The sequence below is a fragment of the Chlorobiota bacterium genome (genome assembly GCA_016710285.1).
In the GTDB taxonomy this organism is placed as follows: Bacteria; Bacteroidota; Ignavibacteria; order OLB7; family OLB7; genus OLB7.
In genome coordinates this window covers 865,073-980,415 of record JADJXR010000001.1, presented here as the reverse complement: position 1 = coordinate 980,415, position 115,343 = coordinate 865,073, and the positions used below count along the sequence as shown (strand labels likewise).

The 115,343-nt window shown below is 57.9% G+C and carries 85 protein-coding genes, 1 pseudogene and 1 riboswitch (2 of these 87 running past the window's edge); of the genes and pseudogenes, 50 read left to right on the top strand and 36 right to left on the bottom strand.

The features are described from left to right. Window positions 1-910, bottom strand: the 5' portion of a protein-coding gene (locus IPM61_03490) for a M48 family metallopeptidase (GenBank protein ID MBK8910369.1). 137 nt of this gene lie to the left of the window's left edge; 910 of the gene's 1,047 nt are visible here — the first part of the coding sequence; it begins with the start codon at window positions 908-910; its stop codon lies off the left edge, out of view. Window positions 911-1,374: 464 nt separating this feature from the next. On the opposite strand from IPM61_03490, the gene nadA reads away from it, so the two are divergent. Then, window positions 1,375-2,397: a quinolinate synthase NadA gene (nadA, locus tag IPM61_03485; GenBank protein ID MBK8910368.1), complete on the top strand. Its 1,023-nt coding sequence runs from the start codon at window positions 1,375-1,377 to the stop codon at window positions 2,395-2,397. A gap of 230 nt (window positions 2,398-2,627) precedes the next feature. Next, window positions 2,628-4,016 carry a T9SS type A sorting domain-containing protein gene (locus tag IPM61_03480; protein ID MBK8910367.1) on the top strand — a complete coding sequence of 463 codons (1,389 nt, stop codon included), beginning with the start codon at window positions 2,628-2,630 and terminating at the stop codon, window positions 4,014-4,016. A gap of 280 nt (window positions 4,017-4,296) precedes the next feature. On the opposite strand, the gene IPM61_03475 is transcribed toward IPM61_03480, so the two are convergent. Further along, window positions 4,297-6,135 carry a peptidase M3 gene (locus IPM61_03475; GenBank protein ID MBK8910366.1) on the bottom strand — a complete coding sequence of 613 codons (1,839 nt, stop codon included), beginning with the start codon at window positions 6,133-6,135 and terminating at the stop codon, window positions 4,297-4,299. A gap of 145 nt (window positions 6,136-6,280) precedes the next feature. Beyond that, a riboswitch (TPP riboswitch) is annotated at window positions 6,281-6,381 on the top strand. A 128-nt stretch (window positions 6,382-6,509) separates the two neighbouring features. Between IPM61_03475 and thiC the strand changes: the two genes are divergently transcribed. The 4 genes from thiC to IPM61_03455 all read left to right on the top strand — a co-directional run bounded on the left by thiC (window position 6,510) and on the right by IPM61_03455 (window position 11,666). Then, on the top strand, window positions 6,510-8,369 hold the full coding sequence (gene thiC / locus IPM61_03470; protein MBK8910365.1) for a phosphomethylpyrimidine synthase ThiC: 1,860 nt from the start codon (window positions 6,510-6,512) through the stop codon (window positions 8,367-8,369). 30 nt (window positions 8,370-8,399) lie between these two features. Next, window positions 8,400-8,633, top strand: a complete 234-nt coding sequence (locus tag IPM61_03465) for a DUF433 domain-containing protein (GenBank protein ID MBK8910364.1) — start codon at window positions 8,400-8,402, stop codon at window positions 8,631-8,633. Further along, window positions 8,630-8,992, top strand: coding sequence for a DUF5615 family PIN-like protein (locus IPM61_03460; protein ID MBK8910363.1), 363 nt, complete (start codon window positions 8,630-8,632; stop codon window positions 8,990-8,992). The genes IPM61_03465 and IPM61_03460 overlap by 4 nt, the downstream gene beginning before the upstream one ends. A gap of 70 nt (window positions 8,993-9,062) precedes the next feature. Next, window positions 9,063-11,666, top strand: coding sequence for an ATP-binding protein (locus tag IPM61_03455; GenBank protein ID MBK8910362.1), 2,604 nt, complete (start codon window positions 9,063-9,065; stop codon window positions 11,664-11,666). A 7-nt stretch (window positions 11,667-11,673) separates the two neighbouring features. Here IPM61_03455 and IPM61_03450 read toward each other — a convergent pair whose 3' ends face one another. Then, window positions 11,674-12,240 carry a GNAT family N-acetyltransferase gene (locus IPM61_03450; protein MBK8910361.1) on the bottom strand — a complete coding sequence of 189 codons (567 nt, stop codon included), beginning with the start codon at window positions 12,238-12,240 and terminating at the stop codon, window positions 11,674-11,676. 272 nt (window positions 12,241-12,512) lie between these two features. Here IPM61_03450 and IPM61_03445 point away from each other — a divergent pair, with 272 nt between their 5' ends. Further along, entirely contained in the window at window positions 12,513-13,541 is a 1,029-nt protein-coding gene (locus IPM61_03445; GenBank protein ID MBK8910360.1) for a polysaccharide deacetylase family protein, read from the top strand. A gap of 318 nt (window positions 13,542-13,859) precedes the next feature. On the opposite strand, the gene IPM61_03440 is transcribed toward IPM61_03445, so the two are convergent. Together IPM61_03440 and IPM61_03435 are read right to left on the bottom strand one after the other, a co-directional pair. After that, the gene (locus IPM61_03440) at window positions 13,860-15,149 is read right to left on the bottom strand and encodes an RNA polymerase sigma factor (protein ID MBK8910359.1); all 1,290 of its coding nucleotides are present in this window, start codon (window positions 15,147-15,149) and stop codon (window positions 13,860-13,862) included. A gap of 29 nt (window positions 15,150-15,178) precedes the next feature. Beyond that, entirely contained in the window at window positions 15,179-15,619 is a 441-nt protein-coding gene (locus IPM61_03435; protein MBK8910358.1) for a YciI family protein, read from the bottom strand. 631 nt (window positions 15,620-16,250) lie between these two features. On the opposite strand from IPM61_03435, the gene IPM61_03430 reads away from it, so the two are divergent. Both IPM61_03430 and IPM61_03425 read left to right on the top strand, forming a co-directional pair. Beyond that, complete coding sequence (locus IPM61_03430) at window positions 16,251-17,579, top strand: alkaline phosphatase D family protein (GenBank protein MBK8910357.1); 1,329 nt, start codon at window positions 16,251-16,253, stop codon at window positions 17,577-17,579. A 28-nt stretch (window positions 17,580-17,607) separates the two neighbouring features. Further along, window positions 17,608-18,882 (top strand): metallophosphoesterase, encoded by a 1,275-nt coding sequence (locus IPM61_03425; protein MBK8910356.1) that lies wholly within the window; start codon window positions 17,608-17,610, stop codon window positions 18,880-18,882. A 56-nt stretch (window positions 18,883-18,938) separates the two neighbouring features. On the opposite strand, the gene IPM61_03420 is transcribed toward IPM61_03425, so the two are convergent. Continuing rightward, the gene (locus tag IPM61_03420) at window positions 18,939-19,517 is read right to left on the bottom strand and encodes a DNA-3-methyladenine glycosylase (GenBank protein MBK8910355.1); all 579 of its coding nucleotides are present in this window, start codon (window positions 19,515-19,517) and stop codon (window positions 18,939-18,941) included. A gap of 407 nt (window positions 19,518-19,924) precedes the next feature. Here IPM61_03420 and IPM61_03415 point away from each other — a divergent pair, with 407 nt between their 5' ends. The 4 genes from IPM61_03415 (at window position 19,925) to IPM61_03400 (ending at window position 24,048) form a co-directional block, all read left to right on the top strand. Further along, window positions 19,925-20,170 carry a hypothetical protein gene (locus tag IPM61_03415; protein ID MBK8910354.1) on the top strand — a complete coding sequence of 82 codons (246 nt, stop codon included), beginning with the start codon at window positions 19,925-19,927 and terminating at the stop codon, window positions 20,168-20,170. Between the two features lie 49 nt (window positions 20,171-20,219). Beyond that, a complete protein-coding gene (locus tag IPM61_03410; protein ID MBK8910353.1) occupies window positions 20,220-20,699 on the top strand; it encodes a hypothetical protein in 480 nt (159 codons plus the stop codon). A 284-nt stretch (window positions 20,700-20,983) separates the two neighbouring features. After that, window positions 20,984-21,208, top strand: a complete 225-nt coding sequence (locus IPM61_03405) for a hypothetical protein (protein MBK8910352.1) — start codon at window positions 20,984-20,986, stop codon at window positions 21,206-21,208. A gap of 134 nt (window positions 21,209-21,342) precedes the next feature. Continuing rightward, window positions 21,343-24,048: a hypothetical protein gene (locus tag IPM61_03400; GenBank protein MBK8910351.1), complete on the top strand. Its 2,706-nt coding sequence runs from the start codon at window positions 21,343-21,345 to the stop codon at window positions 24,046-24,048. A 40-nt stretch (window positions 24,049-24,088) separates the two neighbouring features. Here the strand turns inward: IPM61_03400 and IPM61_03395 are convergent, their stop codons facing one another. Next, complete coding sequence (locus tag IPM61_03395; GenBank protein MBK8910350.1) at window positions 24,089-25,066, bottom strand: glycosyltransferase; 978 nt, start codon at window positions 25,064-25,066, stop codon at window positions 24,089-24,091. A gap of 168 nt (window positions 25,067-25,234) precedes the next feature. On the opposite strand from IPM61_03395, the gene IPM61_03390 reads away from it, so the two are divergent. The 4 genes from IPM61_03390 to IPM61_03375 all read left to right on the top strand — a co-directional run bounded on the left by IPM61_03390 (window position 25,235) and on the right by IPM61_03375 (window position 29,210). Then, window positions 25,235-25,495 carry a ferrous iron transport protein A gene (locus IPM61_03390; GenBank protein MBK8910349.1) on the top strand — a complete coding sequence of 87 codons (261 nt, stop codon included), beginning with the start codon at window positions 25,235-25,237 and terminating at the stop codon, window positions 25,493-25,495. Between the two features lie 117 nt (window positions 25,496-25,612). Continuing rightward, the gene (locus tag IPM61_03385) at window positions 25,613-27,670 is read left to right on the top strand and encodes a ferrous iron transporter B (GenBank protein ID MBK8910348.1); all 2,058 of its coding nucleotides are present in this window, start codon (window positions 25,613-25,615) and stop codon (window positions 27,668-27,670) included. 24 nt (window positions 27,671-27,694) lie between these two features. Further along, window positions 27,695-27,955 carry a hypothetical protein gene (locus IPM61_03380; GenBank protein MBK8910347.1) on the top strand — a complete coding sequence of 87 codons (261 nt, stop codon included), beginning with the start codon at window positions 27,695-27,697 and terminating at the stop codon, window positions 27,953-27,955. 7 nt (window positions 27,956-27,962) lie between these two features. Next, a complete protein-coding gene (locus IPM61_03375; GenBank protein MBK8910346.1) occupies window positions 27,963-29,210 on the top strand; it encodes an MFS transporter in 1,248 nt (415 codons plus the stop codon). Window positions 29,211-29,348: 138 nt separating this feature from the next. Here IPM61_03375 and IPM61_03370 read toward each other — a convergent pair whose 3' ends face one another. The 4 genes from IPM61_03370 to IPM61_03355 all read right to left on the bottom strand — a co-directional run bounded on the left by IPM61_03370 (window position 29,349) and on the right by IPM61_03355 (window position 32,910). Next, window positions 29,349-29,795, bottom strand: a complete 447-nt coding sequence (locus IPM61_03370) for an ATP-binding protein (protein MBK8910345.1) — start codon at window positions 29,793-29,795, stop codon at window positions 29,349-29,351. Window positions 29,796-29,802: 7 nt separating this feature from the next. Continuing rightward, complete coding sequence (locus tag IPM61_03365) at window positions 29,803-30,168, bottom strand: STAS domain-containing protein (GenBank protein MBK8910344.1); 366 nt, start codon at window positions 30,166-30,168, stop codon at window positions 29,803-29,805. Between the two features lie 50 nt (window positions 30,169-30,218). After that, window positions 30,219-32,336 carry a SpoIIE family protein phosphatase gene (locus IPM61_03360; protein ID MBK8910343.1) on the bottom strand — a complete coding sequence of 706 codons (2,118 nt, stop codon included), beginning with the start codon at window positions 32,334-32,336 and terminating at the stop codon, window positions 30,219-30,221. Window positions 32,337-32,403: 67 nt separating this feature from the next. Next, window positions 32,404-32,910, bottom strand: a complete 507-nt coding sequence (locus IPM61_03355; protein MBK8910342.1) for a DUF4920 domain-containing protein — start codon at window positions 32,908-32,910, stop codon at window positions 32,404-32,406. 258 nt (window positions 32,911-33,168) lie between these two features. On the opposite strand from IPM61_03355, the gene IPM61_03350 reads away from it, so the two are divergent. The 3 genes from IPM61_03350 to IPM61_03340 all read left to right on the top strand — a co-directional run bounded on the left by IPM61_03350 (window position 33,169) and on the right by IPM61_03340 (window position 34,408). After that, window positions 33,169-33,567, top strand: coding sequence for a hypothetical protein (locus IPM61_03350; GenBank protein MBK8910341.1), 399 nt, complete (start codon window positions 33,169-33,171; stop codon window positions 33,565-33,567). 177 nt (window positions 33,568-33,744) lie between these two features. Next, entirely contained in the window at window positions 33,745-33,939 is a 195-nt protein-coding gene (gene rpsU / locus IPM61_03345; GenBank protein MBK8910340.1) for a 30S ribosomal protein S21, read from the top strand. A 166-nt stretch (window positions 33,940-34,105) separates the two neighbouring features. Further along, a complete protein-coding gene (locus IPM61_03340) occupies window positions 34,106-34,408 on the top strand; it encodes a hypothetical protein (GenBank protein ID MBK8910339.1) in 303 nt (100 codons plus the stop codon). 127 nt (window positions 34,409-34,535) lie between these two features. On the opposite strand, the gene IPM61_03335 is transcribed toward IPM61_03340, so the two are convergent. Further along, window positions 34,536-37,076, bottom strand: a complete 2,541-nt coding sequence (locus IPM61_03335) for a polysaccharide biosynthesis tyrosine autokinase (protein MBK8910338.1) — start codon at window positions 37,074-37,076, stop codon at window positions 34,536-34,538. Window positions 37,077-37,403: 327 nt separating this feature from the next. Here IPM61_03335 and IPM61_03330 point away from each other — a divergent pair, with 327 nt between their 5' ends. Together IPM61_03330 and IPM61_03325 are read left to right on the top strand one after the other, a co-directional pair. Beyond that, the gene (locus IPM61_03330; GenBank protein ID MBK8910337.1) at window positions 37,404-39,077 is read left to right on the top strand and encodes a DUF1800 domain-containing protein; all 1,674 of its coding nucleotides are present in this window, start codon (window positions 37,404-37,406) and stop codon (window positions 39,075-39,077) included. A 42-nt stretch (window positions 39,078-39,119) separates the two neighbouring features. Next, the gene (locus IPM61_03325) at window positions 39,120-40,703 is read left to right on the top strand and encodes a DUF1501 domain-containing protein (protein ID MBK8910336.1); all 1,584 of its coding nucleotides are present in this window, start codon (window positions 39,120-39,122) and stop codon (window positions 40,701-40,703) included. 120 nt (window positions 40,704-40,823) lie between these two features. Here the strand turns inward: IPM61_03325 and IPM61_03320 are convergent, their stop codons facing one another. From IPM61_03320 to IPM61_03295, 6 genes are all read right to left on the bottom strand, one after another. Then, window positions 40,824-43,115, bottom strand: coding sequence for a cbb3-type cytochrome c oxidase subunit I (locus tag IPM61_03320; protein ID MBK8910335.1), 2,292 nt, complete (start codon window positions 43,113-43,115; stop codon window positions 40,824-40,826). Between the two features lie 202 nt (window positions 43,116-43,317). Next, complete coding sequence (locus tag IPM61_03315) at window positions 43,318-44,376, bottom strand: class I fructose-bisphosphate aldolase (protein ID MBK8910334.1); 1,059 nt, start codon at window positions 44,374-44,376, stop codon at window positions 43,318-43,320. 294 nt (window positions 44,377-44,670) lie between these two features. After that, window positions 44,671-45,939, bottom strand: coding sequence for a hypothetical protein (locus IPM61_03310; protein MBK8910333.1), 1,269 nt, complete (start codon window positions 45,937-45,939; stop codon window positions 44,671-44,673). A 154-nt stretch (window positions 45,940-46,093) separates the two neighbouring features. Beyond that, complete coding sequence (locus tag IPM61_03305; GenBank protein ID MBK8910332.1) at window positions 46,094-46,720, bottom strand: RNA polymerase sigma factor; 627 nt, start codon at window positions 46,718-46,720, stop codon at window positions 46,094-46,096. 137 nt (window positions 46,721-46,857) lie between these two features. Next, window positions 46,858-47,742 (bottom strand): DMT family transporter, encoded by an 885-nt coding sequence (locus IPM61_03300; GenBank protein ID MBK8910331.1) that lies wholly within the window; start codon window positions 47,740-47,742, stop codon window positions 46,858-46,860. A gap of 297 nt (window positions 47,743-48,039) precedes the next feature. After that, a complete protein-coding gene (locus IPM61_03295; protein ID MBK8910330.1) occupies window positions 48,040-48,795 on the bottom strand; it encodes a cytoplasmic protein in 756 nt (251 codons plus the stop codon). A 233-nt stretch (window positions 48,796-49,028) separates the two neighbouring features. Between IPM61_03295 and IPM61_03290 the strand changes: the two genes are divergently transcribed. Continuing rightward, window positions 49,029-49,571, top strand: coding sequence for an isoprenylcysteine carboxyl methyltransferase (locus tag IPM61_03290; GenBank protein MBK8910329.1), 543 nt, complete (start codon window positions 49,029-49,031; stop codon window positions 49,569-49,571). A gap of 112 nt (window positions 49,572-49,683) precedes the next feature. Here IPM61_03290 and IPM61_03285 read toward each other — a convergent pair whose 3' ends face one another. Together IPM61_03285 and IPM61_03280 are read right to left on the bottom strand one after the other, a co-directional pair. Beyond that, entirely contained in the window at window positions 49,684-50,331 is a 648-nt protein-coding gene (locus IPM61_03285) for a hypothetical protein (GenBank protein MBK8910328.1), read from the bottom strand. After that, on the bottom strand, window positions 50,328-51,659 hold the full coding sequence (locus IPM61_03280; GenBank protein ID MBK8910327.1) for a hypothetical protein: 1,332 nt from the start codon (window positions 51,657-51,659) through the stop codon (window positions 50,328-50,330). The genes IPM61_03285 and IPM61_03280 overlap by 4 nt, the downstream gene beginning before the upstream one ends. A gap of 341 nt (window positions 51,660-52,000) precedes the next feature. Here IPM61_03280 and IPM61_03275 point away from each other — a divergent pair, with 341 nt between their 5' ends. Further along, complete coding sequence (locus IPM61_03275) at window positions 52,001-55,822, top strand: T9SS type A sorting domain-containing protein (GenBank protein ID MBK8910326.1); 3,822 nt, start codon at window positions 52,001-52,003, stop codon at window positions 55,820-55,822. A gap of 87 nt (window positions 55,823-55,909) precedes the next feature. Here the strand turns inward: IPM61_03275 and IPM61_03270 are convergent, their stop codons facing one another. Together IPM61_03270 and IPM61_03265 are read right to left on the bottom strand one after the other, a co-directional pair. Continuing rightward, window positions 55,910-57,682, bottom strand: a complete 1,773-nt coding sequence (locus IPM61_03270; GenBank protein ID MBK8910325.1) for a carboxypeptidase regulatory-like domain-containing protein — start codon at window positions 57,680-57,682, stop codon at window positions 55,910-55,912. Window positions 57,683-57,855: 173 nt separating this feature from the next. After that, the gene (locus IPM61_03265; GenBank protein MBK8910324.1) at window positions 57,856-60,831 is read right to left on the bottom strand and encodes a hypothetical protein; all 2,976 of its coding nucleotides are present in this window, start codon (window positions 60,829-60,831) and stop codon (window positions 57,856-57,858) included. Between the two features lie 286 nt (window positions 60,832-61,117). On the opposite strand from IPM61_03265, the gene IPM61_03260 reads away from it, so the two are divergent. From IPM61_03260 to IPM61_03210, 11 genes are all read left to right on the top strand, one after another. After that, window positions 61,118-62,041 (top strand): universal stress protein, encoded by a 924-nt coding sequence (locus IPM61_03260; protein ID MBK8910323.1) that lies wholly within the window; start codon window positions 61,118-61,120, stop codon window positions 62,039-62,041. A gap of 48 nt (window positions 62,042-62,089) precedes the next feature. Beyond that, window positions 62,090-63,199, top strand: a complete 1,110-nt coding sequence (locus tag IPM61_03255; GenBank protein MBK8910322.1) for an alanine--glyoxylate aminotransferase family protein — start codon at window positions 62,090-62,092, stop codon at window positions 63,197-63,199. Window positions 63,200-63,334: 135 nt separating this feature from the next. Next, a complete protein-coding gene (gene typA / locus IPM61_03250; protein MBK8910321.1) occupies window positions 63,335-65,185 on the top strand; it encodes a translational GTPase TypA in 1,851 nt (616 codons plus the stop codon). A gap of 78 nt (window positions 65,186-65,263) precedes the next feature. Continuing rightward, window positions 65,264-66,667, top strand: coding sequence for a hypothetical protein (locus tag IPM61_03245; GenBank protein ID MBK8910320.1), 1,404 nt, complete (start codon window positions 65,264-65,266; stop codon window positions 66,665-66,667). A 1,362-nt stretch (window positions 66,668-68,029) separates the two neighbouring features. Beyond that, window positions 68,030-69,232: a trypsin-like peptidase domain-containing protein gene (locus tag IPM61_03240; GenBank protein MBK8910319.1), complete on the top strand. Its 1,203-nt coding sequence runs from the start codon at window positions 68,030-68,032 to the stop codon at window positions 69,230-69,232. Beyond that, entirely contained in the window at window positions 69,229-70,068 is an 840-nt protein-coding gene (gene lptB, locus IPM61_03235) for an LPS export ABC transporter ATP-binding protein (GenBank protein MBK8910318.1), read from the top strand. The genes IPM61_03240 and lptB overlap by 4 nt, the downstream gene beginning before the upstream one ends. A 10-nt stretch (window positions 70,069-70,078) precedes the next feature. Beyond that, a complete protein-coding gene (locus IPM61_03230) occupies window positions 70,079-70,903 on the top strand; it encodes a hypothetical protein (GenBank protein ID MBK8910317.1) in 825 nt (274 codons plus the stop codon). 44 nt (window positions 70,904-70,947) lie between these two features. Next, window positions 70,948-71,460 (top strand): MogA/MoaB family molybdenum cofactor biosynthesis protein, encoded by a 513-nt coding sequence (locus IPM61_03225; GenBank protein ID MBK8910316.1) that lies wholly within the window; start codon window positions 70,948-70,950, stop codon window positions 71,458-71,460. 83 nt (window positions 71,461-71,543) lie between these two features. Beyond that, the gene (locus IPM61_03220; protein ID MBK8910315.1) at window positions 71,544-72,221 is read left to right on the top strand and encodes an alpha/beta fold hydrolase; all 678 of its coding nucleotides are present in this window, start codon (window positions 71,544-71,546) and stop codon (window positions 72,219-72,221) included. 80 nt (window positions 72,222-72,301) lie between these two features. Next, window positions 72,302-73,780, top strand: coding sequence for a cysteine--tRNA ligase (locus IPM61_03215; protein MBK8910314.1), 1,479 nt, complete (start codon window positions 72,302-72,304; stop codon window positions 73,778-73,780). 74 nt (window positions 73,781-73,854) lie between these two features. Next, window positions 73,855-74,811, top strand: a complete 957-nt coding sequence (locus IPM61_03210; GenBank protein ID MBK8910313.1) for a hypothetical protein — start codon at window positions 73,855-73,857, stop codon at window positions 74,809-74,811. A gap of 27 nt (window positions 74,812-74,838) precedes the next feature. Here IPM61_03210 and IPM61_03205 read toward each other — a convergent pair whose 3' ends face one another. The 7 genes from IPM61_03205 to uvrA all read right to left on the bottom strand — a co-directional run bounded on the left by IPM61_03205 (window position 74,839) and on the right by uvrA (window position 82,092). Beyond that, window positions 74,839-75,330: a hypothetical protein gene (locus IPM61_03205; GenBank protein MBK8910312.1), complete on the bottom strand. Its 492-nt coding sequence runs from the start codon at window positions 75,328-75,330 to the stop codon at window positions 74,839-74,841. Between the two features lie 8 nt (window positions 75,331-75,338). Further along, window positions 75,339-75,980, bottom strand: a complete 642-nt coding sequence (locus IPM61_03200) for a PorT family protein (GenBank protein ID MBK8910311.1) — start codon at window positions 75,978-75,980, stop codon at window positions 75,339-75,341. Window positions 75,981-76,014: 34 nt separating this feature from the next. Further along, window positions 76,015-76,644, bottom strand: a complete 630-nt coding sequence (locus IPM61_03195) for a PorT family protein (GenBank protein MBK8910310.1) — start codon at window positions 76,642-76,644, stop codon at window positions 76,015-76,017. A gap of 185 nt (window positions 76,645-76,829) precedes the next feature. Beyond that, a complete protein-coding gene (locus tag IPM61_03190) occupies window positions 76,830-77,015 on the bottom strand; it encodes a histone H1 (protein ID MBK8910309.1) in 186 nt (61 codons plus the stop codon). A 191-nt stretch (window positions 77,016-77,206) separates the two neighbouring features. Then, window positions 77,207-77,683, bottom strand: a complete 477-nt coding sequence (locus IPM61_03185) for a hypothetical protein (GenBank protein ID MBK8910308.1) — start codon at window positions 77,681-77,683, stop codon at window positions 77,207-77,209. Continuing rightward, window positions 77,676-79,031: a DUF3696 domain-containing protein gene (locus tag IPM61_03180; GenBank protein MBK8910307.1), complete on the bottom strand. Its 1,356-nt coding sequence runs from the start codon at window positions 79,029-79,031 to the stop codon at window positions 77,676-77,678. Before IPM61_03180 ends, IPM61_03185 begins: the two co-directional genes overlap by 8 nt. 91 nt (window positions 79,032-79,122) lie before the next feature. Then, window positions 79,123-82,092, bottom strand: a complete 2,970-nt coding sequence (gene uvrA / locus IPM61_03175) for an excinuclease ABC subunit UvrA (protein ID MBK8910306.1) — start codon at window positions 82,090-82,092, stop codon at window positions 79,123-79,125. Between the two features lie 297 nt (window positions 82,093-82,389). On the opposite strand from uvrA, the gene IPM61_03170 reads away from it, so the two are divergent. Beyond that, a complete protein-coding gene (locus tag IPM61_03170; GenBank protein MBK8910305.1) occupies window positions 82,390-83,103 on the top strand; it encodes a DUF4397 domain-containing protein in 714 nt (237 codons plus the stop codon). An 83-nt stretch (window positions 83,104-83,186) separates the two neighbouring features. On the opposite strand, the gene pgeF is transcribed toward IPM61_03170, so the two are convergent. From pgeF to IPM61_03145, 5 genes are all read right to left on the bottom strand, one after another. Beyond that, window positions 83,187-83,915 carry a peptidoglycan editing factor PgeF gene (gene pgeF / locus IPM61_03165; GenBank protein ID MBK8910304.1) on the bottom strand — a complete coding sequence of 243 codons (729 nt, stop codon included), beginning with the start codon at window positions 83,913-83,915 and terminating at the stop codon, window positions 83,187-83,189. 512 nt (window positions 83,916-84,427) lie between these two features. After that, window positions 84,428-86,446: a ComEC family competence protein gene (locus IPM61_03160; GenBank protein ID MBK8910303.1), complete on the bottom strand. Its 2,019-nt coding sequence runs from the start codon at window positions 86,444-86,446 to the stop codon at window positions 84,428-84,430. Between the two features lie 471 nt (window positions 86,447-86,917). Next, entirely contained in the window at window positions 86,918-88,090 is a 1,173-nt protein-coding gene (locus IPM61_03155) for an acetyl-CoA C-acetyltransferase (protein MBK8910302.1), read from the bottom strand. A 49-nt stretch (window positions 88,091-88,139) separates the two neighbouring features. Further along, on the bottom strand, window positions 88,140-89,315 hold the full coding sequence (carA, locus tag IPM61_03150) for a glutamine-hydrolyzing carbamoyl-phosphate synthase small subunit (GenBank protein MBK8910301.1): 1,176 nt from the start codon (window positions 89,313-89,315) through the stop codon (window positions 88,140-88,142). Window positions 89,316-89,499: 184 nt separating this feature from the next. Further along, window positions 89,500-90,654: a hypothetical protein gene (locus IPM61_03145; protein ID MBK8910300.1), complete on the bottom strand. Its 1,155-nt coding sequence runs from the start codon at window positions 90,652-90,654 to the stop codon at window positions 89,500-89,502. Window positions 90,655-90,850: 196 nt separating this feature from the next. On the opposite strand from IPM61_03145, the pseudogene fumC reads away from it, so the two are divergent. The 5 genes and pseudogenes from fumC (at window position 90,851) to IPM61_03120 (ending at window position 100,425) form a co-directional block, all read left to right on the top strand. Continuing rightward, window positions 90,851-92,246: pseudogene (gene fumC, locus IPM61_03140) on the top strand (class II fumarate hydratase). A gap of 369 nt (window positions 92,247-92,615) precedes the next feature. Then, complete coding sequence (locus IPM61_03135; GenBank protein MBK8910299.1) at window positions 92,616-94,217, top strand: type I restriction-modification system subunit M; 1,602 nt, start codon at window positions 92,616-92,618, stop codon at window positions 94,215-94,217. 100 nt (window positions 94,218-94,317) lie between these two features. Then, window positions 94,318-95,334 (top strand): virulence RhuM family protein, encoded by a 1,017-nt coding sequence (locus tag IPM61_03130; protein ID MBK8910298.1) that lies wholly within the window; start codon window positions 94,318-94,320, stop codon window positions 95,332-95,334. Window positions 95,335-95,409: 75 nt separating this feature from the next. Continuing rightward, the gene (locus tag IPM61_03125) at window positions 95,410-96,630 is read left to right on the top strand and encodes a restriction endonuclease subunit S (GenBank protein ID MBK8910297.1); all 1,221 of its coding nucleotides are present in this window, start codon (window positions 95,410-95,412) and stop codon (window positions 96,628-96,630) included. 720 nt (window positions 96,631-97,350) lie between these two features. Beyond that, entirely contained in the window at window positions 97,351-100,425 is a 3,075-nt protein-coding gene (locus IPM61_03120; GenBank protein ID MBK8910296.1) for a type I restriction endonuclease subunit R, read from the top strand. A 562-nt stretch (window positions 100,426-100,987) separates the two neighbouring features. On the opposite strand, the gene IPM61_03115 is transcribed toward IPM61_03120, so the two are convergent. After that, complete coding sequence (locus IPM61_03115; protein ID MBK8910295.1) at window positions 100,988-105,691, bottom strand: hypothetical protein; 4,704 nt, start codon at window positions 105,689-105,691, stop codon at window positions 100,988-100,990. 300 nt (window positions 105,692-105,991) lie between these two features. Here IPM61_03115 and IPM61_03110 point away from each other — a divergent pair, with 300 nt between their 5' ends. From IPM61_03110 to IPM61_03070, 9 genes are all read left to right on the top strand, one after another. Continuing rightward, window positions 105,992-106,447 carry a peroxiredoxin gene (locus IPM61_03110; protein MBK8910294.1) on the top strand — a complete coding sequence of 152 codons (456 nt, stop codon included), beginning with the start codon at window positions 105,992-105,994 and terminating at the stop codon, window positions 106,445-106,447. 138 nt (window positions 106,448-106,585) lie between these two features. Further along, window positions 106,586-108,373 (top strand): M28 family peptidase, encoded by a 1,788-nt coding sequence (locus IPM61_03105; protein MBK8910293.1) that lies wholly within the window; start codon window positions 106,586-106,588, stop codon window positions 108,371-108,373. 61 nt (window positions 108,374-108,434) lie between these two features. Then, the gene (locus tag IPM61_03100; GenBank protein MBK8910292.1) at window positions 108,435-109,259 is read left to right on the top strand and encodes a sulfite exporter TauE/SafE family protein; all 825 of its coding nucleotides are present in this window, start codon (window positions 108,435-108,437) and stop codon (window positions 109,257-109,259) included. A gap of 200 nt (window positions 109,260-109,459) precedes the next feature. Beyond that, window positions 109,460-110,842 (top strand): MBL fold metallo-hydrolase, encoded by a 1,383-nt coding sequence (locus IPM61_03095; protein ID MBK8910291.1) that lies wholly within the window; start codon window positions 109,460-109,462, stop codon window positions 110,840-110,842. A gap of 94 nt (window positions 110,843-110,936) precedes the next feature. Beyond that, window positions 110,937-111,167 (top strand): type II toxin-antitoxin system HicB family antitoxin, encoded by a 231-nt coding sequence (locus IPM61_03090; GenBank protein MBK8910290.1) that lies wholly within the window; start codon window positions 110,937-110,939, stop codon window positions 111,165-111,167. Window positions 111,168-111,275: 108 nt separating this feature from the next. After that, window positions 111,276-111,551, top strand: coding sequence for a type II toxin-antitoxin system HicB family antitoxin (locus tag IPM61_03085; GenBank protein MBK8910289.1), 276 nt, complete (start codon window positions 111,276-111,278; stop codon window positions 111,549-111,551). 143 nt (window positions 111,552-111,694) lie between these two features. Beyond that, window positions 111,695-111,898, top strand: coding sequence for a hypothetical protein (locus IPM61_03080; GenBank protein ID MBK8910288.1), 204 nt, complete (start codon window positions 111,695-111,697; stop codon window positions 111,896-111,898). Window positions 111,899-112,293: 395 nt separating this feature from the next. Beyond that, on the top strand, window positions 112,294-113,952 hold the full coding sequence (locus IPM61_03075; protein ID MBK8910287.1) for an acyl-CoA carboxylase subunit beta: 1,659 nt from the start codon (window positions 112,294-112,296) through the stop codon (window positions 113,950-113,952). Window positions 113,953-114,002: 50 nt separating this feature from the next. Then, window positions 114,003-114,437 carry a hypothetical protein gene (locus IPM61_03070; GenBank protein MBK8910286.1) on the top strand — a complete coding sequence of 145 codons (435 nt, stop codon included), beginning with the start codon at window positions 114,003-114,005 and terminating at the stop codon, window positions 114,435-114,437. Window positions 114,438-114,482: 45 nt separating this feature from the next. Here the strand turns inward: IPM61_03070 and IPM61_03065 are convergent, their stop codons facing one another. Beyond that, on the bottom strand, window positions 114,483-115,343 hold the final stretch of the coding sequence (locus tag IPM61_03065) for a DUF262 domain-containing protein (GenBank protein ID MBK8910285.1). It continues 1,176 nt past the right edge of the window; the window shows 861 of its 2,037 coding nt (coding positions 1,177-2,037); its start codon lies beyond the right edge, outside the window; its stop codon occupies window positions 114,483-114,485.

The following is a 115,343-nucleotide window of genomic DNA, read 5'->3' as shown; positions in this document are numbered from 1 at the left end:
CATCTTTGTACTGGTTGGCTGCGTCGCGGATGTCGTCGCGGACGCTGGCATCTTTTTCTTGGTCGCGGTGGATGTATTCCCCTGCCAGAATCTTCCCGTACGCGCCGCTGTCCACCCATGATTTCAACTCCGTCAGCCGAATCACCGGGAACGGATGGGTTTGGCCCAGCAGGTTCAGCAGCTTGAAGACGCTGTCCAGAACGGTCCCCCCTTTTTCGTACTCGGCAGCTTGCAGGAAAAACTCGTTGTAATCCATCTGCTCGATATGCCGCCCGCCCGCCATTTTCATCAGGAGTGCGTAGCTGACGTTCGGGTCCTGAGTCACCAAGATTTCGGCGCGGTCGGCACTTAGCTCGCTTTTCCGGTCCCACTCCCGCAGCGCCGCAATAATAGCAAAGATGGAAGCGTTCCCCAACGGAATGCTGCTGGCAAACACCGAGAACCGAAGCAGCAACGCCAACAACGTTTTGTACAGAACGTGCCCGCTTAGGCAGTGGCCCAGCTCGTGGGCCATCACCGCAAGCAATTCTTCTTCGTTCAGGGAATCAAGCAGCGAGGAATTCAGGACGATGAAGGGGCGTTCAACGCCGATAGCGCCGGCGTTCAGGAATGGGCTTTGCGAGACGAACAGCTCCGGCTTTTGCCGAACGTCAAGAATTCCGCAGGCTTCATCAAACAGCAAGCTGACTTTGCCGAACTGCTGCTGGGTGACGCGGACCGCCGAGGCAAGGGAGATAAGGCGGATGGAACGCTCGGTGGTGGCTCCAATAAATTTCTGAAGCAACAAATCCAGCCCGGGAACCTTCCGTAACGCCGAAAGTGCGGCACGGTCGGCGGGATGTTCCCACGAACGTGAGCTGATGTCGGGGAATTTGATTTTGTGCTTGCGGATGCTTTGTGCGTTGTCCATGTCCATGTCCATGTTCGTATTCCGGTTGTATTGGTAATCGTGCGTTGTGCAAAAGCCTGTGGTGCGGTTGCGCCTGTGGTGCGTTGGGGGCACCACAATGGCGGCTGGCTACGGGGCAATATTGCGCGAAGTTGCGGGGGCGGAAACTGCCCCACCACACAAACGCTTAAGGCCCTCCCCAGCGTTCCCAGTTGATGCACGGTGCTGCCTTCCTCTTGCGTGACCGATGCCTGCTGTGGCAATCATGTTTTGGCAATCATACCAACATTTGCTCATTGCTGCGCACTGGTTGGGCGGTTGGCCCGCATTATTCTTCTTCCGTCACCGATTGCAGAACATTCACTGCTGGCGGGAACAACGGAAAGGAATAGTTTTGGGGCACCCTGAGCAGAAAGGGGGGGGGAGGAGTGCAGGGAAGGGAACATCACAGGGGAACCCACTGATTTTTTTGAGAAGGTGACACCATGACCCAGACCGAGCCGCTAACCGCCCCCATTGCCCGCGCCACCGAAGAACGTGGGGCCATCACCATTGACCAGATTGATTTGCGGCTTGACCTTGAAGCCGAAATCCGGCGGCTGAAGCAGCAGATGAACGCGGTGATCCTGGCCCACTACTACCAGGAATCGGAAATCCAAGACATTGCCGATTACATTGGCGACTCGCTGGAGCTTTCGCGCAAATCGCAAACCACCAACGCTGATGTTATCGTCTTCGCTGGCGTTCATTTTATGGCCGAGACGGCAAAAATTGTCAACCCGGCCAAGCAAGTCCTGATCCCCGACATGGCCGCCGGATGCTCCCTTGCTGCCGGATGCCCCCCGGCGGAGTTCCGCAAATTCCGCGAAGCCCACCCGGACCACATCGCCGTCACGTACATCAATTGCTCGGCCGAGGTGAAAGCCCTTAGCGACATCATCTGTACCAGCAGCAGTGCCGAGACGATCATCAATAAAATTCCACGCGGGCAAAAAATCATCTTTGCTCCCGACCGCAACCTAGGGCGGTATCTGATTCGAAAAACCGGACGCGATATGCTGCTGTGGCAAGGGGCGTGCATCGTCCACGAAACCTTCAGCGAACGGAAGATTCTGGAGCTGAAGGCGCGCCACAGCAAAGCATTGCTGATTGCCCACCCGGAGTGCGAAGAAACCTTGCTGGCTCATGCCGATTTTATCGGCTCCACCAGCGCGTTGCTGAAGTTCACCCACGATGCCATTGCCGATGAGTTCATCGTCGCCACCGAGTCGGGGATCATCCACCAGATGGAGAAGCTCTCGCCGGGGAAGCGATTTATCCCCGCACCCCCGGAAAACGAAAACTGCAACTGCAACAACTGCCCGTACATGAAGCTGAACACCATGGAGAAAATCTACCTGTGCATGGTGAACCGCTCGCCGGAAATCGTCATCCCCGAAGATGTCCGCAGCAAGGCGCAGTTGGCGTTGGATAGGATGCTAGAGATGAGCAAAGTCGCCCAAGACTAACGCTGGCAACCGCGCCCGCCAACGCCGGGCCGTGATTGCCGGGAAGGGGCGCGATCGTTGATGTTCCGAACAAAGGAGTGTGCGGCTGAAGCGGCTGCAAACTCCTTTTTTTTCTTCCCGAATTGTTGGTTGTATCGTTTCCGTGGCTCTGCTGTTGTTCCCCCAACAAGCGTATCGAAAACCATCAAGACAGCTACCGCAACGCTTATTTATCTATGAGGAAAACAGCGATGAGACGACACGCGCTCTTTGCACAACTACTGGCGTTCCTGGTAGGAATTCTGTTCTTGGTTGGGACCGCAACTGCACAACCCTACGGTGGAAACGACCCCACCGGAAACGATCCCTCCATCGAACGCCTGACGGCGATTCTTGACTCCCTTGCTGGCGGCACTTTCAGCGGAAACCCGTGCGACCTAACGCCGGAACAACGCAAAGCCTTCGACCGCATAGCCCGTGAAGAATTTGGATATGAGTTCGGCTGGAGCGACCTACGATGCGACAGCACTGGCGGGGGCGATCCCTGGATGGATTCCTGCTCCAAGCGTGTCGGCGAGCTTCTGGACTCACTTTCCGGCGGGACCTTCAACGGCGACCCCTGCGCCCTACCCCTGGAGCAACGCATCGCCTTCGACAGCATCCTGCAGGCCGAGTATGGCTTCAGCTTCGGCTGGGGTGATATTGATTGCGACGGCACCGGCGGCGGGGACCCGACGAAGGATCGAATCATGGAGATTATTGACTCGGTTTCTGGCGGCAGCTTCACGGGGAACCCGTGCGACCTGACGATGGAGCAACGGCAGGAGATAGATCGTCGGATTCAAGAGGAGTTCGGGTTCAACCTCGGCTGGAGTGATATTGATTGCGCTGGCGGCTGGGATCCGACGAAGGATCGAATTATGGAGATTGTTGACTCGGTTTCTGGCGGCAGCTTCACGGGGAACCCGTGCGACCTGACGATGGAGCAACGGCAGGAGATAGATCGTCGGATTCAAGAGGAGTTCGGGTTCAACCTCGGCTGGGCAAGCATCAATTGCGACGGTATCGGTGGGGGCGACACGGTGATTGTGGATGACCCGTGTGGCGATCTAACACCAGAACAGCTTCTGGCGATCTGCCGCATTTTGGAGGAGGTGGCCGGCGCAAACTTCACTGGCGACATCTGCGACCTGACGCTGGCACAACGCCAAGAAATTGACCGCCGGATGATGGAAGAAGTGGGAATCAGTTTTGGGCTTGCCGACTTCCCCTGCGATGGCATTATCAGCGGCGACCCAACCGGCGGCAGCAATAGCGGGAAGGCCTACCAAACGCAGCAAGCGATTGCACGAATGGCAACCATCAACCGCCAGGAGAAGGTTGAGGGGGTGACGCTCCATCCGAACCCGGCACGCACCTCCGCCACCGTCACCTTCACCATGAACCGGACTGCCCAAGCAACGATTGCGGTGGTGAACGGCCTGGGCGAAACGGTGATGACCCGCCCATTGGGGACGCTTGCCAACGGCCAACACACTGCCGATCTGGACCTGAGCAGCATGGGGGCGGGGGCGTACTTCGTGAAGGTGCAGCTGAATGGGCGCACCATCCAAACTACGCCGTTGCGGGTGGCCCGCTAACGCGCCCACCAGCGGAATCCAACACAGGAACAACCGGTGCCGAAACTCCCACTCCCCGCCGCGAACTACCCTGGTAGTTGTCTTGATGGAACACGCGGTGGGGAGGGGAGAATAGGCAAGTGAGAACAGGGAGGGGACGAGATAGAGTCTCCCCCCAAAAAACAGCAACTGGCTTGAACCCACAAGAGGGTATCAAGCCAGTTGTTTTTTCGGCGAATCAGTTCCGGAGTTGGCGTTGGGGGCTATCAGCTTCCCCAAATGCCAGCGTTGTTTGCTTGGCTTAGTTGGTTGCGGTTTCGGCGTGGTGGATCCACTCCGCAAATTTCTGGCTCATCGCCTCGAACGATCCTTCGCGCTGGGTGCTGGCCACCAGCGTGTCGCCATGGACGATGGAGATGGTGGCATCCAAATCAATCGCCCCGGTATGTTTTGGGATTGACGGCTCGGCAGCAATCATCCGTTCGGCCTCGGCAGTGGCTTCTTCCATCGAGCGGTTCACCTGCGCCACAATCGCCCGCGCCGAAAACGGCTCCCCGGTCATCTGGTGCACCAAGTCAAGAAACGAGCGTGAGTTCCCCGGATTCCAATATCCCTTTGCAAGATCTGGGCCGATGTTGGGATTGTCCAGCAAGTGCCCGTCGCGGCGCAGGAAGAAATCGCGGGTTTGCGCCACCGCCATTTCGGCCAACACGTAGCCGTGGTAGTAGGCCGATGCCTCGCCAGCCAACAAATGGGGCACCGAAAGAATTGGCCGTGGGGAATCGTTCAGCAGCAAAATCTGCCGCTCGGCCTGGCGCAGTGCCGATACGATATTGGCCGGAGTAAGCTCCGCTTCCGGCATTTCGTAAATGGCGCGCTCGCCGTAGCTCACCACCATAATCCGGCGAATCTGGAAGGCGCGGAACCGGTGGTTTTTTGCCAGCAACTCCATCATCAGCGTGCGCGGCATTGGGTTGCCATCGGCATCGTGGGCGTAGCGGCTCATCCAGTCGGGGTCCTCCATCAGGCTGTCCATAAACATGGATTGCGTCTCGGCATACGCCACCGATGTTGGCGTGAACTCCTGCGAGAAACATGGGGCCGGCATGGTGATGTTCGCAAAGTGGGCGGCGTGCCCCCCTTCGTGCAGCAGGGTGTTCATTGCCCGCTCGCCGCTTCCGGTTTGGCCCGGGACCGCGTTGGCCGTGAAGTTGATCCGCGCCGGAAGAAACGTGCCGCGGTCAACGTAGCAGGGGAAGGGGCCGTGCATGAACCCGTTGTCGTGCTTGGTGGGGCGGCTTACCAGGTCCAGCTGCATTGTTGCGCCGCCGTAGCGCACCCCCATTGCCGCAAATGAACGCCCCCACCGGTTCAACGCGTCGCCGAAACGGTGGTACGGGTCAACCGCGCTGGTTAAATCGCCGCTGGTGAGATAGTCGAAATTCCACCCCTGGAACGCCGCCGCCCCGGCCTGTTCGGCCAGCCCGTCAATCGAACGCTGGCAGGCATCGCGGGTGTCGCGCTCAAGCTCATCCAACAACTCGAATAATTTCCGTTTGGAGAAGCCCTCGTTCAGGGTGACTTTGTAGTCGTAGTAATCTTCGTAGCCAAGCATCCGCGCCAGCCGGTTCCGCTCCTTCACCACCTCGATGAACCCATGCGACAGCACGAACGGCTCAATCGAGCGAAGCCCTTCCCACGCGGCGCGGCGTTTTGCTTCGTTGGGTGAGGTCTGCACCAGCAGGTTCAGCTGCAGCGAGTTGGCCGCAATAAACTGGCCGGTGTCGGGGTCGGTGTAGCCAAGCTCCATCCCGCCGCGTACGCGGTTCAGCTCCCCTTCCATCTCCACAATTTTTGCGGCCAGCGCCTTTGCCTCTGCGCTTTCGATTGCGTTTGCTTGGAAGAACCGGACCCATCCTTCCAGGCCTGTGCGTTCTTCCGGGGTAAGGTCGCTCCGCTCCAGTTCGGCGCGGAGTTTCGGGAGCATGGCGGCATCGGTGATGAACGCTTGCAGCTGAATCTCCTTTGCCTCGAAGTCACCCGGGACCGATTCTTTCAGTCCCATTTTTTCGGCCCAGAAGGCTTCCTCTTTTGCGGAGTGCAGCCGGATGTATTGCTCGTTGAGTTCGTGGAGTAGCATGGTGGAATTGGATAAATTTTTGAATGATGTTCGGGGCAAAAATAGTGGTTTGGGGTCGTTCTGCTGCGGGGGGGAAAGTTGCAGAAGGTTCGATTTCCCCCGCGCCCATTGCATCCCACGGCTGAATGCCGGATATTGCGCCCGAACAAGCTGCCAGGGGTGTCCGGCAATCGTTGCTGGACTGAGATGATACCCTTTGAACCTGATCCGGTTTGCACCGGCGAAGGGAGGCCGGCGGTGCTTTCTTTCTGGTTGGCACGCCATGATTCCGTCACCTTCCTTCCCCGCCGCCGAATCTTTTATTTGGGTAGAAATCACACGCAGGCGGCAATCGCGAAACAACGCACGCAGCAACCGATTAATCAATCATAGCCATGAATACACCAGCCAACGGCAACGCCGCCGAATCCGCAACCTCCGTCCCGCAGTTCCCACGTTCGCGGAAGATTTATGTTGAGGGAAGCCGGCCCGATATCCGCGTGCCGATGCGGGAGATTAGCCAGCACGACACCCCAGCAATGTTCGGCACCGAGCCGAACCCGCCAATCACCGTGTACGACACCAGCGGCCCATACACGGACCCCAACGTCGCGATTGACCTGAAGCAAGGGTTACCCGATGTGCGTGGCGGTTGGATTGCCGAACGTGGCGACACCGAACTGCTTCCCGAATTTAGCAGCCACTACTCACGCGCGCGGATGAGCGACGGCAAAACCGAGCATCTGCGGTTTGAGCATATCCGCCAGCCGCGCCGCGCCAAGCCGGGGATGAACGTCACCCAGATGCATTACGCCAAGCGCGGGATCATCACGCCGGAGATGGAGTATGTGGCGATTCGGGAGAATCTGCGGCTGCAAGAATTGCGCGACGAACGGTTGCTGGCGCAGCATCCAGGGCAATCCTTTGGCGCAAGCATTCCCAACGCCATCACGCCGGAGTTTGTGCGGAGCGAGGTTGCACGCGGGCGGGCAATCATCCCCGCAAACATCAACCACCCCGAGCTTGAACCGATGATTATCGGGCGGAATTTCTTGGTGAAAATCAACTGCAATTTGGGGAACAGCGCAGTAACCAGCTCCATCCAGGAAGAGGTGGAGAAGATGACGTGGGGAATCCGTTGGGGGGGCGACACGGTGATGGACCTTTCCACCGGAAAAAATATCCACGAAACGCGGGAGTGGATTTTGCGCAACTCGCCCGTCCCAATCGGGACCGTGCCGATTTACCAAGCGTTGGAGAAAGTTCACGGCAAGGCCGAGGAGCTTACGTGGGAGATTTTCCGCGACACGTTGATTGAGCAGGCCGAGCAAGGGGTTGATTATTTCACCATCCATGCCGGCGTGCGTTTGGCCTACGTTCCGCTTACCGCGCGGCGCGTTACGGGGATCGTTTCGCGGGGGGGATCAATCATGGCGAAGTGGTGCTTGGCCCACCACAAGGAGAGTTTCCTGTACACCCACTTCGACGAAATCTGCCAGATCATGCGCGCCTACGATGTCAGCTTCTCGCTGGGCGACGGGCTGCGCCCGGGAAGCATTGCCGACGCAAACGACGCAGCCCAATTTGCCGAACTTGAAACGCTTGGCGAGCTAACAAAAATTGCTTGGGAGCATGATTGCCAGGTGATGATTGAAGGCCCGGGCCACGTGCCGATGCAGATGATTAAGGAGAATATGGAGAAGCAGTTGGAGGTGTGCCACGAAGCTCCATTTTACACGCTTGGCCCGCTAACCACCGACATTGCCCCGGGATACGACCACATCACCAGCGCGATTGGGGCGGCGATGATTGGGTGGTTCGGCACGGCGATGCTGTGCTACGTCACCCCGAAGGAGCACCTGGGCTTGCCGAACAAGCAGGACGTGCGCGAAGGGATTATCGCCTACAAGATTGCCGCCCACGCCGCCGATTTGGCAAAGGGCCACCCGGGCGCGCAACGGCGCGACAACGCGCTAAGCAAGGCGCGGTTCGAGTTCCGCTGGGAGGACCAGTTCAACCTTGGCCTGGACCCCGAACGCGCCGTTGAGTACCACGACGAAACGCTGCCAAAGGATTCCGCAAAGGTGGCGCATTTCTGCTCGATGTGCGGGCCACACTTCTGCTCCATGAAGATCACGCAAGACGTTCGCGAGTACGCCCAAACGCACGGCGTAACCGAAGGGAAAGCAATCGAGATTGGCATGGAAGAAAAAGCGAAGGAGTTTGTGGAATTGGGGGGGGAGATTTATCGGTAAGAACATCAACCATACGTTTCCAATACTCCGATGAACGAACTTGATCGAATCACGTTTTCCCCTGACATCATGGGGGGGCGCGCCTGCATCCGTGGAATGCGGATAACCGTCTCGCTGATCCTTACCCTGATTGCCAATGGCATGACGGTGGCCGAGGTTGTTGAAGCCTACCCATACGTGGAGCCGGAAGATATCCAGCAGTCATTGCAGTACGCGGCGTTGCTTGCCGAAGATAGCATCGTCCAACTTCGCCCGGCAGCATGAAATTTCTTGTGGATATGGGGGTGTCGCCGCACGTCTGTGCCGACCTGCGCGCACAAGGGTACGATTGCCGCCACATAGCGGAGGAAGGATTAGAACGATTACCTGATCGTGATATCCTGAGCAAGGCGCGAGAAGAGCATTGCGTTTTATTGACGCATGATTTAGACTTTGCCGAGTTGGTTGCTATAGGGGGGACGCAGTGGCCCAGTGTGATCATTTTCCGGTTGCGAAATATGCGACCGGATAATATTCGCCGTTATTTGAACGAGATATTGCGATTGCACGGCGAAGCAATCGAACGAGGCGCACTAATCAGTGTCACCGAAGGGCAGGCAAGAATTAGACAGCTACCGCTATAATTCTGCAATGCTGCGGGAAAGGGTAGTAAGCCGCACAAGGCATAGGCAGAAACTACCGTAAGAACACGCTATGCATCGAACTCCTTTATCCAACCTTATCCACCATGCGAAGCTGCCGTTTGTTGGGCGCGATGCCCAGCTTGCGGAGCTACGCCGGTTTTGGCAGAACACGCAGCGGCAGTTGCGCGTTGGGCTTGTGGTTGGCGAGGCTGGCGTTGGCAAAAGCACTTTGCTTGAGCGGTTCTTTGCGGAGCTTGGCGACGATTGCACGCGGGCGCATATCCGTTTCACCCCGCACGCATCAACATCGCTGGTGCGTGCGGTTGCCCGTGCGCTTGAGCATAGCGTTGGGGACCAACCGGGATATTCGCACCCACCCCTTGCTTGGCGCACCCCCCATGATCTGGCCGATGCGATTGCCGCCATTGCATCGAACACCCGGCTCCTTCTGGTGCTGGAGGATATCCATTTGCTAAAAGAGGATGGAATCCAGCAGCTGGCGTTGCTGTTGGGGTTGCTTGGCGCGGTGCGGTTGCCAGTGCTGTGCTTGGCACGCCCGTTGCCGTTGGGAGCAATGGAATCGTTGCAGGGGCATCTGGACACCACCATCATGCTGGAGGGATTGCGGGAAAAGGAGATCGTCTCGCTTTGGCATCAGCTGTTCGCCCAGCAGCCACAAGCCGCCATCATTGACTCGATTACCGCCACCACGCTTGGCAATCCGCTGGTGATTCGTTCGGGGTTGCTGCGTGCGCTAAACAGCCAGGCCATCCAGGCCACCGTTTTGCCACAGCGGATGGAGGTCAGCGTGCAGCTCCCTTCGATGCAGGAATCGTTTGCCGACAGCACGCGTTCCATTTCCGGCACAATCACCCAGCACCTTCCGGCAGTGGAGTTGCGACGGCTGCAAACGCTGGCAACATTGGGTGAAGTGTTCTCCACCGAGGCCGCACGCATTGCCATTCCGGAGGCCGAGCAGCTACTCCAAGAATGCCAAGATCGTGGCCTTCTTTCGGTTGCTTCTTCGGCTCATATCTCGCTGGTTCCGACAACTGTTCCTCCATGTTCTTTGCTGTCGTTTTCGCATACGGTGATGCACCGTGAGCTTCTTAGCGAGGCCGCGGCCAATACCGCAGCGTTGTTGCGTGTGGTTGCTTCCGAGCTTCCGCTCTACTCCACCATCCCGTTCTCCTTGCTTGTCCATGCTTCCGATGTTGAACAGTTTGGCAAAGCGGAGTTGCTGGAAGCGTTGCAAGGGATCTATTCCTACTTGGGAGCAGCATATGCTTCCGACGACTGGATGCTTTCGGAAACTCCGTTGCGCGCCGCCGGGCGGCTGATTCAGGCCCTGAACACCATCTGCGAAGGCGACGATGACGAGGCACTGATCGAGGCCCGAATCTCCTTTGTGATGTTGAAGATGGAACGCAGCGCGCGGATTCCCGATGTGCAAGCCTACGGGGAAGAGCTTGCCGAACTCCAGCAACTCACCGCATCGGAGAACCTTCCCCCTGCGCTGCGCCATTACCAGCTTGCGGGGAAATCGGCAACGGCACGGAACCTTGCGTTTTACCAACCCGAACTGCTGCTGGATGCCGTGAAGGACTTGCTGACCGAGGCCCAGCAGTTGCAGCAGCACGCGGGTGGAGCGTATCCAACCGGATTAAGAATCACGCTTGTTGCACTGTTGTCGTTGGGTCGGCGATGCCGCCATTATTCGGCCATATACTGGGCGGCGCAGCATCTGGAGGCCGTGCTGGAGTCGCTGGATTTGCACAACCCGGTGGAGCTTGAGGAGTACGCCGAGACGCTCCCCTTTGTGATGTTTGTGCGCCGTTCCCAAGCCGAGTTCGCAAAGCGATTGCAGTCACTTGCGCGGCTGGAGTCCTTCGGTCCGTTGCCATCGGCTCTACTCTCCACAAAAGGGCATCTGCTGGTGATGCAAGGGGATGCAAAAGCGGGGATTGCAATTTTGGATGAGGTGATACCCAGGATGCAAAAACACCAGTTGTACACTCATCTTATCAGCACCACCGGAACGCTGGTGGCAGCATTGGGGATGCTGGGGGAATCGCTGGAAACGATGATTGAACAAGCCAACAACCTGCTGCGGAATGTCCCCCCAAGCCTTCCCAACATGGCCCTTGAGACCGCCCTTGCCCAAACAGCGATTTTGGCGTACAACATCGAGGATGTGGTGGCGGTTGAGCGGCTCCTTCCCGATGTGCAAAACAAAGCCAACAAGAAGGTGCTGCAATACTTCGCCACCGCCCAGCGCGACGTTGGCCGTATCCAGCAAATGGAGCCACCCTCGCCCGACCCCCGCGACCCCTATCGGGTGATTGCCGATGTTTTTGATTCGGCAGAACTCACCCCTGTGATAGAAGAGCAGATGGTGGAAAAACTGGAAATGGAGATTGTGGAAGTCCTTGATCTTCTGCAGTTCCGCGCACTGCTGCTTGCGGTGGAATGGATGGGGGAGCGTGCCTATCCAATCCAGCAGCGGTTGCTTCCGGTGGCCCAGGAAGGAATCCGTCAGTGGCTGCGCTGGCTGGTGCAGCGGGAAGTGACCCCCTACGCCAGCAGCTTGGTGGAACGATTCGGCGCACTGCTTCCGGCATCGGAAGCGGAGGGGTGGGAAGTGGAGATAGGGGTGTTGGGGAAACAAGCGTAGCCTCCGACTATCCCTTCTCGGTGCCGCCGATAATCAGCCCCATGATATGGGAGTGATGGTAGGCTCCATCAATCTGCACGTCATTCCGCAAGGTTCCTTCGTGGATAAATCCTTTGCGATTGTACAGCCGGATTGCACGCTCGTTATCGGCCCTGACGCGCAAGTTGATCTTGGTCACCACCCCGGACTCATCTGCCCACGCAACCAGCGAATCCAGCATCGCGCCACCAATCCCCAACCCCCAGTATGCTTTCCGAACCGACATCCCAAACTCGCCACAATGCCGCACCCGCTTCCGTTTCCCACCCGAGAAATTGATGATGGCAACAACTGTTTCGCCAATCAATCCCACCAGATAGAGTTGGTTATCGGCATCGTGAAACCGGCGAAAAACCTCAGCTTCTTCGGCTTCGGTTAATTCAAATTCGCCACCACCAAACCCCAAGAAATCGGTCTCGCCACTAACGGTGTTGACGTACTCCAACACCGCCGCTGCGTCCTCGGGAACGGCTTCGCGAATCAGAAGAACTTGCCCGTTCAGTAGTGTGTGCTGCCCCATTGATTGTAGCTCCATTGCTTTTGGCCGATGGTAGATGGTTCACGTGAGATTCCCCCAAGCCAAGTATCAAAGAGGGGGGGGGAGCCGAAAGGGAAATCTTTGGGGATATTGTTCATCCCATTTGTGCTATGTTTGGCATCCCTGCTTTCTCATACTTCACGGTTTCCCCCTCAGAGAGAAAGAGGCACACCATGCGATTGACCCTTTGCTCCCGCGCCTATCTGCTCGGTTGCGTACTCCTTGCCGGATGCGGCGCGGCTTCCCCCCCTTCTTCCCCTATCAATTCTGTGGCACCGAAACCGCTATCGGCCAAGATAGCGAAGTGGCACAACAACCACCGGGCCGCCATTTCGCTGACTTACGACCACGGCTGGGACGCAACCCCCGTTGAACAGCAGGAGCACGTTCTTGCACTCTGCCAGCAGCACGGAATTCAGATGGACCTGGACGCAGGAACCTGCATCTGGAACGCAACCCGCAGGGCGTTTGTGCGCCAAGTATTGATGCCGCAAGGCCACCGCTTTTTTGGGCATGGGCATTGGCACATTGACCACGACACCCTTTCCTACGACAGCGCGCGGGCTTCCTTTTCGGAGTGCTACCGGATGATGGAGGGGATGGGATTGCATCCGGTAGCATACGCCTATCCAGGGGGATACGGGCACCAGCAGGAGACCCGCCAAGCCCTTGCCGATGCGGGATTTTTATGCGGGCGGTTGTTCACCTCATCCTCCCACGCCAACCCCTGGATTATGCCCGATACGGTTTCCGAACCCGCTGACTGGTACGCGCTCCCTTCGCTGATTATGCTCGATGAGGAACACGCCCAATCTGGAATCACCATCCACAACACCAGCGAGCTTATCCCTTTCTTGGATGAAAACCTGCGGCGTTCGTCGTGGCTGGTCACTACTTACCATGAGATCGGCGATGGCCCGGGGGGAACCTACCGGGTGAAAGATTTTGAGGCGGATATTGCCGCCATTGCATCGCACGATTTCTGGGCGGGGTCCATCAGTGCCGTCACGTTGTACGCACGGGAGCGGGCGGCGGCCACCGTCGCAATCCAACCGGTTACGGAATCCGCTGGCGCGGACCCCACCGCGCTGCGGCTTCTGCTGCGCGACAATCTGCCGAACGACCGATTCAACCACACGCTGACCCTGCTGATTGATATTCCCGAAGTGTGGGTTGGCAAGCAGGTGCGCGTTCGGCAAGGGGGCGTGGAGTATCATCGGCAAGTGGCAACCGGCGCAGAGTTGATGGTGAACCTGCTTCCGAACGAGGGAGAGTATTGGGTGGAATGCCAGCGGTGAAATTGCTTGGATTGATAAAAGGTTTTTAGCCTTCGGAGTTAGCTATCGGGAGGAACCGTGCGCAACTCCGTGCGTTGGCCTTGTGCGTTGCTCCCCCTCTTGGGAGGGGGCGGGGGGGGTGGGTTGGGGATACCCGCGAACCGAGCATCCATTTCCGAATCTCAGGATCAGCAGGCTTCGTTGGCCAACGGAACCCGCCGCGTGTTTGGTGGATTCCCCGAACCCACCCCGCCCTGTCGGGCACCCCTCCGTTGGAGGGGGAACGCTTCGGGAGCGTTTGTGGGGTAGCCGACCTTCGTCGGGATTGATAAAAGGTTTTTAGCCCTCGGTCTCTTCCCGCTTTCCACACTCTGCTGCTCGGGCAAGAAGCAGTTGTTGTTCCCGTTGGTTTTGGGTCATCGTGGCGGCACGCTCGAACTCGATGCGGGCTTCGGGAAGCCGGCCAAGTTTTGCCAACAGGTCGCCACGCACGCTTGGCAGAAGGTGATAATTCGCCAGCGATCGCTCCTGCATCAAATCATCCACAATCTCCAACCCCGCCGCCGGCCCAAACGCCATGGCGACGGCAACCGCACGGTTCAGCTCCACCACCGGCGAAGGAAGAATCTGCGCAAGGGCATCGTACAATGCGGCAATCTGCTGCCAGTCGGTTTCTTCCGGCAAGCGGGCGCGTGCGTGGCAGGCGGCAATGGCGGCCTGGATGGAGTATGGACCAAAAGCATTCCCCAGCGAAGCAGCGCGTTCCAGCCGTGCAAGGCCACGCTGCACCAAAAGGTGATCCCACCGCGCTCGGTCCTGCTCCATCAGCAAAATTGGCTGGCCGGTGGGGCCAACCCGCGCTCGCATTCTGGAGGCCTGCAACTCCATCAACGCCACCAGCCCGTGGACCTCCGATTCGCCTGGCAGCAGCTCGGCAAGGATGCGGCCAAGCCGGAGTGCCTCCTCGCAAAGGGAAGGGCGTATCCAATCTTCGCCGCTGGTGGCGGCGTAGCCTTCGTTGAAAATCAGGTACAGCACCCGAAGCACTGCCGACAATCGCGGGGCCAGCTGGCTGGTGTGGGGAAGCTCGAACGGAACGTTTGCCGCGGCAAGGGTCCGTTTGGCCCGCACAATCCGCTGGGCGATTGTTGCCTCGGGGACCAAAAAAGCGTGAGCAATCTCCTGGGTGGAAAGCCCGCCAAGCAGCCGCAGCGTCAGCGCGGTTTGTGCTTCGGTGGAAAGCACCGGGTGGCAGGCGATAAAGATCAGCCGCAGAAGGTCATCCTCGATTGGGGCATCCATCTGGCTGGCGAACGTGTCGGAAAAATCGGCCACGGCAAACTGCTGTTCATCAAGCAGTCGCTGCCCAAGCTCTTGGTGCTTTTCATCCAGAAGTTTGTTGCGGCGGATCAGGTCAATGGCGCGGTGTTTTGCGGCGGTCATCAGCCAGGCCCCCGGTTTTTCCGGGAGGCCCGACTGCGACCATCGTTCGATGGCGGTGACAAAGGCTTCCTGCACAAGGTCCTCGGCAATTCCCACATCTCCGGTCATCCGCGCCACCGTGGCGATGATGGATGCCGATTCAATCCTCCAAAGGGCCTCGATTGTGCGGTGAACGGCGGAAGCCATGGTTGCTGGTCTGGAGTTCGTGGAAAGGGTTATGGGGTGTTGCCGCTGGCGTTTTTGGCTTGTTGGGCAAGATACTCCCGTTCGTTCGGAACGGCATCAATCACTTCTTGTGGGAAATCGGAAAGATCGAAGATGCGGCGGACCTCAATCTCGAACTCCTCGGGGCCGTCGTGCCCGGGGCATCGCGATGCCCATTCGATTGCTTCCTCAAAGGATTTCACCTGCAGGATCCAGAATCCGGCAAGAAGTTCTTTGGTTTCGGCAAAGGGGCCATCCACCACCACCGGTTTCCCGCTTCCGAACTTCAGGCGCGCCCCGGCAGAGCTTGGGTGCAGCCCTTCGCCGCCAAGCATCACGCCGGCTTTGATCATTTCTCCGTTGAACGCATCCATTGCCGCAAAAATTTCTGGGCCTGGGATAACTCCTGCTTCCGATTCTTTGGTGGCTTTCATCAGCAACATGCAGCGCATTGTGGTTCTCCTACGATTAGGTTGGTTTTTGATGTTGATTTGGGGAGCAAGGGGCCGCAGATTCCCGCAAGCGATTGCTCCCCTTCCACCGATACAACGAACGGCCACCAGCAATTTCGACATTCGCCCAAACGAGCGCAGATTTTTTTTTGGAAACTTGGGTAGCCCTCCCGACAAAGTCGGGGTAGCCGAAGGTCTTTAGCCTTCGGCGGGGACACCTGCGAACCGAGCGTCGCTTCCCGAATCTCAGGATCAGCAAGCCTCGGTGACGAGCGGAATCCGCCGCCCGTTCGCTCGTTCCCCCGAACCCACCCCGCCCTGTCGGGCACCCCTCCGTTGGAGGGGGAACGCTTCGGGAGCGTTTGCGGGACGGGGATCGGGGGAAGGTAGCCGAAGGTCTTTAGCCTTCGGCGGGGACACCCGCGAACCGAGCGTCGCTTCCCGAATCTCAGGATCAGCAAGCCTCGGTGACGAGCGGAATCCGCCGCTCGTTCGCTCGTTCCCCCGAACCCACCCCGCCCTGTCGGGCACCCCTCCGTTGGAGGGGGAGTGCTTCGGGGATGCGCGAACCTCCTGCTTCTCTCGTACCTTTGCCGAACCTTCCACAATCCAAGGATAAACAATGGGAACCATGAACCACCTTGCGCGCTTTCTTCTGGCGTTTGTTGTGGTTGCGCCGTTGCTGCGTGCGCAACCAAGCCTTCTGCAATCCGGGCCGATGGTCGGCTATTCGGAGATGACCGAGGTGATGCTCTGGGCGCAAACCACCGCCCAAGCCACCCTCCAATTCCGGTACTGGCTGGCCAAGAATCCCGCCCAAACCTTCCTCACGAAGGAGGTCCGCACCGTGAGCGAGGAAGCGTTCACCGCCCACATTGCGGCCCAGGGGCTAACGCCTGGGGAGCGGTATCAGTATGAGGTGCTGGTCAATGGGGCGAAGGTGGATCGCCCGTATCCATTGGAGTTCCAAACCCAAACGCTGTGGCAGTGGCGCCAGGACCCGCCGCCGTTCACCGTGGCGTTGGGAAGCTGCGCCTACGTGAACGAGCCGGAGTTCGACCGCCCAGGGGAGCCGTACGGCGGCGGATACCAGATCTACACCAGCATCCACCGGCTGCGCCCCGATGTGATGCTCTGGCTGGGGGACAACACCTACCTGCGCGAGGCCGATTGGGGAAGCCGCAGCGGGATTCTGCACCGCTACACCCACACCCGCTCGCTGCCGGAGTTGCAACCGCTGATTGCCAGCGCCCACAATTATGCAATCTGGGACGACCACGATTACGGCCCGAACGACAGCGACCGCGGGTTCCGCCAGAAGGAGAGCACGCTGGATGCTTTCAAACTCTTTTGGGGGAACCCCAGCTACGGAACCCGCGACGTTGACGGCATTTGCACCAGCTTCCAATGGAGCGATGTTGATTTCTTCCTGCTGGATAACCGCTGGAATCGCACGCCCAACACGCGGGAAACCGGGGACCGGCAAATTTTGGGGGACCAGCAGATTGAGTGGTTGGTGGACCAGCTGGCCACAAGCAAAGCACCCTTCAAGATTGTGGCGATTGGCGGGCAGGTGCTGAACCCAGTGGCAAAATGGGAGAACTACGCCACCTTCCCGGAGGAGCGGCAGAAGCTGATTGATGCCATCACCCGCGAGAAAGTCAAAGGGGTGATATTCCTGAGCGGCGACCGCCACAACAGCGAGCTAACCAAAATGGACCGCCCGGGGCTTTGGCCGCTGTACGACCTCACCGTCTCCCCGCTGACCTCACGCGCGCACAACCATCCCGAAGAGGAGAACACCATGCGGGTGGAAGGAACCTACGTTGGCCAGCGCAATTTTGCCACCCTCAGTTTCAGCGGCCCGCGCACCGACCGGGCAATGAAGATCGCCATGTTCGACAGCGATGGTAAGGAGCTGTGGACCCGAACAATCACGGCAAAGGAAATCAGTCAATAGGGGGGCAAAGGATGCAATCACAACGGGAATGAAAAACTACTTTCTTCAAATCGGTAGCGCGGTGTTGGTGGCGGGGTCGTGGGGGCTTTCGGTGTTTCTGCTTTGGGCGTTCCATCGGCAATGGTGGGGTGTGCGTTGGGTGCGCCGGCTATCGTGGCAGCTTCCGCTGGCTGGGCTGATGTTTGTGGGGCTGTGGTATTTGGGATACTCGTTGGATTTGTTCGCGGTGTCGGTGGCGGCTGCGGTTGGGACCATCATGTTTATCACCACTGGCTTGGCGTTGCTTATCGCCCTTCCATTCAGCGGAACGGTGCTTTCGCTTGAGCGGTTGGCCAAGTGGATTGCGGCAAAATGGTCCCGGCCAAAAGCTCCCGCAGCAACTCTGCCAACATCTGTTCCGGCTGCGGCTTCCCCTGCTGCGGTGGCTTCTGCCGAAACGCTTCCGTCGCCAATGCGGCGGTCCTTGCTGGCCAAAGGGGCGGTGGTTATTCCCGGGACGTTGCTGGCGGCCAACGCTTGGGGGCTTGCCGATGCTTGGAGCGCGGTCCATATCCCCACGGTTCCGCTTCGGTATCCAAATCTTCCGGCGGAGCTTCGCGGGCTTCGCATCCTTCACCTTAGCGATATCCATTTGGGGTATTTCATTTTTATGAAAGACCTTGAAGAATGCATGATTGCTGCCGAACGGTTCCGGCCCGACCTTGTGCTGGTTAGCGGCGACGTTGCCGACGAGCTTCACGAACTCCCCGCCGCGCTTCGGATGATTGCCGACTTGAAACCACGCTACGGCACGTTTGCCTCGCTGGGGAACCACGAATACTACCGGGGGATTGGAACGGTCCAGAAATCGTTCGACCGCAGCCCGATTCCGCTGCTGCGCGAGGAAGGAACGGCGGTGAGAGTGGGGGAAGGAAGCCAGCTGTTCATTGGCGGAGCCGACGACCCCGCGCGAAACGGAAAGGAGCGGGACCGCCCGCAGTTTTTGCAACGCACGGTGGATGCCACGCTGCAAGGCGCGCCCTCCGATGCCTTCCATATCCTGATGAGCCACCGCCCAGAAGGGTGGGATAGGGCCGCGCAGGAGGGGATTGAGCTAACGGTGGCGGGGCATTATCACGGAGGGGTTCAGATCGGTTTTGGTGGGCGTGGCATTATCGAGCCACTTGTCCCGAACAACTACATCTGGGGGCATTACCAGCGGGGGAACTCGCATCTGTACACCTCGGCCGGGGTTGGCCATTGGCTTCCGTTCCGGCTTGGCTGCCCCCGCGAGGCACCGCTGTACGTTCTTGAGCAAGCGTAAGCCAGCGGGGTTAGAAATCGCGCTGCGGCTGGTGTATGTGCTCGCCTGTTTTTCACTCACTTCCTGACCCATCTCCATTCAAGTTCTGTTGCTTTGTTGATGCCGATCCGTGGGGTTGCGGAAACCTCATGGTCGGCAAGGGGGCGGTCGCGCTCAATCCAGATGTGGGGGTTGTTCAGAAGGTCAATCCCGTTGTGTTCCGGGCCAATCCCCAGCGCGATGGTGAGTTTGCCCGGGCCGTTGGCAAGATTGGCATTGGCAACGGATGCGCTGGTTCCGGCGCGTTGATTCCGCCGCTGGCGCATCACTTCGATTCCTTCAACCGGCTCCACGCCGCGCACCAGCACCCCTTGCCCCACCTCCGCTTCCCCCGTCACCACATTGAAGCAGTGATGCACCCCGTAGATGAAATAGACATAGGCATGGCCGCCATCCAAAAACATTGCTTGGTTGCGGGGTGTCTTCCCCCGGTAGCAATGGCTTGCCGCATCCACCTGGCCCACGTACGCCTCCGTTTCGATAATCCTGCCGCTGGTTCGTACTCCATCAATCACCGTGACAAGCCGGTGGCCCAGCAGCTGGCGGGCAACAACGCGGGCATCGCGTTGGAAGAAGGCGCGGGGAAGTTTCAGCATTGGTCTGTGAGCAAGTAATGGGTTCGGCGTTGTTTGTGAAGGGAGCCGGGGGCTTCGCCTGGATACCAGCGCGCCCCCCTGCTTCGCCGCAAGCGACGAAGCGTTCCCCCCAATGCTGGGGGGAAAGGGGTTTGGCTATTGATCTTTTTCTCTCTGGACCTCACGCCACCTCTGCCGGCCCCTCCCCCAGAATTGGGGGAGGCGGGGAGGGGGCTGCTGCGTTGGCGGGTTGGTAGGTCTCACCGTTCCTCGTATCACCCCCACCCAATCTCATCCAAAAAAATCATCCTATCGGTTCACCCTGTTGGGCGAGGCGGCTCACCCTTGTTGGGGGCTACGTTTGTATTCGTCCGGCAGGCAGAAGCGGCTGGCCAATCAACACCGAACAGAGCATCAACCCGATAACGATGAACAACGAGCTTCACGCTGGCAAAACATACACCATCCGCGTTCGCGAGAAACTGGACCGGCAATGGGAGGAGTGGTTCAATGGAATGACCCTATCCACCGACTCCGAAGGGACGCTTCTTACGGGATTTCTGCCAGACCAATCGGCGCTGCACGGCGTGATTGCCACCATCCACCGCTTGGGGTTGCGGCTGGTTGCGGTGATCCCACAAGATGAGAAGGACCAAGCTGCCGAACAGAACTGACACGACATTGAGCACACACAACCAATAACCACACAGGAGAAGACCACAAATGAAACGCCACCACACTTTTCTTGCAGCCGCAGCGGTGCTGCTTGCTGCGGCCACCACGCTCACGGGTTGCTTGGATGAGGAAAACCCCAACGACCCAACCGCCACGCGGATGCTGTCGGCAGCAATTAATGGAACGGACTGGAACGCGACCACCACATCGGCCACCAGAATTGTTCCGCCGGCAGCGATGACCGTTGTGGGGTCCGGCGGCGGAACCCAATTGACGCTCAACATTGGCGCAGCCGCCACCGGAACCTATTCGCTGGGGGGATCCGAGCACGTGGCGATTTGCCGGTACAACGGCGCGGAGTTTGCCACCAACCGCCCGAACTCCACCGGAACCCTGACGATCACCGCCTACGATGAAACCAAAAAACTGCTGAGCGGGACCTTCAGCTTCACTGCCTACAACGCAGCGGGGGAGCATATCACCCTAACCAATGGGCACTTCGCCAACGTGAAATGGGCCGAGCAGTAAAAGGATGATCTGCCCCAATCGCACCCACGATCACAACGAAAGGAAAAAATACGAGAGAGAGCAAACGAGAGAGAGGGAGAGAGAGAGTAAAAAGAGAGAGAACGGCCTGGGGGATTGAGAGAGAGAGAAATAGAGAGAGAAAAAAAAGAGAAAGAGAGAGCCACCCCCAGGCCGTGTATGGAAGAGAGTTCACCACGCAACACCCCAACCCGATGCAAGGGGGTATCACCACACCCCGTTGCCGATTCCGATTCCATTAACACATCAACAAAGCGAGGGAGCAAATGCACGAGAGAGCAATGGCCCAGTATCCAATGACGGCGGCGCAGCCCAGCACCCAGCGGAGTTCCGTTTTTGGGGGGGCTTCCGCTGCCGCAACCGCAGCGGGGGGAGATGTGGGGTTGGCAATGGCCGAGCAATCGCCCATTGTCCGCCAGACGATTATTGTGGTGAAACGGCCCGTTCGGGTGGCCACCCGAACGGAGCCGTTGGCGGCCACATCGCCATAAGGAACCACGGGGAAGCGCGGTAATTAGGGTGCCAACAGTATATTCACCCACAGGGGAACAGAGCGGAGCAACCATGATGGATGGAGCCGCATTGCCCCGGCGTTTTTCTACATCAACAACTTTGGATTTCGCCTTTGCAGTCGCTTCTAAAAACCAAGCTGTTTATCGTCCGCCCGCAGCCACGGATTATCCGGCGCGAGCAGGCAGGAAAGCTGATTGACCGATTACCCAGCCACCGCCTGACGATGATTTCCGCGCCGCCAGGGTTTGGCAAAACAACGCTGCTTGGCGCGTGGATCCAGCGCACCGCATTCCCAACGGCATGGGTCTCGCTCGACAGTGCCGATAACGATCTCCATCGCTTCTTTTCCTACCTGACCGAAGCATTGGCCACGGTCCACCCGCACGTGGGGGAAACCGCACGGGAAGCGTTGCAGCACAGCCGAACCCCGCACCCTGAGGCAATCCTCACCTCGCTGCTGAACGACATCTCCACCATTTCCGACCCCTTCCTTCTGGCATTCGATGACTACCATGTGATTGAGCAACCGGCAATCCACGAGGCGTTGCTGTTTCTGCTGGAGCACTCCCCAAAAACGCTGCATATCGCCATCACCACGCGGGTGGATCCGCCGATACCGTTGGCGCGGTTTCGGGTTCGTGGCGAGTTGTTGGAGATTCGTGCGGCGGACCTGCGGTTCAGCACCGATGAGGTAGGACAATTTTTTAATGGGATGATGGAGTTGGGGTTGTCGGAAGCGAACCTTGCGTTGCTTCAGCAAAAAACGGAGGGCTGGGTTGCCGGGATGCAAATGGCCGCGCTAAGCCTGCATGGCCGCCACAATGCCGACACGTTTATCGCCGAATTCAGCGGCGCGGACCGGTATATCCTGGATTACTTGCTGGAGGAAGTGATCCGCCAACTGCCGCCACGGACCCAGCGAATGATGGTGCAGCTGGCGTTGCTAGAGCGTTTCTGCGCCCCGCTGTGCGAAGCCGTAACCGGCACCGACAACGGGGCAGAATTGTTGGAAGAACTTGAACGGGCAAACCTGTTCTTAATCTCCCTAGATAACCGCCGCCAGTGGTATCGCTACCACCATTTGTTTGCGGACTTGTTGCAGCACCGTATCAAAGGCCAGCCGGAGGAGGTTGCGAATATCCACGCGCGGGCAGCGGAGTGGTTTGCCCAGCAAGATTTTTTGCGCGAAGCCATTGGGCACGCAGTGCAATGCGGGGATGCCAGCGTGATTGCCGCCGTGGCCGAGCACTTCTGGACCCGGCTCCCTTCGGAGACCACGGGGTTGTTGGAGCAGGTGCTTCAGGCGCTTCCTTCCTCCACTATCCGGTCGCGCCCAAAACTCCTGATGATGCAAGGGTGGGGCGATGCCTTTGGATACCAGATTGAACACGCTGCCAAGATGATGGATGCCCTTGGGGAATTGATTGGCACGATGGAGGGGGAAATCGGCACGGAGGAGATGAACGAGCTGCAGGGCCAGATGCACAGCCTGCTGGCGGTGATCGCGCGCGAGTCGAACAACACCGCCCAGACGATTTACCACGCCGAGCAGGCAATCCGATTGGTGCCGGAGCGCAAGCCCGGGATGCCCGGCTACATGTGGCTGACAACGCACGGCTTATTCTACGTGCTGCAGGGGGACGCGCACCACGCCGAAGGGAACGTCCGCAAGGCAATGGAGTGCTTCCAGCGTAGCGTGGCCTATGCAAGCCGGAACAAGGATTACCACGCCATGTATATTGCCCTGTGCGACCGCGCCCGCGAGCAACTTCGGCTGGGGGAGCTGACCGCGGCGGCAGCTTCCATTGAGGAGGCCGAGCAGACGATCAACATCGTGCCAGCTATGCTTTCGCGCGCGACCCTTCAGCATGATATCCATGCAGAGGTCTGTTTCGAGCGTGGGGAGTTCGAGAAGGCAAGGCAAGCAACCGAAGAATCGCGAATCTTGAACGACAACCGCCGCCCGTTGATTATGATCCAGGGGAACAAGCGGATGTTTTATATCAGCGTGATGATGGGGGATTGGGAAACTGCCGAGCGGCTGATTGCAGACAATGAATCCATCACACTCCCCACCTACTCGGCGCGGTTCGTTTCCATTGTGGAGTTAATGCGGGCCGAGCGCGACCTGCACCGCCGGGACCACGCTGCGGTTCGGGCTTGGATAGAACGATTCTTTGGCGAAGGGAGCCAGCAGCTTCCGCAGCGCAACTACTTTATGCGATCGCTGGAGGAGCTGTTCCATATCCGCGCCCTGACTCTGATTGGCGAAACCACCCGTGCCGAGGAACTTCTGGAGCCATTGTTGGCCGAGTTCGAGGAGCGTGGATTGCTCCCCTATGTGCTGCGGTTGCTCACAGTTCGGGCAATCATCCACCAAGCTAATGGGGAGGAGGAGCGCGCCTTCGCGCAGCTTGGCGAAGCATTGCGGCGTGGCGAGGCCGAAGGGTTTATCGCGCCCTTTGCCGAGCTGCGCAACGATATCGGGAAACTGCTTACCCAGCACCGGCGGGCACCGCGGCGGCGCGGCGACGTGCGCGAGTCGTACTTGAATGCGGTGTGCGCTGCGTGTGGCGTTGCTTCCCCCCTTGCCGCCACCCCCGAGGAACGTGGCGATGGCGAGATCATCCCATTAACCAATCGTGAGTTGGAGATTCTTCAGCTGATGGCGCAGGGGTTTTCCAATCGTGAGATTGGGGAGCGGCTGTACGTTTCGGTCAACACCATCAAAACTCATATCGCCAACCTGTTAGATAAGCTGGAGGCCAGCAATCGGGTTGAGGCGATTGCCAGGGCGCAGCAGGCGGGGGTGTTGTGAACCTGCGTTGTCGGGTCGGGGTAGTGTTGCGGCGTGGGGCTTATTGCCCCTTCTTTACAACATACTTCACCCTGCGCAGGTTCATGGTCACCAGCAGCCATCGCCAGTGTTGCAGCAGCCGGCGAACGGGGATCACCTTGCGGTTGGCAAGCACGGGGCCAATCCCTTTCAGCCCATCCGCCATTCCCCGGAACACTTCGGCGGTGTTCTTGATCCCTCCTTTCAGCAGCGACATCACCATCCAGCGGGCGATATGGAGTTCGTACACCAGCAATGCCACCGGAAGGGGGAAGTGGCGAAAGGAGTTCCACATGTCATTGCGGGCAACCAGACGATAGACTTGCTGCTGGGTGAAGACACGGGGCGCACGCCGATGGATCACGCTGTAGTCCGGATGCAGGACTGTGGCAATGGTATGGTACATCAACAGCAACGCCAGCCCATGTTCTTCCCCTCCCCAAAACAATCGCTCATCATAACCAGTGGTTTGCTGGATTGCTTCGCGCCGGAAGCACATCCCCGGCCCCACCACCAACGCTGCCTCGAATCCACCATTCTCCAATCGGTGGCGGGCAACCTGCGCGGGGTCGCCAAACTCCAGCAGTCCGGAAAAAGCGTTGTAGCAGTAAAAGCAGAGCGCGCCAAACTGCGGGTTGGCCGTTAGGAACTCCACCACTCCACGAAGCGTTCCCGGGTGCTCCGGCGCGCTGTCGTCATCGAACATGAAAATAAAAGGGGCGGTGCTTGTCAGCATCAGGCGATTGCGCGCAACGGGTCCCTGGTTGGTGGGAAGCTCAATCACTTGCACCCTATCTCCATACTGTTCGCGAATAATCTGGGGCGTGCCGTCGCTGCTGGCGTTGTCTATCACGGTGATTTGCAACTGGTCATCGGGATAGTCGCTTTCCAGCAGGATGCCAATGGTCTGCAGCGTTTCGGCAGCGCGGTTAAAGCTCAGGATACCAACGGCGATCTCCGGCAGTTGGTTGTTGGGAATCGTTGCGGGCAAATTGTGCATGGTTGAACGAAGGAACGAAATTGCCCGCCAAGATACGCCCTTGCCGGAATCCATTACAGGGAGTTTCCTTGTTGTGCAATTCCTTGCCGAAGTGATTCTGGTGGCGTAAGTTGATTCAGTCCGAATAAACAAGACAACTGCTGCCATGCCTTCCTACTTGCCGAACATATGTCCTTTTCCCAATCGGTACCGCTGGTGAACCTTCGCAAAGGGGATCGTGGGGTGATCCTTGCGCTGCCGGAACATTCCGAGCTGCGGTCGCAATGCATCCGTCTTGGAATCTGCCTGGGCGCGCACCTGCAATGCAGCCAACGGCTTCCCGGGGGGACCATTGTTATCGAGATTGGCCGGCAAGAAATCGCAATCGGGAAGGCATTGGCAGAAGGGATTGAAGTAAGCATGGAGGAGGGGGAAGCTGCCAATCGCTGATGCCCCTTCCCACCAGCGCGCCAACGCTTCCCTGGCAGGGAAGACCCCATGCCGCCCACGGTTCCGCACCGATCTGCTGAGAATTTTCTAACCGACTTCCGACAACTGATTCTTGAGATGAACGACCTTACGCCTGATGAACTCACCGAAGTCCTGCCCCACCGCGAACATCGCCACCACGACACCGGCGCAGCCACGTTTCTGGAAAAAGAAAAGACGAGATTAGTGCTTGTTGGGAATCCGAACGTTGGCAAGTCCATGTTCTTCAATCACCTGACAGGGCTGTACGTTGATGTCTCCAACTTCCCAGGCACCACGGTTGAGGTTTCGCATGGCGACCACCCCAAGTTTGCCGTGTACGACACCCCAGGCATTTACGGCGTTAGCTCATTCAACGACGAAGAACGCGTTGCGCGCGACATCATCCTTGAAGGCGATCTGATCCTGAATGTGGTGGATGCCGTCCACCTGGAACGGGACCTGTTCCTGACGCTGCAGCTGATTGACATGGGGAAGAAAATCGTCGTCTGCCTGAACATGATGGACGAAGCGGCTGCGCGTGGCGTAGCTATCAACGTCAAGGAGCTTTCGGACCGGTTGGGCGTTCCGGTGCTTCCCACCACGGCAATCCGCAAGGCCGGGTTTGAACGGCTGGAGGAGCATATCGCCCAGGCTTGCGTTGGCAGTTCGGACCCCTGGCTTCACCGCCGGCTGCATGAGTTGCTGAACCGCGTTGGTTCGCAAGCCGAAGCGTTGATGGTGCTGGAAGGGGATGCCATCATTGCCGAACGGCATGGCGTTCCCCCAGGCGATGAGCGGGAGCTTCTGTACGTGGAACGCCGCAACCGCGTGAACCGCCTGCTGGACAAAGTGGTGATGGTGGCCGAGCAGAAACGGTCAATCTCCGCAACGCTTGGGCGGTACGCCACCTCGCCGTGGTTGGGGTTCCCGTTCCTTGCGGTTATCCTGTATGCCTTGTACTTGTTTGTTGGAACCTTCATCGCCGGCGATGTGGTGGATTTTACCGAAGGAACCGTCGGCAACCGAATGTTTGAACCCTGGGTGAAAGATCACGTTGCGGCATGGACCGCAACCGAAATCGTTGTGGAGAAAGTTGGCGAAGATGCCGCCGGCGAGGAGACAACCCTTGCCACACGCACCTTCAGTTTTCCCGAAGGGACCGACGCAAACCCCGCGCTGCTGAAGCAGATGAGCGACTTCCGCGAAGGGGGAACCAACAACCTTCGCTACAATTTCAGCAGCCCGTGGGCGGTGATTTTCTTTGGTGAGTTCGGGGCGTTCTCCATGACGGTGACGTACCTGCTATTCCTGCTGCTGCCGTTGGTGCTGGGGTTCTACTTGTCGTTGTCGCTGCTGGAGGATTCCGGGTATTTGCCTCGGCTGGCAACATTTGTGGACAGGGCGTTGGCAATGATTGGCCTAAACGGGCGGGCGATTATTCCGCTGATTCTGGGGTTCGGCTGCGTGACAATGGCCACCATCACCACGCGGCTTCTTGGGACCGACCGCGAGAAGCGAATCGCAACCACGATTCTTCAATTTGCCATTCCCTGCTCGGCCCAGCTTGCGGTGATTGCCGCGCTGCTTGCCACCGCCGGAACCGCTGCCACGTTGGTGTATGTTGCCGTGATCCTGACGGTGTTTATTGCCATTGGAACGGTGCTGGATAAAACCCTTCCGGGGACTTCCTCCCCGTTGTTGCTGGACCTTCCGCCAATGCGGCTTCCGCGCCCGCGCAACGTGCTGCAAAAAACGTGGGTGAAGACGTTGGCGTTTATGAAAGAAGCAACGCCGTGGTTTTTTATCGGCGCGTTGGCGGTTTCGGTGTTGCAGGTCACGGGGTTGTTGCAGCGTTGGGTGGACCTTCTTGCCCCAATCACCACCGGCTGGCTGAAGCTCCCTGCCGAAGCCTCGCAAGCGTTTGTGATGGGCTTGGTTCGCCGCGATTTTGGCGCGGCTGGGCTGTACGACATGGCCCTAACGCCGATGCAAGTAGTGGTGGCCTTAACCACCATCACCCTGTTCGTTCCCTGCATCGCCTCGCTGATGGTGATGCTGAAAGAACGCGGCACCCGCGAAGGCCTTATCATCTGGGCCGGAAGCTGGGTTGTGGCGTTTGGCGTTGGTGGATTGGTGGCGTTGGTGGTGATCTAACAACAGCAACGAAGGAACGCAACGATGTTCGGCAAAAAAAAAGAACCGATCACCCCGCTCCCGGGGCCAATCTCCATTCCGGTGCTGAATGGAAATGCCGCGCTGACGTTGGAGCAGAAATTGGAGCTTGAGGCCCGCCACTGCCCCACCTGTGGCTACTCAATTATCAACCCGATGAACGACCGTTGCCCGCGTTGTTTTGGCGTGGTTCCGTTAAGCGAGCACACCAACTGCGGCGAGTGCTCGCACCAGGGGAACTGCACCTACGCCGGGCGGACGCGCTAAATCCATCATGCCAACCGATCCTTCCTCCTTTCTGTTCCGGCGCTTTCCCGCGCTCACACATCGCGATTTCCGGTTGCTCTGGTTGGGGCAGATGGTTTCCATTGCCGGGTCGCAGATGCAGAACGTGGCAATCTTCTACCAGATTGACGCGCTTACCCGCTCCAAAACCATGCTGGCGTTGGTGGGATTGGTGCGGTTCGTTCCCATTGTGGTTTTTGCGCTGATTGGCGGTGTTGTTGCCGATGCACGGAATCGCCGGGGCATCATGTTCATCACCCAAAGCCTGATGATGGCCGCAGCGATTGGGCTTGGCGTGGTGACGCTGGTTGGCAACGGAAGCCTTGACCCGTGGACTCACTCCTGGATCATTCTTGGGCTGACCGGCATCACCGCAGCGGCGGCGGCGTTCGACAATCCTGCGCGCCAAGCATTGATCCCCAACCTTGTCCCCCCCGAGCATCTTCCGAACGCGGTCAGCCTGAACACCACCATGTTCCAAGCCGGAATGATTATCGGCCCGGCGCTGGCTGGGGTGCTGATTGGGCAGCTGGGGGTGGAAGGGGTCTATTGGGCGAACGCCGCCACCTTCCTTGCAGTGATTGCCGCGCTGCTGCTGATGCGCGTTGTGGAGCAGCACACCGCCCAGCGCCCCCAGATAAGCATTGCGGCAATGACCGAAGGGCTGAAGTTCGTCCGCCGCGCCCGGATGATTTACTCCACCATGCTTCTTGATTTCTTCGCCACGTTTTTCTCATCGGCCACGGCGTTGCTGCCGGTGTTCGCGCGCGAGGTGTTGCACGTTGGACCCGAGGAGTTAGGGATTCTGTACGCTGCCGAAGCGGTGGGTTCGCTGCTTGCGGGGGTTGCAATCTCGTCGCTGGGTGAGATACGGAGGAAGGGGTGGGTTCTGCTTTGGTCGGTGGCGGCGTATGGTGCTGCAACGGCCATTTATGGGTTCTCGCAAGATTTCTGGCTGTCGTTGCTGATGCTTGGGTTGGTGGGGGTGGGGGATTCCATCAGCACGGTGCTGCGTGTTTCCATCCGCCAGCTGTTCACCCCCGATCACATCCGTGGCAGGATGACTTCGGTGAACATGATCTTTTTCATGGGCGGTCCACAGCTTGGGAACATGGAGGCTGGATTGCTTGCCGCAGCGGTTGGCGCGCCAATGTCGGTGGTGATTGGTGGCATTGCTACCGTCGCGCTGGTTGCCTTCACCGCGTGGCGGTTTCCTGAGTTGAGGGAGTATGATTAACGAGGGAGAAAGATAGAGCCTGAGATTGGAGACGGGTGAAATTGGAGGCGGGAGAGAGGATGCCCGAGCGGAAGAAGGGGAGGGAGAAGGCGGGGTGAATACTGCGGGGCAATAGCTGCTTGGCCGATGCCGCCACGGCTATTCTTCCTGCAAATGCTTAATCATCCGGAGTAGGTTGCTGTGGTTGGTGGCGGTGGTGTAATCAACATCGTCCATCACCAGATGGATGATATGGACCCCCAAACCGCCACGCCGCATCTGCTCGAAATACCGCTGCATATCCAACTGCGGCAGCCCTTTGGGGTTGAAGGTTTTTCCGCGATCGGTAAGGGAGATCACGAACGAATCATCCGCCGTGCTAATCTCGAACTCGAACGACTGCGAGGGGTCGCCGCCGTAGGAGTGTTTGATGATGTTGGTGCAGGCTTCGTCAACGGCCAGTGCAAGTTGGAAAGCGGTCTGCTCATCGAATCCGAACCGTAGGGCTTCGGCTTCCACAACCTGGCGGATATGGTGCAGCTCTTCGGTGCGTGTGGGAACGTCTTGCCGGAAGCAGATGGTGGTATGGTCGGGCTTGTTCTGCATTCTGCTGTTAGCCAATCGCTTCATTACGCTCGATAAACTGCTGCCGTGCTTGGTGCTCGTCGTCATAAATCTCATACAGCATCGGGAACCCAAGCAAGTCGAAGACGTTATAGACCTTTGGCGACATCCCTGCCAACTTGATATCCCCTTGGTTGCCGCGAACGTCTTCAATAAACGCCATGAAGACCCCCAGCCCGGCACTTGAGATATAGGTGAGGTCCCGGAAATTGACAATGATGTTGTAGTTCTTGTCGCTTACCAACCGCTGCAAGGTTTGTTCAAGCTGCGGTGCGGTGTGCGCATCCAGATATCCGTTCAGGTCCACAACCTGGACCGGAGGGTTATCGCGTGTGGCTATCGTAAACTGGTTCATTGTGTTGCTGTTGGGAGGAAAAATGTTCATTCTGAAGAACTGCCGCATCGCTACCGCCACCGCACCACCACCAACGTGGTGTCGTCCACAAGGCTTTCGCCGTCGGTAAACTTATTGATTCCTTCGAAGATTGCATCACGCATTTCTTGGGCCGATGGCTGCGCGGCGGCGGCGCGTTCCACAATCGCCCGCAATCGTTCATACTCCAACTCATCCCCTTGTGGATTGCGTGCTTCGGGAAGCCCGTCGCTGAAAAAGATAGCATAATCCCCCACCATAAACTTCACCACTTCCTCCTGCAATGTTCGCTGGAACAATGCGGGCTTGGCTATGCCCAACCCTATCCCTGGCGATTTTGCGAACCACGCCTTTCCCTGTTGCAGCACTAGCGTGGGGCAATGGCCGGCGCGGGCTATCCGCAACGTCCGTTCTTCGTCAATGATCTGGGCGCAGGTCATCGTGACGAACCAGCGGTGGTCAATGGTCCCGTGCAGCGCGTGGTTCACTTTTATCAGAAATTCTTTTGGGGTTGCGCACTCGCCGGAGAAGGCTTGGACGATCCCCTTCACCATGCCCATGTAGAGCGCGGCGCTTGCCCCTTTCCCGGAAACATCGCCAACCACAATCCCGATCGTGTGGTCGCTGAAGGCGATGGTGTCGTAATAATCGCCACCAACGATGCTGGCCGGCTCCGATTCGGCATGGATCTCGTGGAACAGGCTGTTCGGCATGGTTTTGGGGAGCAATTGCTGCTGAAGCGTGCGGGCAATCAGCATCTCCTGCTCGAACCGCTCCCGCTCGAACGACTGTTGGATAAGCCGCGACTGCTCAATGGAAAGGGCAATCTGGTGGGCCACAACCTCAAGGATTGTCAGATGCTCGCGGTCGAACCCGAACACTTGCTCCTTTGCCACAAACAACGTTCCGATCAGTTTGTTTCCGGAGCGGAGCGGGGCGGCAGCAACGGAGCGGAGGGCGCGGGTTGTTCCGTTTTTCAAGGCCCACCGCCCTTCCCCCGTTTGGCCAATCATCTCCACCCGTTCATTGTTCCGCACCGCTTCGCTGATGCTGTGTTGGCGCGTGGCACGTGCGTCCATCAGGGCCTGGGCCACGGCTGCCGGAAGTTTCGGCGAAGTGCCGTACAGCAGCTCGCGCGTGGCGCCTTCCCCTAATTCGATCCACGCAGCTTGGCTGCGGGTAACGCTGCAGGTGATGGCGATTGCTGTGTCGGTAAGTTCGTTGCTATCGAACGATTGGGTAAGCAGCCGCGCAAAGTTTGCCAGCGAGCTAACCTCGATGTTCCGCCGGTCAATCGCTTCGGCGGTGGGGAGCGCAAGCATGGCGTTGAAGAACACGGTGATCTGCGTCACCAGCATCGAGATGATGATGCCGAAGGTGAGTGAGAGCAATCCCGGGAAGAAGCCATAGAGCGACGCTGCCAGCTCGGTTGTTTCCGGCATTAGCGGCAGGCAGGCCAGGCCGCCAACCATTGCCCACAGGAGCAATTTTAGCTTTTGGCGTTTCCGCAAGTTCACAATCCAACCACCCCGCACCGAAAGCAAAAAGCCCATCACGCCCAACAACCCGCTCAGCATATATGCCACTTCGCGGACATTTTGCAGGCTGCCAAAAAAGGCAACGAACAAGGGGATAATCACCAGCACCGCAAGGCCGTAGGAATATCCAAGCGCAATTCTGGAAGGAGCCAATTTGGAGCGGTAGCGATACAGCCGCAGCAATCCTTCGGCCACCAGCGGCACGGCAACGTAGGCCACCAATGCCACCAATCGCCCAACAATAAAGGCCCAGATATTGGAAAGAAGGCGGAAGTCCTCCCACGTAAAAATCAGCAGATACGCAACCAGCCCGAATACGCCAGCAATGGCGGTAATCAGCGTGATGTTGGTGTAGGTTTCGTAGGCCTCGGCATCGGTAGCGATATCCTCCGGCTGGAACAATCGGGCAGCAAAGGGAACAAAGCCAACCAGCGGAAACAGTGTGCGGAAGAACCCATGCCCGGCATCTAACGGGTCGGTGAAATTCAGCGTGAGAAGGTCATACAGCAGCACACAGACCCAGGCAACCGCAATCGCCACGATCGAGACCGCACGGCTCCATCGCGGCAGGGTGATGGCGGTTGCTACGGCTGGTTTGCTTGGTTGACTCATGGGGCGGGCTTCTTCGGCAGCGTGTGGTAAAGGTTGCACGATGCGACGCTGGCGTTGGGGGGGCGGATTACTCCACAATCACCACGCCATCGGCCACCATGGTGATAACGGTTTGTGGGCCGGTAATCTCCTCCGGCTTCGGTCCTTTGTTCGATTCTTCGGCATAGTGCTTGGCAAGGTCTTCTTCAATCACCTCGCGCTTCACCACGCCTTGTAGGTACACGGTGCGGTTGTGCACATTCTTCGGCACAAAGAAGCCGTAATCTTTGAACGTCACGCGCATTGTTCCGGCTTGGTCGGTCACCACCAGCCAGCATCCTTTTTTCATGCAGACATCGGTGATGGTCCCGTGCACAAGAACGGTTTGGCCAAACTTTGCGGTGTCCTGCATGGCCGCGCTAACGGTGATTGCCGTGGCGGGGTCCAGCGTCAGCGGCGCGCCGAATGAGCGTTTGGCGGCGGTGTCGCTAAGGGCCGCCGTATTGTGGGAGAGGGAAACGGCATCCCCCTGCGCCAATGATGGGTGTTGCGTGGCTGCCAGCAGCAGCAATGCCAGAATAGCGTACGTTGTCATCCGGTTAAAAAAGGAATTTGTTGATTGTGTGCCCCCAACCGAAAACCGAAAATGCGGCGCGGAATCGCCAATTCTCAAATCCGTTTCCGGCGGATTGCTTCGGCGCAAGGGGAAGGCTTGCAGACTCTCACATTGTCCGTGAGCGGCAAAATGGTAATTTTTCGGTTGCTGTCTTCCAGACCTGCCGTTACCCACGGGTTTTTGCCGGATGGAAATGCAGCATTCGGGTTCCTACCGCTCATGAAATGAAAGTGATTTATGGCACGTCGAGCAAAGCAAACAAAGTATATCACACTGGCCAACATGTGTGAATTGTGCGCCAACCCAACAAAGTTCGAACTGTTGGGCGAGGCCGCAGGGCAAGAAGATGGAAAGCGTTGGGCCAAGTGCTCCAAATGCCACCACACGATGATGATTGATATGCTGGTGGTGGAAGGGGAGAAGCGAAGCACAAAGAAAGAAGTTACCGTTGCCGTGGAGGATTGCGTCCCGTACTCCCCGCGCCAAATCTACACCGTTGGCGATGCCATTTACCACAAGGCATGGGATGATGTCGGCACGGTTGTCTCCAAAGAACTGACCTCGAAAGGGGGGCAAGCCATTGTGGTTTCCTTCAACAAGGTTGGCGAAAAACGCTTGATTGAAAACCTGGCCTGATTCGGCATTGCCGGCTTAGCCTTACGCATATCCGAACCTTGCGGTCGGTCGGCGGCTCTATCCTAAAAAAGTCTTATGATAGCAGCTGATAGGGTTCAACAACAACGTTGCCCAACGATACCGCAAGCGTTTATTTCCATGAACATTTTATCTTGATCGAAAGGGAGGTGAAAAAGCTTGATCGGAGTGACCATCCAAGAAGGTGAGTCCATTGACCGCGCATTGCGCCGCTTCAAGAAAAAATATGAGCGCGCAGGGGTGATTAAGGAGTACAAGCGCCGCACGGCCTTTACGAAGCCCTCAATCAACAACCGCATGGCGCGCTTGAAGGCAATCCGCCGCCAGTTGCGCATCTCGCGCGAGATGGAGTAACAGCAACGCGAACGCAACCGACGGCGAAACGGGAACCATATCGCTACCAAGCGTGGTTCATTGTTTCGCCGTAAGCGTTCAAGCAGGCGAAGCCCCCCGCTGCGGTTTCCAACAACCGTCTTTCCGCGCACAAATAGGAATGAGCGAACAAAGGAGTCAAAGCGGTATGAACGATTATGAGCAAGGTTCCGAAGGCCAACCCCCATCGCAATCGGTGGAGCGGTTGATTACCAAAGGGAAAAGCGTGCTTGACCTCTGTGTCGAACGGAACAAGCTGCTATGCGTTAAGGGATTTATTGATTGCCAGATTGAACGCGGCGGCGATTACGTCCGCGTGGTGCAGCAGATGGTTGGCTACATTGATGCCGAACTTCAGAACACCACCGACCGCCACCGCCGCACGCTGCTGCTGGACCTTCAGGGGTATGCCGCGCAGCAGCTTCAATCCTCGCCAGAAATCCCAGCCTAACAGGCAACGCGTCGTCATCATAAAACCAAGCGTTCATCACACAATCGCCGCATAAAGCAAGAAGGCTTTATGCGGCGATTGATTGTTTATACACCTGCCAGCACACTATGCGCCTGCTGGTTCGGCGTTATCCATGTAGCCTGGGTTGCTTCTCGGTAGCTTCCCCGTTGGCAATCGCTTTTGCGCGGCGATCTTTCCGGCGGCTGCTCTCTTCCTCCTCCATCCCGCCGTAGTAGTTGTAGTAGCGGTAGTAACGGTAGTATTTGTACGAGGCCGAGCCGTAGGTCTGCGACACGTCGAAGTCATTCAGCACCACACCAAGCAGGGGTGTGTTTACCCGCTCCAGCCCCTCGCGTGATTTCTCCAAGAACTCCATCTTCGTTTTGTGAGCCCGCACCACCAGAATCGTCGTGTCGGTCATCGTCGAAAGGATCATGGCATCGGTTACGGCTCCTATCGGCGGGGAGTCAATCAGGATCATGTCGTAATCCTTCTCCAAGTCGTTCAGCAGTTCGCGCATCCGGCGCGAGCCGATCAGCTCCGACGGGTTTGGCGGGATTGAGCCTGAGCTTAGAATGTCAAGGTTGGGGATACCGCTGGGGCGGATTGCCTCATCCAACCGCGCCATTCCGATTAAGCAGTTCACCAAACCCGGCTCGCGCGGGAATCCGAAGACGGAATTTTGGGTGGGGCGGCGAAGGTCGCAGTCAATCAGCAACGTCCGTGCGCCGCTTTGGGCAAGGGTGATTGCCAGATTGGTGCTGGTGGTGGATTTCCCTTCCTGCGGGACCGAGCTTGCCACCAGAATCTTCCGCACCGGTTCCTCAATCGCCGCAAACTGCACCGCGGTCCGTAGCGAGCGGTACGATTCCGAGATAGGAGCTTTCGGTTGGATATGGGTGATAAGATGGGAGGAAGCCCTGCCATTTAAGCGCACCGATAGTGGGTCGTTGCTGATGATCTCATAATTCAACATCCCTTCCGGGATAAGCGGGATTGCCGTCAGCACCGTGAACCCATGCTTCTCAAGGTCATCGGGGGAGTGGACGGTGGTGTCGCTGTAGGCCAGCAGCAGGGCAATCCCCACGCCGATTGCCAAGCCCAAAAAGCATCCGGTAAGAATGTTCGCCGTGCGGTTGGGGCTAACCGGTTTCAGCACCGGCTGGGCATCCTCGAAAATGCGTGCGGTGGAGGTGACGGATTGCTCCTCCAGCACTTTCTTGTTGTACTCGTCCAACATATCCTCGTACATCTTTGCCGAGGCGGATTGCTCGCGCACCAGCCGGCCAACATCCATCTGCTGTTGCGGCACTGCCGACATCTGCGCGTTCACCTGGGCCCGCGCCGCGTTGATTGCTGCGCCTTGTGCACGCAAAGCCTGCAAGGCAATCTCATCTTCAAAAATTTGCTGGCGAAGGTTCCCCAACGGAGCGGTGGGAAGCTCCCCTTGTTTTGTGGTGGAGAGCAAGGTTCCCACGTTGGAGTTTTTCAGGCGTGCGATCACCGGCGCAAGCTGCGATTCCAGCATCTCCATCTGCTCGGTCAGCGTTTTTACTTTTTGGTCATATGCCAATTTGCTGGCTCCGTCAAATGGGACCGAGAGCATCAGGCCGCGCTGGGTTTTCAGGCTGGCAATCTGTGTTTGAAGCTGCGAGGCGTAGGCCCAATCGCCCGAAGCAAACTCGGTAGCAAACCCGCTATCCACCGCTTGGTATTGCTGCCGTGCTTCTTGCAGTTTCCGCGACAACGTAGAAATCTGGATTTGCGTCTGCGAGGCATCGTTCTCCAGTTTCGATTTAGCCTGCACCAAGTCGTGCGCCTGGATATCAAGGCCCAGAATGTTTTTGGATTCTAGGTAATCCTTCAACCGGAGTTCAATCACCGCCAGCGAGTCCCGCACTTTTTCCATCTTGTCGGCCACGAACTGCCGAATCTGCGTGGCTTTGCGGCTGTTCTGTTCCTTGTTATCCTTGATATAGACCTCGGCAAAAGTGTTGGCCACCAATGCTGCTTCCAGCGGGTCGCCGGCGCGGGTTATCACTTGGATAATGTCGGCATCTTTGGATGGCTTTACTTCAATCATTTTATGCAGGCTTTCCACCACCTCATCAATCAGCCGTGCGTGGCGGTCCTGGCTGCTTTGGTTGTGGCTGGCTGTGCCCAACTTTGCTTCAACCGCAACCAGCATTGGCAGCACGGTTTTCCGCCTGATCGTGTCGGTGTAACGCAGCGTCAGTAATCGTTGTGCGGCTTTTTCATAGATGGGTCGTGAGGTCAGAATTTGCAGCTCTTTCTTCAGCTCGCGGTCGGTGTTGGACCAGTAGTTGCGGTTGTTCAGAAGGTCAATGCTTTGGTCTTTTTCATTGACCAGAATCTGCAACGATGACTCGTAAATAAACGGCAACGAATAGGTGTACCACGCCGCCAGCGACCCCATCACAAGAAGGCAGGCAAGGATGATCCACTTCCCACGCCAAAGCAAGCCAACGTAATCCAACCACTGCAAGCGGTTCTTCTTCTCATCCACATCGCGAAGCGTCCGCTGAAGCCGCACCATGTCGGTGTTGTACGGCTGCGGGCGTGCGGGGGAAAATTGCTGCGAACGTGATGGAAGCTGGGAACCATTCGCTCCGTCCCTTCCATACGGATAGTTGTTGTTCGATGCCATGCGAAAAAATGCTCCTAAGGCTATGTAGCCCGGCAGCAATATAGGGGAAAAGGGGAAGCGGGGATTGCTACGGGGGCGCAGGGTACGGGCTTGTTCAACCACAGTGCGTAACCGCCAGCCGCCGCTGCACGGCATCACTGCTGCTGGTCCGATCCCATTTTCCCCAAGACTGTAACCCAGCGTTGCAAGGGGTGTTCTGGCCGTTGCCCGCGATGCTGCAACGCTTCTTCCTTCCCCTTTCCCTATCCCCCCCCGTCGGCAACGTCTGCTCTGCGTGGCATAACTCTCGCGCTCTCTGTTCAACACATTTCAGCACAGGAACACTGTATGAACCGCCGCAAATTCCTTGCAGGGCTTCCGCCCGGGGTGGCAAGCGTTTTGCCGAAGCACGCGCCTTCCGGCAAAGCCACCGCACAGTTCCACCGCGTTAGCACCGGGCTTGAGCCGTACACCGGGGCTTGGGGGCGTGCACAATCCGCCCATTTGCTGCGCCGGACCATGTTCGGGGCACGCAAACAGGACATTGACACTGTTGCCGCCATGACGATCGGCACGGCGGTGGACCTGCTGTTGCAACCCGGCCCGCAGCCCCCGCCACCCCCCGATTACAACGATGCCAATGGCTCCACCGCGTGGTCCACAGCGGCCTACAACTCCTCACGCGATAACGCTTTCCTGGCCTTTACCATCTCTTGGTGGTGCGACCTGATGCTAAGCCAAGCAATCTCGCTGCGGGAAAAAATGACCCTGTTTTGGCACAACCATTTCGTCTCAAGCTGGACCTCGGTGAAGGACTCCCGCTACATGTACCGCCAGAACGCACTCTTCCGCCAGCACGCGCTTGGGAACTGCAAGGAACTCACCAAACAGGTAACGCTGGACCCCGCGATGCTTCGCTATCTGAACGGGAACACCAACAAAAAAGGAACCCCGAACGAGAATTACGCTCGCGAACTGCAAGAGCTGTTCACCATTGGGAAAGGGGCCGAGATTGCCCCGGGGAACTACACCAACTACACCGAGGAGGACATCAAAGCCGCCGCGCGGGTGCTGACCGGCTACAGCGACGACACCGGCGCGATCAAACACAAGTTCACCGCCGCGAACCACGACAGCGGCAACAAAACCTTCTCGGCCAATTACGGCGGGAAGGTGATCGCCGGACGAAGCAACGAGAGCGGCGCAATGGCCGAGCTGGATGAGTTGTTGGGGATGATCTTCGACCAGGAAGCAACCGCGCTCTACCTCTGCCGGAAACTCTACCGCTGGTTTGTCTATTACCAGATTGATGCGGCGACCGAGCAGAACATGATTGTGCCCATGGCCCAGCTGCTCCGAAGCAACAACTACGACGTTGCCCCGGTGTTGCGGGCGTTGTTCAGCAGTGCACACTTCTACGATTCGGCAAATGTGGGCTGCATGATTAAGAACCCGGTGGACCTTGTGATCGGGACGCTGCGCCTGTTCACCTTCCCCGATTTGAACCCCGATAAACTCAACTTCAAATATTTCGGGCTTCGGACCCTGCGCCGCACCATGGCCACGATGCAGGCGGATATCATGGGGCATCCGAACGTTGCCGGATGGCCGGCATATTGGCAGGAACCGGTCTATCACCGCGCCTGGATCAATGCCGACACGTTGCAGAAACGGGTGAAGTTCACCAACGACCTTGCCACCGACGGCTACAAGCTGGACGAAGGCTACGCCACATTGCTGATTGACCCGATTGAGATTACCAGCTTCGTCAGCGACCCATCGGACGTGAGCAAGCTGATTGATGAATCCGCCACGCTCCTGTTCCCCAACGCCATTACCCCGCGCCAGCACGACCAGATAAAAGCCGTGCTGCTCCCGGGATTGCCCGATTACGAATGGACAGTGGAGTGGGAGGATTACCAGAAAGATCCAACCAACGACTCAAAGAAGAACGCCGTTGCCGGAAAGCTATCAGCCATGATAAAACATCTGCTGGCGATGGCGGAATACCAGCTCTCGTAACAGTGGCATGCTCACATCAATCGTAGAAAAGGACTTACAGCAATGAAACGTAGAGACTTCCTGAAGCGAACGGCCCCGGCTGCTCTTCTGCCGTTCACGATTGGCGGGTTTGGCGTGAAAGCCTACGCCCGCACGCCACTGCTGGACGCGCTGGCGGCCTCGGCCATTGATACCGATCGCGTGCTGGTGCTGGTGCAGCTGAACGGCGGAAACGACGGGTTGAACACCGTCATTCCGTTGGACCAATACGGCAGCTACAACGCCGCACGCACCAACATCGCCATTGCCGAAAACCAAATCTTAAAGCTCACCGATGCCACCGGAATTCACCCGCAGATGACCGGCATCAAGGCGATGTACGATCAGCAAAAAGTGCGCGTGGTGCAAAGCGTTGGTTATCCAAATCCAGACTTTTCCCACTTCCGCAGCACCGACATCTGGCTGACCGCCAGCGATTACGACCAGTACACCAACACCGGATGGCTGGGGCGATACTTGCAGGAGGAGTTCCCCGGCTTCCCGTCCGGCTACCCGAACGCGCAGATGCCGGACCCGCTGGCAATCCAGATTGGCTCAACAATCAGCACCGCGCTGGAGACCGACGTTGCCAATATGGGGATGGCGTTCAGCGACCCAACGTCGTTCTACAACATCGTCAACGGAACCGGCAACGACCCCGCGCCCGACAGCAACGCCGGGCATGAGCTTGACTACATCCGCCAGGTTGGCCAGCAAATCCAGCTGTTCGCAACCCCGGTGCGGAACGCCGCCAACAAAGCAACGAACAAATCAAAACTCTATCCGGCGGCACGCCAAAACGTCCTGGCCGACCAGCTTGGGATCGTGGCAAAACTGATTGCCGGTGGGCTGAAGACCCGCATCTACATTGTGAACATCGGCGGGTTCGACACGCACGCCAACCAGAACAACGGCGGCAACGGAACCCCGGTCCCGCACGGGACGTTGCTCGGCCAAGTTTCGGTGGCGATTCAAGCATTCCAAGACGACCTGCGGTTGCTCGGTTTGGAGGACCGGGTGGTGGGGATGACCTTCAGCGAGTTTGGGCGAAGGATAAAATCGAACAGCAGTGCCGGGACCGATCACGGCGCGGCGGCCCCGCTGATTGTGTTCGGCACCAATGTGATACCAGGGATTTTGGGGGCCAACCCAATCATCCCCAACAACCCAACGCCGAACGATAACCTGCCGATGCAGTACGACTTCCGTGCGGTCTATGCCTCCCTGCTGAAAGATTGGTTTGGCGCGCCCGACAGCGAATTGCAGAAAGTGCTGTTCCGCAACTTCCCGATCCTTCCCATCATCAAGGGAACCAGCAGCGGTGCGGAGTTGCAGCAGGGGGGATCAGCCGCGATTGCGGTAGGGGCAGCATACCCCAACCCAACGCGGTCCACGGCACGGATTCCGTTCACCAGCGGCGGTGGCCATATCGAGCTTTCCATCTTCGACAGCGAAGGCCGCCGCGTTGCCACGCTGGTGGATCGCACGCTCCTCGCCGGACCCCACGAAGCCACCCTGGACGCAAGCGACCTTCCAGCAGGAACCTACTACTGCCGATTGCAAAGCGGAGGGAGCAGCAAGATGGGGCAGATAGTGGTGGTGAAGTAGCAGCAGGGGGGGAGAGTTTACTCTACCAACAGATTGGAGGGCGCAGTACGCCGCCTAAAGTAGAGGCCAGCCAACCCAGCAAAGATTTTTGCTGGGTTGGCTGGCTTACGTAAAACCGTGCTACTCCTGCTCGGAGGATAAGGAGACCGTGGGGGTGCCGGCGGCCCTTAGGTTGCGTGGGCCGTGCATGATAAGCCAGATAATCGGGATCACCCCGCCCAGGGTGAAAAGCGCACCACCAACAATCCGTAGCCAGGTGAACGTTTGGAAGGTGGTTCCGTCAACAAACTCCGCGCTGCGGGCGTACCAGAAGCCATGTTCGACAATCGTCAGGAACTGATACAGCCCCACCGGAAACAGATCAAGAATCACCATCAACAGCAGCCCGATATTGATGGACCAGAAGGCAATGCGGGTCAGTCGGGGGCGCCAGACATGATCTTTCATCACAAGACGGCTGCAGAAGAGCACCGCCGCAAGGGCTAAGTTCCCATACACCCCCATTAATGCTGCATGGCCATGATTCACGGTTAGATAGCTTCCATGCTCGTAGTAGTTGGCAATCGGAAGGTTGATGATAAAGCCCAGAACCCCTGCTCCAAAGAAATTCCAGAAGTTCACACCAATCAAAAACAGGAATACGTCCGGGAAGCCGAAGGCTGCATGTGGCTGTGGTGATTCCGATTCCAGGATGCGGGGCAGCCGCGAAAACCGCCATGCTTCCAACGTAAGCAGCACCAACGGAATTACTTGAAGCGTGGAAAAGACGCTTCCCAATGCCATGGTGCCAACAGGCTTTGCATTCCAGTAAAAATTGTGGGAGATGCCAAGCAAGCCGGACCCAAGGAACAGCAGTGTGGCAATGTAGATAACGCGGATAGCGGCTTGCTTGCTAACCAGCCCCATCAGCACCATAAACGACCCGATCAGCACAGTTGTGAAAACCTCAAAGAACGCCTCGGCCCACATGTGAATAACGCACCACCGCCAAAAGTCGGCAATCACAAAATTGGTCTCGGGGCGTGCGATAAACCCAGACATCAGCAGCACCATAATGCTTCCGGTGGCATAGACCATCCAGTTCGGCAACCCCCACGGTTTCCCTTTCACAAACGCCGGACGCAAGCCGCGGTACATGGTGACGGACCACAACACAAGCACCACGGCCAACAGAATCTGCCATGTTTTTCCAAGCTCAACATATTCCCAACCTTGATGGCCAAACCAGTGCCATGCATCCGATAATAAGCCATGCGGTCCCATGAAAATTCCCACCATCATCCCCCCCACCATCAGCAGGGTGATGCCGAAGATGCTGCGGATCAACGCACGTTGCCCAGGCGGTTGCTTGGGGGCGATAATCGGCAGCACAAAAAGCGAACCGCCAATCCAACAAGCACTTATCCAAAGCAGCGATAACTGTACGTGCCAGCTTCTGGTGATAACAACAGGGAGCAGAGTTGAGATGTCGTACCCAAAGAAGTTGACAAACCCAACAAAGTCATGCACGGTTAGAATGCCAGCAAGCACCTGCAATCCGAACAGGATCACCGCAACATATAAGAACGCAAATGCCGAACGCTGGATCGGATGGGGAACGTAGGAAGCAACATCCCCCGTGGAAAGAAATGGACGAGCATGCGAAGTATAGGCTCCGCTAGAAAGTTTGTCCAATGAGCCATGGGAGTACAGCACCACACCCAACCCGATGATCAATCCGAACGACCCGATAATGCTCCACAACACCACTGGCGCGGTGGGGGTGTTCCCAACCTCAGGGTCGTACGGCCAGTTATGAGTATAGCTGAACGTCTCGCCAGGGCGTTCGGCACCGCAAACCCATGCCCCCCAATAGAAGAACGAGGAGAGCGAACGAATCTCTTCCGGGTTGGTGACCGTGCGGGTGGTGGGAAGTTGGGTGATGTAATGATCGGCCAGCCGCTTGGCCGCGTAGCCCTGGGCTTCGGTGATGACGATCCGCTGGGCTTGGCTGGAATAGGTGTTCCGCTTAATCTCCTGCTGCACCCGTTTTTCAATCCCAAGCCGTAGCAGCTTTTGCTCTTCCGGCGGAACGGTTGCCGATTGCTGCTGGTAAAATTCACGCATGTACGCTGCGATTAGGTGCAGAGCCTCGGCCGTATAATCGGGCCCGCGATTTGCGCCATCGCCAAACATGCTTCCATAATCCATCAGCCCATATTTCTGGAACACCAACTGCCCCGCTGTGATATCTTTTGCTTCAATAACTACCTTCCCATCCTGGGTGGTGAAATCTACGATGGGAGGAGCCTCCGTGTAGGTGTGCACCCCAATCATCGTTACCCCAGCAATGCTGACGGTGAAGATCAACAGCAACGGCAACCACCAATTCCGTGGCTCCAGAAGGTAGGCGGTTAAGCGGAACGGCTTCATAGAAATCCTTCATGCGTTAAGGATACGGCTGCACTCAGGATACAAGGTATATGCTGAAGGTGTGGGGCAGCTATGATATGCGTCATAGTTCAGATGCTTTATCAGGGAGGTGGGGCTGCCCAATACAATCACGGCGTGATCCGGAGCAGGAAGCCGCTCCGAATCACGCCGTGCTAATTTCTGTGGCTGTCTGCCCCGCTGCCTACGCCACCGTCACCTGCGGTTCCAGATAGACATCTTGGATGGCCTGCAGCAGTGCGGCCCCTTCGGCCATTGGCCGCTGGAAGGCTTTGCGCCCGCTGATAAGCCCATGCCCGCCGGCCCGCTTGTTGATGACCGCAGTCTTGACGGCTTCGGCCATGTCGCTTTCGCCGCTGCTGGCCCCGCCGGAGTTAATCAGCCCAACGCGCCCCATGTAGCAGTTGGCCACTTGGTAGCGGCAAAGGTCAATCGGGTGGTCGCTGGTAAGTTGCTCGTACACCTTCTTGTGGGTCTTGCCAAACTTTAGCGCGTTGTAGCCGCCGTTGTTCTCCGGCAATTTCTGCTTGATGATGTCGGCCTGGATTGTCACCCCCAAGTGGTTGGCTTGGCCGGTAAGATCCGCCGAGACGTGATAGTCCTTGTCGTCCTTCACGTTGAAGGCGCTGTTCCGCAAGTAGCACCACAGGATGGTGGCCATTCCAAGCTCGTGGGCAAGGGCGAACGCCTCGGCAATCTCCTGAATCTGCCGCGACGATTCCTGCGAACCGAAGTAGATGGTTGCCCCCACTGCGGCGGCCCCCATGTCGTAGGCTTGCTGGATTGTGCCGAACAAAATTTGGTCGTGCTTGTTCGGGTAGGTGATAAGCTCGTTGTGGTTGATCTTGACGATGAATGGGATTTTGTGGGCGTACTTGCGGGCAACCATTCCCAACACGCCGTAGGTGCTGGCCACCGCGTTGCATCCCCCCTCAATCGCCAACTTCACAATGTTTTCTGGATCGAAGTAGATGGGGTTTGGGGCGAACGATGCCCCCGCCGAATGCTCAATACCCTGGTCCACAGGAAGGATGGAAAGATAGCCGGTGCGGTGAAGCCGCCCTGCGGCGTACATCCAAGCCAGGTTATGCAGCACGCGGTTGTTGCGGTCGGACTGGGTGAACATCTCGTCCACAAAGTTCGGCCCGGTCAGGTGCAGCGATTCTTTCGGGATGGTGGTGCTGGTGTGGTTCAGCAGGTAGTCGGCCTCGGCCCCCAGAAGCTCTTGAATGCGTTCAATCATCGGTTGTTCGTGATGTGTGTGATTGATAGAAGGTTGGACTTGCAGAAGTGGGAGCAAAGATAGGAGTTCGGGGAGAATGAAAGGTAGCGTGGTGAAGCAGATTAAGGTTATCACCCTCTCCTGAGTAGAGGTGGGAACAAAAGGTAGAAGGTGAAACGCCGACAGAGTATCTGAAAACCGAGAGTTCGCTCCGAGCGGAGTAAAGTTTTGCCGGAATTTGCCATCGCTTAAGCAGATGTCAAATTCCGGCAGAGTGTGGTGGAACTGAAATGCGGCGAACTCTATTTTTTTCTGCTACTGCGTCACGTAAACTCTGCGCAATGCTTGTTCGCTGCGGTCGGTGGTGATGCCAAGCAGATAGAGTCCGGGTTGGATACCATGCAGATCGGCACGAAGCTGATGCTGGCCCGCTGGCAACGAAACCCCCTCGGCAACCCGCTTGACCCGTTGGCCATCGTATCGGTACAAATCAAGAGCCACCATTCTTGGAGCTTCCAGCAGGAACGATACCTCGGCAACGTCGCGGGCAGGGTTTGGGGTGACGTTTAGCACCATCACGGCCCCGGCCGATTGCCACCACACTTCCATCACTGGATCGCCAGGCCGGGCTTGCTCCATCAGACGGTGTTGTTGGATAGCATAGGCGTTGGTGTCCTCTTCCGGCTCGTCTGGTGCTCTGCTAATATCATACGCGATGATCGTTTGCTTTTTCGATGAGAGTTCTTTTGCCTGCTGCTCATCAATCTCCGTTAATCGCTTGATCTCCGCCTCAATCGGAATCCGGTAGCGATCGGGTAAGTACGGTGCGATACGCCGCACTGATAACCAGAGCGAAATTGTGCGCTGGCCGTTTTGAATCTTGATATTGACCGGAACGACCCATCGCATAATCATTGGCTCAACAAACCGAGAGTATTCTACGCTATCCCAGAAGTGACGGTCGGCGGCTTCTTCCGCAGCAGTTTTTCGGGGGCGGCGAACATTAACGTGGCGGTCGTATGCTTCGTTCGGAACCCTCCGAAATAAATGGAGCTGATTGTTTTCGGTGTAGAAAATTATTGGGGAGTGAGGAATCCAATCAATTCCTGCCGGGCTGAATTGCCGAGGAATCCGGTCCTCTATTCCACTATCAGCGGTTATGGTATATGTGGCGGTATGGGTTTCTACGACATGGGAATCTTTTCTAAAAAAATTGACATTTGGCCGACCTGCGTACAGCCTCATCCCTCCATCCGGCAACATCTGAATTCCAATTTTTGCAAGCTCTTCGGTGGTTAGCTCCAACGCCATAATGCCCTGCCGCTGCAGAATGTGCGGAGGCTCGGTGATTGTTGGTTTGGGAGATGGCTGGGAGAGTTGCCGAACCAGAGGTTTTGTTGCCGAGCCTGATACAACAACCTTCGGCACTTTCTCAAGTGTTGTTTGCTTCTGGACCGAAGCAACACGCGGGGAAGATGCCGTGCTTCCAAATAAGGATTGCGGCCGGGACGCTGTGGATTCGCCATCCAAACTGGCAATGAAGAGCGAACCAGACACCAGCGACATGAGAAGAACCGTGAACATGATGAACCTCCTGTTAAGAATGAGTAGAGCAATGGCGGATCGCCGCCGCCGTGGCGTATGACTGGCAATGATCATTTGTACCTGATACTCGCTCAACTCTGTGCTGCTCCGCAACTTGTTGAACCAGTAATCCAATGGCCGTTTGGTCGGTTGTTTAGTCATGGCTCTGCGATGGTTGCATGGATGATAGAAGAGGAGTGGCGGCTCCTTTATCACGTTGGGGACTGCTTGGGCGCATTGCCGGATCGGTACATCCCTCGGTGGTGGCACCAAGCAGCTCCGCAAGCCGTTGGCGGCCACGAACAATGCGGGATTTCACACCCGATAGCGATCCCCCTTGTATCTGCTGTATTTCTTGCAGACTTAATCCCCCAAGCTCAAACAATGTGATAGCCTCGCGCTGCCGTGCCGGAAGCTGCGCCAGTGCCTCACGAAGTGCTGCAAGGTCCGGAGCAACATCTGGCGAAGGCGCGTTCCCAGCAATCGCCTCCGAGGTTTCCGGCTGCAACGAGATGAACCATTTCCGTCGCGCTTTCATTCGCCGGCACAGGCGTGTGGCAATGGTGAACAGATAGGATTTAAATCCTGCTTCGGGCCTGCGTTCATCGTATCCTTGCAGGGCAATCAGAATTGTTTCGGCAGTGACATCCATCGCGTCGTCGTAGTCGCGCATCAATGCAACAGCAAACCGGAACAGTTGATTCCGAACAGGCAGCAACAACCGTAGGAAGTTCTGCTCCCGTGCTTTCTGGTCCGATGTTTGGGCAATGTTGTTGCTCATGCTGGGCAAATAACGTACGTCTGCCTGCTTATTGACATAGCTCCGTAAAAAGTCGCATAGGCGAAAAAAAAACTTGCCAGCAAACCGCTGGCAAGCTCCCTTTATTCAAGAAAAACGATCCCGACGACAATCCTTCGTCACCCCCCCGTATTCCGCACAAACCCGGCTCCGCCCAAAATCAGGGCGCAGCCTGCCAGCGCGCTCCATGCAAGCTCTTCTCCCAAAAAAATCACTCCAATCAATGCCCCGAACGGAGGGAGAAGGAACGTCACCAGCGATAGGAACGTCGCGCTGGAAATTTCCAACAAGCGATAATAGACCACGTAGGCGAACCCCGTTGCCACCACCCCCAGCCACATTGCCGCCCCAAACGAAGGAAGCCCAGGAACCCGCAGTTGGTCCCACTCGAACGCCACAACAAACGGCAGCAGCAACAGCGTGGCGGCCATCAGCTGCGCCGTTGGTCCAACAAATTGCGGATACCCACGCAACACCTTCCGGCCATAAACCCCAGCGACCGAGTAGCTAAGGGCCATCACGGCAAAGGCAATCAAGCCAAGCAGCACGTTGTTCCCCTCCTGCTGGTTCCCCATTCCGTTGAGCAACGTTGGCAGGAACAGAACGCCAATTCCCAGAAACCCCATCGTGATGCCGATCAGCGTCCGCCCGGTTAGGCGTTCCCCCTCAATCATGAAATGGGCAATCACTGCCGTGCCAACCGGAGTGAACCCGCTGACGATTGCCGCAAGCACGCTGGAGCTCAGCGTCTCGCCAATCATCAGCAGGGCAAACGGAAGCGCGTTGGCGAACAGCCCCATCACGGCAAATTTCTTCCAGAACTCAACCGTGGCCGGAAGGCTTCCCCCTTTCCAGCGCATCAGCCCGTAGGTCAGCACCGAGGCAATCGCCAGGCGCGCCGCGGCCAGCGTCAGCGGGGGGATGTCGTGAAGCCCGATCTTAATCGCCAAAAACGACGGCGACCACAAGGCCGCAAGCAACAACAGCAGAAACCAATGGGACATTGTTGAAGAGTATGAAAAGAAGGTTCGGCACGATGTGGAATGCCTGATTGGGCCGCCGCCTTGATTGAATCGGGGCGGTGTTGGGCGAAGCAACCGAACGCAATGCCAGCTGCCACCGTGGTCGCCCCCTCCCCGCCTCCCCCAATTCTGGGGGAGGAGCCTGCAGGCGATGACCTGGCAACAGTGAACAAGGAATCTTTCCAGAACCCTCTTCCTCCCAGCATTGGGGGGACGCGCAGCCGCTTGCGGCGAAGCAGGGGGGCGCGGCGGCAGCGCGAAATCGGCTGCTACCTAAGCTCACTCCTTCCCCCCCAACCACCGCACGGCTTGCTGGAACAGCCGTGCGTATCCGGGCCATTGCACGAATTCGCTGGGGCACCAGTGCGGGCCAACATCGCTGGTCCAGGCCAACGAACGCCCCGTGCCGTAGCTTCCAACAACAAGCAGCGGGTCCGCCCCCACCGTGGCAAGCACCTGCGATTCGGGCCGGGGGGCAACGCGGTTATACCCCAGCAAGTAGGGCCACTCCCCTTCGATTCCGGAAAGGATTGGATGGGAAGGGTGATGGAGCGTGATCGGCGAGCCTTCGGGGTCCTCCATCCGGTCGTCGAAGGGTGAGATGGTTACTGGAAGAGCTTCCTCGACGGGGGTTCCGCCGTAGCGTGCGCCGGCTTGCAGGCCCGCAAAGCTGTAGTATCCACCAATCATCGCCAGCCCCCCGCCCGATTCGGCAAACTGCCGCAGCAGCTTCAGCCGGTTGGGGGTCCGCTTCCCATGCAGCCACGTGTCGGGATGGAGCAGAAGGGTGTTGCTTCCGATGTCGCTCAACATGATGACATCGTACTTCTGCAGGCCTTCAAGGGTCATCGGGAAATCGGAAGGGGCGGCATGGCCCGGAAGGTACTCAGCGTTGATGCCCCCGGCTTGCAATGCCGAAAGCAGATCGGCGGCCCCGCTGTGGTAGGTGACGCTGCTGAATTGATCCCACCCCTTGTAGTGGGTTGCGTTGGTGATCCAGCTTTCGCCAACAAGAAGGACGTTGGTTGTTGCCATTGTGCGGTTGTTGTTTTCGGTGTGTCGGTTGTTGGAAACGGCTGGCAAGATAACCGAGAAAGCCCCACAGCGCGGTGCTTCCGCAAAAAAGGATACAGGTTGCGGGAAGGGGAGATTGCCCACCACTCACTCCATCAACAGGAAAGCTGTAGTTTTTCCCCCAATCGCCGGCATGGCGGGAAACAAAGGATTGAAGAGAACAATGCCGAATCGCCATGACGGTTTTTGATGTGATGCAATGGTCGCCGCTTCACCTGCTGGTTCCATTGATCCTGCTGCAACGGCTTGCCGAAGTGCGGATCGCCAAACGGAACGAGGCGGCAGCGCGCCAGCGTGGGGGCATTGAGTTCGGGCGCGACCACTACCCCGCCATCATCACCCTTCACACCCTTTGGTTTGTGGGGATGATTGCCGAGGTTATCTACCTGTCGCGCCCGGTGAACCCGTTCTGGCCCGGGCTGTTGGCGATTGTTGTGCTTTGCCAGGGGGTGCGCTACTGGACCATCCGCTCGCTTGGCCCCAACTGGAACACGCGGGTGATTGTTGTGCCTGGCACCACGGCAACAACGCACGGGCCGTACCGCTATCTGCGCCACCCGAACTACGTAGTTGTTGCCGTGGAGCTGCTGCTGTTCCCGATGATCTTCGGGGCGTATCTGACGGCGATCACCGCCACGATTATCAACACCGTGCTTCTGCGGATCCGCATCCGAACCGAGGAGAAGGCTTGGAGGGAAGTTGGAAAGGGATATGAGGAAGTTGGGAAGGGAGGGTGAAAAGAACATCAATGAAAAAACGCCCAACCATTCTTGAAGATGGTTGGGCGTTTTGTTGTTTGATACCGTGTTGTTCGGTGCCGGTCATCGCTGCAGCAGTTCCCTGAGGGGCCTACAGGCCAATCGTTCCCATGATCGGCTTCAGGTACTCCCAGCCTTCGCTTCGCATATCGGACCAGCTGAAGCCATCTTGGTCGTTGCCGGGCATGATAAAAACGGCATCGCCCATGGCATACTCAAAGTCAATGTAGTTCACTGCCTCGATCAACGTTTGGAATCCGGAGGGGGTGAAGTACTCCTCTTCTGGGATTCCTTCAATCATCTCCATGAACTGGGTCAGGCTGTCGGTGTATTCCAGAATGAAGGCCAGCGTCACCACCACGTAGTCTTTTTCGCTGCTCATCCGGTAGGCTTCGTCAACCTCGTTCCCAAGCTCTTCTTGGACCGTGGCCGACGTTGCTTCAATGCCGGCCACCCAGTCGTCGAACTCGGCGGTGGCATCGTCGCGGTCGGTGATGTAGTCCCAGTAGCCATACTCAAAAAAGTGGATGTTCTCACGAAGCACCGCCGTGATCCGCTTGTAGAACAGGAACTTTTCGCCGGGCGATTCGGTCGGCATCTGCTGGTTGATCACGTTGTACAGCTGTGCCCGCAGCGTGTCCTCGCCATAGACATTGATCACGCATTGCATTCCAAAGAACAAGGGGTCCCCTTCGCGGCGGCGGTTGAAGAGGTTGGAGAAAAATCCGCGACGGTTCATCCGCTGTACCCCCTTCCGCTGCTGCGCCCGTAGGACCCGCTGCTTCCGCTGCGGATTCCGGTTGTGCGTCCGGTTCCGTCAACCCGTGTGGAGACGCGCCCGAACCCGCTGGGGCGTTGCTTCCCAACGCCGCTTCCGCCGCCAACCGTCCGCCCGCTGAACATTGTTGGGCGGCGTGCTGGGGAGTAGGTGCTGCCCCGCATGCTGGTGGCCGGAAGCCTTGATGCCGCCGGAATGCCGGAGCCGATAAACACCGGATAATGGTAGAAGAACCATGGCGAGAAGAAGGGGCTTCCGCCGTAGTGATACACGGTGTGGTGTGTTGTTGTGGTTGTTCCGCTTCCGGCAAGGCTTGCGGCTGAATCCGGTTTCTCGTTGGGATCGGGGGTGAAGTCCGAAAGGGCGATCATCGAGACGTTGATCCCTTTCTCCTTGTAGGCCGCGAAATCTTCGTTCAGGTCGTCCCGCTCGGCAGTGACCCCTTTATCGGAGACGGCGTAGAGAACGTTCGTGGTCTTCATCGCCTGCAGCTTATCGGCAGTGGGGACTTTGGCCAGATAGCGATTGTCGAACTGCGTATCGGGGTCAACATTGCTAACGATGCGGTTGGCATCCAGCACCAACGCCCCTGCGGCTTTGTCCGTGCGTTTGGCCGCTTTTGCGGAGACCTCGGCGGCGTAGTACAGCATTGCCCCCAACGTCTCGTGCGATTTCACCACCCCAAGCGGGTGCGGCCAGTTGTCGAAGGTGATGACGGGGTCGGCAACGTCGGCAAGGGCTGCGGCGTAGGCCACGGCTTCCGGTCCCGGAATATCCACCACGATCATGGTGGTTTCGGGGTTCTTGCTCTTCTGCAGAATCTCCCGCATTCCCAACCCACGCGAGTATGCCTCGCGCATGGCGGGGGTAAACACCGGGCCGATCTGCCCTTTTAACGATGCCTGGTCCAACGCCTGCACCAACGTCGGGACAACGTACGGCTGCCACGCGGAGTTCTTCACCCCCCAGGCTTTCAGCAAAGCGGCACTGGTGTTGTAGTTGGCCCAGTCCATTGATCCCTGGCTATCGGTGCCGGTTTTGCCGGTGAACGTCAGCTGCTTGTCGGTCGAGCCAGCGTTCCAGCCCTCTTTTTTCTGAAGCTCAAGGGCATCTTGCTGGACTTCGGTCGAGCCATCGTCAAAGTCTTCGGAGTCATCGCCGCAGCCAACAACGCCCACAGTAGCGGCGGCCGCCAGCGTGGCAATCCCAATTTTCGCGATCGTCTTATTTGCTTCCCTGCGTGTCAGCATCTGCTGCCACCACGGAGCGTCCTGTTCGTTCGTTTTCATAATGGTTCTTGGTTGCTTCCTTTGTGGGGATTATCAGCCGCCCCTAACGACGACAACGGCGTAAAGATACGGCCTGAAGGGTGGAAAACTGATAGCTGAGCAATGGCCGAATTAAAAAAAATGGATGGGGGGAAACCGCAATTCCTGCGGTTCCGGCATTGCAAAAGCGCAACGGCCTGCGGTGCTTCACTGCGCCAGCATCAACTGCCCGAACGCCGCCAGTGGGTGGCCTGTATCGCTTCGAACACTCCCTCCTCCAATCATCTCTATCTCCCAATTTTTTCCCCGTTGCGATGGCGTAACCGCTGGGCAAAAGGTTCGTGACCAAGCCCAGGGTATCTTTGGCCGAAGCTACGGTTGTTCAACGGTTGAACAGCGCGTGCAAGAACAACATCATTGATGAAAAGGCCATGAACCTTGCTGATTGCTACCGCCGCCCGCTCCCATTCCTTGCTGCCCTGCTTGTGATGCTGTGTGCCGAAAACCTTTCGGCGCAGCAAAGTCCATTTTTCCCGCAGCCCCCTGCGGCCAAGCCGGATGGCAGAGGGGAAAAGGAGGAAGAAGGGGCCTACAATCCAATAAAAAACAGCTACTGGTACAACAGCAACCCGGAAGGCTACTGGGACGCTTACCAGCAGATGCTGGCGATGCCAACCGAAGCGGAGATGGAGCGGCCAAACGAAAAAGGCGCGGTGCTTGCCGGTGGCAGAAGCTGGGTGGCGATTGGCCCAACCGGCTGGGCAACCATTCGGGGGGATGCGGTGCGCCGCACACAAGGGCGCATCCGTTCCATCCGTTGGTGGCAAAACCCGGCAACGTTGCAATGGATCCCGGTGATTGGGTCCTCCAGCGGTGGAATCTATTTCCGCTGGCGGCGCACTTCTTCTTCGCCGTATCGGTGGCGGAACATGGGGAAGAATCTTCCAAACCCGGCAGTTGGTGCGTTCCAAATTCACCCAACGGATTTCCGCCGGGTGATTGTTGGCACTGGCGATTGGGCCCGCTATGCCGGCGCAGGAATCTTCCGCACATCCGACGGCGGCGAGACCTGGGCGCGCGCCACCATCACCGGCAGCTTTGGCGAAACGCTTACCCCACGCGCCGTTACTGGAATGGAGTATGGCTTGGTCAATGGAACCACCAGCGGCCAGCTTGATACCAACATCATCTACGCTTCCACCGATCTTGGCTTCCTGAAATCAACCGATGGCGGGGCCACGTGGCAGCGGAAAACGGTGGTCAGTGGCGTGCCGCAAATCGCCCTTAACTCCATGGCTGCCGACCGCCGCACCCCAGGCGTAATCTATGTGGCCAGCACTCAGATTCCCGGGGCAAGTGGCCTTCCGGGGGTGCTCCCCTATGGTGTCTATAAATCCACCGATGGCGGCGAACGTTGGGATTCTTCCAACACGGGTCTGCTTCCGCAAAACGCGCTTGGCACAAGCCTCTCGCTGGCGATTGCCCCTTCCAACAGCGCGATTCTGTACGCCGCAATCAGCGATACTTCCGCCGGGGCCGGGGGGATTTATCGCTCAACCAACAGCGGCGGGCGCTGGGATCGCGTCTGCCCGATAGATGGTCTTCTTGGATACATGCGGGCGGGGCAGGGGTTCCATGTGAACTGCATTGCGGTCCACCCAACCAACCCGAACACCGTCTATGCTGGCTCGGTGGGGTTGATTAAATCCACCAATGGCGGAAGCCGTTGGGTTGGGATTGATGGTGGCCATGATGATTACCTGTTCGTCTCGTTCGACCCCGCCAACAGCAACCAACTCTACATCGGCAACGATGGCGGCATCTTCAATCGGAATGAATCCACCGGGGCAATCAGCGTGGATGTGCCGTTCCTCGGGAACTCACCGCTGCAATCGTACGGGCTTGATATTGGCTGGAGCGATGGCGGATTTATGATAAGCGGCACCCAGGATAACGGAACGCTGCGAACGCTCAGCATCGCCCGCGAAACCAGCAACGGAGTGGTTGCCAACTGGGAGCATACCTACGGCAGCGATGGGCCCGATGATATTGCTATCCATCCTACCGATCCGAACGTGGTGTATGCCAACTCATGGGTTGGCTCCGGAAATTTCCCTCGCTGGAAAATCACCGAGCGGGGAACGAATTTCACCGAGACCTCCAATGGGATGGCGATGATCTGGATGAACCCCATCACCATGAACAAACTGAACACCAACCAAGCCTTCACCGCCGACACCGCTTGGATGTATTACCACGACGGGACCGCCAACCGCTGGCGGCGCGCCACCACCGCCGCGCGTGATTACACGATTGCCACCGACGGAAGTGCGCGGCGGATTGCAATGAACGTGGGGGCCGGCGCATCGGTCACGGCCTACGTCACCTTCTGGACCACGGCCTCCACCGTGAAGATCTACGAGGGAACGCCCGGCAGCATGACCCGCCGCACCGTGCAAATGCCCGGGCGCGAGCCGGTCCACACCGTTGTTTCCGACCGCTGGGACCCGAACACTGCCTACGCCTTCACCGGGTTTGGACCCGGCCAGCCAGCAAAAATTTACCGCACCACGGACCGCGGCGTTCGCTGGGACAGCATTGATGGAAACCTGCCGGAAACAATCAATTATTGGGATATTGAACGGAACCCTTCCAACCCAGATATGCTGTACGTCTCAAGCGACATCGGCGTGTTCAAAACCCGCAGTGGTGGGGCGTTCTGGTATCCGTTGCAGCAAGGGCTTCCGGTTGTTGGGGTGAACCAGATGGTGTACGCCCCAAGCAACGACGGAAATAACCGATTCGACACGCTGCGGATTTCCACTTTTGGCTACGGATTTTACGAGCGGCTGCTGGATCGGGATGACCCAGTCTGGATTGATTTTACGCCGATTATTTCCCGCATCAATCTTGACGACTCGTTGCTCCGCCGAATTATTTTCACCGGAATTGCTTCCACCGGAAACACAATGGTGGCCACTGCCGACAGCGGAATAATTGCCCGCACCAGCAACAGCGGGCGCTCGTGGGAAATTATTGAAGGAATTTCCAAATACCGCATCAATGCCATTGCCGCCCGCGATTGCACCTTTATCGGCGTTGGCCAATACGGAAATATGGTTCGTTCCACCGACAACGGAATACAGTGGCAACCGGTGCAAACCGCAACGCAAGTGGACCTGCGCACGGTGTTTATGCTGGATTCATTACGCGGCTGGGCAGCAGGGGATATTGGGGTGATATTGCGCACGGAAGATGGTGGCGAAAATTGGTATCCGCTAACACAAGAAAAAGATGGAGAAATGCTCACGAAAATTCATTTCTCCGATGAATTGAATGGCTTTGTTGTTGGCATGGATTACAGCTACAAGCCCCCAATCCCAATAATAAAACGAACAGAAAATGGAGGAAAAACATGGGAGTATATTCAGGATAATGTGCTAAGCCAATTCCCTGAAATAACAAAGGTGGCATTGTTGGATGGAAAAACTGGGTTTGCAATCGGTGCCAACGGGTTGATTGCAAAAACAAGCGATGGAGGAAAATCGTGGGAGCAAAAAAAGAGTGGATATCAGAAAACATTGTTTGATTTCCATTTTGCTCCGAATAACGACACCGGCTGGGTAAGCGGCCCGGAAGGCTTGATGCTGATCACCACCGACGGCGGCGAAACGTGGGAGCAAGAAGAAACCAGCGTCGGAATTGATTTGCCAGCAATGGCTGCCGGCGATGGAACCGTGGTTGCCGTTGGCGACAGCGTGATGATTGTTCGGGCCAAGTATATCCTTCCCCCAGCCGAAGGTGGACGCGACTACCGCGACACCACACGCGGCCCCGATGGCGACGAAGCCAGAAAAGACACAGGAACCACAACAGGGGTGGGGAATTATTCCCGCCTTCAGGGCGCGGGGTTTGCGCTGCTTCCGGCAGTGCCAAACCCGTTCGGCACAGTGACGGAATTTTCGTGCATTATTCCCGTGCCAGCCGAAATTCGCGTGGAGATTTTCGACGCGCTTGGCCGGCGTGTGCGGCTGATTGATGAGGGGATGGTGGAAGCTGGCCTGTATGAATATCTGTGGGATGGAACCGACGACGTTGGTAACGCTTCTCGGGATGGCATCTATTTCTGCCGATTGACCGCACCCGGAGGAGTGATAGCGCAACGAGTGATGGTGGTGAGGTGAAAAAAAACAAAGCAAAAACAGAAAAGCCCCAGCGTGTTGCTGGGGCTTTTTTTATGCCTACTTGAACCGGTGGATTATGGTGCGCGATTACTCCTTCACCATCACCACCGATTTTTCCAGCCGCTTGCACTCGCCATAACTGATCTCGAAGGTCTGCGATTTGTAGCCGGTTTTGCTGAAGGTGACGGCGTAGCCTGTATAGCCACACAGCTGTTCCAGCACCAAACTTCCTTCCCCTGCTGTTGTTCCTTCTGCAACCACCGTGTTCCCTTTTTTGATGGTGACGGTTACTCCATTCAGCCATGCTCCTTCCGACTTGGTCCGTACGGCTAACGAAGCGGTGCAGCAGCTATCGGTGGACGGTTTAGAAGTTTTGCTCAAGGTGATGGTCTCTTTCACTGCTTGGTTGCAGTCAATCCCGATTTCAAGCACCCGTTTGGTGTAGCCTTCCCGCTCAACATAAATCCCGTATTCCCCCTCACACAGCTCGTTCAGAACAATCTCCCCGTTGGAGTTTGTCTTGCCTGTCCGAACGACTGCCCCCGCTTTTGTTGCTTTTACTGCTGCGTTGGCAATAACGTTGTTGGTTGCCGAGTCGCGGACAATAAGCGTGATGGAGCCACGGCAGCAGGTGTCGCTGCCGCCGGTTGTGGTGTTGGAACGGAGGGTTCGTGTGGTGAAGACCGTGTCGTTGCAATCAAGCTCGGTAACGAACTCGATCCCTTTGTAGCCGTCGCGCAGGATGCTAAATGAGTAGCGGCCGGCACAGAGCGAGGTGAAGTCAACGCTTCCATTTTGCCCTGTTGTTTCGTACTTCACCAGCTTGCCATCCTTCCAGAGCTTGACCATCGCGCCGGTAAGTGCCGCGCCGGTTGCCGAGTCGTTGACGGTAACGGCGATTGCACCGTGGCAGCAGGAATCATTTTCTGCCGGGTTCTTCACCAGCAGCCGCTCCATCGTGACCGTGTCGTCGCATCCCATGGTTGCGGAGAACTCCACAACGCGGTAGCCTTCGCGCGCAATCCGAACCTCGTAGTTCCCCTCGCAAACTTCCCGGAAGATGCTTCCATCTCCGGTAGAGATCACTTTCCGCCCCTCCAACCCGGCTTTATTGATGCGGACTTCCGCACCGGTAATCACCGCACCGGTGGCGGAATCTTTTGGGATGATTGTCAGCACTCCGTTGCAGCAGCTATCCTTTGCTTGTGGCTTCTCCCCCTCGCTTCGTATCAGTTCCGCCGTAACCCGCAGCGTGTCGCATTCCCCCAGCGTTAGGCTTTGCTCCAACACGCGGTAGCCAGCTTTGAAGACGCGCAAAGCGTAGGTTGCCGCAGGCAATGATCCGAACGTTGCAACGCCGTTCGAGTCGGTCTGGTTTTTTGTGCGAAGGGATTCCCCACGGGAGATTTTGACATCTGCGCCGGCGATTGCTGCGCCGGTGGAGTCGTCCACCACGGTCACCGCAATGCTGCCGCAGCTGCTGTCGTTGGCCACCAGCGTCAGGCTGATGCCGGTGGACCCGCCGGCCAGCGCGATTGCAGCGGATAGTTCTTGGTTTGCAATCCGGAAATCGGAGTGGGTGATCCGAAATTGCAGCCCTTTCAGATCCTCAGGAAGTTTTGCCAGCAGGAACGCGCCGTCGTCGTCGGTGGTGTCGGCCGCAATTCGTGTGTTCGCGCTGTTGATCACCTCAACAATGGCATTGGGAAGAATTAACCCGCCGGGGTCTTTCACCAATCCGTTTACCGTAGTGTTGCCGTCGGGGACATCGGTTGGTGCGTTGCTGGAACAGGCCCCAATGATAAAAGCGAGCAGAAGGGCAGGAATTGCCCAAAAGCGATTGCCAAGTAGAAAGTTCATGGGAAACGATCGTTGGTTTGGAAGGAAACTGCCACCATATCTGGCAGCGGAAGGAAGCGGCGCAATGCCGCCATGTGTGCCGCTTCAACACAGCGGCTAAAAACAAGTTACGGAGGCGTGGAGAAGAGGCAGAGCGTTCTTCTTCACTCACCTATCGCGCTTCCTTCCTTTGCTCACTTCACAACCATCACCTGCTCCACCGCACGTTGCGTTGGGGTTTGGAGCACCAGGGTGTAAAGCCCGGCAGGAAGGGCGTTTAGGTCCATGGTGGTGATGTACGTTCCGGGGTGTATTTCGCCATCCAACAGTTTCAGCACAAGGTTCCCTAATGGGTCGGAAAGCATCAGCCGGGTGTGGCCTGGCTCAAGGATGCTGTACTCCAACTCGGCGCTTCCCGTGGTTGGGTTTGGGCGGATTGGCTTCAGCCCGAACGAGCCGCTGGCATCAATCAGCCGCGTGGTTCCTTCGGCGCAGATTTCTGCCAACCGGAACTCTCCACTTTCCACCGTTGTTGCCACGCTTCCTTTGTCCCATGTCAGATTCTCTATCAGTAGCGGGGTGCTGGTTGCGTTCCCCAGCGTTGCCACAAACTCAAGCTCTGCGGCGGCGGCCCCGGTTGTTGCTTGCTTCGGATTTCCTTTCACCGTAATCACCCGCTCCATCCCGCTTACTGTGCCAAGTGGAGTATTGCCAACCGGGTGGAGCAATGTCCGGTTGAAGCGGATTGTGGCCGTGAACTCCGTTGCGCAGCTTCGTTCAAGATTGGTTTGCGTGCGGACCTCAATCGGAATCTTCACTCGCGCACCAGCCGCCGCCTGCACCACGGGAATCCCGATTGTTGCCGAAGCCGCCGCCCCCGCGGTGATGTCCACCGGGGCCGAGGTCCGCTTGCAGCCAAACCCGTTGGAAACCGTGACCGCGTAGCTGCCGGAGCTTCGCACGGTGATTCGTTGGGTGGTGTCGCCGGTGGACCAGCGGTAGCTTCCAAATCCCCCGCCAGCATCCAGCACCACGCTGTCGCCGTCGCAGAAGGAGAGAGGGCCGCTGGCAGTGATGACCGGGGCCGGGGATGGATTCACCGTCACCGCCACCGGCGTTGCGGCCCCCTCGCAATTTCCCGAACCCACCGTCACGCCGTAGCTGCCGCTGCTGCGGACAACGATGCTGGCGGTGGTGTCTCCGGTTGTCCATCGGTAGCGTTGGAAGCCCGATGATGCCGAAAGCAGAAGGCTGTCGCCATCGCAAAACGTGGTGGGTCCGCCGGGGGTGATGGTCGGCGAAAGCTGCGCCGCAACCGTCACCTGCACCGGGGCCGAGCTGGCAACGCAGCCAAACGAATCGGTGACCGTGACGGCATAATCTCCGCTGGCGTTGACGGTGATGGCCGGCCCGCTGGCGTTGTTGCTCCAACGGTAGCTGCTGAAGGTTCCATCCACGGTAAGGGTGATGCTATCGCCGGCGCAAAGGACCACCGGCCCTGCGGGAGTGATGGTTGGCGGTGTGGATTCCTTCACCGTCACGCGGATCGAGTCGGTCCCGACGCAGCCGTTGGTGTCGGTCCCCATCACGTAGTAGGTGATGTCCGCTGCCGGCGTGGCGATTGGGTCGGGGCAGTCGGTGCAGCTTAGGTCGGTTCCCGGGGACCAAACGTAGCGGACCCCTTGCGTGGCGCGGAGTGCCAGCGGTTTCCCACGGCAAATGGTGGTGTCCTTTCCGGCATCAATGGGCGGGGGGGGAAGCACCTTCACGGTGATGGATTTCCCCAGCACGTCAATGCCATTCTGGTTGCTGACGGTTAGGGTGATGGTGTGGTCGCCAGGTTGGTCAAAACAGATGGGGCCGGGGTCCTGGCGGTCCGATCCCGCTGGAGTTCCTCCGGTTGCACGCCACTGCCATTCGGTTGGGCTGTTTCGGCTGCGGTCGGTTGGGCGGACGCACCCGCCAACGCAGATGGTGCTGTCGTCCAGCGAGAAGTCGGCAAAGGGGAGCTTGCATCCGGCCGGATCTTTCGACAACGCGTCAATGTTGTTCGGCAGCCCCAATCCCCCAATCCTTCCAGCAAGCGGAACCGCGGTTCCGTTGTAGCCGCAGGCCACGCCCGCAGCGTTGGGATTCTCGACAGCAGCAAGGAACGAGACGTTGTTGCGGGTGATGTAGAGTTTCCCATCCGGTCCAATCTGCGCGGTCCCAAGCTGCGAGTCGTTGCTGATGTAGGTTTTGGTGGAGATGATCGTTGCCAAATCCCCACTGCTGAGGTCGTACTGGTAGCACCCCTCGTTATTGCTGCCGGAGCGGACGATGTAGAGCTTGGAGTTATCAGGGCTGAAGCTGGCTCCGTACTCGCGCTGATCCGCCGGAAGACTCCCGATAAACCCAACTTCCCCCGTCAGATTGTTGAACGTCAAGAAGTCAACGGCGGAGCTTCGGGCAATGGTGGTTCCCAGATATTTCCCGCCGATGACGGCAACCAGTTTGGAGCCATCGGGCGAGGCCTTCAGGTAGCCAACTTTCCCGGTGGTGTCGGGGTGGATGCTTCCGGCTTTGGAGATTACCGGCGCGCTGGGGGTTCCGCTGCGATCCACCAACCAAGCGTAGAACCAGTTGTTGTTTACGCCATGGGCAATCACCCAGATATCACATCCGTTGCTGTGGGCAACCGCCACCAATTTTTCGGTTGTGGGGATCAACAGCTGGCGGTTGCGGAAGACGATATCCCCAAGCCCGCCGGCAAGGTTCATATCCACCATCGCGTATTCCACTCCCTGGTCCTCATCCTCCTTGTCGTCGGCGGTGAAGATCAGGTAGCGGAGCGAGTCCCCGGGGATTGGGACGATAAGTGCGGATTGGGTGGTGTTGGTGGACCCATGCAGCACAAACGCGCCGTTCGGCATATACTGGTGGTTCCGGTTCCAGACGCTGATGCCGTCGGTGTAAAACAGCAGCTCGCCCGTGGTGGGGTTGCAAATGCTTGCTGGGCCTTCTGGCTGGATCATCTGCCCGTCGGTTCGCGCCACCGGTGCTCCACTGTTGAAATCAACGCCAATCCGGTCGCCGAAATACCAGACGTTGTACTGCTTCTGGGCGTGGGCCGGAACAGCAATCGCCGCGAACATCGCGGCGCAGAACAACAGAAGCAGGGAAGAACGCATAGCAACGGCGGGATTGAGTGTTGGATTGAGTGCCAAAGATAACGGGCAGCGATGGCATCGCGATTGGTTCGGCATCGCACGCAGCAGTTCAATGGCCGAAGAATACGGCGAATCTATCACAACGCGCAAGGGCTTGCCAAAGAATATCCCAACCAAGAATGCAAATCGTTCCGCCAGCAATTCTCCCATCCCTATCTCCCCACTTTGCGCCCGCTTGCACCGCTCCAAGATTATCCGTTCTTTGTGGCCAATTTTCCTAACTCCCAATTCCGATACCAAATCTGTGATGAACGTTCTGCTTGCGTTTGATGGCTCCAAATCCTCGGTTGCGGCCTTGCATGATTTGGCCACCGCCGGGCTTGATGCCGACACCCGTTTCCTGGTGGTTACTGTCGCCGAAGTTTGGCACCCGCTCGAGCCGGAAAGTCTTGAGCAGGAGCCGTTGCCGGAGTTCATTCCCACCGGATTACGTAGCCTTCACGAACGCTCCAGCCGCGAGCTGTCGCGGGCGTTCCAGATTGCCGACGAAGGGGCGGACTTGCTTCGCAACAGCTTCCCCGCAGCCACCATCAACGCCCAAGCCTACGCCGATTCCCCTTCGCTGGGAATCCTTGCCCAGGCCGAAGAATGGAGGGCCGAAATGATTGTGGTTGGCGCGCAAGGGCGTTCCATGCTGGGGCGATTGCTGCTGGGAAGCGTCTCGCACAAAGTGTTGGCCGAGGCGCATTGCCCCGTGCGGATCGGGCGGGCAAAACCCCACCGCCGCAGCGGCCCGCCCCGCCTTCTGCTTGGGGTGGATGGCTCCATCGGCTCCGAACGGATGGTGGAAATGGTTGCCTCGCGCAGGTGGCCCGCAGGGGCGGAAGCCCGTATTGTTTCGGCGTTGGACCTCTACTTCCCAACCGCGTTCCCGCCGCAATCTGAGGAGAGCGAAGAGTGGTTTGCCGCAAACCACAATCGCGAGCGGGAGCGGATGGAGGGGGTGGCCGCTTCGGTTGCCAGCCGGTTGCAAGGGGTTGGGCTTGGGACCTCCATCATGGTGCAAGAAGGATCGCCAAAAAAGATGCTGCTGCAGGAAGCAGAACGGATGGATGCCGACACCATTTTCCTGGGGGCGAAAGGGGTCCGCGGCCTGGAGCGGTTCCTGCTGGGGAGCGTCTCATCGGCGGTGGCAACCCGCGCCGAGTGCAGCGTGGAAGTGATCCGGTAAACAGCAACCGTAACCGCAACAATCAACCTTCAAACAATCACTTGGATTATGATCGCTCAATTCAACCCTCCGCACCGCCTGCTGATGGGGCCGGGTCCCAGCATGGTCCCGCAATCGGTGCTTGATGCAATGTCGCGGCCGCTGCTTGGCCACCTGGACCCGCTCTTTGTTGGATTGATGGAAGAGGTGAAGGAGATGCTCCGCGCCGTGTTCCTGACATCCAACCCGATGACCTTCCCCGTAAGCGGCACCGGAAGCGCGGGGATGGAGTTCTGTTTTGTGAACCTGATTGAGCCAGGCGATGAAGTTGTTGTTGGCATCAACGGCGTGTTTGGCGGAAGAATGGCCGACGTTGCCCAGCGGTGTGGCGCAACCGTTGTTCGCGTGGAAGCGGAGTGGGGGCGAATCATCGAGCCGGAGCAGATTGCCCAGGCAGTGCGCGGGCGTTCGCCAAAAATGGTTGCCATTGTCCATGCCGAAACCTCCACCGGCGTGCTAACCCCCGTTGCCGAGATTGCCCAGCTGGCCCACAATGCCGGGGCGTTGATGGTGATTGACACCGTCACCTCGCTAGGGGGCGTTCCCGTTCGGATTGATGAATGGGGGATTGACGCAGCCTACAGCGGAACGCAAAAATGCCTGAGCTGCCCGCCGGGCCTTGCCCCGGTAACGCTTGGTCCGCGGGCGATGGAGGCCGCCACAAACCGCCGCACGCCGGTGCAAAGCTGGTACTTGGATGTGAACCTGCTAAGCGGCTACTGGGGAAGCAGCCGGGCGTATCACCACACCGCGCCAATCAGCATGAACTATGCCCTGCACGAAGCATTACGGCTGACGTTGGAAGAGGGGTTGGAAGCGCGATGGAAACGGCACCGGGAGAACCACCTGCTGCTGCAAGGGATGTTGGGGGAGATGGGGATTGCGCTGATGGGCCAGGAAGGTCACCGGCTGCCGCAACTGAACGCCGCTGCGGTTCCCGCCGGATGCGACGAAGCAGAAACCCGCCGCCGATTGCTGGAGGAATTCAACATCGAGATTGGAGCCGGGCTTGGCCCATTAAAAGGGCAGGCTTGGCGAATCGGGCTGATGGGCGCAACTTCCACGGCGGAGAATGTAGAGCGGTTGGTGGGGGCGTTGAAGGGGGTGATTGCTTCGTAGCCCGCCCCGGGCTGGAACGTCTTGTTGCCCGAAAAACCTTGCCCGCTTTTTGTATCTGTCGGAGTTTGCCGCGCTTTCAGCATCAGGATGCCTAATCATGGGCATTCGCAACGCAGCAACGCGAACAGCTTCCGTATGAACAAACAACTTGCTTCTAATCCTCGGCTTCGGAATATCGCCATCATCGCACACGTTGACCATGGCAAAACCACGCTTGTGGACCACCTGTTCCGGCAAAGCGGGGTCTTCCGGACCGGCCAGAACGTGGAAAACCGCGTGATGGACAGCATGGACCTTGAGCGCGAACGTGGCATCACCATCGCCGCGAAAAATTGCTCGGTCCACTGGGAGGATGTGAAAATCAACATCCTTGACACCCCGGGCCACGCCGATTTTGGCGGCGAGGTGGAGCGCGCGCTGATGATGGTGGACGGCGCAATCCTTCTGGTGGATGCCAGCGAAGGCCCGCTGCCCCAAACCCGCTTTGTGCTGAAAAAAGCCCTGGAAGGAAAAAAGAAAATCATCGTTGTGGTGAACAAAATTGACCGCAAGGATGCTCGCCCACAAGAAGTCCTGAACGAGGTGTACGACCTGTTCATTGACCTTGACGCCACCGACGAACAAATTGACTTTCCCGTGCTGTACGCCATTGGCCGCGACGGCATTGCGCAGACGGAGTTGGAGGGGAACGGCGACTCGCTGAAACCCCTGTTCGAGGCGATTGTGCGGGAAATCCCGGCACCAACCTACGACCCCGACGAGCCGTTCCAGCTGCTGGTAAGCGACCTTAGCTACAGCGACTACGTTGGCCGCTTGGCAATCGGCAAAGTGATGAACGGCTCGGTGAAATCCAACGAAGAATTGGTTTGCTTGGGGGAAGATGGCGTAACGCCGCTGCGGGTCTCGAAGCTGCAAGCCTACGACGGCATTGCAATGGCCGACGCGCCGTTTGTTGAAGCTGGCGACATCGCAATCCTTGCCGGCATTGAGGATGTTCACATTGGCGACACCATCTGCGCGAAGTCTGCCCCAAAAGCCCTGAAGCGGATCACCGTTGACGAGCCAACCATCTCCATGATGTTCTCGATCAACACCTCCCCATTTTCTGGCCGCGAGGGGAAGCACGTGCAAAGCGGAAAAATCCGCGAACGATTGCAGCGTGAGATGCTTCGGAACGTTGGCATCCAGTTCGAGCAAGCCAGCGACCGCGACAGCTTCATGGTGAAAGGCCGCGGCGAATTCCAAATGGCAATCTTGATTGAGACGATGCGCCGCGAAGGCTACGAGCTAAGCGTTGGCCGCCCGCAAGTGATTTACAAGCGGAAAGAAGGGAAGCTGCTTGAGCCAATCGAGCACCTGTTTATTGACTGCGACGAAGCGTTCATCGGCGTTGTCAGCGAAAAACTTTCGCGGCGCAAAGGGCGGATGCTGAACCTTGTGAACCACGGCACCGGGCGCGTTCGGATGGAGTTCTCCATCCCCTCGCGCGGGCTTATCGGCTACCGGAATGAGTTCCTGACCGACACCAAAGGGACCGGCATCATGAACAGCTATCTTCAGGGATACGAGGAACACCGCGGCGACTTCGCCACACGGCTGACCGGGTCCTTGGTAAGCGACCGCCAGGGCGAGGCCACCGGGTACGCACTCTTCAACCTTGAGCCGCGCGGTGTGCTGTTCGCAATCCCCGGGGAACCGGTGTACGAAGGGATGATTGTTGGCGAACACAATAGGGATAACGACCTGAACGTTAATGTGGTCAAAGCGAAAAAACTGACGAATATGCGGGCAAGCGGGAAGGACGACGGAATCCTTCTTACCCCCGTCACGCCGATGACCCTGGAGCGCGCCATTGAGTTCATCAAGGATGATGAGTGGGTGGAGGTGACGCCAAAAAGCATCAGGCTTCGCAAAGCAATTCTGTCGGCAACGGCACGCGGCTCCTACAAACCGGGGAAAGGTGCCGAAGCTGACGACGACGAGTGATAACAACAGCCAAACGATGGTGGGGGAAGGATCGCCGCTTCCTTCCCCCACCATCCACGGCAATAATTCGCCAGAGCCATGGCAAAAAAAACAACCGCTGTTTCAACTACGGCTTCGACCGCTGCCGCCTCTGCTGAGGCCGACCCCACCAAACTTCACTTCCCGTTCAAAACGATTCTTAGTTTCGCGCCGCTGATTGAGTATGCCAATCGCGACATCGGCGTGCAACGCTCAAGCCTTAATTCCCTGGTTTCCGAACTGAACGAACGGCTATCGGCCGCCCCACGGTTGCAGGAGCCGATCGAGGACATTGCAATCCTTGACCAACACCGTGAAAGCGTTGACTGGCTGATGTCGTTGGTCTTCCCACCAGCATTTTGGGACCGCGATTACTCCACCGCCATTGTGCCGTTTCAGCCCATTCCGTTCTACAGCACCCCAGCATTCCGGCGAACATTTTTTGAGGGGAAGAACAGCGGTGTGTTGGAGGCAAAACTTGATGAGGAGCGGATCATTCGTATGCGCACTATTTCGGCATACGTGAGGATCGCACGCCAGTTCTTCAACCTGGCCATTGATGCTGCTGCGGAGTCCATCATTATCCCGATCACCCACCCCGACCGCCAGTTCCTGCAGTACTATCGGATTGGCTTCGACATGCGCTTTGTCCGGTTTGTCCCCACGCGCCCCTTGCCAACGCTGACCGATGAGCAACGCCAGCAAATCCTTTGCAACCTTACGGACATTGACACCTGGCAGGCGATAATCCCTCCGGACCTGTTCCGGATTGAAGGCTTTGTGCTGGTGAACGCCGTTGACGTAAGCGACCATGAGTTGGTCAGCGCGTTGGAGCGCGAACTGGTCCAGAGCAACACCATCGTCTCCTACGAAGGGTTCCAGCACTTGCAGGAAATTATCCGGGCATACTTACGCCGGAAGGATTTGGTGATTGGATTGGTGGCGATGGATGGCGATTCCATGATGGTGCTGAACTACGGCACGCAGCACCCCCGCCACCTGCAAACCAACACGTGCGTGCTGAACCAATCGTTCCAGTTCAATCGCCAGGACCTTGCGGGGTCGGCCATCGGGGAAGCATTGCTTACGGGGAAGCCACAGGTGATTGAAGATGTGCTGCGGCTGCCAACCCCACGCGCACCAGGCGATGAGGGGGTGGTGACCAAAAGGGTTCCGAAGCGCCTACTTTGCGCCGCTTCACTACAACGGCGCACTGATCGGCGGATTGAACATCTACTCCCCAAACGCTGGCGACCTGACCGAGCTGAACACCTTGAAATTGGCCGAGCTTCTCCCGCTGTTTTCAATGGTGATCCACCGCAGTTTGGTGGATATGGAGAACCAGGTGCAATCGGTGATTCGCCAGCAGTACACGGCGGTGCATCCGGCGGTGGAATGGAAGTTCCGCGAGGCCGCAAAAGGGTTCATCACCCGCCAGGGGACCGTGGCCGAAAACCAGATTGAGCCAATCGTCTTCCACGACGTGTATCCGCTGTTCAGCGTCAGCGATATCCGAAGCTCCTCCGACCATCGGAACCACGCAATCCAAGCCGATTTGATCGAGCAACTGGGGCTTGCCTACAACGTGTTGAACGCTGCACGCACCGCACGCCAGCTTCCAATTTTGGATCACTTTCTGTTCCGCGTTCACGATAGAATTGCTCATATCGAGTCGGGCCTCCACTCGGGGGATGAGGCCGGGGTGTTGGATTTTCTTCGGAGCGATGTGGAGTCGTTGTTCGGCCATATCTGCGATTTCGATCCAGAGGTTGCTGCCCGAATTGATGAATACAACGCCGCGCTGGACCCAGAAGTCAGGGCCGTGTATCGGAAGCGAAAAGAGTTTGAGGATAGCGTGACGGCGATCAACCGGGTAATTGCGGCGTTTGTTGAATCGGAAGAAGAGCGGGCGCAGCGGATGTTCCCCCACTACTTTGAAAAACACCAAACCGACGGCGTTGATTTTGGCATCTACATCGGCCAATCGCTGGTGAACGACCGCACGTTCAACAGCATCTACCTTCGCAACCTGCGGCTGTGGCAGCTGCTGGTGATGTGCGGCGCGGCGCGGCTTGCCGACGAAGTGAAACCCACCCTTCCCGTGCCGCTGGACACCACCCATTTGGTGCTGGTCCAAACAACGCCCCTCTCAATAAGCTACCGGCTGGACGAAAAGCAATTTGATGTTGACGGGGCCTACAACATCCGCTACGCGATTATGAAAAAGCGGATTGACAAAGCCGAGATTAAGGGAACCGGAGAGCGGTTGACGCAGCCGGGGAAATTGGCAATCGTCTATTCCCAACCTCGCGAGGCGCAGGAGTACCGGCAGTACCTGGAGTACCTTGCCGCCAGCGGAATGATTGAGCCAGCGATTGAGGACCTTGACCTTAGCGACCTTCAAGGCGTTCACGGCCTGAAGGCCTTGCGGGTTAATGTGGCAATGCGCCGCAGTGCCGACGATGTTAAGGTCCCAGAAGCAATCGAGCGAGCAATCCGGGAGTTTTCGGCGGCAAGCTAAGCCGCGGCAGCAAGCCACCACTATAGCAACCCAAAGCACTGTGGCTCCCGTTTCCTCTCCGACGAAGCAGAGTAAACGGGGGCGACTGCAGGAATTTCTTGCCGTGCGCCCCCACCCCCTGCTATAGTTTTCCTGCACCGTTCCTTTCATGCCGCTGGTTGCGGTGATTATGTAAATTGCGCCCGCTTCAACATCCTGACGAACCACGAACACATGGCGGCATTCCTCAATTTTTTCCTTCAATAACCGTTAGGGTAATGTTGTTGCACGCTAAAATTTATGCCAACAGTTCCCACTCAATCGCTATGAACCGACTAACATTCGCGTATAAAACCCGCATCCTTCCGCTGCTGTTGCTGGCGTTGGGGGCTTCGGCCTGCAGCGCCCAGGAACCGCGCGACAACGGCACAACCGGAACACGAACCTCCAACGCGCCGGCCATTGACCGCGCCAATAGCGAGGTTACCGGGTCCCGCCGCAACGCCATCACCCGCGCCGTCCAGAAAGTCTCGCCAGCAGTGGTGGGGATCAACGTTACCGAGGTTCGCGAAATGCGCTACCGCAGCTTGCTTGATCAGTTCTTTGAGCAGGACCCGTTCTTCCAGCGGTACGGGCCGCGCCGCCGCACCTTCAAGCAGGAGCTTCATGGGCTTGGTTCCGGATTTATCATCTCCCCCGATGGCTACGTGGTCACCAACGATCACGTTGCTGGGCGCGCAAGCAAGGTGATCGTCACCATGACCGACGGTAAGCAGTACGATGCCAAAGTAATTGGCAGCGACCCCACCACCGACGTTGCGTTGCTGAAGATTGAGGGGAAGAACCTTCCGTACATCGAGTTCGGGAACTCCGACGACGTGGTGGTTGGGGAGTGGGCAATCGCGCTTGGCAATCCGTTCGGGTTGTTCGACATCAACTCCAAACCCACCGTCACCGTTGGCGTGGTCAGCAACACCGAAGTCAATTTGCAGCCGCAAGATGGGCGGGTGTACCGTGGGATGATCCAAACCGATGCCGCCATTTCCAGCGGCAACAGCGGCGGCGCGCTGGTGAACGCGCTTGGGGAGCTGATTGGGATGAACACCATCATCTACTCCACCGCCCAAAGCGGGATGGGGGCCGGGTCCATCGGCATTGGGTTTGCCGTGCCGACCAACCGCCTGAAAGCAATCGTCGCGCAGCTGAAAAAGGGGGACGGGATTGACCGCAATTTCTGGACCGGAATGAACATCCAGCAGATTGACGACCGCATTGCACGCTACCTTCAACTTCAGGAAAAAGAGGGGGTGGTTGTGGTGGAGATTATCGCAAATTCCCCCGCAGCCCAGGCAGGGCTTGAGCCTGGGGATGTGATTAAAGAGATCAAAGGGGAGACAATCAAAAGTGAAGATGACGCGGTGGCCTTGATCTCCGACTCGCAAGTTGGGGACACCATCACCATGAAGATTCTTCGTGATGGAAAGACCACCAACAAGACCATGAAGCTGACCACAGCCCCAACCCGATGAACCCGCACGCCGACCAGCCAACGCCAGCAACAGCCGCACCCTTCGCCCCCACCAACGGGAGCGAAGGGCGCGCCACATTACGCGCCGAGCATTTGGTGAAAAGCTACAAGAAACGGCAAGTTGTCCGCGATGTCTCGCTGACGGTGCGCCAGGGTGAGGTGGTGGGATTGCTGGGACCGAACGGCGCCGGAAAAACCACAACATTCTACATGATTGTTGGAATGGTTCGCCCCACCGAGGGGCGCGTTTTTTTGGACGATGCCCGCATTGACAACATCGCCATGTACCGCCGCGCACGCAGGGGGATTGGATACCTCCCGCAGGAGGCCTCGGTCTTCAGGAAGATGACGGTGGAGGGGAACCTGCTTGCGGTGTTGGAGCTTATCAAGTACCCCCGCTCGCAACGCCGCGCAAGGGTGGATGAGTTGCTGGAGGAATTCTCCATCACCCACATCCGTAAGCAGATGGGCTACATGCTGAGCGGTGGCGAACGCCGCCGGACCGAGATCGCCCGCACGATTGCCACCAACCCCAAGTTCATCTTGCTGGACGAGCCGTTTGCGGGGATTGATCCGTTGGCGGTGGAGGAGATCATGCAGATTATCCAACGGCTGCGGCAGCGGGGGATTGGGGTGCTGATTACCGACCACAACGTCCACGAAACGCTGACCATCACCGACCGCTCCTACATCCTGATTGATGGCGGAATCTTCCGCAGCGGAACCGCCCACGAAATTGCAAACGACCCAGAAGTGCGCCGCCGCTATCTGGGCGAATCCTTTAAGCTGGAACGATATGAGAATGCCCCGTTGGTGGAAGAACACCAGTCCGAATAACCCCACGCTCTTGCTTGCTGTTCGCGTTGCTTGCGGCGTGCTGCTGGGGCAAATAGTACTGGGGCAAACAGTGCTGGGGCAAACGCTCTGGATCGGCTCAACAACTGGCGGAACGCTAACGTGGCAAGCGGACAACGTGACAATCGCACGCGGCGGCGGCATGGTGTACTCCGAGCGCGACACCCTCCTTCGGCTGTGGGATGCCGACTTCAAAGAGTTTGCCAGCGTGGACAACGATTTCCCGGAGGATTCTGTCTGGTGCGAGTATGGCCGCAAGGTGGGGGTCCTCTCGTTTGTGGGCAACTACGTCTCGTTGCGGCGCAGCACCTATGCCAACTGCCTGTATCTTGCGCACCCGATGCTGCAAACCGACTATGCCGCCATCAACGCCGCAAACCCGGGCCAGCCGGTAACGCTCACGGACCTGTTCCCCGAAGCCGATCTTCTGAAAGCTCTGCTTGCCGATCCGTTGGTGAAACAGGCATTGGCCGAGCGTGGGATCCGGCGGAATCCGCAGAAGCTGCAGCAGTTGGTGGCAAGTTTGAACGAGTGGAGCGGGAAGTGTGAGTATTATTTCCCCGAAGATTTTTTGTCCCGCTTTGCCTTCCATCACCTTGAAGGGAAGAAGGTGGCGGTGCGGATTGGGCTGCCGCATGGCTGCGAAGCCGCACGCGGAAATCTTACCGAGCTTGGGATATTGCTGCCGGTTCCTTCGGCACTACGCACCGCGCTGCAAGCCGCCAACTCCGGCAAGCAAGGATTCCTGGTGAAGAACAAGCCGAAGGGGAAGATGGAAACAACAATTTCTGCGCGGCACGCACAGGCCAAAGGGTAGCCGCACGAATCACAACAAGCACAACAACCGACCCAGAGATCATCATGGCGTGGAGCACTGTTATCATCACCGTCAGCGACCGTTCCGCCGCCGGCGAACGTGCCGACCTTTCCGGCCCGGAAGCCGCAGCATTATTGGATGAAGAACTGTTCGACATCCAACGGATTGACATCATCCCCGACGAGATGGAGAAAGTGATACGGGCATTGGAGGGATGCGTCCGCGAGGACATCGCGCTGGTGCTGACCACCGGCGGCACCGGGTTTGCCCCGCGCGACATCACCCCGGAAGCAACCCTGACCGTAATTGACCGCCGCGCCGACGGGCTGACCGCCGCAATGCGCACGGCCTCGCTGAAAAAAACTCCATTTGCCGCGCTCTCCCGAGCGGTCTGCGGCATTGCCCGCCGCACCTTGATTGTGAACCTTCCTGGCTCACCAAAAGCGGTCACCGAGTGCCTTGCGGCCATTATCCCGGTGCTTCCCCACGGCCTAAAACTTCTCCGCGATATGAAGGTGGGGGACCGGGAACATTCCTGGGGTGAGGAGATAGGATAAGCAGCCGGCGCAGGAGCAGGAACGCCCCAAGCCGAAGCCTGGGCGGGGTGAGTGAGAGATTCTTCAACAACAGACTTTCCGATATGCTACTTCTTCATGGTGCGCTTGGCGCGGCACCGCAGTTCGACCCGTTGGTTCCGTTGCTGGCGGACCGCTTCACGATTCAGACGCTAAACTTCCAGGGGCATGGCGGGCGGCCATTTCCGGAGCGTCCGTTCAGCATCCACCATTGCGCGTTGGAGGTGTTGGAGTGGATGCAGGAGCAGGGGATGGAGCAGACCGACATCGTTGGCCACAGCATGGGGGGCTATGTGGGCCTCTATCTTGCCCGACATTACCCCAGCCACGTTGGGCGATTGCTCACCCTGGGGACAAAGTTCGATTGGAACCCGGAAGGTGCCGCCCGTGACACCAAAATGCTGAACCCCGAGGCAATGCAGCAGAAAGCCCCGCAGTTCTATTCGGCAATGCAAGAACGCCACGGGCCGGGGAATCTGGATGAACTGCTGCGGCGCACGGCGGAGATGATGACACGGCTTGGGGAAAGCCCCGAGGTCACACCGGAAGATTTGGCGCAGGTCCATCACCACGTGCGCGTTGCCGTTGGCGACCGCGACCAGATGGTCAGCATCCAGGAGACGGCGGCGGCGTATCGCCAGCTTCCAAACGGCCAATGCGCCGTGCTTCCGGCAACGCCGCATCCAATCGAGAAAGTGCCACTGCCGCGCCTTGTTGCCGAGATTCAGGAGTTCTTCTGTTGACCTTGCAGAGTCTGCTTCGCTTGGCTCATCATCCCCCTTGATTTCCCCTGGCGCAATCATCAATTTCAACAACCGACATCATGGCACTTCGCATTTACAATACGCTGACCCGCACCAAAGAAGAATTCCACCCGATTGATCCCAGCCTTGTGCGGTTCTACCGTTGCGGCCCAACGGTGTATAAACACATGCACATTGGCCACGCCAAAAGCTACATCGGCACCGACGTGATCCGCCGCTACTTGATGCACCTCTATGGCGCGGACCATGTGATGTTCGTGATGAACATCACCGACGTTGGCCACCTTGCCGACGACTCCGACGACGGCGAGGACAAAATGGAGGCCCAGGCCCGCCGCGAAAACCGCTCGCCGTTCGAGATCGCCCTGTTTTACGAGCAAAGCTGGTTCGATGATCTTGACCGTTTGGGCGTGCTTCGGCCCGACCGCGTTCCGCACGCCACCGACTTCATCCGCCAGCAGATTTCGATGGCCGAGCAGTTGATTCAGAAAGGGCTTGCCTACGAAGTGAACGGCTCGGTCTATTTCGACGTTCATGCCTACGAGCAACAAGGCGTTCCCGATGGCTTTGTCCCCTACGGCGGGCTATCCAACCGGAAGGTGGAGGACCAGCAGCATGGGGGAAGGATTGCTGTGTTCCAGGAGAAGCGGAACCCGCAAGATTTCGCGCTCTGGAAAGCTGCCGAACCGGAGCATTTTATGCAGTGGCATTCGCCGTGGGGATGGGGTTACCCGGGGTGGCATCTGGAGTGCTCGGTGATGGCGCAATATTATTTGGGGGAGACGTTCGACATCCATTCCGGCGGGCTGGACAATATGTTCCCCCACCACGAGTGCGAGATTGCCCAAAGCCAAGCCGCCAACGGAAAGCCGTTTGTGAACTGGTGGCTGCACGTGAACCTGATCCGAATCGGCGGCGACAAAATGGGGGCATCGGCGGGGAACGCCATGACGCTGAAACAGATGCTGGAAGAGTACGACCCGATGGCGATTCGCTATCTGATCCTGCAAAGCCATTACCGCTCGCCGCAAGATTTCGACATGGAGTCGTTGGTGGCTGCGCAATCCGGGCTGGAGCGATTCCGGCGCGCGGTGGAGCGGTTGCGCCAGGCGGTGGGGGACGATGCCGACACCACCACGGTGGAATCAATGCCGGCATGGTTCGATGAGTTCATCGCGGCGATGGATGATGATTTCAACACCACCACTGCGCTGGGCGCGCTTTCGGCGGGCATCACCGAGCTGAACGGATTGCTGGCCGCCGGCAATGCCGACCGCACCACGTTGCTGGGCTACTACAAGGCGTTGCGCGTGGCGTTCGATGGCATTTTAGGGTTCGATCTTTTTGCACGCCCGATTGTTGCCGCGCAGAACAACGCGCTAACCGGTGAGCTGATGGAGTTGTTCATCGAGCTTCGCCGCGAGGCCCGCGCCCGCAAAGATTGGGCCGCCAGCGACCTTATCCGCGACCGATTGAAGGAGCGCGGAGTGCTGCTGGAAGACACCAAAGAAGGAACCCGCTGGGCAATCGCCGAGTAGGGTGTCGAAGGCTAAAAACCTTTTCCTGTTGGTACCCGCACCAAACTTCAGTTTCACGAATTATCGAGCAGAGCATGAACACAATCGCATCGGCAATCCTTGCACTGGTTGTTGGCTTGGTTGGCTGCAAGGATGATAAAACGCCAGAAGCTGGCGCGCCCGCAACGCCGCCCGGCCCGATGCCCCCGGTTGCTACTGTTGCAAACGAGCAGTGGCATCGCTACTGGAGCCAGGGGAAGGCGGAGCTAAGCCGCTACCAGCTGACGCAAGCACGCTACGGCGAGCTTCACCGTGGCGATGCTCTGCTGGTGTTCGTGACGGAGGACTTCCTGACCGAGCCGCAGGTGAAACTGGAATCGGATCCGGCTGGCCGCCCGGTGGCATCGGTGCTGAAGCTCAACTTCACCAAGAAATTCCTGACCGGAATCTACCCGTACTCGCTGATGGCTTCGGTCTTCACCCCGGTGGAGGTGTTTGCCCAGCCCCGCACGCTGAAGGTTAGCACCACCGTGCAGGAGTGGTGCGGCCATGTCTTCATGCAGCTGAATCTGAAAGGGAAATCGTACAACGTGGAGGAACGCTCCTACTTCGAGCGCGAGGGGGATAAGAACTTCGCGCTGGACACGGCAATGCTGGAGGATGAAATCTGGACCCGCATCCGCATTGCGCCGCAGACGTTGCCGGTTGGCACGGTGAAGATGATCCCAGGAACGTTGGCTTCGCGGCTTCGGCATAAGCCGTTGGGGGTGGTTGATGCAAAAGCAGAGTTGAGCGAAACCACTGATTCTTCCGGCGCAAAACTCCGCCGCTACACCATCACCTATGGGGCCGCCGAGCGTGTGTTGGCGATTGATTTCAAGAGTGAGTTCCCACACCAGATTGTTGGCTGGACCGAGAGCTACGACGACTTCGGGAAGCCGCTAACAACCACTGCCCGCCTTACTCACACCTTGATGACCGACTACTGGCGTCGCCACAGCAACGCCGACAGCGCGCTGCGGAAGGAGCTGGGGTTGGGGATGGGGGAGTAGTGGAAAATTTCCTGGGAACTCCACAGGTTATCGTGGGGGAAGCGGTGGGTTCCAATCGGCGTTGCGAAGGCTATCGAACAGATGGTGCACGCCGTCGAAATCAAGCTGCAGGCTGTCAAGATTGGCATCCTCGCACAGCAGCAGGGCCGACTCGCGATCGGAGTACATGATGTGCGATTCGTTGGGGCGTTGGGGGTGGAACAGGATCAACGCAGTATCGCCCACCTTCCAGATGTCGGGGCCGGTGGTGGTCCGTGCCGTGCAACCTTTGCTGCCAGATTGGAACGCGATGATAAGCCGATCTACTGGCCGATCTGGCCGTTTGTATTCAGGGACCATCTCCCGGGTGACCCGTGTGATAATCCCTTTGGTTGGCTTCCACGCCTGCGAAAGTTTCGGGTAGGTGGCGTTGATCGCCAGCGACCACACCGTTAGGCCAATCAGCAGTGCGGCCCCGCCAATCCACCACCAGACCCGCCGATCTTTATCTATCCTTCCCGCTTCTGTTCCCTTGTTCATTCCGGTTATCACAGGTGAAAATAGACACCCACAACCCCTTTAATGGCTTGCGATTTCCAGGAATCTGCGTCGAAGAATGCTTGCTGTTGGCGGGCCTCGTCGGTGATTGCGTAGTTGTAGCGTAGGTCGCCGCGCAGGTGGATGGTTTTGCTGAGTTCCACATCAACTCCGCCCCCCAAGTCGAGCGAGATGGTGGCGGTTTCGAACGAGTTTTTCACATCCTGATCGGTTTGTTCCCCGCGATTGGCCGTGGCGGCCATCAGCGTGCCAAGCGTGGTCCCGCCATAAACGTACAACGTCGGGCTTCCCTGGTTCAGGTCCAGCCGAAGGTTGACGGGAATTTCTAAATAATCCAGCGTGTACTCGGTGATAACCGGCGCGCTGCTGGTGCTGGTGGTAAGCTCCAGCTTCCCGCCGCGTTGAACGTATTGGACCTCGGCACGGAAGGCCAGCGGATCTATTATGCCAACCTCGAATGCTGCGCCGGCTATCGGGCCGTAATGCCCGCTTGCGGTTCCGCCGCCGGTGGATTCCACCGTGGCGACGTTGACCCCGCCGTAGATTCCCAGAAGGAGCGATTGCGCCGTGGCGGCTGCGCCGATGCAGGCCAAGCCCACACAAACGGCGGCCAGTAAACGAAAAGTTTTCATGGTTGATGGTTGTTGTTAATGGTGGTGGTTTTCTTCACAAGCGAAACAGTATTCCGACTTCCGCCTTCAACCCGTTCAGCCTCATCTGGTTGAGTTGCAGCGGGGGGAAGTCGCTTTGGTTCAGCACGTTTGTCAGCCCAAGGTCGTAGCGAACATCGGCGGTAAGGGCAATCATCGGGTCCAGGTCAATCTCCGTTCCGCCGCCGAACTCAATTGCCCATTCGTTGTTTTTGAAATCATCGGTGGCCGAAAGCGTGGTGTCAATCCCCGCCACCGAGCCGCTGGCTTGCGCCGAAAACAGCACCCCAAGCGTTGGCCCGGCAACGGCGAAGACGCGCAGCCTTCCTTCGGTCAATCCAACTTTCAGCAGCAGGGGGAATTGGAGGTAGTCAAGCTGGTAGGTTCCGGCAACCCGTCCAATCCCCGTTGGCAAGGCGATGCGGGCACCCCGCTGCACAAACTGGACCTCGGCCTGCGCGCCCAACAACTCCGTAAACTGGAACCCAACGCCAGCACTTACCAGCACCCCGGTTCGCGCCGCAAGCGACAGCTCGGGGTCCACCGCAGCAGTGGTGGAGGCCACCCCTCCGCGAAACCCAATGGAAATCTGCTGGGCCGAAAGAACCGCCGGCAGCAGCAACAACAGCAAGAAGATAGGGCGCATAGATGAACGTATTGAGCGGTAGCAGAATGGTTCGGGAAGCCGCTTTGTCCCCCCCGAAACGGCGTGGTTTACCGGCTATTTCCTTCCCCCGTCGCTGGGCCATTGTCGCGGAAAGCAAAACGGGTATCAACCCTTCGGTGGCAACGCAAAGGATTCGATACCCGTTTGGATACAACGGTAGATGATTATTCGCCGGCGTCCTCGCTCTTTTTGGCTTGGACCTCGTTGCGAATCTCCTGCGCAAACTGGCGCAGTGTCTGCATGTGCTTGCGAACACGCACCCCTGCGGTTTTGTTCTCCTTGACGTAGAACTTCTCGAAGTCCTTCTCGAACGATGCGACAAGTTCCTTCAGCTGATTGAAGCGATCCATCGGTTGACTCCTCCAGAAAGTGGATTAGGGACTATGAGTGCAAGAGCAGGCAGCGCCCTGCTGCAAGACCTTGCTGTGATAGGAATCGTTGATTTCTTGCGGAAAAGGCAGCCTCAATATACAAAAGCGTGGGAAGTGCAAGCGAAGTTTTTTCTTTTGCAGAAAAGAAGGGATTTGTGGGATGAAAAAGGTCAGGGGCATAGTTGATGGACTTGTACACCATGGCTACCCAGCGTGTCAATAGCGTTTCCCCAATCGGAATCAACAGCGTTTACGATTGGAGGGTGCCCGGGATGGGCAAGTGCGACGGCCACGAATTTGCGATCTGAGCGGTCAAAGCTGATAAGATTAGGGTCATCGGGGAATTCTTTGTACTCCCGATCAGGATGGTGGGTAATCTGCACTTGGGTGCAGCGATTTGAGTTCGCTCGGTTTTGCAGCACCCATTTCAAAAATGCATCCCCAACCCCTCCCTGCCCAGTTGACTTCGCATTATTTATGTATTCTTTGATAATTGCGTAGTCAGCATCAACTACTAAATGACCATTATTTTTCAATGAAATAAGGAATGCAATAGCTGCTTGAATGCAAGACGGAGCTGCATGGCTATCCGGCAGATTGTTGGCAACTACCAGGACGTTTGTGTCAACAATCCAATGATTATGCATTATTGCTTTTTAGCTTGCGATTGATAGCCGCATCAGTCATTGCTGCAAGGTCTTTCATTGAATCACCAAAGAAATTTTCCGGCCAGTTTTTGATTTCTCCAAAAATATCTAAATCCAATAGCGAAAGCGTTGAAGAGCCTCCCACATTTTCAGCAAAAAATAATTTAACATCATTGCTATCAATCAATTCTTCTGCAATACGCCGTTGAAGCCTTACCAGAAGGTGCTCGCTATGGCTTTCCAGAATGATTTGAACGCCTCGTGTTTTAATTGCATCAATAAAAACATCTGCTAATCCCGCTTGAATTGATGGATGGAGATGAATTTCAGGTTGTTCTAAAATTATAGTAGAGCCTTCGGGTGCATAAAAACAGAGGACAATCACCGGAAGCACTTGCGAAACGCCAAAGCCGACATCGGTAATTAAAACTTCGTGGGAGTCTGGATGCGTTTTAACACGTACTTCATATTCTTTTCTATTCGGTGCTATTGAGGTGAGCCTGAAGCCATGAATAATTCCCAGTTTTTTTAGCCACTCGGCAACATACTCTTCTAACGTCTTACGCCGTTTACGTTTCTCTTTCTGGGGTTGAATGGCTTTGCCTTGCTGCCGCGATGCAAGCAACGCCGAGATGGCAAGCTCACCACGGCTGCCAACTCCCGTGGGTCGCTCTCCTGCCCATAGATATGATCGGCTTGGATATTCACGCAATGGGCCAAGATAGTAGATGCTGCTCATCAGTTGCTCAAATGCTAAAACTAAATTTGGTAAAAAACCAACGTTTTGATAATAAGCAACAACCTGGTCGGGAAAACCATACGATTTCACCGGTTCCGGTAAAGGCCATTTCCGACCTTGCTGGCGTATTGCCTTAAATTTTTCATGCGTCAGCTTGTATTTCCCATCTTTTTGCCGCTCCATGCCAAAACTCATACCATCAAACCGATAATTGAATTTTTTTACATAAATACCATTCCCATTGCCTTCTATTGAAGCACCAAATGTGATTTTATCAAATGCACGCTCAGTATTCGATGCATCTAATAAGGGGATTGTCATTGGCTTCATAGTATTCCATCCAATGGAAAAATCAATAACCCCTGGCTCTTTATGAGCATAGATAATATCATAAAAAGTACCCAAGTCCACGAGCGTGCTATCATTGCCAGTGTGCAGAACCCGTGATCTATCAGGCGTTTCGGCTGTTTGCTTCATCATCAACAGAAATTGCAGCAAACTTGTTTTCCCGGAGGAGTTAGCCCCAAAAATTCCAGTGAGTTTCCCTAATGGAATATGGCCCGTCTGCTTCCATGATTTGAAATTCTGGATGTTGAGCGCGGTTATCATGATTTTGGAGATAGTACAATGATCGTTTATAGCCTTGCCTAAAATAGAGGTTATTCATAACAACAGCATCATATCCAATAGCTGCGAGCACTCACCCCTTTCTCCGCCGCTCAATCTCCATTTCTAACTCCAAGTAGCGCCCGGTGTAGCTTTCTTCAATTTCCATCACTTGTTCCGGGGTTCCTTCGGCAATGATGCGCCCGCCATGTTTTCCCCCTTCGGGACCAACATCAATAATCCAATCGGCAGATTTTATCACGTCTAGGTTGTGCTCAATCACCACCACCGTGTTCCCTTTGTCCACCAGCGATTGGACCACTTTCAGCAGCATCCGCACATCCTCGAAATGCAGCCCCGTGGTGGGTTCGTCCAGCAGGTACATCGTGCGCCCGGTGCTGACTTTGGAAAGCTCCGTTGCCAACTTCACCCGCTGCGCCTCGCCGCCGCTGAGCGTGGTGGCCTGCTGCCCAAGCCGCAGATACCCAAGCCCAACATCGTTCAACGTTTTCAGCTTCCGGCTGATGCGGGGGATGTCCTCGAAAAAACTTGCCGATTCGGCCACCGTCATCTCCAACACCTCGCTGATGTTCCGCCCTTTGTAGCGGACCTCCAACGTTTCGCGGTTGTAGCGTTTCCCGTTGCAGGCCTCGCAGGTGACGTACACGTCGGGAAGGAAATTCATCTCGATCTTCTTCAATCCATCCCCCTCGCATTCCTCGCACCGCCCGCCCGCCACGTTGAAGCTGAACCGCCCCGCGCTGTAGCCGCGGATCTTCGACTCCGGCAACTGCGTGAACAGGTCGCGGATGAAGGTGAAAACCCCGGTGTAGGTTGCCGGGTTCGAGCGCGGGGTCCGGCCAATCGGCGATTGGTCAATATCAATCACTTTGTCAATCAGCTCCAACCCCTCAATCCGCTTGTGCGGAAGCGTGGGAAGGTGGCTTTGGTAGAAGTGATGCGAAAGAATTGGATAGAGCGTCTCGTTAATCAGCGATGACTTCCCCGACCCCGACAGCCCCGTCACGCAGACGAACGTCCCCAACGGAAGCTCCAGCGTCACGTTCTTCAGGTTGTGCCCGCGCGCCCCCTCCAGCCGGATATACTTGCCGTTGCCGGCGCGGCGTTTGGTTGGCGTTTCAATCACCCGCTGGCCCGTTAGATATTGGAAGGTGAGGCTGCGGCTAAGGTCGCCCTCAATCTTCAGCGCCCGCCCGTTTTGGTGGCCGGCATCAAGGGTAAGGAAGGCTTCGGGGAGCGAGGCTCCAACAAGTTCGCCGCCAAGCTCGCCGGCGCCGGGGCCAAGGTCAATCACGTAGTCGGCGCTTTCAATCATTTCGCGGTCGTGCTCCACCACCACCACGGTGTTCCCCAAGTCGCGAAGGCGTTTCAGCGAGCCGATCAGCTTCACGTTGTCGTGCTGGTGAAGCCCGATTGATGGCTCGTCCAAAACGTACAGGACCCCGCTCAGCTGGGACCCGATTTGGGTTGCCAGCCGGATCCGTTGCGCCTCGCCTCCGCTAAGGGTTCGTGCGGTTCGGTTCAGCGTCAGGTAGTGGAGGCCAACTTCCAGCAGGAACTCCATCCGCTCCACGATTTCTTTGATAATCAGGTGGCCGATTTCATGCTGGCGTTTGTTCAGTTTCAGCTTCTGCAACGCGGCAACGGCTTCGTTGATGGGAAGGCTTACAAGGTCGTTGATGTTCCGTTGGTCAATCCGCACCGCAAGGCTTTCCGGCTTCAGCCGCCCGCCGCTGCATTGCGGGCACTCCACCGATTTCATAAACGAATCCAACCACCCCCGAATGCTGGCCGATGAAGTGTTCTGGTAGTGATGCTCCAAGTTGTGGATCACCCCCTCGAACCGGTGGTTGTAGGTGACGGTCCTGCCGTTGGAGTAGGTGTAGGGGATGGTGAACTTCTGCTTCCCTCCCCCAAACATCATCGCCTGGAAAGCCTCCTTGCTGTACTTGTTCAGCGGAGTGTGAACGTCGTGGCCAAAATGCTCGATCACGGCGGTGACTTGGGCCCACTGCCACGTTTTTCGCGGCTTCCCAAGCGGGCGCACCCCTTCTTCATGGAGCGACAAATTCATGTCCGGGATGATAAGGTCCATGGCGAATGTGGTGGACTCGCCAAGCCCTTCGCACTTCGGACAGGAGCCGTAGGGTGAGTTGAAGCTGAAGGAGTTCGGCTCCGGTTCCTCGTAGCTGATGCCGCAGTCGGGGCAGGCAAGTTTTTCGGAGAAGAGGGCATCCCCCTTTGGGTCATCCCACCGGACGACGATCATGTTTCCTTCGCCGAACTTCAGCGCGGTTTCCACCGAACTGAACAGCCGCGACCGCGACGAATCCTCCACCAGCAAGCGGTCCACCACAATCTCCACGTTGTGAATTTTGTAGCGATCCAGCTTCATCCCTTGCTCAATCTCGCGGATTTCGCCATCGGTCCGCACCCGCGTGAATCCATCTTTCTGAATCTTCTCGAACAGTTCCTGATAATGCCCTTTCCGCCCGCGAACCACCGGGGCAAGCAGTGCAATCCGTTGGCCGCTGTAGTTCTGGAGGATCGCCTCCAGAACTTGGTCGGGGGTTTGTTTCACCACCGGGTTGCCGCAGTTGACGCAATGCTGGACCCCCACCCGTGCAAACAGCAACCGCAGGAAATCATAAATCTCGGTGACGGTCCCAACAGTGGAGCGGGGGTTGCCGGAAACGGTTTTTTGTTCGATGGAGATTGCCGGGGAAAGGCCTTCAATCAGGTCAACATCGGGGCGTTCCATCAGGCCAAGAAACTGGCGGGCGTAGGGGGAAAGGCTTTCCACGTAGCGGCGTTGCCCTTCGGCGTAAATCGTGTCGAACGCCAGCGATGATTTGCCCGAACCGGAAAGCCCGGTGATCACCGTCAGCGATTCGCGCGGGATTTCCACATCCACCCCTTTCAGGTTATGCTCGCGCGCGCCACGAACGATGATCCCGTCGAAGGCTTCATCGGGGATTCCATCGAAGGCTTTCTCCGGCGCGCCGCTGCCAACCAATCTGGCAATGGGGGGAAGCAGGGTCATCTTGTCGGTCAACTTGCTTGTTTTTGGGCGGGTGGATTGCTTGGAAACTGGCATGGTGTTCAAACAGAGAAATACGGAGAAGAGTGGGCACTTGGGCCGCAAGCCCACGTTGCAACCAACCAAATTACTTCGGCAAGAAAGGGGTAGGCAAGCGGCAAGCGGGGGAATAATCACTTGTCACGGTTTCCGGCTAACGTCGCGGGGGCGCGGGGCGTTTGTATATTTGGCCGCCCGCCGCTGGCAGCGTTGGGCGTATCCATACCAAGCATCTGTTCCTTCCACCTATTGACCATGACCATGAAGAAGATGTTCTCCGCCATGATCCGCGCCACGTTCCCGATTCTGGGGGCCGCACTTTTTTCGTTGGGGATTGCTGGTTGCAGCGATGACCCAGCCGAGCCAACGCCCACCGGGAACTCCACCATCACCGTTTTCCACGCCAACCCGGGGTTCAACCAAAATGTGGTGGTGAAGCGGGAATCGCAGACGCTGGTGACGGACCTGCCGTACGGCCAGCCAGGTGCCAAGATCATCATCCCGAACGGCAACAACACGCTGAAAGTGTTCGGCACCGACGGGACCGAGCTTGCATCGGCGCAGCTGCAGGCCGATTCCGCAAAATCGGCATGGACGGTGTTCTCCGGCTCGTCGAACAAGCGGGAGATGTTCAGCGTCATCACCAAAAAGAACGCCATCAGCAGTGGCAACGCTGCGGTTCGGGTGATTCAGGCTTCGGAGTCGGCACCCTCGATCAAGGTGCTGGTGAATGAGAAAAACGGGCTTGCGCTGACAAGCGGGGCAATCCCCTACAAAAGCGGAAGCGACTTCATCAACGTGCCGGTTGCCACAACCCAAAAGCTGATTATCACCAACAGCAGCAGCAACGATTCACTGCTGGCAATCCCCGTGACGCTGGTGGCGGGGAAGCAATACACGGCGGTGGTCTACGGGTCCACCAGTGGCGTTGGCCAGTACGCCCTGAACGGCGCGATTGTGGAAGACGCGCAGTAAAAAAAACTGCCAAGCAAAGCGGTAAGGAAAACGCCTGCTGGAGCAATCCGGCAGGCGTTTTTTTTGTTCCCTTAGCTCACCCTTCATCCCAGCATTCCAATCAGCCCAAACATCCGTCCGCTGGTGGAACCGTCGCGGCGGTAGCTGTGGAAATTGGGGTCGCAGATGGTGCAGCGTGGGTCAAGCTCAATCTGCTGCTGGGGGATGCCGGCGGCCAGCAGCTGCGCCAGCACAACCCCTTTGTTGTCGAACAGAAATTTCCCTTCCCCAAGCGGGCGACTGTGGTGTTCGGGGAACTGCTGGGCAACGTCGGTGCCAACTTCGTAGCAGCATTGGCTTGCCGCCGGACCGATGTACGCCAGCAATTCTTCCGGCTCAACTCCATATTCCTGAACCAGTTGGGCGATGGTTGTTCCCGCAATGTTTTGCTGGCTTCCGCGCCAGCCGGAGTGGACCGCAGCGGCCACCTTCCGCCGCCCCGCAAACAGCAGGACCGGGATGCAATCGGCGACGCTGACGGCAAGCAGCCAGCCAGGCTCGGTGGTAATCAGCGCGTCGCTTTCGGCGGGTGAGTAGCCGTTGCCAACAACGCGGCAGGTGCTGCCGTGGACCTGCCGTTGCGTTGCCATCTGCACAAATCCCAACGCCGCCGCCGCGCGCTCCCGATTGCGCCGCACGCGCCCTTCTTCATCCCCCACCGTCAGCGACATGTTATTCCCGAACGGGTCCTTGGCCGTAACGCTCCGCAGCGTCACCCCGGCGCGAACGCCCGGGTGCGGTTTGAAGATGCGCGGCTGATAGAGAAGAGGCATAGAAATCAGTGGTTGATATGGGAATCACCCCGACGAAGTCGGGGGTAGCCACAGGTCTTTAGCCTGTGCTTACAGAAGTCGAGGGAACCCACGAGCAGTGCTCCTTCCCTCAAAAAATCAAGATCAGAGCCTTCGGTGGCCAACGGAAAACCGCTGCGATTTCCATCGTTCCCCCGAACCCACCCCGCCCTGTCGGGCACCCCTCCGTCGGAGGGGAATGCTTCGGGAATTTTTCGGAAGAATTGCAAGGGCTGCGTGATCTTCGATCCTCGGTCGCTGGGCAGGCTAAAGACCTGCCGCTACCCCGACTTCGTCGGGAGAGCCACCAATGGGGGTAGCCGCGCCGACCTTCGTCGGGATTGATAAAAGGTCTTTAGCCTTCGGCGTCATCTTCGGTTTTTCTGCGTTGGCCTTGCGCGTTGCTCCCCCGAACCCACCCCGCCCTGTCGGGCACCCCTCCGTTGGAGGGGAATGCTTCGGGAGGATTTGGAGAAGCTCTACTTCTTGCGTTCCTACTCTCCTCCAATCTTCCATCCATTGCCATCATACTCCATCACGATTGCGGAATCGAGCATAAGGCCGGAAGGGACTTGCAAGAAGTTGGAGTTGAACGCGTGGATAATGCCCGGCGCACGCCGTGCGGTTCGGCTGATGATAATCGGCAGCTCGGCCACGGCGAACTCCGGCCCCCGTTCGTTGATGCAAAGCGCGGCGCGGCGTGTGTCCGCCAGCGCGGAATCGAGCACCACGCCGATCAAGGTGGTTGCGCCAATCCGCCGCCGCAATCCTTCGCCAGCAAACCGGAACAGCGATGAGTCGGCAGCGTCGCGGCCAAAGCCATACACCCGTACGGTGTCGTCGGCAGCGGTTGCCACGGCGATCCCTTCGCGGGATGGAAGCAGAAACGCCAGCCGGTCGGCTTGAAGCGGGTCCAGCAATCGCTCGGCAAGAACCACACACCAAACCCCCGCCAGCAACACGCCGGTCCTGAGCAGATACTGGCGAGCGGTTTGCCCAAACGCAAGGAACAGCACCAACGCCGCCAACACAAACATGGAAACCACGCCGATTGGGGGGAACTCAATCCCCGCAAAACTTGGCGAGGCAAACCACCGGACAACCCACTCGGCAGCGGCGGTTGTTAGGAACGCCGCCGCGCCATACCAGTTGGCAACAGCATCCATCCCCACCAGCTGGAACACCGTCCCGACCAATCCCACGGCCATCCCGATGCTGGTAAGCGGGACCACCACCAAGTTGGCAAGCAATCCCACAAGGGAGACGTATCCAAAATGATGGAGGACAATGGGAAGGGTGAAGGCTTGCGCGGCAAAGGAGACGATCATCATGGCGGCAATGCCACGGAACAGCCGGTTGTTTTCTATCCAGCCACGCCCGGCCACCAGCCATTGGCGCAGCGGGCCGTACAGCATCAGTATCCCCGCAACCGAGGCCACCGAAAGCTGAAAGCCGATATCGAACAGATAGCTTGGCGAAAGAAGAAGGATGATAAGAATGGCAAGCCCCAACGTGTTCAGCGGGCGGGAGACGCGCCCAAGCGAACGCGCGGCCATGAACGCCACCGCCATCAGCGCGGCCCGAAGGATGGAGGGCGTGCCGCCGGTCAGCAGGGTGTAGTAGCCGATTGCCACGGCGTACGCCGCCACCTGCCAGCCACGGTGCGGAATCCAGGAGACCAGGACGAACAGCCCCAGCGCGACCACCGCAACGTGCAATCCGCTTACCGCCAGAACGTGCGTTGTTCCGGTTCGCATGAATGCTTGGCGGGTGGGGGCATCAATAAACTCACGCTCGCCAATCAGCAACGCCCGGATAATCCCCCCTTCCTCCCCGCCAACGTGAAGCTCCGAAAATTCCCGTGCGGCCCGCTGCACGGGGGCCACAGCGTTGCGTTCAATCCATCCAATATCCCCTTCGCGGAAAACCCATAACGAGGCGGCGTTGGCAGGGGTGAACGTTAGGCCAATCCCACGCGAGCGAAGGTAGCTGGCGTAATCGAACCCGCCCGGAGTTGTTGGACCGGAAGGGGCCGCCGCCGTTCCGGTGACGGAGATGTGATCGCCCAGGGTCGGAAGGTGGGCAAGGCCGGCAATGGTGGTGTCGTACAACCGGACCAGCACGTGGCAATCGGGTGAGACCGAGGCGTTGTGGAACAGAAGGGAATCGCACGCCACAACCATCTCAACCCGGTTCTGGCGGATGATTGGCTCCTGCACAACGCGCCCAATCAACTCTGCTTTGGTGATCTTCATCCCTTCCGGGAATTCCGTTTGCTGGTCACGGTTCAACGCCATCAGCAGCATTCCGGAAAGGAAGACTACCCCCAGCGCGGCAATCCCCGCAGCGGGCGCGCCCCGCCGAAGAAGCAACGCCAACAGAAACGCAACGCTGGCAAGCAGGCTGAAAACGAAGGAGAGGGGAGGGGCAACGGCGTGGGCAACGGCAATGCCGGAAGCAAGGGGGATTGCCAACTTCAACGCGGGATAATATTTCCAGCCACGGTCGCGCATAAAGGATTGGAAGAGACGGAGAATCTGCCGCGAAGATGGAGAAACTTCCCATGCATTGCAACGTGCCGCAGCAGTTGAATTGGAGATACCGCTCGACGGAGTGGCCGTCCCGACCTTCGTCGGGATTGATAAAAGGTCTTTAGCCTTCGGCTGCGTCGGGGTAGCCGAAGGTCTTTAGCCTTCGGCGTTATCTGACAGGGCCCCGCTAAAGATCGGGGCCGCTACCGATTGAATCGGAGCTGCTACGGCAGGCTAAAGACCTGCCGCTACCGATTGAATCGGAGCTACTACGGCAGGCTAAAGACCTGCCGCTACCGATTGAATCGGAGCTGCTACGGCAGGCTAAAGACCTGCCGCTACCGATTGAATCGGAGCTGCTACGGCAGGCTAAAGACCTGCCGCTACCGCGCAAAAAAAGGCCACCACAAAACCCTGTGGTGGCCTTTTGAATTGCTGTGGCTGTTGCGCCGATTACACCATCTCAACAATCACCGCCGTTGCCTCGCCACCGCCGATGCAGATTCCGGCAAGACCCCGTTTCAATCCACGGCTTTTCAGGGCGTAGAGAAGCGTGGTAAGGATTCGCGCGCCGGAAGCTCCAATCGGGTGGCCCAGCGCCACCGCGCCGCCGTTGACGTTCAGCTTCTCGTGCGGCAATCCAAGCTCATTCTTGGCCGCCAGCGCGGTGACGGCGAACGCCTCGTTGATCTCGAACAGGTCAATATCATCCACCGTCAGCCCGGCTTTCTCAAGCACGCGGCGGATTGCCGTCACCGGCGCGGTGTTGAACTCCATCGGTGCTTGTGCGTGCTGCGCTTGGGCAACGATTCGCGCAATCGGGTTCAGCCCGTTGGCGGCGGCGTAGGCTTCGCTGGCAAGCACCAACGCGGCCGCGCCGTCGTTGATGGTGCTGGCGTTGGCGGCGGTGACGCTGCCATCTTTGGTGAAGACCGGCTTCAGCGTTGGGATCTTATCGAAGTTGGTTTTGAACGGGTCCTCGTCGGTATCCACCACCGTTTCCCCTTTCCGGTCCTTGATCGTCACCGGGGCGATCTCTTCTTTGAATCGGCCTTCGGTGACCGATGCCTGGGCGCGGCGGTAGCTTTCGATTGCGAACGCATCTTGGTCGTTGCGGACGATGTTGCAGGCCACGGCGCAAGCATCGGCAGCAACGCCCATCGCCACGTTGTCGTAGGCATCGGTAAGGCCGTCGTATTGCATCGAGTCAATGATCTTTCCGTCGCCGAACTTGTAGCCGTAGCGTCCGTTCGGAAGAAGGAAGGGGGCAAGCGACATGGATTCCTGCCCGCCGGCCACCACAAGGTTGGCATCGCCTGCGCGAATCACTTGGTCGGCAAGCATCACCGCTTTCATCCCGCTTCCGCAAACCTTCCCGATGGTCAGCGTTGGCACCGAGTTCGGGATGCCTGCGCCCAACGCCGCTTGGCGCGCCGGCGACTGGCCAACGCCAGCGGTCAGGACGTTCCCGATGATGACTTCTTCAACATTTTCCGGCGCGACCCCGGCCCGTTCCAGCGCAGCTTTGATTGCGGTTGCCCCAAGCTGCGGGGCAGGTATCGAGCTAAGCGATCCGCCGAACGACCCGATTGGCGTGCGTGCAGCGGAGAGAATTACGGTTGGCATACTTGAGTTGAGCTATCGGTTGTTGTTGGTAGTTAGCGTTGATAAATCCCTACGCCGCCATCACTTCGTTTGCCTGTGCTTTCTCCCGTTCCCGTTTCATCATCTCAACAAAATCGCGGAACAGGTAGTCGGCATCGTGCGGGCCGGGGCCGGCTTCGGGGTGATACTGGACGCAGAACAGCGGAAGCTCCGTGTGGCGGAATCCCTCCGACGTGTTGTCGTTAAGGTTGACGTGGGTAAGCTCAATCGGGAGGTGTTGCAGCGAGTCCAGATCAACCGCGAACCCGTGGTTCTGGCTGGTGATCTCGTTCAGCCCCGTCAGCAAGTTCTGCACCGGATGGTTGGCCCCGCGGTGGCCAAATTTCAGCTTGAAGGTCTTCCCCCCAAGCGCCAGCGCCAGCAGTTGGTGGCCCAGGCAGATTCCGAAGATCGGCTTCTTCCCAATCAGTTCTTTGATCGTTTCAATCGCGTATTTCACCGCGTCGGGGTCGCCGGGGCCGTTCGAGAGGAAGATGCCATCGGGGTTCATCGCCAAAACTTCGGCAGCGGTGGTGTTCGATGGGACCACCGTCAGCCGGCACCCAAACGCCGAAAGGCGCTCCAGGATGTTGTACTTCACCCCGTAATCCATCACCACCACATGGAATTCCTCGGCGGGCGATTCGCCATCGGCTCCGGGAAGCCGGTATCCGCTTGCATCCAGCGAACTCCAAACGTAGCTGGAATCGCAGGTGACGTTTTTTGTGAGGTCCAACCCAGCCATGCTGGGGAGTGCGCGGGCGCGTGCCACAAGGCTTGCGTCGTCAAGGTCGGTGGCGGAGATCACCCCGCGCATGGCCCCTTCCTCGCGAAGGATTCGGACAAGGCGGCGGGTGTCAAGCCCCTCAATCCCGATCACCCCATGCTGGCGAAGGTATTCATCAAGGTCCGCCTGGCTGCGCCAGTTGGAGCGGAGCCGCGCTGCCTCGCGGGTGACAAATCCGGCGGCCTGGACCGCACGCGATTCCACGTCGTGGCCGTTCACCCCAACGTTCCCCTGGTGGGGATAGGTCATCGTAACGATCTGGCCGTTGTAGCTGGGGTCGGTCAAAATCTCCTGGTATCCGGTGATCGAGGTGTTGAACACTACTTCCCCGCTTGCTTCGCGGTCAAGTGCGCCGAATGCGCGTCCGGTGAAGACAACACCGTTTTCCAGTGCGAGCTTGGCTTTTGGTCGGAAGGTCATCTGTGGGAACTGCCAGTTAGGAGGTTGCTGTATTGGACAAATTGAGCAAAGCTACAAAAGCAGAAACGGCGGGGGAACGCCGGAAACGTGACAGCCGGAAACGGTCAAGCCAGAAACAGAAAGAACGCCGGGAATCGGGGGGATTCCGGGCGTTCTTTTGGACAGACTTCAGCAGAGGAGGCCGCTACTCCACCCGAAACCTAATCAGCACAAACAGCCCTGCTCCTCCCAGCGTTACTGGTGCGTCGGGACCGGTTTCGCCGGCGTTTTGCCACGTTCCAATGGCGGGGTCATCGTGGTGGAGCACCGCAACAAGAAGCGTTCCGGAGGGGATGCTTTTCTCCACCGCCACCACCACATTTTCCGTTGCACCAATGCTCACCCGTGCGCGGCCAATGGAGCTTCCAAGAATCGGGTCGTCGTTCGCGTCGGCTTCGTGGATCACAATCCAACCAACCACGCCGCTTTCCACTTTATCAACCGTGATGGTCCCGTTGGTGATCTTCTTCGGGGTCATCAACACGTGCGGGGTGCTGGACCCCAACGCTTTGAACGAGGTGCGAACCGGATTGCTGTTCAGCGTCACCTGCTGATCCGCGCCGGGGAACTCGAACGTCCCCTCCACGCCGCGATCAATGTGCAGCACCCCCCACAGCGTTGCGTTCGGGCTAATGGCGTTGGCTGCCGCCGTGTCCAACGCCACGCTGACCGCGCCGTTCTCCCCGGCGTTGACGTGCGTTTTCCCCAGCAGCGTCCCCGGCGCGCCCGCGCCGTTGTCGGCATAAAGGGCAATCCAGCCATCTTCGGCAGCCGTCACCGTCAGCGAAACGCGGTTGTTGTTCAGGACCTGATCGCCCCCGCTTACCGCCGGGGTGGATTGAACGATCGTGAACGATGCCTGGACCATGGCGTTTGCATCATTGATCGCAATCTGGTCCGGGGACCCCGTGCCGGTGTACTCGAACGTCCCCGCCACGCCATCATCAACATGAAGCGTTGCCCACAGTTTCTCCCCATTGCTGACGTTTCCTTCCAGCGTCACCCGTGCGTTGGTGGTTGCGCCAATGGGGACCAGCAGCTTCCCAATCACCCCGTTTATCTGCGGCGCGCCGCTCCCGTTGTCGCGGCGGATCACCAGCCACGACTTGGCAACCGCCGTCACTTTGGGGATCACCAGTTGCCCGTTATCGGGGGTGAGCGTTGCGGGCAGGGTGATGCTGTTGGAAACCGCATCGGGATCGGTGGGGCCGGGGTCGCAGCCGGCGGCCAGTGCCAGCGCGGCAACCAGCAGGAACGAACCGAAACAGCGGAACAGAGGGGAATTGGCGCGAGTATTCATGGTTGGTTGTTAATTTCAAACGAGTGGTTGATTGCTTGACACACAGCATCGGCAGGGGTAACGTCCCCGCCGCGCCATTGGTTTGCACAGGCCGATAGAGAGTGGGGGGAAGATAGGGGGAAGGGAAGCATCAATCACCATTGCTTGACCAACACGTAACCGATAACCATTTCCCAATTTCCATTTCCCAACTTCCATGAACTACCGTATCGAACATGACACCATGGGGGAGGTCCGGGTCCCCGCCCAGCAGTATTGGGGCGCGCAAACTGAGCGTTCCCGCAATAATTTCAAAATCGGTCCCGAGGCCAGCATGCCCCGCGAGGTGATTTACGCCTTTGCCCACCTGAAGCGCGCCGCCGCCCAAGCCAACCACCAACTTGGGGTCCTATCTGCCGAAAAACGGGACCTGATTGCCGCCGTCTGCCAGGAGATTTTGGAGGGGAAGTTGGATGGCGAATTCCCCCTGGTGATTTGGCAAACCGGGTCCGGGACGCAAAGCAACATGAACGTGAACGAGGTGATTGCCAACCGCGCCCACGTCCTGAACGGAGGGAGCCTTTCCGACGACAAGAAAGTGCTGCACCCGAACGACGATGTCAACAAATCGCAATCCTCCAACGACACCTTCCCGACGGCCATGCACATTGCCGCCTACGCCCAGGTGGCAACCGTGACGATCCCAGGAATGGAGCTGCTTCGCGGAACGCTGGCCGCAAAAGCGGAGGAGTTCAGCAGCATCGTAAAAACCGGGCGGACCCATTTTATGGATGCCACGCCGCTGACGTTGGGCCAGGAGTTTGGCGGATACGTGCAGCAGCTGGATAACGGAATCCGCGCGCTCCGAAGCGCGTTGGAGATGGTGCGCGAGCTTGCGCTTGGCGGAACCGCCGTTGGCACAGGCCTGAACACACCCCCGGGATACGACACCCTTGTTGCCCAAAAAATCGCCGAATCCACCGGCCACCCGTTCGTCACCGCGCCGAATAAGTTCGAGGCACTTGCGGCGCACGATGCCATGGTGGAGCTTTCCGGCGCGCTGAAACGGTGCGCTGTTTCGCTGATGAAGATCGCCAACGACGTCCGAATGCTCAGCAGTGGCCCGCGGTGTGGCATTGGCGAAATCATCATTCCCGATAACGAGCCAGGTTCCTCCATCATGCCCGGGAAGGTGAACCCCACCCAGCCGGAAGCGATGACGATGGTTTGCGCGCAGGTGATGGGGAACGACGTTGCGGTTGCAATCGGCGGCGCAACCGGGCATTTCGAGCTGAACGTCTTCAAGCCGATGATTGCCGCCAACGTGCTGCAAAGCGCGCGGCTGATTGGCGATGCCTGCGTCAGCTTCAACAACAACTGCGCCACCGGTATCCAGCCAAACCTTCCGGTCCTGGAAGCAGCATCTGGAAAACTCCCTGATGCTGGTGACGGCCTTGAACACCCACATCGGCTACGAGAACGCCGCCAAGATTGCCAAGAAAGCCCACAAAGAAAACAAAACCTTGCGCGAAGCCGCCATCGAGCTTGGCCTGCTCACCAACGAACAATTCGACCAATGGGTGAAGCCGGAGGAAATGGTGGGGAGAAGGTAGGGGATGGAGTAGCGGTCCCGACTGTGTCGGGATCGCCACCGGAAGAGGTAGCCGAAGGTCTTTAGCCTTCGGTGTCTGGGCAGGCTAAAGACCTGCCGCTACCCCGCCTCCGTCGGGATGACCGCCGCACGGGTAGCCGAAGGTCTTTAGCCTTCGGTGTCTGGGCAGGCTAAAGACCTGCCGCTACCCCGCCTCCGTCGGGATTGCCACACATCGGCCACGCCGTGTCCTGTTTGGGCGGGGGGCGTGGTATCTTGCACCCGCTGGGCAAACTTCCTTACACACAGCATCAGCAACAATCAACAACGCCGCGCCGGCCTTTTTCTGCGGCCAACACACACACGAACCGAACGCACAGAACCACACCGAATGAACAACACCAGCGAAATCGAACGTGCCGAGCTTCACAAAACCATCTGGCGCATTGCCAACGACCTGCGCGGCAGCGTGGATGGATGGGATTTCAAAAGCTACGTCCTGGGGATGCTCTTCTACCGCTTCATCTCCGAAAATCTTACCAACTACCTGAACGAACAGGAACGCAAAGCCAACAACCCAGACTTTGAATACTCACTCCTGGACGACTCCATTGCCGAGCGTGGCCGCCAGGAAACCGTCCAGGAAAAAGGCTTCTTCATCCTCCCTTCTGAACTCTTCGTCAAGGTTCAGCAGCGCGCCCGGTACGATCCCAACCTGAACGAAACCCTTAGCCGCGTCTTTGCCAACATCGAAGGCTCGGCCAACGGAACCGCCAGCGAAGATGACTTCAAAGGCCTGTTCGACGACCTTGACGTGAACAGCCCCAAACTTGGTCCCACCGTGGCCAAGCGAAACGAAAAATTGGTGAAACTGCTCGATGCCATTGCGGATCTTCCACTCTCCAACACCACCGGCATTTTTGCCCACAACAACATTGACCTGTTCGGCGATGCCTACGAGTACCTGATGCAGATGTACGCCTCCACCGCCGGCAAATCGGGGGGGGAATTCTACACCCCGCAGGAGGTTTCCGAACTGCTGGCCAGGATCACCGTGGTTGGCAAAACCGAGGTCAACAAGGTCTATGATCCCGCTTGCGGCTCGGGGTCCTTGCTGCTGAAATTCGTCAAGATTCTGGGTGCCGAAAATGTTCGCCAGGGGTTCTACGGCCAGGAGACCAACCTGACCACCTACAACCTTTGCCGCATCAACATGTTCCTGCATGATGTGAACTTCGAGAAGTTCAGCATTGCCCACGGCGACACCCTTACCGACCCCCAACATTGGGACGATGAACCGTTCGAGGCAATCGTCTCCAACCCCCCGTACTCCATCCGGTGGGAGGGGGATGCCAACCCGCTGCTGATTAACGACCCACGCTTTGCCCCCGCCGGTGTGCTTGCCCCAAAAAGCAAAGCGGACCTTGCTTTCACCATGCACATCCTTTCCTGGTTGGCGGTGAACGGGACCGCGGCCATTGTTGAGTTCCCGGGCGTGCTCTATCGCGGCGGTGCCGAGCAGAAAATCCGCCAGTACCTTGTGGATAACAACTTCGTTGATGCCGTCATCCAGCTTCCTCCCGATCTTTTCTTCGGGACCACCATTGCCACCTGCGTCATCGTCCTGAAACGGTCCAAAGGGGACAACTCCATCCTGTTCATTGATGCCAGCGACCTGTTTGCCCGAAGCGGAAATAAAAACAAGCTGCTCCCCGAGCATCAGGAAAAAATCTTGCAGGCATTCACCAACCGAACGGACGTGCCCCACTTTGCGCGGCTGGTGCCTTGCCGCGACGTTGCCGACAACAGTTTCAACATCGCCGTCTCTAGCTACGTGGCCCAGCAGGACCAACGCCAGACGGTGGAGATTGAGCAACTCAATGCCGAGATTGCCGGCATCGTGCAGCAGCAAACCGAACTGCGGACCCAGATTGATGCCATTGTGGTGAACTTGCAGGAACGCGCCGCAACCCCAGCAACGGAGCACGCATAACCACCAACCCGCGCCGCTGCTTCCGCTTCCCGCCCCGGGGGCCTGCGCTCCCCCGGGGAAGCCACTGAACGAATCCAACAACAAGAATCAGGAGTGCATTGTGAACGAACAACCTGGCGGCGAAATCATTCTATACCAGCACGGCGATTCGCCTGCTATTGCCGTGCGATTGGATGGCGATACAGTTTGGCTAACCCAACAGCAGCTATCGGACCTTTTTCAGACCTCGCGCACCAATGTGGTGGAGCATATCGCCAACATTTACGCAGAAGGTGAGCTGAGCCAAGAGGCAACCTGTCGGGAATCCCGACAGGTTCGCACCGAGGGAAATCGCACGGTGACACGCACGATCCTCTTCTACAACCTTGATCTTATCATCTCGCTAGGCTACCGAGTTCGCTCGCACACTGCCACGGCATTTCGTATCTGGGCCACCGAACGGTTGCGTGAATACTTGGTCAAGGGGTTCACGATGGACGATGCCCGTCTTAAGAATTTAGGAGGCGGCAGTTACTGGAAAGAATTACTGGAACGCATTCGCGACATTCGCAGTAGCGAAAAGGTTCTCTACCGCCAAGTGCTTGATTTGTACGCCACCAGCATAGATTACGACCCCAAGGCCGAAGCTACCCTCACATTCTTCAAGACCGTGCAAAACAAGTTGCACTATGCTGCTCACGGGCAAACAGCGGCAGAAGTGATCAAACAGCGTGCTGATGCTGGTAAGCCCTTTATGGGATTGCTCTCGTTCAGTGGCAGGCAGCCCACCAAGTCCGAAGCGACCATAGCCAAGAATTATCTTGACGCAGACGAGCTCAAGCGCCTCAATACCCTTGTCTCGGCCTACTTTGATGCTGCGGAATTCCGTGCACTGAACCACCAGCCCACCTACATGAAAGACTGGTTGGTGCACCTTGAACAAATGATCGCAGCCATCGGGGGCAAAACATTGAAGGGGGCAGGCCAAGTCAGCCACCAGCAGGCGATGGCTCACGCCGAAGTCGAATACGCCAAATTCCGTGCCCAACTCTCCGAGCAGCCTTCCGAGGTGGAAACAGCTTATCTGGAAGCCATGAAAGCGGTGGAGAAAAAACTTACGGGAAAGAAAAAATCATAAGGCGAACTCAAAGACCGCACCCATTGCACGCAACAACCTTCCGGCCACTGAACGAATCCAACAAGCATCACACCCATGAACTACATCGAACAAATGGTCGCCGAGCTTTGCCCGAATGGGGTGGAGTTTCGGGAGCTGGGCACGCTGGTAGAGAGGGCAACAACGATCCGCTGGCAAGATGTTGAAGGCGAGGAGTTTCAGTATATAGACCTGACTTCCGTTGACCGCACAACCCATGCAATTGGCGAAACAGAAACCATCACCAGCGAGAACGCGCCAATCCGTGCTCAGCAAATTGTGCACGCGGATGATGTGATCTTTGGCACGACAAGGCCAATGCTCAAACGCTACTGCCGTATTCCTGCCGAGTACCATGGGCAGGTTTGCAGCAGTGGCTACTGCGTCCTTCGCGCAAAGACTGAGTGGCTGCTTCCGAACTTCCTTTTTCACCTGATTGGAACAGAGAATTTCTACAACTACGTGGATGCCAACCAGCGTGGTGCAAGCTATCCAGGCATCACCGATAGAGCCGTAAAGGCCTTCCGCATCCCGGTCCCCCCGCTCCCCATCCAACAGGAAATCGTGCGGGTGTTGGATTTATTCATGGCACTGTTGGCGAACCTGCAAGCGGAGCTTGTGGCGCGACGGAAGCAGTATCAGTATTACCGCGACCAGTTGCTCAGCTTTGAGGGTCGGGAGGATGTGAGGTGGGGGACGTTGGGGGAGATTGGCCAGGTGCGTATGTGCAGGCGCATATTCAAACACGAAACAGCACCTGAAGGTGATGTGCCATTTTTCAAGATTGGAACCTTTGGTGGAACACCCGATGCGTTTATTTCCCAAGCACTGTATGATGAATATCGAAGCCTCTATTCGTTTCCGAAAAAGGGCGACATTCTTTTATCAGCAGCGGGAACAATTGGTCGGGCTATTCCTTACGATGGCAAGGATGCGTACTTCCAAGATTCCAATATTGTCTGGATTGATAATAGTGAGTCCGTCGTAAGCAATAAATACCTTTGGCACTGGTACCAGATCGTTGAATGGAGTACGGATGGAGGGACGATTCAGCGTCTTTACAACACGAATCTTCGGCAAGCAAGAATCGCTGTGCCGAGCCATGCGGAGCAGGAGGAGATCGTCTCCCTCCTGGACAAATTCGACGCGTTGGTGAATGATCTTTCGATTGGGTTGCCGGCAGAGATCGCCGCCCGCCAGAAGCAATACGAATACTACCGCGACCGGCTGTTGACATTTCCGGAGGCCGCACCAACAGAGGTAGCCGAAGGTCTTTAGCCTTCGGCGCCATCTTCAGTTCTCGGCCTTCGGCGTCTAGCTCCGAAAAAAGACAGGGCAGGCTAAAGACCTGCCGCTACCCCGACTACGTCGGGACAACCACCGCACGGGTAGCCGTCCCGACCTTCGTCGGGATTGATAAAAGGTCTTTAGCCTTCGGCGCCATCTTCGATCTTCGGTCACTGGGCCCCGATAAAGATCGGGGCCGCTACCCCGACTACGTCGGGATTGCCACCGGAAGCGGTAGCCGTCCCGACCTTCGTCGGGGTTGATAAAAGGTCTTTAGCCTTCGGCGTGATCAGGTCGAACGGCGTGATCAGGTCGAACCCCCAGCAACACCAGCCCTGAAGGGGCGACCCATACCAGCCCAGGGCACCGCCCTGGGAAAAGGACCACCCCCCGGGCCACACCAGCCCTGAAGGGGCGACCCATGCCAGCCCAGGGCACCGCCCTGGGAAAAGAACCATGCCCCGGCAATGCTAGCCCTGAAGGGGCGACCTCCGTCCGGTGAGAGATGTTGTTGATGGTGTGAATGTTCGGGGGATGATTCCCGGATTCCCGGGGATTCCCCCGATTCCCAGGGCGTTGCCCTGGGCTGTGATAGAATGCCCCTTCAGGGCGAAGGAGGCCGCCGCCCCGACCTTCGTCGGGATTGCTAAAAAGCCCGTAGCCGTTGGCAAAATTTTTTTCCACACCCAGAAGTATTTCAGGAGAACATGGATGAACCAAGAGCAAACAAACTACCGCTACCAGCTGATCGCCAGCTCCGACGAAAGCACTGTTGTTGCCGAGTACCAGCCCGATAACTCAGGCGTTCGGGAGACCGCCTACCAATCGGAAGCGCAGTTGGAACAGGCGTTCATCAAACAGCTGCAAGCGCAGGCCTACGAGTATTTGCCGATCCGCTCCGAGGCGGACCTGATTGCCAATCTGCGCCGCCAGCTGGAGCGGCTGAACGGGATCACGTTTACCGAGGGGGAGTGGAAGCGGTTTTTTGCGACCAGCATTGCCGGCGCGAAGGATGGCATCCTGGAGAAAACCACGCGCTTGCAGGAGGACCACGTCCAGGTGCTGCAACGCGACGACGGCACCACAAAAAACATCTACCTGCTGGACAAAGCGAACATCCACAACAACAGCCTGCAGGTGATAAACCAGTACGAATCCGAAGGCAAGCGAGCCACCCGCTACGACGTGACGGTGCTGGCCAACGGCCTGCCGGTGGTGCATATCGAGCTAAAGCGGAGGGGGGTGGATATCCGCGAGGCGTTCAACCAAATCAACCGCTACCATCGTGACAGCTTTTGGGCGGGACAGAAGTTGTTCGAGTACGTGCAGCTGTTCGTTATCAGCAACGGAACCCTGACCAAATACTACAGCAACACCGTCCGCAATGGCGACTTGTCGGAAGAGCAAAACAACAACCAGAGCCGGAAGAAAACCTTCAACAGTTTTTCCTTCACCAGCTGGTGGGCCGATGCCAAGAACAAGGCGATTCTGGATCTGCAGGGCTTCACCAAAACGTTCTTTGCCAAGCACACACTGCTGAACATCCTGACCCGCTACTGCGTTTTCGATGCGGGCCGGAAGCTGCTGGTGATGCGGCCTTACCAGATTGTGGCGGTGGAGCGGATACTGCAGCGGATTGCCACCTCCACCAACCACAAGCAATTGGGGAAGACGGAGGCCGGCGGCTACATCTGGCACACCACCGGAAGCGGCAAAACGCTGACCAGCTTCAAGGCCGCGCAGCTTGCCACAAAACTGGCCAGCGACGATACCGCCAAAGGGGCCGCAACCAAGATTGAAAAAGTGCTGTTCGTGGTGGACCGCAAGGATTTGGATTACCAGACGATGCTGGAGTACGAACGCTTTGAGAAAGGGGCGGCGAACTCCAACACCTCCACCGCTGTGTTGCAGAAGCAGCTGGAGGACAGTAGTTCGCGGATCATTGTCACCACCATCCAGAAGCTGTCGCGGTTTGTGGCCAGCAACAAGCATCATCCGGTATACGGGAAGCACGTGGTGCTGATTTTTGACGAATGCCACCGCAGCCAATTTGGCGACATGCACGCCCAAATCACCAAGGCGTTCAACCGCTACCATCTGTTCGGCTTCACCGGCACCCCAATTTTTGCGGAGAACGCGCCCACCGCCAGCAGCGCGCAGCGGCGCACCACCCAGCAGACCTTTGGCGACAAGCTGCACACCTACACCATTGTTGATGCCATCAACGACAAGAACGTGCTGCCGTTCCGGGTGGAATACATCAACACCATCCGGCCCCGGGAGGGCATCAAGGATAAGCAGGTGGCGGCCATTGACACCGAGCGGGCATTGCTTGCGCCGGAGCGGATTACGCAAGTGGTGGAGTATATCCGCGAGCATTTCAACCAAAAAACCAAACGCGCCAACCACTACCAGCACAACGGGACGGTGCTACGCGGGTTCAACGCGTTGTTTGCCACCGATTCCATCAAGGCGGCCAAGCAGTACTACGCGGAGTTCGCCCGGCAGCAAAGCCAGCTTCCCCCGGCGCAGCAGCTGAAGGTGGGTCTGATCTACAGCTTTGCCGCCAACGAGGAGGTGGACGATCCCGACGGATTGCTTGGCGAAGAGGAGTTCGAGACGGAGATGCTGGATGCCAGCTCGCGCGAGTTTTTGGAGGGGGCGATTAGGGATTACAACGGCTTGTTCAAAACCAATTTCAGCACCGATACCGACAAGTTCCAGAATTACTACAAGGATCTGTCGAAGCGGCTGAAGGAGCGGGAATTGGACCTTGTGATTGTGGTGAATCTGTTCCTAACCGGATTCGATGCCACCACGCTGAACACCTTGTGGGTGGATAAAAACCTGAAGGCGCATGGGCTGGTCCAGGCGTTTTCGCGCACCAACCGAATCCTGAATTCGGTGAAGACCTACGGCAACATTGTTTGCTTCCGGAACCTAGAGCAGCAGACCAACGACGCGCTTGCGCTGTTCGGGAACAAGGATGCCCAGGGCGTTGTGTTGCTCCGCCCTTATTCCGAATACTACAAGGAATACGAGGAGCGGCTGGCCGCGCTGGTTGGGCGATTCCCGCTGGGCGAAGCGATTGTTGGGGAATCGGCGCAGAAGGAGTTCATCAAGCTGTTTGGCGCAATCCTGCGGCTGCGGAACATCCTGACGGCCTTCGATGATTTTGCCGGGAACGAAATCCTTTCCGATCGCGACTTCCAGGATTACCAAAGCCTGTACCTGAATCTGCACGCCGAGTTCCGGGCACTGGCCAACGAGGGGAAGGAGGAGATCAACGACGACGTGGTGTTCGAGATTGAGCTGATAAAGCAGGTGGAGGTGAACGTTGATTATATCCTGCAGCTGGTGGAGCAATATCTGGCGAAGAAAGGGACGGGGGAGGACAAGGAGATTCGCGCCACCATCGAGCGGGTAATCAGCGCAAGCGTTTCGCTGCGGAACAAGAAGGACCTGATCGAGGAGTTCGTGGACTCCATCTCTAGCCGGAAGAAAATGGGTGCGCAGTGGGTGGCATTTGTTGCCAGGAAGAAGGACCAGGAGTTGCAGAAGATCATCGCCGAGGAAGGGCTGGATGCCCAGGCCACACAAGGCTTTGTGGACAATGCCTTCCGCGACGGCGGAATCCCCACGGCTGGGACGGCCATCACCAAAATCCTTCCCCCGGTCTCAAGGTTCTCCCAGGACAACAACCACGCCGCCAAGAAGCAAGCGGTGTTGGACAAGCTGTACGCCTTCTTCGAACGGTACTTCGGGCTGGTCTCAGAAGCGGAGTAATCGGTGGTTGGTTCAACTACGTCGGGATTGCCGCCGCAAGGGTAGCCGCCCCAACCTTCGTCGGGATGACCACTGCACAGGTAGCCGAAGGTCTTTAGCCTTCGGTGTCTAGCTCCGAAAAAAGACAGGGCCCCGATAAAAATCGGGGCCGCTACCCCGACTATGTCGGGATGACCACCGGAAGAGGTAGCCGTCCCGACCTTCGTCGGGATTGATAAAAGGTCTTTAGCCTTCGGCATCTGGGCAGGCTAAAGACCTGCCGCTACCCCGACTACGTCGGGATGACCACCGGAAGAGGTAGCCGAAGGTCTTTAGCCTTCGGCGCCATCTTCGGCGTGATCAGGCCAAAGCCCCGGCAACACTAGCCCTGAAGGGGCGACCTCCATCCGGTTAGAGATGTTGTTGAGGGTGTGGATGTTCGGGGGATAATTCCCGGATCCCCCGGATTCCCCGATTCCCAGGGCGTTGCCCTGGGCTGTGATAGAATGCCCCTTCAGGGCGAAAAAAACACACAGCGGGCTGGCCTTTTGGGGGCCAGCCCGCTCCGTTTACTCACTCACCGTTATCCCTCAATCTTCAGGTTCACAACCCCGCTGTTGCCGCGAACTTCGGGGTAGTACATCAGCGCGCCAACGGCGGGCATGGCGGCGTAGCTGCCGGGGATTTGTGCGCGAAGGATGTAGCTGAACTCATACTCACGCGGCTCGATCCGCGTGCTGAAGAAGCTCACTTTTTCGTCGCGCACGTCGCGGTCGGCGTACCACCAATTCCAGATTCGGCTGCGCATCCAGGGGCGGTATCCTCCGTTGTTGCCGCCGTAGCCGTTTTCGCCGGGAATTTCATAGCCGCTGGTTTCCGTCACCACCTCGCAACCGGCGGGGAGCGGGTCCTCCAGCATGAAGTAATCGTAGCTGGAGTTCGGGGTCACCGTCACCTTCACGAACAGCTCCTGCCCGCTTTGCACCACGCCGCTGAACGGGCGTTTTTTGTAGATGTACTTCTTCCCGTCGCGGACCCGCTCCAGCGTCCAATACTCACGCGTCACCATGAACCCAGCATCCGCCGGCTTGATTGCGTTGCCGGTGGCGTAGTAGCTAAGGCGTGCCGTGGCGTACAGCGTCCCGCGTCCGGACCGTGTCACCTCCACTCGGTTCTCCCCCTTGCTCAATGCCTCGGCCGGAACCGTCACCTTTATCTCCTCCTTGAACAGGTCGGCTTTGGTGATTCGTTGGCTTGCCACTTGTTTGCCGTTCACCCGTGCGGTAATCGTCATGTCGGGGTCCAGCTGGTTGGTTGCTTTCAGGTGGTCGGCCAGGGCAAACACCACCATTGCCGTTTGGCGCGTGTTCCCCCACGAGGCCCCCTGTTTCTGGGTCAGCAGCCAGCGGGTTGCTTTGCGGGTCAGTTCGTTCTCGCCCCGCACTTGCAGCATTGCCTTCAGGACCCACGCGCTGGTTTCCACTTGGTCATCCTGCCAGTTGTAGTGCCACGTTTTCCCTTTCCAGAATGCCCCGGTTTGGGTTTGCGTCGCGTCGTTTTCCAGCATCGTCATCATCCTTGCCGCCACCGCCGATTGGCCCTGGTGCGTTGCTGCCAGTGCCAGCAATGCGCGGGCGTAGTTGTTTAGGTCGTTGCGGCGCGCAAGTTTTTCGATTCGGCTCTTCAGCCCGTTGTCGCCGTCGCCGTTGCGTTGCATTGCGGCAACGTACAGCATCCAGGCGCGGGTGGTGGCGTCAATGGTTTTGTCGTCGGGACTGTCGTTGCTGGCAATCATTGTGTTAAGCGATTCGTTCCCACGCCCAAGCCGTTCCGGGTCAACGTCGTATCCGGCTTGCTGGGCGATTGCCATGCCGTAGATCACGTAGGCGGTCATAAAGGCGTTGGTTTTGTCGTTCTCCCACCAGCCCCAACCGCCGTCGTCGTGCTGAAGTTCGTGCAGGCGGTTCAGCCCTTTTGCCACCATCTTCGGAAGCTCCTCCCGCTTTTGGGCATCGAACGGCACATCCAATTTTTTCAGCGCGTCGGCAACCACCACGGTGGGGAGGAACCGGCTCATCGTCTGCTCCACACAGCCGTACGGGTATCCAATCAGGTCATCCAACGCCCCCAGCAGCGAGCTTGCCGGCGATGGCGACAGGCTTAGCGTCAGCGTGCCGGTAAGCGGGTCCGCATTGGCGGGCATCGTCAGGGGGATTGTCCCGTTCGGCGTGCGGTCGTCAAGGTCCGCAATGCCGGCCACCGATTGCTTGATTCCCAACGGAAGCACCGGAACCTTCAGCTCCATTGCGTCCGATTCCTCATCGGTCAAGGCGCGGACCGTCAGCGTTGCTTCGCCCGCTTTTGGCGCGGAAATCTCCCAATCAATCCGCAGCTCGCCGTTGGCCGGGATTGTCACCGTCCGCTCGCGCTCCTTTGCCTCAACGCCTTCGGTTAGGAACTCCACCTTCGTCCGTTTCTCGGTGGCCAAGTAGTTGTGGATGGTGGTTGCAATCTTCAGCCGGTCGCCGCTGGTGATGAACCGTGGGACCTCCATCCGCGCCAGCAGGTCTTTGCGGGCAATCACCTCCGTTGTGGTTTGGCCAACGGCGGTTGCTTGCGTCACGCCGCGGGCGGTGATGCGCCACGTGGTCAAGTTGTCGGGGAACTTCACCGTTAGCGTTGCGCGCCCGCTGGCATCGGTCCGGACCGATGGGGTCCAGAACATCACATCCTGAAAATCCTTGCGGAGCGCTGGCTGGACGTAGGATTCAGCGGACTCACCATCCTTCGTCGCACGTTTTGCCATCGCCATCATCGGTGCGGCTCTGCCTCCACGCATTTCAAAAGAACCGGCTGCGTCCTCCGCGCTCAGCGCATCGCTCTCAGCCACCTTAAACACCGACCGGGTGGAGAACCGGAAATAGAGCGACGTGTTGGTGCTGACTTCGTTCCCACGGTCGCCGTAGAAGAATTTCTGGATGTCGGGGGTGCGGTCTGGGCGGATGGCGTAGATCGCCTCGTCAACAACCCCAACGGCGATGTCGGTCATGGCTGCGGGTTCCCCTTGTTCGTTCCGCGCACGCAGGGTTATCGTTCCGGTCTCCCCGGGTTTGTATTGTGGCTTGTCGGTCTTCACCTCAATCCGGAGCCGTTTCCCAACCGGGGCAACGGTGATCCGCTGCTGGTGGTTGTACAGTTGGTCGTTGGCAATCGCGGCAACGGCAAGGTAGAAGACCGGGGCCTGGCGGTCCTCGACCGTCATCCGCACAATGGCCGAGCGTCCGTTCAGCCGCTCCACCTGCGCGCCGTAAATGGTTGCGCCTTCGCCGGTGACCAGCACGTCAATGTTTTCCGAGGGCATCACCACCAGCGCGCTCATGGTCTCGCCCGGCGTGTAGAGTGCTTTGTCGGGGATGATTTGGATATCACTGGAGCCATCGTTGTACCAAGCGTAGCCTTCCTCGGCAACGTAGATGTAATTGGATTCGGTGATCTTCGTTCCGCGGCTGTCGGCGGCCTCCACCTCAAGATTGTAGTATCCAGATTTGCCGGCTGGGATTCGGATTGTTCCGCTTCCATCCTGGCCCGTTGCGCCGTCGCCGGTCCAGATTGTTTCCTCGTGGCGTTCGCTGGTTCCCTTCCGTTTTTGGTATTCCCACCACGTCCGCACCACGCGGGCTTTGAACGCCGTGGCCACCGGCTTATCGCCATCGAACGTGGCGATTTGAACGGTGAGGGCAACCTCTTCCTTCGGTTTGTAGAGGTACTTGTCGGTGCGGGTGGTGATGAAGAACTCACCCCGCGTCACCTTTGCCGAAGCGGACCCCGTGATTGCGCGGCGGCTGGCATCCACAACGGTGGCTTGGACCTGATAGACGTAATCTTGATCGGCCTTGCCGTCGGTGGAGTAGTCAATGGTGAAGGTTCCATCGCTGTTCAGCGTTCCGCTGCCGTTGTGGACCATCTCCATCCCGTACTGCGGAAAGCTCGTTTCTTCGTCGTAGAGATAGGCCCACTCGGTCCGGTACCACCAGGGCCGCCAGTAGCGCGAGCGGTAGATGCGGTACTCCACTTCCCCTTCGGCAACGGGTGAGCCAAAGTAGTAATCGGCCTTCACCGTTGCGGTGATCTTGTCGCCACGGGTGTACTGTACTTTGTCGGTTGCCACGGCCACTTCGTACTCCGGCTTTTTGTACTCCTGCACCTCGAAGGTGAAATAGCCATCGGACCCGTTGATGGTGGTTTGGATGGAGTAGCTTCCAAGCGGCGGCTCGTCGCCCAGCGTTAGCTCGCCGGAGAAGGTGCCGAAGTCGCTCAGGGTCAGCGTGTCGCGCTTGATGGTGGTCCCGCGTGAGTCGTTCACGGTGACGCTGACGGTGTCGTTGGTTGCCGCCAGCGTGAACGTCCCGTCCGGCTGGACCCTGCGTGCAATGCCACGGTAATAGACCTTCTGCGCCGGGCGATAGACGGGCCGGTCGGTGTGCAAGTACGTTTGGACGTTGCTCTGCCCGCGGCGGTAGCCGTAGAAGTAGGAGTCGGAGATGACGAACTCACCGTTCTGTTCCCCCATCACCACAAGGCCGTTTCCATATCGCCAGTAGTAGGGTTCATCGTCGCCGTCGGTTTGTTGTGAAAGGTCGGGGATGGAGGCCTGCGCAAAGCCGCTTGCGCCGGTGTTGCCGGTGGCCACCGTTTTGCCGTGGCGGACGAAGGTGAGCGGGACGTTGGTTTCCCGTTGGCCGTTGGCGCGGTTCATCACGAAGGCAAGGGCGGTCCCATCGGCTTGCTTGGTAATCATTCCCAGGTTGCTGATGATCAGCACCGCAACGGCCTGTTTTTCGCGTGCGGTGGCCACCACCAAATAGACTCCGCTTTCCCGCAGCGGGGCATTCACCGTCTCGTTGAACCAATGGTACTTGCTGGCCTTGATGGTCTGTTCCCACTCGGCAGCAACCTTGTACTTGCTCCAAATTGGGCGGCGGCGTTTGGATTGTGTGCTGTCGTCGTCGTCACCCAGGTCCAGAGTGTGTGGGTCTTTCTGGGCAAGGAAGAACTCCACTGGATCAGTGACGCGATAGGCTTTGAATTCGAAGGTGGTGGACCGCTGCATCTGCCCGCTAAGGCGTACGCTGATCCCCCCTTCCGAAGGGCTGAAGACCCGCTCGGTAGAAAGGTAGAAGTTGAAGTTGTCGTCGTCCATCGGTATGGTGAATGCAAACAGGAGTGGTGAAAGAAGAAGCAGCCAACGGCTGAGTTTGTTGATGTTCATATTCATCGGCATCTTCATAATGGAACCCGGTTATCAGGTGCTGGTTGTTGCGAAGTTGCTGGCCAATCAGGCGCGGGGAGCAATCCCCCATTGTTGTTGTTGCCCTACCCGACAGACGGCCCGCAGCTTGGTTGTAACCCCTGGGGAGTTGTTGCAGTTCGTGGTTGGCGGGGGGGCGGCGTTTCGTTGAAGTTCGGCAGTGGTTACTTTCGTACCCGCTTTCCTCACAATGTTTTCTTCCACACTGCCTTCGTTGCCGCACGCGGCCCCATCCGGCCCACCGCGAACGTACAACAAACCGACCGATAGGAGAATCGAATGATACCAGAAGGAGTTCCCGCGCCAGATTTCACCGCAACCACAACCGATGGAACGGTGGTAACGCTCAGCCATTTTCAAGGATCGAACAATGTGGTGCTCTTTTTCTATCCAGAAGACGACACCCCGGGCTGCACCCGCGAAGCCTGCGGATTCCGCGACGCAAAACCGGAGTACGACGCTGCCGACACCGTCATCTTTGGCGTGAGCTTGGATGACCAATCGTCGCACCAGGCCTTCACGGAAAAATTCAGCCTGAACTTCCCGTTGCTGGTGGATAGCGGCGGCGAAATCTGCGCCGCGTACGGCGTACCGGTCAACAACGGCTGGCCAAAACGGGTGACGTTCCTCATCAATAAAGAAGGGATCATCAGCAAAGTTTGGGAGCAGGTCCACGTGGCCGCCCACGCGACCGAGGTGTTGCAGGAACTTCTGGCCCCGAAAAAAGTGGAGTAGGCGGGGATGCCTGGCACGCAGCTCCGCCGCCATTGAAAATTCCAACTGGAAATTCAACTGAAAATTCAACGCGACTTTGCCTTCCAGCTATCTACTCAATCATCATCCGCAGCCGCGGATCCAAAAAAATCTGTACAAATGCTTCAGCCCAGAATACGCATTGCCATTGCCGCCGCGTTCGTCAGCCTGATTGCTGCCGGAAGCGTTGCCGCGCAAAAAATCTCCGAAGACCAGCTTCGCGATGATGTGAAATATCTGGCCAGCGACGCTCTGGAAGGTCGCCGCGCCGCCACGCCCGCCAACCTGAAAGCTGCGGAGTTCCTTGCCGAACGGTTCCGCGCCGTGGGCCTTCGGAACGCGCCAGGGTTGCAGAATTATTTCCACCGGTTCAGCTACACCACCGGGGTGGAGCTTGGCGACCGGACGCAACTGCTTCTGCTGAATGCCAACGGTGTGCGCCCGCTGCAGCTTGGCACGGAATACAACCCAATGGGCTTCAGCTCGGTTGGAAGCGTCCAGGGGGACCTGGTGTTTGTTGGCTACGGCATCACCAACCCGGAAGCAAAGCACGACGACTACGCCGGCGTGAACGTCAACGGAAAGATTGCCGTGGCAATGCGCTACGGCCCCGACGGAAACAACCCCCACAGCAGTTTTGCCGAGCATATGTCGTTCATGGCAAAGGTTCGCGCAGCGCGAAGCCACGGGGCCACGGCGTTGATTGTTATCAACCAGCCGAACGAGGAGCAGAAGCTCTACCCGCTGATGCTGGAGCGCGCCGGCAGCAACTTCGGGCTGCCGGTGTTGTTCGCCACCAGCCCCGCGTTTGACGATGTCCGCGACCCGCAGGAGCAGCCGCTGAAAGAAGTGCAGCTGCAGATTGACTCGCTGAAACGGCCCAACTCCTTCCCAATCTCCGGCTGGCGTGCGGACCTGAATGTGGACCTTCGGGTGAACCGCGACAGCATCCCGAACGTGATCGGCGTGCTGCCAGGAACCGACCCCAAATTGAAAGATGAAGTGGTGGTGATTGGCGGGCATTTCGACCATTTGGGCTGGGGGGGCGAAGGTTCCCTTGCCCACAACCACGACTCGGCAATCCACCACGGTGCCGACGACAACGCAAGCGGAACCGCCGGCGTGCTGGCCCTTGCGGAATACTTCGCCAAGAAAGGGGGGAACCGGCGGACACTGGTGTTCTGCGGGTTCAATGCCGAGGAGGAAGGGCTGTTGGGGTCCGCAGCATTGGTTGCCAACTTCCCCTATCCAATCCAGAACGTGGTGGCGATGGTGAACATGGATATGATTGGGCGGCTGGACAGCAACACGTTGGTGATGCACGGCATTGGGACCTCACCCGAATGGGAGCCAATGGTGAAACGGCTGAACCGCGACCGCTTCACGCTGAAGTTAGTGCCGGATGGCTTCGGCCCAAGCGACCACTCCAGCTTCTACGCCAAGGATATTCCGGTGCTCTTTTATTTCACCAATCTCCACAAAGATTACCACCGTCCAAGCGACACGTGGGAGAAGGTGAACTACCCAGGATTGAAGCAGATTGTGGAGCTGGTTGCCCAGAGTGTTTCGGCGGTGGATGCGATGGACCAACGCCCGGCGTTCACCAAAGCGCAAGCCACCCAAACGCCACGTTCGGGAAGCGGCTTCAAGGTTTATGTTGGGACCATCCCCGATTACGCGTTCGAGGGGAAAGGCCTGCGGCTAAGCGGCGTTAGCGATGGCGGACCGGCAGCAACGGCGGGCCTGAAAGGGGGCGATGTGATTGTGAAATTGGGGGGGAAAGAGATCGCCAACATCTACGACTACACCGATGCCCTGGGCCAGTTCAAACCGAAGCAGGAGGTGGAGGTGGAGTACCTTCGCGGCAGCGCGACGATGACGGGGAAAATCGTGATGGGGTCGCGGTAGAATGGGGGCGGGGTTTGTTCCCACGCGCTTTCGGTATCAATCTCTGTAATCAACGTTCCGCATGGTCCATCCGCTTGAACTTGCTGGCTACATCAGCGCCGCAGCCATTGGCATATCGCTGGGGCTGATTGGCAGTGGCGGGTCCATTCTCACGGTTCCGGTGTTGGTCTATCTGTTCCATGTTGACCCGTTGCCGGCAACCACGTACTCGCTGTTCATTGTTGGGATGACCAGCTTGTTCGGGGCGGTTGCGCACTTCCGGCTTGGGAACATCAACTGGCGCGTTACGGCGATGTTCGGCGTGCCGTCGGTGGCCAGTGTGTGGGTGGTGCGTTCGCTGGTGGTTCCGGCTATCCCCGCCACGTTGTTTACGGCTGGCGGATTCGCGCTCACGAAATCTATCGCCCTGCTTCTGCTGTTTGCCGTGCTGATGCTGATGTCGGCCACGAAAATGCTGCAACGCCAGGAGCATGGCCACCACCCGCTCCACTCCGTCACCGACGGAAGCCACAACTACTGGGGCGTTGCGCTGAAAGGGTTGCTGGTGGGCGCAATCACGGGGCTGGTGGGGGCCGGCGGCGGGTTCCTGATTATCCCCGCGCTGGTGCTGATGGCCGGGCTGCCAATGAAACAAGCGGTTGGCACGTCACTCTCCATCATCGCCCTGAACGCATCGGTGGGGTTTGCCAGCAGCATTGCAAAAAATCCCAGCCTGGATTGGCCCTTGCTGCTGACCCTAAGCGGCATTGCTGCGGTTGGAATTCTTGCCGGGACCGCGGCCTCGCGCCACGTAAGCAATGAGAAGTTGAAGCCAGCGTTCGGGTGGTTCGTGCTGACGGTGGGGACGTACATCATCGTCAGGGAACTGCTACTGAACCAGTTGTGAATGCCGCAGCACGCCAGCCTGCGCAACTAGGTAGCCGCCCCGACCTCCGTCGGGGTTGATAAAAGGTCTTTAGCCTTCGGCGTCTGGCTCCGAAAAAAGACAGGACCCCGATAAAGATCGGGGCCGCTACCCCGACTACGTCGGGACAACTTGGAAATGCGTCCAATCAAACAGCGAATAATTCTCATAGAAGCACAACCATGAACATCGAGCAGATCTACACCGGATGCCTGGCACAAGGCGCGTATTACATCCACTCCAACGGCGTGGGGGCAATCATTGACCCGCTGCGCGAGGTTGAGCCGTACATCCGCCGTGCCGAGCGCGACGGCGTGAAAATCAAGTATGTGTTCGAGACACACTTCCACGCCGATTTCGTTAGCGGCCACGTGGACCTTGCACGCAAGACCGGAGCCACGATTGTCTATGGCCCGAACGCCGCGCCGGAGTTCCCCGCCCACATTGCCACCGATGGCGAATCGTTCACCGTTGGCGAGTTCACCATCACCGCGCTTCACACCCCGGGCCACACGCTGGAATCCACCTGCTACCTGCTTCGGGATGGCGACGGGAACGAGCAAGCACTCTTCACCGGCGACACCCTGTTTTTGGGGGATGTTGGCCGCCCCGATCTTGCCCAAAAAGCCGCCCATATGACCCAGGAAGAGCTTGCCGGGCTGCTGTACGATTCGCTGATGACCAAGATCATGCCGCTCCCCAACGACCTGCTGATCTACCCCGCGCACGGGGCCGGAAGCGCGTGCGGCAAAAACATGATGAAGGAGACGGTGGACACGTTGGGCCACCAGAAGGAGACCAACTACGCCCTGCGCCAAAGCTCACGCCAGGAGTTCATCGCTGCCGTCACCGACGGGCTGCTTCCGCCGCCGGCGTATTTCCCGATGAACGTGATGATGAACAAGCGGGGCTACGAAAGCATTGACATTGTGATGAACCACGGCATGCGCCCGCTGAACCCAAAGCAATTCCAGGAGCTGGCCGAAGCCGGGGAGGCTCTTGTGTTGGATACGCGCCCCGCCGATCAGTTCGCCGCCGGGTTCATTCCGCGCTCGGTGAATATTGGCCTTGATGGGCAGTTCGCCCCGTGGGTTGGCGCGTTGATTGCCGACGTTCGCCAGCCGCTGCTGCTGGTGGCCGAAGATGGGCGCGAAGAAGAGACCGCCATGCGCCTGGCCCGCGTTGGATTCGACAACTTGTTGGGCCACCTCCACGGCGGGTTCAATGCTTGGCGCGATGCGGGGAAGGAGGTGGATACCGTCCATCGGGTTCTGCCCGAGGAGTTCGCCGCCAGCGTGAAACTTGGGGAGGATCAGGTGATTGATGTCCGCCGCGAAAGCGAGTTCCAGGCGCAACACCTTGCCCAGGCAACAAACAAGCCGCTTGATTTCATCAACGACTGGACCGCGGGCATGGACCCCAACGGGCATTTCTATCTCCACTGCGCCGGCGGCTACCGCTCGATGATGGCCGCCTCAATCCTGAAAGCCCGCGGGGTGCATAACTTCACCGAAGTCAGCGGCGGCCTTGCCGGGATTTCCAAAACCGGCCTGCCAGTGGTCTGAGCTTCCTGGCCGCAGGTGGCCACTGGTTGGCGGGGGGCTGTTCACGCAATCGCAAAAAAACTGTTTGATTAGAGGGCCAGCAATGAGCCAGAACATCAACCATCCAGTCATCATCTACCCTGCGCCAGAAGGGGGATACACAGCGGAGATACCGTCATTTCCGGGATGCCTTGCCCAGGGGGAAACGATTGAGGAGTGCATGAAGGAATTGGAGATAGTGATGAACCTTTGGCTGCAAACCGCCCAGCCGACGGATCAGCCTTTACTCACCACTGAAGCCGCCATTGAGCGAATGCGAACATGGAGTTTGGCATCTCCACGATAGCTGCACCAAAGGATTGCAGGCTGGCAAGGGTTCATCAACTTGCCCGCGTTTTTCAAAAGAACTTCGTTCACGCAATCGCAAAAAAACTGTTTGATGAGAGGGCCAGCAATGAGCCGTAAACCACATCCCCGAGTTATCATTTACGGTGCCCCAGAAGGGGGTTATACTGCCGAGGTCTCATCGCTTCCAGGGTACGTTGCGCGGGCCGAAACGCTTGAGGAATGTTTGGACCAATTGGAGATGGTGGTGGACCTGTGGGGAAAAGCCGCCGAGCGGGCAGAACAGGAAGCGCAGGAAGCTCAGGCCGAGCAAGCGGCTCAGGCCCAGCAGAACAACCAACCGCCATCCACCGCCGATAACCACCCCAGCGGGGAAGCAGGCTGACAACCGGAGGCATCAGCTTACCAGCGGTTTCAACAGCATTCGGCCAAGCCAATGTAAGGGCGAAGAAGGACCTCAACTTTTCCGCACGCCGTGTGTTATTTTCAGGACAGCGTCATGTACCAGAAAGAGAGAGAAGATTAGCAATGCCAACAGCACGCACACAACCGCCTCGCAAGAATACGCCGCCGCAAGAGCCGATCGCACCAAACCCAGAACGCCAGCCGATTGACGACGAATTTGATGCACTGCTGCAATCGGATGACTCCAAGGTGCTTCTGGAATTGATGTGGCAAGATGCGCTAAAAGCATACCATCGGGGCGAAACGGAAGAAGGTGGGTTTGGATGATTACTCCATCCACCCGGCTGATCTCACGCCGATCGGCCCAATTCAAGCGATTGTATCTTTAACTCCCTCCCGAGGTGCGCCGATTGGCCCGGGCGAACTATCGGCTATGGCTTGCAAACCCTCGCCACCCTTCCTTGGATTTCAAGCCAGTGGTTCCACCCTTGTGGTCTGTACGGGTTGGGATAGCATGGCGGGCCGTTGGCGGTTTTATTCCCAACAAACCACGCACCTTCCTCTGGATATGGATCGGCTCCCATGCTGATTACGACAAAATGATGAAGGGAATCCGAAGCCTACGAAAAGGCCTCCCCTTCTGACGCAGCAAACAGACAATCTTCTCCCATACCATAGTTCTCCAACAACCATAACACGCAATTTTTACCAACGCATCATTCATGCTTATCGGCTCCCCTCTGCAGCAAACACCTGCATTCCAGAAGAACGACCAGACCAACCGCGCACTGCTTGACGACATCCTTGCTGCCGACGAACGCACACGCGCCGGCGGCGGCGCAAAAGCGGCCGAGCGGCTCCACAAAAAAGGGAAGCTCACCGCCCGCGAACGGATCAACCTGCTGATTGACCCCGGCACATGGTTCATGGAGATCGGCCTTCACACCGCCCACGGTTTCTACCAAGAAGAAGGGGGCGCGCCCTCGGCAGGGGTGGTTGCTGGCGTTGGAATTGTGGAGGGGCGCGAGTGCATGATTGTTGCCAACGATGCCACCGTAAAAGCGGGGGCCTGGTTCCCCCTCACCGCCAAGAAGAATATGCGGGCGCAGGAAATCGCCATCGAGAACCGCCTTCCGGTGATCTACCTTGTGGACAGCGCAGGGGTCTTCCTTCCGATGCAGGATGAAATCTTCCCCGACAAAGAGCATTTCGGCAGGCAGTTTAGGAACAACGCCGTGATGAGCAGCATGGGCATCCCACAAATTGCTTGCATCATGGGACCCTGCGTTGCCGGCGGGGCCTACCTGCCGATTATGTCCGACGAAGCCTTGATTGTGGAAGGGAATGGCTCCCTTTTTTTGGCGGGACCGGCGTTGGTGCAGGCGGCGATTGGGGAGAAGGCGGAGATCGAGGAGCTTGGCGGTGCGCGGATGCACTGCTCCATCAGCGGCGTGACGGATTACCGCCCGAAGGATGACCCCGAAGCAATCTCCATGATCCGCTCGCTGGTTGGCAAATTCAGCCCAACGCTTGGCAAGCGGAACCTGTTCGACCGCGCCACGCCACAGCTGCCAGCCTTCCCGGAAGATGACCTGTTCGCCGCGATTGCCCACGACCGCACCCGCCCCTACGACACTTACCAACTGCTTGCACGGCTGATTGATGAATCCCAGTTTGACGAGTACAAAGCGGAGTACGGCAAAACCATCATCTGCGGCTACGCACGGGTTGATGGATGGGCGGTGGGAATCGTTGCCAACAACCGGAACATCGTCCGGACCGAGCGGGGGGAGATGCAGATTGGTGGGGTGATCTACAGCGACAGCGCCGACAAAGCCGCACGCTTCATCCTGAACTGCAACCAACGGAAAATCCCGCTGGTGTTCCTGCAAGATGTCACCGGGTTCATGGTTGGAACCCGGGCCGAGCAAGGGGGGATCATCAAGGATGGCGCGAAGATGGTCAACGCCGTCAGCAACTCCACCGTCCCGAAGTTCACGTTCATCATCGGCAACAGCTACGGGGCCGGAAACTATGCCATGTGCGGCAAGGCGTACGACCCCCGGCTGATCTACGCCTGGCCAAGCGCGAACATTGCGGTGATGGGTGGCGCGCAAGCCTCCAAAACCATGCTGACGATCAAACTGGCGCAGCTTGAGAAGGAGGGGAAAACCATCAGCACCGAAGAACAGCAAGCGTTGCTGCGGGAAATTCAGGAACGGTACAACGCCACCACCCACCCCCTGTACGCCGCCGCACGCCTTTGGGTGGATGGCATTGTGGACCCGCGCCAAACCCGGCAGATCATCTCCCGCGGGTTATCCATGGCCAGCCACAACCACGAAATCCCGGCATTCAACCCCGGGGTGATTCAGACGTGAGAAATCCAGACTTTTCACAAACAGATCAACAACCCAAACAATCATCAAAAATGAATCGCTTAAAATCGTCCCTGCTGGTAGCGGTGATCTTCTTGGCCATGCCCGCGTTGGCGGCGGCGGCCGGCGGGCGCAACCCACACGCAGAAGCAAAACGGGATACCGCGCTGGCATCGCTGAAGACCGCAATGGCCCAGGCGATTGCAATGCTGGAAGCCAAGGAGTACGTCCCCTTCATCCGCCGATATGTTCGCCCGGCGGATATGGATGCGTTGCTGAAAGATTGCCAGACGGTGGAGCAATGCGCCGCTGCGTTTGCCGAAGAAAAAGCAGGGCGGCTGCTGGGTGTCCTGAAAAAAATCAAAGGGCGCAAGCCGAAGATGAACAAGCAGGAACACACCGCCACCTTCGCCATTCCTGGCGCAACCGGGGGGAAGTTGCGGATTATTTGGGAGCAGGTTGACGGGGTGTGGTATATCAGGAATTAACGCCGGCGGGCGGGCACGCAGCACGCGCCCGCCCACCCGTTTTGGTCACGACTCGAATTGCAGGATAAGCTGGTCGTCCGTTTCGCACGCTTCAAGAATGGCCTGGATGCGGAGGATGATATCACGAGCCGAAAGGTTCGCCTCCACGTAATACGTGTCGCTGATTTTCATTGGAGTTCTGAAGAATCGTGGATCGCTGCGCACCCACAACTTCCCCTGGCGATCCAAGTTGAAAAAGATGTGCGGCTCGCGCTGGAACATCACCCTACAGACATGCAGGTACAGTTCACGATAACTTGGCGACTCCAGCACCTTCCCCTCGAACGAAGCCCATGCTATTTTCTTGCTGGTTGCATCGTCGGGGGCAATGTCAAGGATGTCGAACTCTAATCCTAATCTCAGCTGTTGTTCGGCTGAGATTGCATTTGCCGCTTCTTGCGGATAGCTCCAGATGATTTTGCAGCGATCAATAATCTGCTGCCGCCGCTGCTGCAACGCATCCAGATCCCAACGCTCAAGATTCGCCAAGAATTTATCCAACCGGAGTGTGCTGGCTTTGTAGCCCTTCTCCGGCATATCCCGTTTTTCGCGGAAGGGACGGTTGCTAAGCGATGAGTTAAACGCCGACAGGGTAAGGTTCGCGGCGGTGTTCATCAGCGACTTCATCTCCTCCAACTCTGCTCCTAACTCCTTCTCCCACTCTGCTCCCGGGCGTTGCGGGAAGATATGCTCGATCGTCACATCGGAATTCCCCTCCACCTGCGCCTTGATTCGTTGGCCGTGGTTCTCCAAACGCTCAAAGAAGTAGGTCCGGTTGTGCGATTTAACGTTGTACATATCCTTCACGGCTATCTGCCGCTCAATCTCATCATCGGTTGGGAAACGGTGCTTCCCTTGCCGCTGCAC

Bases quoted from the DNA above. Each gene is read 5' to 3' on its own strand.
- carA (MBK8910301.1), bottom strand. From the start codon at position 89,315: ATGACCTTCCGACCAAAAGCCAAGCTCGCACTGGAAAACGGTGTTGTC.
- lptB (MBK8910318.1), top strand. From the start codon at position 69,229: ATGAACCCGCACGCCGACCAGCCAACGCCAGCAACAGCCGCACCCTTC.
- IPM61_03330 (MBK8910337.1), top strand. From the start codon at position 37,404: ATGAACCGCCGCAAATTCCTTGCAGGGCTTCCGCCCGGGGTGGCAAGC.
- IPM61_03210 (MBK8910313.1), top strand. From the start codon at position 73,855: ATGAACACAATCGCATCGGCAATCCTTGCACTGGTTGTTGGCTTGGTT.
- IPM61_03300 (MBK8910331.1), bottom strand. From the start codon at position 47,742: ATGTCCCATTGGTTTCTGCTGTTGTTGCTTGCGGCCTTGTGGTCGCCG.
- IPM61_03125 (MBK8910297.1), top strand. From the start codon at position 95,410: ATGAACTACATCGAACAAATGGTCGCCGAGCTTTGCCCGAATGGGGTG.
- IPM61_03410 (MBK8910353.1), top strand. From the start codon at position 20,220: ATGAAACGCCACCACACTTTTCTTGCAGCCGCAGCGGTGCTGCTTGCT.
- IPM61_03375 (MBK8910346.1), top strand. From the start codon at position 27,963: ATGCCAACCGATCCTTCCTCCTTTCTGTTCCGGCGCTTTCCCGCGCTC.
- IPM61_03180 (MBK8910307.1), bottom strand. From the start codon at position 79,031: ATGATAACCGCGCTCAACATCCAGAATTTCAAATCATGGAAGCAGACG.
- IPM61_03325 (MBK8910336.1), top strand. From the start codon at position 39,120: ATGAAACGTAGAGACTTCCTGAAGCGAACGGCCCCGGCTGCTCTTCTG.
- IPM61_03075 (MBK8910287.1), top strand. From the start codon at position 112,294: ATGCTTATCGGCTCCCCTCTGCAGCAAACACCTGCATTCCAGAAGAAC.
- IPM61_03310 (MBK8910333.1), bottom strand. From the start codon at position 45,939: ATGTTCACGGTTCTTCTCATGTCGCTGGTGTCTGGTTCGCTCTTCATT.
- IPM61_03240 (MBK8910319.1), top strand. From the start codon at position 68,030: ATGAACCGACTAACATTCGCGTATAAAACCCGCATCCTTCCGCTGCTG.
- IPM61_03450 (MBK8910361.1), bottom strand. From the start codon at position 12,240: ATGGAGCTACAATCAATGGGGCAGCACACACTACTGAACGGGCAAGTT.
- IPM61_03170 (MBK8910305.1), top strand. From the start codon at position 82,390: ATGAAGAAGATGTTCTCCGCCATGATCCGCGCCACGTTCCCGATTCTG.
- IPM61_03190 (MBK8910309.1), bottom strand. From the start codon at position 77,015: ATGGATCGCTTCAATCAGCTGAAGGAACTTGTCGCATCGTTCGAGAAG.
- IPM61_03420 (MBK8910355.1), bottom strand. From the start codon at position 19,517: ATGCTGAAACTTCCCCGCGCCTTCTTCCAACGCGATGCCCGCGTTGTT.
- IPM61_03390 (MBK8910349.1), top strand. From the start codon at position 25,235: ATGTCCTTTTCCCAATCGGTACCGCTGGTGAACCTTCGCAAAGGGGAT.
- IPM61_03080 (MBK8910288.1), top strand. From the start codon at position 111,695: ATGCCAACAGCACGCACACAACCGCCTCGCAAGAATACGCCGCCGCAA.
- IPM61_03255 (MBK8910322.1), top strand. From the start codon at position 62,090: ATGATCGCTCAATTCAACCCTCCGCACCGCCTGCTGATGGGGCCGGGT.
- IPM61_03360 (MBK8910343.1), bottom strand. From the start codon at position 32,336: ATGAGTCAACCAAGCAAACCAGCCGTAGCAACCGCCATCACCCTGCCG.
- thiC (MBK8910365.1), top strand. From the start codon at position 6,510: ATGAATACACCAGCCAACGGCAACGCCGCCGAATCCGCAACCTCCGTC.
- IPM61_03385 (MBK8910348.1), top strand. From the start codon at position 25,613: ATGAACGACCTTACGCCTGATGAACTCACCGAAGTCCTGCCCCACCGC.
- IPM61_03260 (MBK8910323.1), top strand. From the start codon at position 61,118: ATGAACGTTCTGCTTGCGTTTGATGGCTCCAAATCCTCGGTTGCGGCC.
- IPM61_03215 (MBK8910314.1), top strand. From the start codon at position 72,302: ATGGCACTTCGCATTTACAATACGCTGACCCGCACCAAAGAAGAATTC.
- pgeF (MBK8910304.1), bottom strand. From the start codon at position 83,915: ATGCCTCTTCTCTATCAGCCGCGCATCTTCAAACCGCACCCGGGCGTT.
- IPM61_03115 (MBK8910295.1), bottom strand. From the start codon at position 105,691: ATGAAGATGCCGATGAATATGAACATCAACAAACTCAGCCGTTGGCTG.
- IPM61_03305 (MBK8910332.1), bottom strand. From the start codon at position 46,720: ATGAGCAACAACATTGCCCAAACATCGGACCAGAAAGCACGGGAGCAG.
- IPM61_03355 (MBK8910342.1), bottom strand. From the start codon at position 32,910: ATGACAACGTACGCTATTCTGGCATTGCTGCTGCTGGCAGCCACGCAA.
- nadA (MBK8910368.1), top strand. From the start codon at position 1,375: ATGACCCAGACCGAGCCGCTAACCGCCCCCATTGCCCGCGCCACCGAA.
- IPM61_03145 (MBK8910300.1), bottom strand. From the start codon at position 90,654: ATGAATACTCGCGCCAATTCCCCTCTGTTCCGCTGTTTCGGTTCGTTC.
- IPM61_03480 (MBK8910367.1), top strand. From the start codon at position 2,628: ATGAGACGACACGCGCTCTTTGCACAACTACTGGCGTTCCTGGTAGGA.
- IPM61_03440 (MBK8910359.1), bottom strand. From the start codon at position 15,149: ATGGCTTCCGCCGTTCACCGCACAATCGAGGCCCTTTGGAGGATTGAA.
- IPM61_03105 (MBK8910293.1), top strand. From the start codon at position 106,586: ATGCTTCAGCCCAGAATACGCATTGCCATTGCCGCCGCGTTCGTCAGC.
- IPM61_03405 (MBK8910352.1), top strand. From the start codon at position 20,984: ATGCACGAGAGAGCAATGGCCCAGTATCCAATGACGGCGGCGCAGCCC.
- IPM61_03415 (MBK8910354.1), top strand. From the start codon at position 19,925: ATGAACAACGAGCTTCACGCTGGCAAAACATACACCATCCGCGTTCGC.
- IPM61_03100 (MBK8910292.1), top strand. From the start codon at position 108,435: ATGGTCCATCCGCTTGAACTTGCTGGCTACATCAGCGCCGCAGCCATT.
- IPM61_03295 (MBK8910330.1), bottom strand. From the start codon at position 48,795: ATGGCAACAACCAACGTCCTTCTTGTTGGCGAAAGCTGGATCACCAAC.
- IPM61_03290 (MBK8910329.1), top strand. From the start codon at position 49,029: ATGCAATGGTCGCCGCTTCACCTGCTGGTTCCATTGATCCTGCTGCAA.
- IPM61_03460 (MBK8910363.1), top strand. From the start codon at position 8,630: ATGAAATTTCTTGTGGATATGGGGGTGTCGCCGCACGTCTGTGCCGAC.
- IPM61_03350 (MBK8910341.1), top strand. From the start codon at position 33,169: ATGGCACGTCGAGCAAAGCAAACAAAGTATATCACACTGGCCAACATG.
- IPM61_03225 (MBK8910316.1), top strand. From the start codon at position 70,948: ATGGCGTGGAGCACTGTTATCATCACCGTCAGCGACCGTTCCGCCGCC.
- IPM61_03475 (MBK8910366.1), bottom strand. From the start codon at position 6,135: ATGCTACTCCACGAACTCAACGAGCAATACATCCGGCTGCACTCCGCA.
- typA (MBK8910321.1), top strand. From the start codon at position 63,335: ATGAACAAACAACTTGCTTCTAATCCTCGGCTTCGGAATATCGCCATC.
- IPM61_03285 (MBK8910328.1), bottom strand. From the start codon at position 50,331: ATGAACCGTCGCGGATTTTTCTCCAACCTCTTCAACCGCCGCCGCGAA.
- uvrA (MBK8910306.1), bottom strand. From the start codon at position 82,092: ATGACCCTGCTTCCCCCCATTGCCAGATTGGTTGGCAGCGGCGCGCCG.
- IPM61_03270 (MBK8910325.1), bottom strand. From the start codon at position 57,682: ATGAACTTTCTACTTGGCAATCGCTTTTGGGCAATTCCTGCCCTTCTG.
- IPM61_03395 (MBK8910350.1), bottom strand. From the start codon at position 25,066: ATGCACAATTTGCCCGCAACGATTCCCAACAACCAACTGCCGGAGATC.
- IPM61_03425 (MBK8910356.1), top strand. From the start codon at position 17,608: ATGAAAAACTACTTTCTTCAAATCGGTAGCGCGGTGTTGGTGGCGGGG.
- IPM61_03435 (MBK8910358.1), bottom strand. From the start codon at position 15,619: ATGCGCTGCATGTTGCTGATGAAAGCCACCAAAGAATCGGAAGCAGGA.
- IPM61_03085 (MBK8910289.1), top strand. From the start codon at position 111,276: ATGAGCCGTAAACCACATCCCCGAGTTATCATTTACGGTGCCCCAGAA.
- IPM61_03315 (MBK8910334.1), bottom strand. From the start codon at position 44,376: ATGATTGAACGCATTCAAGAGCTTCTGGGGGCCGAGGCCGACTACCTG.
- IPM61_03160 (MBK8910303.1), bottom strand. From the start codon at position 86,446: ATGCGCGACCGTGGCTGGAAATATTATCCCGCGTTGAAGTTGGCAATC.
- IPM61_03195 (MBK8910310.1), bottom strand. From the start codon at position 76,644: ATGCGCCCTATCTTCTTGCTGTTGTTGCTGCTGCCGGCGGTTCTTTCG.
- IPM61_03185 (MBK8910308.1), bottom strand. From the start codon at position 77,683: ATGCATAATCATTGGATTGTTGACACAAACGTCCTGGTAGTTGCCAAC.
- IPM61_03095 (MBK8910291.1), top strand. From the start codon at position 109,460: ATGAACATCGAGCAGATCTACACCGGATGCCTGGCACAAGGCGCGTAT.
- IPM61_03110 (MBK8910294.1), top strand. From the start codon at position 105,992: ATGATACCAGAAGGAGTTCCCGCGCCAGATTTCACCGCAACCACAACC.
- IPM61_03340 (MBK8910339.1), top strand. From the start codon at position 34,106: ATGAACGATTATGAGCAAGGTTCCGAAGGCCAACCCCCATCGCAATCG.
- IPM61_03465 (MBK8910364.1), top strand. From the start codon at position 8,400: ATGAACGAACTTGATCGAATCACGTTTTCCCCTGACATCATGGGGGGG.
- IPM61_03455 (MBK8910362.1), top strand. From the start codon at position 9,063: ATGCATCGAACTCCTTTATCCAACCTTATCCACCATGCGAAGCTGCCG.
- IPM61_03220 (MBK8910315.1), top strand. From the start codon at position 71,544: ATGCTACTTCTTCATGGTGCGCTTGGCGCGGCACCGCAGTTCGACCCG.
- IPM61_03335 (MBK8910338.1), bottom strand. From the start codon at position 37,076: ATGGCATCGAACAACAACTATCCGTATGGAAGGGACGGAGCGAATGGT.
- IPM61_03320 (MBK8910335.1), bottom strand. From the start codon at position 43,115: ATGAAGCCGTTCCGCTTAACCGCCTACCTTCTGGAGCCACGGAATTGG.
- IPM61_03265 (MBK8910324.1), bottom strand. From the start codon at position 60,831: ATGCGTTCTTCCCTGCTTCTGTTGTTCTGCGCCGCGATGTTCGCGGCG.
- IPM61_03430 (MBK8910357.1), top strand. From the start codon at position 16,251: ATGAACCACCTTGCGCGCTTTCTTCTGGCGTTTGTTGTGGTTGCGCCG.
- IPM61_03070 (MBK8910286.1), top strand. From the start codon at position 114,003: ATGAATCGCTTAAAATCGTCCCTGCTGGTAGCGGTGATCTTCTTGGCC.
- IPM61_03245 (MBK8910320.1), top strand. From the start codon at position 65,264: ATGGCAAAAAAAACAACCGCTGTTTCAACTACGGCTTCGACCGCTGCC.
- IPM61_03200 (MBK8910311.1), bottom strand. From the start codon at position 75,980: ATGAAAACTTTTCGTTTACTGGCCGCCGTTTGTGTGGGCTTGGCCTGC.
- IPM61_03380 (MBK8910347.1), top strand. From the start codon at position 27,695: ATGTTCGGCAAAAAAAAAGAACCGATCACCCCGCTCCCGGGGCCAATC.
- IPM61_03155 (MBK8910302.1), bottom strand. From the start codon at position 88,090: ATGCCAACCGTAATTCTCTCCGCTGCACGCACGCCAATCGGGTCGTTC.
- IPM61_03135 (MBK8910299.1), top strand. From the start codon at position 92,616: ATGAACAACACCAGCGAAATCGAACGTGCCGAGCTTCACAAAACCATC.
- IPM61_03205 (MBK8910312.1), bottom strand. From the start codon at position 75,330: ATGAACAAGGGAACAGAAGCGGGAAGGATAGATAAAGATCGGCGGGTC.
- IPM61_03370 (MBK8910345.1), bottom strand. From the start codon at position 29,795: ATGCAGAACAAGCCCGACCATACCACCATCTGCTTCCGGCAAGACGTT.
- IPM61_03280 (MBK8910327.1), bottom strand. From the start codon at position 51,659: ATGAAAACGAACGAACAGGACGCTCCGTGGTGGCAGCAGATGCTGACA.
- IPM61_03120 (MBK8910296.1), top strand. From the start codon at position 97,351: ATGAACCAAGAGCAAACAAACTACCGCTACCAGCTGATCGCCAGCTCC.
- IPM61_03365 (MBK8910344.1), bottom strand. From the start codon at position 30,168: ATGAACCAGTTTACGATAGCCACACGCGATAACCCTCCGGTCCAGGTT.